Below are 107,861 nucleotides of genomic sequence, written 5' to 3'. Positions count from 1 at the left end.
GGCCTTGCCGAGCTGGCGCAGGCTGTGCTCTTCGTTCGCCACTTCACCGATGGTCGCGCGGCACTCGATGTGAATGCGGCGGACTTCGCCCGAACGCATGCGGACCTGGGCGTAGACGCCTTCACGGGCCAGCAGCGTGGCCGAGGTACCGGCCGAGCGGGCGATCTGCGCGCCCTTGCCGGGCTGCAGTTCGATGCAGTGGATCGTCGAACCCACCGGAATGTTGCGGATCGGCAGGGTGTTGCCGGCGCGGATCGGGGCTTCTGCGCCCGACAGCAGCGTTGCACCGGCTTCCAGACCGCGCGGGGCGATGATGTAGCGGCGCTCGCCGTCGGCGTAGCAGACCAGAGCGATGTGGGCGGTACGGTTCGGGTCGTATTCGATGCGTTCGACCTTGGCCGGGATGCCGTCCTTGTTGCGCACGAAGTCGACGACGCGGTAGTGGTGCTTGGCACCGCCGCCACGATGACGGATCGTGATGTGGCCGTTGTTGTTGCGGCCGGCCTTCTGGAACTGGGGTTCCAGAAGGGGGGCGTGAGGAGCACCCTTGAACAGGTGGTCACGCGAGATCTTCACCGCGCCGCGTTGGCCCGGCGAAGTGGGTTTCATCTTGATGACGGCCATGATTAAGCGCCTTCCCCGACGAGGTTGAGCTCTTGACCGGCCTTCAGGGTCACATAGGCCTTGCGAACGTTGTCGCGGCGGCCGACGGACTTGCCGAAGCGCTTGGTCTTGCCCTTGGTGTTGAGCACCGACACGCCCTTGACTTCGACCTTGAACATCAGTTCGACGGCGGCCTTGATTTCGGGCTTGGTGGCGTCTTGCAACACCTTGAAAGTGACAGCGTTCGACTTCTCGCCGACCATCGTGGCCTTTTCGGACACGATCGGGGCGACCAGCACCGACATCAGTCGGCCTTCGTCGAACGTACGTTCAGCGGCGGTGGGGTTCACGCGGCTCATGCGAACATCTCCTTGAGCTTGTCGACGGCACCCTTGGTGACCAGCACCTTCTTGTAGTGAACCAGCGACACCGGGTCGGCGTAACGGGGTTCGACCACGAGAACGTTGACCAGATTGCGCGAGGCAAGGTACAGGTTTTCGTCGACTTCTTCGGCGATCACGAGCACGGACTCGAGATTCATCGCCTTGAAACGGGCTGCCAGCGGCTTGGTCTTGGGCGAGTCGACCTTGATCGAGTCGACCACGGCCAGACGGCCTTCGCGAGCGAGCTGCGAGAAGATGGACGCCATGCCGGCGCGGTACATCTTCTTGTTGATCTTCTGCGAGAAGTTTTCGTCAGGCATGTTCGGGAAGATCCGGCCGCCCCCGCGCCACAGCGGCGAGGAAGTCATACCGGCACGGGCGCGGCCCGTTCCCTTTTGCTTGAAAGGCTTCTTGGTCGAGTGCTTGACCTGCTCGCGGTCCTTCTGGGCGCGAGTGCCTTGGCGTGCGTTGGCCTGGAAAGCAACGACGATCTGGTGGACCAGGTCTTCGTTGTAGTCACGGCCGAACACGGTCTCGGGGGCGTCGTACTTCGACGCGGCCTGGCCTTGTTCGTTCAGGAGTTCGAGTTCCATTACTTCGCTCCTTGGGCAGCCTGCGGCTTGGCCTTGATGGCGGGACGCACGGTGACGAAGCCACCCTTGGCACCCGGAATCGCGCCCTTGATGAGCAGCAGTTGACGTGCTTCGTCGATACGGAAGACGTCGAGGTTTTGCGTGGTGCGGGTGACGTCGCCGAGGTGGCCCGTCATGCGCTTGCCGGGGAACACGCGACCGGGGTCTTGCGCCATACCGATCGAGCCGGGCACGTTGTGCGAACGGCTGTTACCGTGCGACGCGCGCTGCGAGCTCATGTTGTGACGCTTGATCGTGCCAGCGTAGCCCTTGCCGATGGAAGTGCCCTGCACGTCCACCTTCTGGCCCACGGAGAAGACGCTTGCCACCGGGATCACGCCGCCAGCCTTGTGCTGACCAGCGGTATCGGCGGTAACGCGGAATTCCTGGATGATCTCACCGGCTTCGACACCCGCCTTGGCGAGGTGGCCGGCTTCGGGCTTGGTCACGCGCGATGCCTTGCGCGAACCGAACGTCACCTGCAGGGCGACGTAGCCATCGTTCTCTTGGGACTTGATCTGGGTCACGCGGTTGTTGGACACATCCACCACCGTGACGGGAACTGCGTCCCCGTCATCGGTGAAGAGACGCATCATCCCCACCTTGCGGCCCAGCAACCCGAGGGAGTTGCTCAGACTCATTTGTTTTCTCCAAAAATGGAAGCTTCCTTCGCCGCTGCCACTTCAATTGGCGACAGCGTTTGTCGGGCTTCCCCGAACTGCGGAAGAAGGTTGATAAATCTCTGCTCGCATAGCGCCCATGCGGGCGCAACAAGGGCAGAGCCAGCGATTATAGCCCGCGCTGCGGGCCTGGTGCAAGTGCCGCCATTGCGGCGCTTTCAGCCTCGGAGGCCTGTTTTCGGGGCGTTTTCGAGCCTATTTCGGCTCTTTGGCCGGCATCGAGATGATCTTCTCGCCCTCCGCCGACGATTTCATCTCGCCCGCAGCCTTCATGGCGGGCGCAGCGGCCCCGGTCTGGATGGGGATGGCGACGATGCTCATGGCACCGTTCTGCGTGACGAAGACGTTCAGGTAGGCAAGGCCTTCCCGGTCGACGGTGACACGCGCGGTGGCCGTAGTACTCTGGCCTGCCGGCAAGGCGAGGCTGCTGCTTGTTGCCAGGGAAAGGCCCGCATCGGTCGTCAAACGTGCGGTAGCGCCGGCAGGATCGCTCACGCCATCGAACTGGAGAACGACGGCGACCGAGCGCCCGACCTGCGCCGCGCCCTCGACCCTGTACTGGATCGCCACGCCGGAATCATTGGGCTTGCGAGCCGCAGCCGTCATGGGTACTGCATTGCGGGAAGCCGCTGCCTGACTGGCCGCGCGCTGCCCCGGGGCACCGTCTGCGCACGCCGAGGCGGCAGCGAGCGCCAGAAGTGCAGCGGCGGTGGCAATCATCGGACTGGAACGGAGGTTCATGGTGGACTTCCTCGCTGCTGCTTATTGGATCAGCACGCCGAAGCAGGTGTTTGCGCCGGAGTTGTTGACATCATTGACGACCAGAACATGGTCGCCGGCCGACAGGTTGACCGAATTGGTGTTCCGGCTCACCACCCCGCCCCTGTAGATCACGAAATTGGGGCTGGCGCCCGCAGGCGGGGTGATCGCGAACTGGTAGCTGCGGCTCGCGGGTGCCGTGAAGCGCAGGTAGGAGAAGCTGCCGAGCTTGTTTCCGTCGCGCTGGGGATCTTCTGCGTTCGTCACGCAAGCCGAGGTGCTCGCACCGACCGTCGCCTGGTTGTACATCGGCAACACGTAGTTCACGGTCGGCGACCCGCCACCGTTGGTTTCCTGCGTGCCGTAGGCGTCGTTGGAGGCGGCGTTGATGCTCTGGCCCGTCAGCAGCGCCGCCAAAGCCGGAGCATTGCCCGACGCCACCACGTTGAAAGCAGCAGTGAACGGGTGAATCGAGGTAACCGGCGCGCCGCCCCTGAACAGCGCGCTCGTCATCGTGTCGTGGATCGGCTTGAACCCGACCTGCTGGTTCAGGTTCCAGAAGATCGACTGGATCGAGGATTCGCGGAACCAGCCCGGATTGGTCGTCGGCCCTCTCGTCAGATCGAGATTGCCGCCCTGCGCCTGGCCGGGCCCGCCCGAATCGACATAGTTGCTGCGCCCCAGCGCAATTCCCGACCAGCCGTTGCCCCACCCTTCGGAGAAGGCCAGCCGGCGATCGACGCGCTCGCTCGTGGAGTGCGCGCCGCCAGTCGAGTCGTCGCGGCTGAAGGAGGCCTGGTAATAGTGGCCCCACTCGTGGGCAATCACCGGCGCATCGAACTCGTCGGTATCCACGTTCTCCTTGCCGAGCACGTAGATCTCGGCGCCCGAGCTCCTGCCCACGAAGAAGGTGGTGCCGATCTGCCCCAGCGCGATGCTGCCGCCGGAGTTGGTGTTGTTGACGCTCCAGAACACCTTCAGCGAAGGGAATGCCGTCGCCGGAGCGGCCGTCATCACCTTCTGCATCGCGGTATAGACCGTGTCCATGATGGCGAACGGCCCCGACACGCGCTGGCCGGTGTAGCTCGACCCGCCCCAGCCGCTGGCGGCACGCAGGTCACGGGTGAGCGCAGCGCTGCCCGTGGAGAACACCGAGGACTGCATGGAATAGATCGCGCTCGACTGCGTGTTGTCCCGGACGGTGACGTCCCAGGTCGGGAGCGCGCCGGTACGGGTCAGCTGGGCCCGCACACGGACGATGACGTTCGTGTTGCCCTGGACATTCACCGAATAGGCCCCGTTCTCGTCGGTGGCCGTCGTGGCAAGCTGGTTGCCGCTGGCGGCATCGAGCACTTCGACAAAAGCACCGCGCACCGGTTTGACCGTGGTGTCGGCGTACACGAGGCGGCCGCTGGGGTTGGGCACCGACTCGTAGGTGGCCGTACCGCTCAGCGCAACCGGTGTCGTCGGGATCAAAGGGAGCAAGGGGATGCCACCGCCGCCCCCTCCTCCTCCGCCACCGCAAGCAGTCAGAAGCGCTGCCGCGACACAGGCAACCAGGCCCGACGAAAAAGAGATGCGTTGTCCCATAGTTGTGCTGCCCTCGCTTCAGCTACCCGACGCCTCGGAAATTGGCGGGCGTCGGCACGGGAGGATGCCACATTCGTGAGACATAAAGCACAAAACCCGCCTGCATTTCTGCAGGCGGGTTTTGCAGCACTTGCGGCGCGAAGCCGAATGGATTACTGCAGCTTGATTTCGACGTCCACGCCAGCCGGCAGGTCGAGCTTCATCAGCGCGTCCACGGTCTTGTCGGTCGGGTCGACGATGTCCATCAGGCGCTGGTGCGTACGGATTTCCAGCTGGTCGCGCGACGTCTTGTTGACGTGCGGCGAACGCAGGATGTCGAAGCGCTTCATGCGGGTCGGCAGGGGCACGGGGCCCTTGACGATCGCGCCGGTGCGCTTTGCGGTGTCCACGATTTCAGCGGCCGACTGGTCGATCAGCTTGTAGTCGAATGCCTTCAGGCGGATGCGGATCTTTTGCTTGGTAGCCATGGTGATTCCTTTGCTCCCGTCTTGATTACAGGTCGAGGATCTTCGCCACGACGCCCGAACCCACGGTGCGGCCGCCTTCGCGGATGGCGAAGCGCAGACCTTCTTCCATGGCGATCGGAGCGATCAGCTTCACGGTAATGCTGACATTGTCGCCGGGCATGACCATTTCCTTGTCCTTGGGCAGCTCGATCGCGCCGGTCACGTCCGTCGTGCGGAAGTAGAACTGCGGACGGTAGTTGTTGAAGAACGGCGTGTGACGGCCGCCTTCGTCCTTCGACAGAACGTACACCTCGGCGGTGAAGTGCGTGTGCGGCTTGATCGAGCCGGGCTTGCACAGCACCTGGCCGCGCTCGACTTCTTCGCGCTTCGTGCCGCGCAGCAGCACGCCGACGTTGTCGCCAGCCTGGCCCTGGTCCAGCAGCTTGCGGAACATTTCCACGCCGGTGCAGGTGGTCTTGACCGTCGGGCGGATGCCCACGATTTCGATTTCTTCACCGACCTTGATCACACCGCGCTCGACGGCGCCGGTCACCACCGTGCCGCGACCCGAGATCGAGAACACGTCTTCCACGGGCATCAGGAACGTGCCGTCCACGGCGCGCTCGGGCGTCGGGATGTACGTGTCCAGGGCTTCGGCCAGCTTCATGATCGAGCCTTCGCCGAGTTCGCCCTTGTCGCCTTCCAGGGCCAGCTTGGCCGAGCCGTGGATGATGGGGGTGTCGTCGCCGGGGAATTCGTACTTGTCGAGGAGTTCGCGGACTTCCATCTCGACCAGCTCGAGCAGTTCCTTGTCGTCGACCATGTCGCACTTGTTCAGGAACACGATGATGTAGCCCACGCCCACCTGGCGAGCCAGCAGGATGTGTTCACGGGTCTGGGGCATCGGGCCGTCGGCGGCCGAGCACACCAGGATCGCGCCGTCCATCTGGGCGGCGCCGGTGATCATGTTCTTCACGTAGTCGGCGTGGCCGGGGCAGTCGACGTGTGCGTAGTGGCGGTTGGCCGTTTCGTATTCGACGTGCGCGGTGTTGATCGTGATGCCGCGTGCCTTTTCTTCAGGCGCAGCGTCGATCTGGTCGTAGGCCTTGGCTTCGCCGCCGAACTTCGACGACAGCACCGTTGCGATCGCAGCCGTCAGCGTGGTCTTGCCGTGGTCGACGTGACCGATCGTGCCCACGTTCACGTGCGGCTTGGTGCGGGTGAATTTACCTTTTGCCATTTTTCAATCCTTGAAAGAGCAGTCCCGTGTATTGGTTTTATGTCTGCATCCGGTTGCTGGTTCGCCCCGCACGGGAACAGGGCGGCACCGGATCGCAGACAAGAAGGGCCATGCACTGCATGACCCGACGTTCTTGAAAAGCTTACTTGGCGCGAGCGGCCACGATGGCTTCGGCAACGTTGCGCGGAGCTTCGGCGTAGTGCTTGAACTCCATCGTGTACGTTGCACGGCCTTGCGACATCGAGCGCAGCGTGGTCGAGTAGCCGAACATTTCCGACAGCGGCACTTCTGCCTTGATGGCCTTGCCGCCACCGACCATGTCGTCCATGCCCTGCACCATGCCGCGGCGGGACGACAGGTCGCCCATCACGTTGCCGGCGTAGTCTTCAGGCGTTTCCACTTCCACGGCCATCATCGGCTCGAGGATCACGGGGTTGGCCTTGCGGGCACCTTCCTTGAAGCCGAAGATCGCGGCCATCTTGAACGCCATTTCGTTCGAGTCCACGTCGTGGTACGAACCGAAGTGCAGCGTGACCTTGACGTCCACGACGGGGTAGCCCGCCAGCACGCCCTGGCCCAGTGCTTCCACGATGCCCTTCTCGACCGCGGGGATGTATTCGCGAGGAACCACACCGCCCTTGATGGCGTCGACGAACTCGAAGCCCTTGCCGGCTTCCTGGGGTTCGATCTTCAGCACCACGTGGCCGTACTGGCCCTTGCCACCCGACTGGCGAACGAACTTGCCTTCGGCTTCCTCGACGGTCTTGCGGATCGTTTCGCGGTAGGCCACCTGCGGCTTGCCCACGTTGGCTTCCACGCCGAATTCGCGCTTCATGCGGTCCACGATGATTTCGAGGTGGAGCTCGCCCATGCCGCCGATGATGGTCTGACCGGATTCTTCGTCGGTGTTGACGCGGAACGAGGGATCTTCCTGCGCCAGGCGGCCCAGTGCGATACCCATCTTTTCCTGGTCGGCCTTGCTCTTCGGCTCCACGGCCTGGCGGATCACCGGCTCGGGGAAGTGCATGCGCTCGAGGGTCACGACGGCTTCCGGATCGCACAGCGTCTCGCCGGTGGTCACGTCCTTCAGGCCCACGCAGGCGGCGATGTCGCCGGCGCGGATTTCGCTGACTTCTTCACGGTTGTTGGCGTGCATCTGCACGATACGGCCGATACGCTCCTTCTTGCCGCGCACCGGGTTGTAGACGCTGTCGCCCTTCGAGAGCACGCCCGAGTAGACGCGCACGAAGGTCAGCTGGCCCACGAACGGGTCGGTCATCAGCTTGAATGCCAGGGCCGAGAACTTCTCGTTGTCGTCTGCCTTGCGGGTCGTGGGCGTTTCGTCTTCCGACACGCCAGCCACCGGCGGGATGTCCAGCGGCGAGGGCATGTATTCGACGACAGCGTCGAGCATGGCCTGCACGCCCTTGTTCTTGAAGGCCGAGCCGCACAGCATCGGCTGGATTTCGCCTGCGATGGTGCGCTGGCGCAGGGCCTTCTTGATCTCTTCCTCGCTCAGCTCGCCGCCTTCGAGGTACTTGTTCATCAGGTCTTCGCTGGCTTCGGCAGCCGCTTCGACGAGCTTTTCGCGGTACTCGTTGCAGACGTCGACCAGGTTGGCGGGAATGTCGCCGTACTGGAAGGTCACGCCCTTGTCCTCATCCCAGATGATCGCCTTCATCTTCACGAGGTCGACGATGCCCTGGAAGTGCTCTTCGGCGCCGATCGGGATCTGGATCACGACGGGGTTGGCCTTCAGGCGGTCGATCATCATCTGACGGACGCGCAGGAAGTCGGCACCGGTACGGTCCATCTTGTTGACGAACGCGAGACGCGGAACCTTGTACTTGTTGGCCTGGCGCCAGACGGTTTCCGACTGGGGCTGCACGCCGCCGACGGCGTCGTACACCATCACGGCGCCGTCCAGCACGCGCATCGAGCGCTCGACTTCAATGGTGAAGTCCACGTGGCCGGGGGTGTCGATGATGTTGATGCGGTGTTCGTCGAACTTGCCGGCCATGCCCTTCCAGAAGCAGGTGGTGGCAGCCGAGGTGATGGTGATGCCGCGCTCTTGCTCTTGCTCCATCCAGTCCATCGTGGCGGCGCCGTCGTGCACTTCACCGATCTTGTGGTTCACACCGGTGTAGAACAGGATGCGTTCGGTCGTCGTGGTCTTGCCAGCGTCGATGTGCGCGGAGATGCCGATGTTGCGGTAGCGCTCGATGGGGGTCTTGCGGGACATGATTTACTTTCGGGTTAAATGCGTTGAGCGCTGGGCCTCGAGAACGGGCCTTGCACCCGTCACCCGACACCCAACGCCCAAGCGAAGTTTGGTTTTTAGAAGCGGAAGTGGCTGAATGCGCGGTTGGCTTCTGCCATGCGGTGCACTTCGTCGCGCTTCTTCATTGCGCCGCCACGGCCTTCCGTGGCTTCCATCAGTTCGTTGGCCAGACGCAGGGCCATCGACTTCTCGCCGCGCTTGCGGGCGGCTTCCTTGATCCAGCGCATCGACAGGGCGAGGCGACGGACGGGGCGGACTTCGACCGGCACCTGGTAGTTCGCACCGCCGACGCGGCGCGACTTCACTTCGACCATCGGCTTCACGTTGTTGATGGCAACGGTGAACGCTTCGAGGGGGTCCTTGTCCGGGTTCTTCTTCTCGATGAAGTCGAGCGCGCCGTAGATGATGCGCTCGGCAACAGCCTTCTTGCCGCCTTCCATGATCACGTTCATGAATTTGGACAGCTCGACATTGCCGTACTTGGGATCCGGCAGGATTTCACGTTTGGGGACTTCGCGACGACGTGGCATTTTTCTAACCTCTTTGCTTCAGTTGGCACCGTTTCCGGCACCGCGAGAGCCAGTCAGGACTCTCACTTACTCGACCCGACAGTGGGTCACTTCGTTCGATGTACCCGCCAAGGTAACCGAACACCGTTTGTTTTTGACGACAGGAAGACCTATCAGGCCTTCTTGGGACGCTTCGCGCCGTACTTGGAACGCGACTGCTTGCGGTCTTTCACGCCTTGCAGGTCGAGCGAACCGCGAACGATGTGGTAGCGAACACCGGGCAAGTCCTTCACACGACCGCCGCGGACCAGCACGACGCTGTGTTCCTGGAGGTTGTGGCCTTCGCCCCCGATGTAGGAAATGACTTCGAAGCCGTTGGTCAGGCGGACCTTGGCGACTTTACGCAGAGCCGAGTTCGGCTTCTTCGGCGTCGTGGTGTAGACGCGGGTGCAGACGCCGCGACGTTGCGGCGAGTTCTGCATGGCAGGGCTCTTCGAATTGATCTTTTCGACCGTTCGACCCTGACGCACCAGTTGATTGATGGTTGGCATGAATTAAAAAGTCCCCAAAACGAGAAACGCCCGGCCCTGGCTGTGAAGCCACCCTTGTCGTGACTCAAGGAGGCCGGGAATGACGAAAACGTGAAACCCTTCGGAAAATTCCGAAAAGCCCACGAGTATAGCAAAGGAGCCCCGAAACGGCAAAGTCGGCTGCCGCGGATGCCCGCCAGCAGCCCTTGCGTGGCTCTTTTCCCTCCCCCGGCTTACTTGATCCAGAGGCGCAGGGCGTCCCAGGCGCGGCCGAACACGCCGGCCTGCTCGACCGGCTCCAGAGCCACCAGCGGCACGTCGGCCAGGGGCTGGTCGTCCAGCGTGACCTTGAGCGAGCCGACCGCCTGGTATTTGGTGAACGGCGCCACGAGCGGGTCGGGGCGCGACACCTGGGTCTTGATCTTGTTGGCCGAGCCCGTCGGCACGGCCACCACGATCGGCTCGGGGCGGCCCAGCTTCAGGACGTTGGCCTTGCCCTTCCACACCGCCGGCGTGGCCGCCGGCTGGCCGCCGTCGAACAGGCGCACGGCGTCATAGGCCGTGTAGCCCCAGTTCAGCAGCTTCTGCGACTCGTTGGCGCGCACGGTCTCGCCCGTGGTGCCCAGCACGATCGACAGCAGGCGGCGTCCGCCCGTCAGGTTGGGAAAGTCGCGCTTGGCGGTGGCGATCATGCAGTAGCCGGCCGCTTCGGTATGGCCGGTCTTCAGGCCGTCGACGGTCGGATCGCGGAACAGCAGCAGGTTGCGGTTGGTGTCGTTGGTCGAGGGGGTGCCCGGGTAGCGGTACTTCTTGATGGCGTAGTACTTGGCTTCCTCGGGAAAATCGCGCACCAGGCGGGTCGCCAGGATGCTCAGGTCGCGGGCCGTGTGGTGTGGCCGGGCGCCGTCAGGCCTTCGGGATTCTTGTAGGTGGTGTTCTTCATGCCCAGCGCCTTGGCCTGGGCGTTCATCATTTCGACGAAATGCTCCACCGTGCCGCCCACGCCTTCGGCCAGCGCGACCGTGGCGTCGTTGCCCGACTGCACGATCAGCCCCTTGATCAGGTCTTCCACCGGCACCTGCATCTTGGGGTCGATGAACATGCGAGAGCCAGGCATCTTCCAGGCGCGGGGACTGACCGGCAGGGTCTGGGTCAGCGTGATCTTCTTGGCCCGCAGCGCGTCGAACACCACGTAGGCGGACATCAGCTTGGTGAGCGAGGCCGGCTCGACCGGGCTGTCGATGTCCTTCTGGGCCAGGATCTGGTTCGCGGTCACGTCCAGCAGCAGATAGCTGCGCGCGGCGATTTCAGGCGGCGCCGGCATCTGGGCGGCGGCGATCAGGCTGAAGGAGGCGGCGGCGGTAAAGACCAGCGTGCGGAGCACGCCAAGAAAACGGTTCATTGGGAGTTCGGAAAGAGACGAAAACAAGCCGAAGAGGCTTTCAAGCGATGTCCGCGCGCAGATGGCGGACGACCAGACCCTTGAGCAGCGGCAATTGTCCGTGAAAGAAATGACCGCCCCCGGGGATGACTGTGACAGGAAGTGACTGCGGCCGCGCCCAGTCCATCACGGCGGACAGCGCCACCGTGTCGTCGGCCTCGCCATGGACCACCAGCGTGCGCTCGTGCGCCTCCAAGGGCAGCGCCGCCACGTTGTTGCGCGCGGCGGCCGTGCCCACCAGCACGATCTGCCGGATCTCACGCCCGGCCCACAGCTTCGCGACGGCACCGCTCGCGACGAAGGCGCCGAAGGAGAAGCCGGCGATCGCCACCGGTCCCTCGGGCGCGAGCTGGCCGACGACATCCAGCATGTCCTCCAGTTCGCCGCGCCCCTCGTCGTGCACGCCTTCGCTGGCACCCACGCCGCGGAAATTGAAGCGCACCGTGGTCCATCCGCTGGCGACGAAGGCACGCGCGAGCGTCTGCACCACCTTGTTGTCCATGGTGCCGCCGAACAGCGGATGCGGATGCGCGATGACCGCGATCCCGCGCGGGGTTCCGGCGGGCTGGTCGCGCTGCACCTCGATCGCGCCGGCGGCGCCCTGGAGGCTGATCTTTTCGGTCTGGGAATTCATTGGCGCAGGTACGAGCAGGGGGCCGGCGTAAAAGTTCAGCGTCCGACGTTCGGGGGCAGCAGCAGCCGCTCGACGACCTTGCCGTTCTTCAGGTGCGACTCGACGATCTCGTCGATGTCCTCGCTGTCGACGAAGGTGTACCAGACGGCCTCGGGGTACACCACGGCCACCGGCCCGCCCGCGCAGCGGTCGAGGCAGCCTGCCTTGTTGACGCGCACCTTGCCGGGCCCCGATAGCCCCTCCTCCTTGACCTTCGCCTTGCAGCGGTCGAAGCCTTCCTGAGCGTTGTGCATGGCGCAGGAGTCCTCGCCGTTCTTGCGCTCGTTCAGGCAGAAGAAGATGTGGCGGCCGTAGTAGCCGGACGGTGCGGCTGAGGTGGAGCTGGGCATCGGCGGATTTTAGTGACCACCCTCGCTACCCTCGCTCCGGCCGAGCAATCCGCACACACTCAGCTCGTCGGAGCCGCTCCGGACCGTCCGCGGCGCGACAGGGCCGCCACCACGTAGACCATCACCGCATAGGGCCACACCCAGCCCAGCCACTGCGCCAGCCCGTGGAAGCGGATGAAGCGCCCCTGCTCCCACGTGGCCAGCGTCTGCGCGAAGTACGCGCTTTCGGGAGCCTGGTTCAGCAGGCTCAATTGCAGCACCAGCCCCATCAGCAGCAGCGCCGCGCACAGGCGGCGCGGCGCGAACAGCAGCAGCACGCCGGCGAAGAGCGCCGCCGCCATGCCGACCTGCACCGGCAACCCCAGCCAGGCCCAGGCATGCTCGGGCCCGTAGCTCAGCGCCGCCGACAGCGCGGAGGCCGCAATGCCCGACAGCAGCGTCAGCGGCAGCAGCACCGCCCGCTGCACCACCGAGCGCGCCACCAGATAGCCCAGCAGGCAGGGCACCAGTGCGCCCAGCATCACGCACAGCAGCTCGACCGCCGGCACCAGCGGCTCGAGCTCGAACTGGCGCAGCGGCAGCCAGTCGATGAAGGGCGTGTCGAGCAGCCATTCGGAAATCGCAACCTCGAGCCGCTCGAACACCTGTCCCAGCCCGAAGGTGACGGCCGCCGGAAAGAGCAGCGCGAAGGGCCACAGCGCCAGCAGCACCAGCGCGCCGCGCGAATCCTCGGCGAACCACTGCGAGCGCGCGCGGCTCCAGTGCGCCACCGCACCCAGCCGCTCGAGCCCCGCCGCCAGCACGGCGCCGACGATCGCGCCGGCAGTGTTGAGCCCCAGGTCCACATTGGAAGGAATGCGCGCCGGCAGGTAGCTCTGCAGCGTCTCCATGGCGAAGGAAACCGCCGCTCCCGCCACGGTGGCGCGCAGCACCGCAGGCCATACCCCGGCGGCGCGCCCCGTGCGCAGCACCGCCAGGGCGCACAGGAAGCCGAAGGGCACGTAGCCCGCGACGTTGACCGCGAAGTCGAAGCCGGTCCAATATTTCGGCCAGGGCGCCGAGAGATACGCCCAGGGCGCGATTCCCTGGTCGCGCCAGTCGGCGAACGGATAAAGGCTGGCGTAGACGATCAGCGCCCCATAGGCGAGCGCCAGCGGGAGCGCCGCTGACTTGTGCTGCGGCCGATCCACCGTGGGCATCGGTGCGCGGCTCAGAACGGCTTGACGACCACCAGGATCACGATGCCCAGCAGCAGCAGCACCGGAAGCTCGTTGAACCAGCGGAACCAGCGGTCGTTGCGCCGGTTTTCGCCGGCCGCGAAGCGGCGAAGCAGTACCGCGCAGCCGTGGTGGTAGCCGATCACCACCAGCACCAGCGCCAGCTTGGCGTGCATCCAGCCGTTGCCCGGGCCGCGCCCGATGCCGTAGCCCAGCCAGAGCCACAGGCCGAAACCGATCGCGGGAACCGCCAGGAAGGTCGTGAACCTCAGGAGCTTGCGCGCCATGAGCAGCAGGCGCTCGCGCTCGGCCACCGATTCGGGCGGAACCATCGCCAGGTTCACGAAGATCCGCGGCAGGTAGAACAGCCCCGCGAACCAGCTTGCAATGAAGACGATGTGTAGAGATTTGACCCAAAGCATGGCGGCAGTTTAGTGGCGCCCTCTCCGCGGCAAAGCCCTGTTTTGGGGCAGCCTACTCGTACGACAGGCAAAAAAAAGCCCGACGTCTTCACGTCGGGCTGGGAAGCCCTTTTGCTGTCACACATCAAGGCACCCGCTCAGGGAGGAAAAGCGGGGGGCGGCAAGCCGCCCGCGTCAGAATTTAACAAAGACGAAACAAGGTTTCAAGCGACTGCGCCACTTTCTTTGACATTTAAAGCAAAAAACTGAAAACCTTGGTTCTACTAATTTCCGTAGTTGTAGGACAACCGAACGCCCGTGCCGAGGAGTCGTAAACAGTCGCTTCAGGCACAATTTTGGATATATGACGTCATCATCTTCCCCCCTGGCCATGTTCCCCGCCGGGCGGCCGCGGCGCCTGCGCCGCGACGCTTTCACCCGCAACCTGGTGCGAGAGCACGCACTGACGGTCGACGATCTGATCTACCCGGTGTTCGTCCAGGAAGGCGAGAAGCGCCGTGATGCCGTCCCCTCGATGCCCGGCGTCGACCGCCTGAGCCTCGACCTGCTGCTGCCCGTGGCCGAGCAATGCGTGGCCGCCGGCATTCCGGTGATGGCGCTCTTCCCGGTGATCGACGCCAGCCTCAAGACGCCCGACGGCCGCGAGGCCTTCAATCCCGACGGGCTGATCCCCCGCGTGGTGGCCGCCCTGAAGGCGCGCTTTCCCGAACTGGGCGTGATGACCGACGTCGCCCTCGACCCCTACACCAGCCACGGCCAGGACGGCCTGCTCGACGACACCGGCTACATCCTCAACGACGCGACCGTCGAGGTGCTGGTGAAGCAGGCGCTCGCGCAGTCGCAAGCCGGCGTGGACATCGTGGCGCCCAGCGACATGATGGACGGCCGAATCGGCGCCATCCGCAACGCCCTCGAGGCCCGCGGCGACATCCACACCCGCATCATGGCCTACAGCGCCAAGTACGCCAGCGCCTTCTACGGCCCCTTCCGCGACGCGGTCGGCTCGGCCGCCACGCTCGGCAAGGGCAACAAGAAGGTCTACCAGATGGACCCGGGCAACAGCGACGAGGCCCTGCGCGAAGTCGCCATCGACATCGCCGAGGGCGCCGACATGGTGATGGTGAAGCCCGGCATGCCCTACCTTGACATCGTGCGCCGTGTGAAGGACCAGTTCCGCGTGCCCACCTTCGCTTACCAGGTGAGCGGCGAGTACGCGATGCTCAAGGCCGCCGCCCAGAACGGCTGGCTCGATCACGACGCCGTGGTGCTCGAAAGCCTGCTGGCCTTCAAGCGCGCCGGCGCCGACGGCGTGCTGACCTATTTCGCGCTCGACGCCGCGCGCCTGCTGCAGAAGTAACGGCGCGCCGGCAACCGGGCATGCGCATCTTCGAAATCAACCGGTCACAGGTCAGCGAGCACGCCGCGCTGGCGCCGCTGGCCGTGCCGGGCGCCTGCGGCGCCAGCGGCTACCTCTGGATCTCGCTCACGCGGGACGAATTCCGGGCCTCGCTGGCCGAGGTCCAGCAGATCCTGCAGACGCTGTGCCTCACGCAGCTGGTCGACCTGCATGTGGCCGACCTGCTCAACGACCAGTTGCCCTCGCACTACGACTACACCTCGCTGTACGACGTGCTGGTGTTCCGGCGGCTGGCCAACGGCCAGGGCCAGGCGGCGCTGGGAAACGGCAAAGGCAATGGCAACGAGGCGCCGCCTGCCCCGGTCTCAGCCACCGCGCCGCGCCAGCCCCGCAGCGGCCCGCCCGTGCTGCGCCGCGTCGACACCCGGCCGGTGGGCTTCGCCGTGTTCGACCGCGTCCTGCTGTCGGTGCACCCCGAGGATGGCGCGGTGCGCGACGCCTTCGCCGCCCGGCTGCTGGCCGCGGCCTCGGCCGACGGCGCCACCCCGGCGCTCGACGTGCGCGCCACCTCGGCCCGCCTGCCGACCAGCCCGTCGGACCTGATGCTGCGCGTGATCAACCAGATCGTCGACGGCTACCTCGACCTGCGGCGCGAGCTCACCAAGCAGCTCGACCACTGGCAGACCGAGCTGATCGACCCGCGCAGCCGCTTCACCAACTGGGGCGCGCTGATGGAGGCGCGCCAGTCGCTGCACCACCTGGACGAGATCTGCGAGGACCAGCGCGCCGCCATGCAGGACTGGATCGACTCGCTCGAAACGCTGCCCGTGCCCAAGGGCGAGACGGAGCAGCGCGAGCGGGAACTCATCATGATCCGCAGCCGGGACGTGCTCGAGCACATCGAGCGCGTGGTGCATCACGTGCACCGGCTGGAGCAGAACGCCGAGACGGCCGTGCAGATGCACTTCAGCGTCCAGGGCCACCGCGCCAACGACATCATGCGGGTGCTGACGGTGCTCACCGCCGTGTTCCTGCCGCTGAACCTCATCGCCGGCATCTTCGGCATGAACTTCGAATTCATCCCGCTGGTGCACAAGGCCGACGGCTTCTGGATCGCGATGACATCCATGCTGGTCATCGCCGTGCTGCTGGTCGTGATCTTCTGGCGCAAGCGCTACCTCGCCCGCACGCGCTGACACGCCGACGCTCCAGATCTGTCGGCGCCAAAGAAAAGGGCCACGCTTTCGCGTGGCCCTTTTCGATTTCGACGGCCCCAGCGGGGCCGCTTCTATTACTTGGCGACGGCGCCCGAACCTTGCTGTGCCTGAACGCGAGCGTCCATCGGGTGCTGCATGGTCGAGATGACCTTGCTGTTCACGCGCGAACCGGAGGTCACGTTCTGGTCGGGAGCGTAGGCGGTGCGAACGGCTTCGGCTTCGACGATCGAGCGGTCCTTCGACACGGCAACCGTTTCCGCGCCGCGCGAACCGCGCACGACGTTCTGGTTCGGAGCAGCGGCGGTGCGCACGGCTTCGGCGTTGACTTCGTCGCGGCTCTTGGTCGAGACGGCGGTGTTCACGCCTTGGTAGGTTTCAGCCTGGGCGCCGGTGGCGGCGAGCAGGGCGAGGGCGGCGGCTGCGAGGATTTGCGAGGTCTTCATGGTCATTTCTCCTAGGGTGTTCTCTGGATGGTTCGTCCACCAGGCCTGCTGGTTCGCGAGCCTGTGCGGCGAGTTTCCGGGGGAACGGCGTTGCCAGAACACCCGGTTCAGAGACACCGTGTTTCCTCTATTGAAACAATGGCGACATGAAGGCATGCAAAACAAAAAGCCGGGCCCGGTTTTGCACCGGCCCGGCCTTGCCCGAGAGGAGAAACTTCCGGCCTAGCGCCTGGCGCCCTGGAATTGCGGCGGCACTTCGCTGTTGACGAAGGCGCGGCGGTCGAGGTTCTGGTTCGGCGCGTGGGCGGCGGCCACGGCCTCGGCGCGAATCGATGCCCGGTCGAGCGAACTGGGCCGCGAGGTCAGGGGCGCGGCGACCACGTCGCCGTAGACATTCCCGTCCCGCGCCGCGGCGTCGGCACCGGCGGCCACATCGCTGCGGCTGGTGACGGCCTTGAGCGGCTGCACCGGCTCGAAGCCCTGCGCCAGCGCGCCGGAGGCGGCAAAGAGCGACAAAAGGGCGGCGGCGACGATGTTCGGGGTCTTCATTTCAGTTCCTTCCAACGACCCAGCCAGGCTGGCGACGTCGGCGTTTAACGCAAGTGTCGCCCAAGCCAGCTAGGAAAAACCCGGGAGAATCGAACCATCGCGTTCCCAAAACGGAAACAATGGACCCATCCACATGGACAGCCTCGATCTGATCAGAACCTTCCGGGAGGTCGCCTCGCACGGCAGCTTCTCCCAGGCAGCCAAGAGGCTGGATATGTCGAAGGCCACCGTCAGCAAGTATGTGGCCGAGCTGGAAACCCGCTTCGGGGTGCGTCTTCTGAACCGCTCCACCCGCTCCGTGAGCCTCACCGACGCCGGCCAGCTGCTGCTGGAGCGCAGCACCCCGGTGCTGGAGATGGTCGAACTCACCCAGGCGGAACTGCAGGAGCGCGCCAGCCAGCCCGGCGGCCGGCTGCGCATCTCGGCGCCGCACGGCATGGGCAACGGCGAGTTCCCGAACCTGCTGGCCGACTTCATGCGCTACTACCCCGACGTGAGCATCAGCCTGCAGCTGACCAACCGCACCGTCGACCTCGCCGAGGAAGGCATCGACGTCGACATCCGCAGTGGCCCCGTGGAAGACGCCAACCTCATCGTGCGCAAGCTCCGGCTCATGGAAATGGTGGTTTGCGCCTCGCCCATCTACTGGAAGAAGCACGGCAAGCCCGAACACCCGCGCGACCTGGCCAGCCACGAGGCCCTTACCCACTCGCTGCTCGGCGCGCAGCCGGTATGGCGCTTCGACGACGGCGGCCAGCCGCTGGACGTGCACGTCAAGAGCCGCATGGACTGCACCGAGGGCGCGCCGCTGATCCGCGTTGCGATGCGCGGCTTCGGCGTGATCTACCTGCCCTCGATCCTCGTGCAGTCGCACATCGAGCATGGGGAGCTGGTGCCGGTGCTGCAGGGCTACACACGCAAGGACATGTGGCTTTCGGCCGCGTACCTGCAGCGGCGCCACAACAGCGCCGCACTGCGCGCGCTGCTCGATTTCCTGCAGACCCGCGTGGGCGACGGGCCCGGCCTGAAGCGCAAACCGGCGTCCTGACAATGAAAGAAGCCCGGCATGCACCGGGCTTCCTCATTCGCGAGAAGGCCTCAGCCGAGGTGCTTCGCAAAGAAGGCCAGCGTGCGCTCGCGCGCCAGCTTGGCCGCGTCGGCGTCGTACGAACCGCGCTGGTCGCAGTTGAAGCCGTGGCCCACCGGGTAGACGTGCACTTCCACTTCGGGATGCGCCTTCCTGAACGCCTCGACGGTGTCCAGCGGAATCCAGTGGTCCTGGTTGCCGAAGTGGGCCAGTACCGGCACCTTGGGCTGCCGTGCCGTTTCCTCCGGCGAGGTCATGCCTCCGCCGTAGTAGGGCACCGCCGCCGACAGGCCCGGCAGCAGCGCGGCAGCGCGCCAGGTCAGCAGGCCGCCCCAGCAGTAGCCGACGATGCCGACCTTGCCCGCCTTCGACGCATAGGCGATGGCAGCTTCGATGTCCTGCAGCACGCCCGGCGTCGGCAACGCCTCGACCGCCGTCTTCAGGCCGAAGCCGTTCTTCATGTCGTCTTCCGAGTAGCCCAGCTCCACGCCCGGCTTCACGCGCTGGAAGGTCGAAGGCGCCACGGCGAGGTAGCCCTCGGCCGCGTAGCCGTCGGCCACCGAGCGGATGTGCGAGTTCACGCCGAAGATTTCCTGCACCACGACCACTGCGCCGCGCGGCTTGCCCGACGGCTCGGCCACGTAGGCGGGAAAGCTCAGGCCGTCCTTGGCCTTGAGATCGATGAATTGACCCATGTTGTCTTGCTCCTTGATGGCATCCGAAGAAAAGAAGGGATGCCGGGGTTACGGGCGCAGCGCGCGCTCGACGAAGTCGAGACGGTCCTGCCCCCAGAAAATCTCGCCGTCGATCACGTAGCTGGGCGCGCCGAACACCTGGATGTCGATGGCCTCCTGCGTGTAGGCCTCGTAGCGCTCCTGCACCGCCTGGCTCTGCGACTGCTCGCCGCGCTTGGGCGACAGCCCGCATTCGACCACCAGCGAGTCGAGCACCTTCGGGTCGCCGATGTTGCGCTCCTGCACCCACACGGCCTGGAACACCGCCGCGCACATGCGCATGGCGGCCTCGGTGCCGTCGTGCATGTCGACCGCGATGATGACGCGCGCCGCGTCGTCGCCGGCCACCGGGAAGAACTTCGGCTTGACGTTCAGCGGCAGCCCCAGGTGTTTCGAGTAGCGCGCCAGGTCGACCAGCCGGTAGGCTTGCCGCTGCGGCGCCCGCTTGCCCAGCGGCAGCCCGCCCGACACCGGGAACACGCTGCCCATGTCGATGGGCCGCACCCGTACCGTGGCGCCCGCGGCCGCGGCGATCGCCTCGAAGCGGGAATGCCCCAAGTAGGTCCACGGGCTCTGGGGTGCAAAGTAGTAGTCGATGGTCTTGCCGGTGCTCATGTGCATGCCCCGATGATGTAATCCAAGCCAGTCGTTTTAACTGACACGCAGTTTCTCTGCAGGAGGTAGGTTTTGGACCAGGTGCTATTGATCACGGGCGGCGGCCGCGGTATCGGCGCGGCCACTGCCCTGCTCGCCGCCAGCCGCGGCTACGCGGTGGCCGTCAACTACGCCACCAATTCACTGGCCGCCGACGAGGTGGTGCGCACCATCCGCGACGGCGGCGGCAACGCCATGGCCGTGCAGGCCGACGTGGGCGACGAGGCCCAGGTCATCGCCATGTTCCAAAAGGTCGACGCGCGCTTCGGCCGCCTCACCGCGCTGGTCAACAACGCAGGCGTGGTCGACCAGATGGCACGCGTCGACGAGATGAGCGTCGTCCGGCTGGAGCGCATGTTCCGCATCAACGTGATCGGCAGCTTCGTCTGCGCACGCGAGGCGGTGCGGCGCATGAGCACGCGCTATGGCGGCTCGGGCGGCGCCATCGTCAACATCTCCAGCGGCGCCGCGCGGCTGGGCTCGCCGGGCCAGTACGTCGACTACGCCGCGAGCAAGGGCGCCATCGACACCTTCACCATCGGCCTGGCCAAGGAAGTGGCCGAGGAAGGCATCCGCGTCAACGCGGTGCGCCCCGGCCTGATAGACACCGAGATCCACGCCTCGGGCGGCCTGCCCGACCGCGCCTTCGAGCTCGCGCCCACGGTGCCGATGAAGCGCACCGGCACCGCCGAGGAGATCGCGGGCGCCATCCTGTGGCTGCTGTCGCCCGAGGCGAGCTACACCACCACGGCCTTGCTCGACGTCACTGGAGGCCGTTGAGCATGAGCACGTCGATGGACCTGATCAAGCCGCTGGTCACGCTGGTGGCCATCGTCAACCCGCTGGCCATCGTGCCCTTCTTCATCCACTACACGCAGGGCTACAGCGACGCGCAGCGCCGCCACACGGTGCGCATGTCGGCCTTCAGCGCCTTCGTGGTCATCGCGGTGAGCGCGCTGCTGGGGCTGCAGCTGCTGTCCTTCTTCGGCATTTCCATCGCGAGCTTCCAGGTCGGCGGCGGGCTGCTGCTGCTCATGAGTTCGCTGTCGATGCTCAACGCCAAGCCGGCCGAGAGCAAGACCAACGTGGAGGAGCTGCGCGCCACCGAGGTGAAGGCGTCGATGGGCGCGTCGATCGCGGTGGTGCCGCTCACCATTCCGCTGCTCACCGGGCCGGCCACCATCTCCACCGTGGTGATCTACGCCGACAAGGCGCAGCACCTGTGGGAGCTCGCGATCCTGGTCGGCTACGGCGTGGTGGTGGCGCTGGCCACCGCCCTGGCCTTCTCGCTCGCGCAGCCGATCGCGCGCGTGCTGGGCAAGACCGGCATCAACATCATGACGCGGTTGATGGGCCTGATCCTCGCCGCGCTCGCGGTCGAGGTGATGGCCGACGGGCTCGGCAAGCTGTTCCCGATCCTGAACAAGCTCGGCTGAAAAAGCCTGCAGCTGGTTCAGGCCAGCATCTTCTCGATGATCTTCCAGTGCGCCGGCTCCACAGGCGTGATCGACAGCCGGTTGCCCTTGCGCAGCACGATCAGGTCGGCCAGCTCGGGCCTGGCGCGCAGCTCGGGCAGCGCCAGCAGGCGCGTCTTGCGCAGCGCCTGCACGTCCACCAATAGCCAGCGCGGATCGTCCTTCTTCGACGCCGCGTCGTAGTAGGGCGACTTCGCGTCGAACTGCGTCGGATCGGGCCTGATGCCCGAGGCCACCCGCGCGATGCCGGCGATGCCCGGCTCCGGGCAGCTCGAGTGATAGAACAGCACGCCGTCGCCGACCTTCATGCCATCGCGCATGAAGTTGCGTGCCTGATAGTTGCGCACGCCGGTCCACGCCACGGTGGCATCGGGCGCGGCGAGCGCATCGTCGATCGAGACCTCGTCGGGCTCGGATTTCATCAACCAGTAATTGGGCATGGTGCCCGTTATGGTGTCACATAGTCCGAAACCACGACCCATTTCCCATCTTTGATCTGCGACAGGCGCGACTGGTCGTTGCCCAGGCGCTTGGTGGCTGTGTAGTTGCTCTTCGGACTGCCGAACATGTCGGGCTCGAAGGTCATGCTGTCCATGGCCTTGATGAAGCTGTCGGTCGTGAGGTTCGGGCCGGCCTTGGTGGCGGCCTTGATGAACGAGTCGATGATCACGTAGCCGTACACCGAGAACACGGTCGGGTCTTCGTTGAACTTGGTCTTGTACTTGTTGGCCCAGAAGCGCAGCGGCTGCGACTGCTCGTCGGTGTAGGGGTTCTGCACCGTCATGGTGGCGTAGATACCGTCCATCGCCTTGCCGCCGAGCTTGTGGATCAGGTCGGTATAGGCCGCGCTGGAGCCCAGGAAGGTCGGGTTGAAGCCGGTCTTGCGCGCCTCGCCCACGGTGCCGATGGTCTCGCGGATGATGGTGCCGAGCACCACGAGGTCGCAGTTGGCGGCCTTCATCTTCGCGACCTGCGAGCTGAAGTCGGTGGCGCCGCGCTTGAACGATGTCTTCTCCGTCAGCTCCATGCCCGCCGCCTTCAGGCCCGCCTCGGCGCCGCGCTGCACCTCCAGGCCGAACTCGTCGTCCTGGTAGATGGTGCAGACCTTCTTGGCGCCCTTGTCCTTGATCATCTTCGGCAGCGCCAGCCGGATCTGGTCGTAGTAGGTGGCGGCGAACGAATACTTCAGCCGGTTCAGCGGCTCGTACATCTCGCGCGCCGCGGTGATGGGCATGTAGTTGATGACGTTCTTGTCGAACTGCACCGGCATCGCCGCCATGTTCTGCGCCGTGCCGATGTGGCCGGCCATGATGAAGATCTTCTCCTGGTTCACCAGCTTCTGCGCCGCCAGCACCGCCTTCTTCGGGTCGTAGCCCGAGTCCTCCACGAAGAGCTTGAGCTTGCGGCCGTTGACGTTGCCCTGCTCGTTGAGCTCGTCGACGCGCAGCTGCATCCCGTTGCGCGCCTGCTTGCCGAAGCCCGCGAGCGGCCCCGACAGGTCCTGGATGGTGCCGATGCGGATCTCGTCCTTGCTCACGCCCTGCTGCTGCGCGGACGCGAGCGTCGCGGTCAGTCCCAGCACGGCCAGCGTCGTCAGTGTCTTGAGCTTCATGCGGTTGTCTCCTCGGGTTGACGAAAAAAACGGATCTGCAATGCCGGTCAGCGGTACATGGCCTCGATGCGCTGCTCGTATTTCGTTTGCACCAGCTTGCGCTTGAGCTTCATCGTCGGCGTCAGCTCCTCGTCCTCGGCGCTGAGCTGCGTCTCCAGCAGGAAGAATTTCTTGATCTGCTCCACGCGCGCGAACTTGGCGTTGACGCGGTCGATCTCTCCCTGGATCAGGTCCTGCACTTCCTTGGCGCGCGTCAGGCTCTCGTAGTTGCTGAACGGCACGTCGTTGTCCTGCGCGAATTTCTCGACGTTCTCCTGGTCGATCATGACGATCACCGTGAGGTAGGGCCTCCTGTCGCCGATGACCACCGCATCGGTGATGTAGAGGCTGAACTTGAGTTCGTTCTCCAGTTCGCTGGGCGTCACGTTCTTCCCGCCCGCGGTGATGATGATGTCTTTCATGCGGTCGGTGATGCGGAAATACCCGTCCTCGTCCATCACGCCCACGTCGCCCGTGTGCAGCCAGCCGTCGGCGTCGATGGTCTCGGCCGTCTTCTCCGGCAGGTTGAGGTAGCCCATGAACACATTGGGGCCGCGCACCAGGATCTCGCCGGTGGACGGGTCGACGCGCACCTCGTTGTAGCTGGTGGCCGGCCCGATCGAGCCCGGCTTGATGCGCGCGGCCGGCACTGCGGTGGATGCGCCGCACGACTCCGTCATGCCCCACACCTCCAGCATCGGCACGCCCAGCGCCAGGTACCACTTCACCAGTTCCGGCGAGATGGGCGCAGCGCCCGTCACCAGGAAGCGCGAGCGGTGGATGCCGATGAGCTTGCGCGCGTTGTCCAGCGCGAGCGCGCGCGCCAGCCTGAACTTGAGCTTCAGCGCTGCCCCCACGGGCCGGCCGGCCAGCACGCGATCGGCGATCTCCCCGCCCACCCCGATGCTCCACTTGTAGGCCGCCTGCTGCAGCGGGCCGGCCTCCTTCAGCGCGATCATCACGCCCGAATAGAACTTCTCCCAAACGCGCGGCACCGCCGTGAACACGGTGGGCGCGATCTCGCGCACGTTCTCGGGCACCGTCTCCGGGTTCTCGACGAAGTTGAGGATCGAGCCGGTGTACATCGCGAAATACTCGCCGCCCATGCGCTCGGCAATGTGGCACAGCGGCAGGAAGCACATGCGCTCGTCCTTGTCGTCCTGCGCCACCAGCGTGTTGTAGCCGCGCGCCGTGTACACCAGCCCCGCGTGGCTGTGCATCGCGCCCTTGGGCTTGCCGGTGGTGCCCGAGGTGTAGACGAGGATGGCCAGGTCCTCCGGGCGGCAGGCCGCGACCGTGCGCTCCACCGCCTGCGGGTCGGCCGACAGGCGCTCGCGGCCGAGGGCACGCAGCGCGTCGAGGCTCATCACGCCGGCGTCGTCGAGCTCGCGCAGGCCCTCCATGTCGAAAACGATCACGCGGCGCAGCCCGGGCAGGCCGGCGCGCACCTCGAGCACCTTGTCGAGCTGCTCGTCGTCCTCCACGAAGAGCACGGTGGTGCGCGAGTCCTCGCAGAGGTAATGAACCTGCGAGGCCGCATCGGTCGGATAGATGCCGTTGGACACGCCGCCGCAGCTGAGCACCGCCAGGTCGGCGAGCACCCATTCGATGACGGTGTTCGACAGGATCGACGCGCACTCCCCCGGCGCGAAGCCGATGGCCTGCAGCCCCGCCGCGATCTCGCGCACCGCGTCGGCCGTCTGGTGCCAGCTCCAGCTGCGCCAGATGCCGAGCTTCTTCTGCCGCATCCAGGTGTTGTCGCCGCGTTGCTTCACCGCGTTCCAGAACATCGCGGGGATGGTGTCGCCGGGCACGACCACGTCGAGCTTGGGCGCGAAGGTGTTCAGGTCCCAGAGTCCTTGCTGCATGGCGCTACCTCCAGGTCTTCTTCTTTTTCCAGCGCCGCTCGCCGCGCACGCCGTCGTCCTTCATGCCGAGGTAGAACTCCTTGATGTCCTCCTTCTCTCGCAGGCGTTCGCAGGAGTCTTCCATCACGATGCGGCCGTTCTCCAGCACGTAGCCGTGGTCGGCGGCGTTGAGCGCCATGTTGGCGTTCTGCTCCACCAGCAGGATCGTGGTGCCGCGCTCGCGGTTGATGCGCACCACGATCTCGAAGATCTCCTTCGTCAGCTTCGGGCTCAGGCCGAGGCTGGGTTCGTCCAGAAGAATCAGGTGCGGCGCGGCCATGATGGCGCGCGAGATCGCCAGCATCTGCTGCTGCCCGCCCGACAGCAGGCCCGCGTCCTGCGCGGCCCGCTCGCGCAGGATCGGGAAGTATGCGTAGACCGTCTCGATGTCGCGCGCCACGCCATCGCGGTCCTTGCGGGTGTAGGCGCCCATCAGCAGGTTGTCCTTCACCGACAGCAGCGGGAACACCTCGCGCCCCTCGGGCACGTGGCTCAGGCCCTGCTGCACGATGTAGGCTGGGTCCTTGGCCGTGATGTCCGCGCCCTGGAACTCGATGCTGCCCTTGCGCGGGTCGATGATTCCCGAGATGGTCTTCAGGATGGTCGTCTTGCCCGCGCCGTTCGAGCCGAGCACCGTCACGATCTCGCCCTTGCGGACCTTCAGGCTCACGCCCCTGATGGCCTTGATCGGCCCATAGGCGCTCTCGACGTTCATGAGCTGGAGAACGATGTCGCTCATGCCGCCACCCTCCTCAGGCTGCTCACGTCGTCCACCGTGCCGAGGTAGGCCTCGACAACACGAGGATCGGCCTGCACTTCCCCCGGAGAGCCAGTAGCAAGCACCTCGCCCTGGTTCATGGCGAGCACCCGGTCCGACACCTTCGATACGAGCGACATGTCGTGCTCGACCATCAGCACCGACACACCCAGCTCGTGCTGGATGTCCTGGATCCAGAACGCCATGTCCGCCGTCTCCTCCACATTGAGGCCGGAGGAAGGCTCGTCGAGCAGCAGCAGCTTGGGCTCGGTGCACAGCGCGCGCGCCAGTTCCACCACCTTGCGCACGCCGTAGGGCAGGCCCGCCACCATCGAGTCGCGATGGTGCTGAAGGTCCAGCAGGTCGATCACCTGCTCGACCTTCTCGCGCGCCGCGATCTCCGCGCGCCGCGTGGCCGGCGTGAAGAACACCTCGCTCCAGAAGCCCGTCTGCCGGTGCGTGTGCCGACCGATCAGCAGGTTGTGCAGCACCGTCGCATGCTCGAACAGCTCGATGTTCTGGAAGGTGCGCGCAATGCCCAGCGCCGCGATGGCGTGCGGCGCCTGCTGCGTCAGCGCGAGTGGCCCGCCCGCCTCGCCATGCCACTCGATCGCGCCGGTGGTCGGCGTGTAGATGCGGCTGATGAGGTTGAACACCGTCGTCTTGCCCGCGCCGTTCGGCCCGATCAGCGTGAACACCTCGCCGCGGCGCACGTCGAAGCTCACCTTGTTGACCGCGAGCACGCCGCCGAAGCGCACGCTCAGCTCCCTGGCCGAAAGAAGAATGTCGCCGCCGCTCATCTCAGCCGGTCCGATTTGGTAAACGACTTCTGCCGCTTGAACAGGCCCTTGCGGTAGAACGGAAAGAGCTGCAGCCAGGTGCGGATCTTCAGCCAGCGGCCGTACAGCCCCAGCGGCTCGAACAGCACGAAGGCGATCAGCACCAGCCCGTACACCAGCCCCTGCAGGCCCGGCGCCTGGCCGATGGCCTCGGGCAGCCAGTCCTTGCCGATGGAAATGAGCTGCGGCATCGCGATCAGGAAGATCGCGCCCAGGAACGCGCCGTGCACCGAGCCCAGTCCGCCGATCACCACCATCAGCAGCAGGTCGATGGACTGCAGGATGCTGAACTGGTCCGGCGAGATGAAGCTCAGCTTGTGCGCATAGAGCGCGCCGCCCAGCCCCGCGAGCGCGGCCGAGATCGCGAAGGACATCGTCTTGTAGCGCGCCAGGTGGATGCCCATGCTCTGCGCCGAGATCTCCGAATCGCGGATCGCGACGAAGGCCCGCCCGGTCGGCGAGCGCAGCAGATTGAGGATGCCCAGCGTCGCAAGCACCGCCACCACCAGGCAGAGGAAATAGAAGCCCTCGCCCGAGCCCAGCGACCAGCCGAAGAGCTGCGGCGACTTCACATGCAGGCCGGCGTTGCCGCCTGTCACGCTCTCCCAGCGCGCGAACACCTCCTCGACAATGAAGCCGAAGGACAGCGTCGCGATGCCCAGGTAGATGCCCTTCACCCGCAGCGCCGGCAAGGCCACCACCACGCCCACCGCAGCCGACAGCGCCGCTGCGGCGACGAGTGCCAGCGGAAACGGAACGCCGATGTTCGTCAGCACGCCCTGCGTGTACGCACCCGCGCCGAGAAAGGCCGCGTGCCCGATGGAGAACTGCCCCGTGAAGCCCGCCAGCAGCATCAGCCCGAGGCCGACGATGCCGTAGATCAGCACGAAGGTCAGCTGCGCGAGCCAGTACTCGTCGATGATCCACGGCGCGGCGAGCAGGAAGGCCACCAGCAGGCCGTACCAGAACACATGGCCGCCGTGGCGGGCGAGGCGGATGTCCTGGTCGTAGCTGGTCTTGAAGATGAAGCGCATATGGGATTCAAACCTTCTTGCGCAGCTTCTCGCCGAACAATCCGTTCGGCTTGATCATCAACATCAGCAGCACCACGATGTACGGCGCCGTGTCCTTGAAGCCGTCGGGCAGATAGAACCCGGCGAACGACTCGACGATGCCGATCACCAGCCCGCCGACGATCGCGCCCGGCAGGCTGCCGAAGCCCCCCACCACCGCCGCCGGAAAGGCCTTCAGCCCGATGAAGCCCATGTTCGCGTGCACGAAGGTGATGGGTGCCAGCAGCATGCCCGCGATGGCCGCCACCGCCGCCGCGAGCCCCCACACCAGCCCGTTGAGGCGCTTCACCGGAATGCCCATGTAGTAGGCCGCGAGCTGGTTCTGCGACGAGGCCTGCATCGCGATGCCCAGCTTGCTGTAGCGGAACATCGCGAACAGCAGGCCGCACAGGATGGCGGTGGCCACGATGATCACGAACTGCTCCAGGTTCACCACCAGCTCGCCCAGCTTCCAGATCTGGTCCTTGTAGGGCACGGCCAGCGTGTGCGTCTCGGTGCCGATGCCCGGCACCATGGTGACGAGCCCGCGCGCGACGTAGGCGATGCCGATGGTCAGCATCACGATGGAAAACTGCGGCTGCCCGAGGATGGGCCGTATCACCACCAGCTCCAGCAGCACGCCGAAGGCCGCCATCGCCACCACCGCGAGGATGGCCGCGAGCCAGAACGGCATGCCGAACAGCGACATGCCCGCGAACGCGCCGAAGGCACCGAGCATCATCAGGTCGCCCTGCGCGAAGCTCACCGTCTCGGTGGCCTTGTAGATGAGCACGAAGCCCAGCGCGATCAGGCCGTAGATGCAGCCTTGCGCAATGCCCGACAGCAGCAGCTGGAGAATCTGCATGGACTCTGTTCCGCCGCGTTCATTGCCGGGTGAAGCCGCCGCTGCCGCCGGCCGCGTCGTGCAGCACGAGGCGGCGCGAGCCGGCCACGATGTCGCTGGGCTTGAGGCCGTAGACCTGGCGGATCGAATGGCTGAAGTGCGTGGAGTCGGGGTAGCCGGTGTCGAGCGCGATGTCGGTCAGCGTGCTGCTCTGGCGCACGTAGCGCAGCAGGCTGCGCGCGCGCTTCCAGGCCCGGAAGGCGCGGAAGGCCATGCCGGTCTCCTGCTTGAACAGGTGCAGGAAACGCGAGAACGACAGGTGCACCGAAGCCGCCCACTCCTCCGCGGAGGCCGGCGCGGCCGGGTCGGCGTTGATGGCGTCGGCCACCTTGCGGATGCGCGCGTCGAGCGCGCGCTGCGCGAGCGGCTCGCCGAAGAACATGGTGTCGAAGTCGAAGCCCTCGAAGTTCATGCCGCGCGCCGAGGCCGCGAGCAGGTTCGCATGGGCATCGCGCACGCGCTGCACGAAGGCCGGCGCCTCCACCGGGCCGCAGTGCTGCAGGAAAGCCGGCATGCGCGCGGGGTCGACCGATTCCGACTCGATCAGCAAATTGAAGATCAGCGGATGCGCGGTTTCCACCTCGTGCGGCACGTGCGGCGGCACCACGATGAACTCGCCGCTCATCCAGGCTCCGCCGCCGATGCGGATGCGCGTGGGCGGCGCGCCGGCGGGCGACACGTACACGCCGTGCCCGCCCATCGTGCGCTCGGCAGCGGCACCGAGCAGGCCGGCGTAGAACACCCGGTGCGGCGTGAGCCACATCAGGCGTTGGCCTTGCCTCTCGGCACCGCGCGCGGGCGGCGGCGTCGTCCTCGTTCGCTGCATGGTGCTTGTCTCCTGCATCGGTGGACTGCCGCTTCGTGGCGGCGTCCTTTGTTGGCTGGATCGTAGCGGCGCGGGCCGCCAGCGCGATATGGGTTTGCGCCGATTTGCGCGAGGACTTTCCCTATGCCGCTGCGAACGCGCGGCGCAGTTCGGCGGCGCACAGCGCGACCGCCGCATTGGCCTCATCGAGCACCTTGCCCATCGGCACGAAGCCGTGGATCTGGCGCTCGAAGCACACGTAGACCGCGCTGTTGCCCGCGGCCGTGAGCGCCTCGGCGTACGCGGCGCCTTCGTCGCGCAGCGGGTCGTAGCCGGCGGTGAGCACCAATGCCGGAGGCAGCCTCGAAAGATCGGGGTGCAGCAGCGGCGAGGCGCGCCAGTCGAGGTCGTGCTTCGGGTCGGTGATGTAGTGGTCGTGGAAATAGCGGATGGTGTCCGCCGTGAGCAGGTAGCCCTGCCCGTTGCTCTGGTGCGATGCGTGGCCGCGCCGCATGTCGGTGGCCGGGTAGATCAGCAGCTGGTAGACGATGGGCAGGTCGCCCGCGTCGCGCGCGGCGATCGACACCACCGCCGCGAGATTGCCGCCCGCGCTGTCGCCGCCCACCGCGAGGCGGCTCGCATCGAGCCCCAGCGCGGCGGCCTCGCGGCGCACCCAGCGGGTGGCGGCCAGCACGTCGTCGACGGCGGCGGGAAAGCGGTGCTCGGGACCCATGCGGTAGTCGACCGCGACCACCGCGCAGCCGGCGCCATTGGCCAGCTGGCGGCACAGCACGTCGTGCGTGTCGAGGTCGCCGATGACCCAGCCGCCGCCGTGGTAGTACACCAGCACCGGCAAAGGCCCCACGCCGGAGCCCATCGGCCGGTACAGGCGCACCGGGATGGTGCCGTGCGGCCCGCCGGCGGCGAGGTCGCGCACCTCGGCCACTTCGGGCGGCAGCGGCTGCGTGGTGGTGCGGCGCTCGCGATAGAAGGCCCGCGCATCGGCGGGCGACAGGGTGTGCGTCGGCGGAATGCCGCGCGCCTCGATGAAGTCCAGCAGGGCGCGCGCCTGGGGGTGCAGCATGGTGTCTCCGGTGGATCGTTGCGAGCGTCCAGTGTGGGAGGCATCGGGTGCCCGCGGTATCCGCACGCACCCGCACCCGACTGGGCCCGGCAGCCCCCGCACCATGCCCGCGCCCTTGCGGCGCGGCTTGCGGAAACTGGCTACGCCTTGCGCGGCTTGACCAGGGAGGCCGCTTCCTTGGCCAGCTTGCGGGCGGTGTCGGTGTCGGCCGCATGCACCAGCGCCACGCCCATGCGGCGCTTGGTGAAGCTCTCGGGCTTGCCGAACAGGCGGATGTCGCTGCCCGGCACCCGCAGTGCATCGGCCACGCCGTCGAAGGCGATGCCGGTGGCGTCCACGCCGCCGTAGATCACCGCGCTGGCGCCCGGGCTCTTGAGCGAGGTGTCCACCGGCAGGCCGAGGATGGCGCGCGCGTGCAGCTCGAACTCGTTCTGCCACTGGGTGGCCATGGTGACCATGCCGGTGTCGTGCGGGCGCGGGCTGACTTCGCTGAACCAGACCTCGTCGCCCTTCACGAAGAGCTCCACGCCGAAGAGGCCCTGGCCGCCCAGGTCGGCCGTCACGGCCTGCGCGATCTGCTGCGCCTTCGCGAGCGCGGCGGGCGCCATGGGGTGGGGCTGCCAGCTTTCCACGTAGTCGCCGCTGACCTGCACGTGGCCGATGGGGTCGCAGAACTGCGTCTGCACGCCGCCGGTGGCGTCCTTGGCACGCACGGTGAGCAGGGTGATCTCGTAGTCGAAGTCGATGAAGCCCTCGACGATCACGCGGCCATGACTGACCCGCCCTCCGGCCATGGCGTAGTCCCAGGCCTTCTGCACGTCGGCGGGGCCGTCGATCTTGCTCTGGCCCTTGCCGGAGCTGCTCATCACCGGCTTGACGATGCAGGGATATCCGATGCCCCCGTCGATGGCGGCCTGCAGCTCGGCCAGCGAATCGCAGAACTTGTAGGGGCTGGTCGGCACGCCCAGCGTCTCGGCGGCCAGGCGGCGGATGCCCTCGCGGTCCATGGTCAGGCGGGCGGCACGGGCCGTGGGAATCACGCGCACGGTGCCGGCTTCTTCGAGCTCCTGCAGCATGGGCGTGGCGATGGCCTCGATCTCGGGCACCACCAGCGCGGGCTTCTCGGCCTCGATCAGCGCCTTCAGCTGCGCCGGATCGCTCATGGTGATGGTTCGTGCATGGTGCGCCACCTGCTGGCCGGGGGCGTTCTCGTAGCGGTCGACGGCGATGGTCTCGACGCCGAGGCGCTGCAGGGCGATCAGCACCTCCTTGCCGAGTTCGCCGGAGCCCAGGAGCATCACGCGGGTTGCGGAGGGAGAAAGGGGGGTGCCGAGGGTGGTCATGGTCGGGAGTCGAAAAAGGCTGGAAAAAGCAACCGCAGGACTGTAAGCCACCCGCAGCCGCCGGTGTCGCACGCGGGAACGGCGCGGGCGCGGTGCTGCTTCACAATCGATGTCTTTCGCCGTGGCGCCCGCCGCGCGCGCCCCTTTTCTTTTTGCTTTCTCCAAGGAGTTCTCTCATGGCTATCCAGACTGTAGGCATCATCGGCGCCGGAACGATGGGCAACGGCATCGCGCAGGCCTGCGCGGTGGCCGGCGTGAAGGTGGTGATGGTCGACATCGCCCAGGCGGCGGTCGACAAGGGCCTGGCCACGGTGTCGGGCAGCCTCGACCGCCTGATCAAGAAGGAAAAGCTCACCGCCGAGCAGAAGACCGCCGCGCTGGCGCTCATCAAGGGCTCGACCAACTACGAAGACCTGAAGAGCGCCCAGCTGGTCATCGAGGCCGCCACCGAGAACCACGCGCTCAAGCTCAAGATCCTCAAGCAGGTCGACGAGATGCTCGCGCCCGAAGTCATCATCGCCTCCAACACCTCGTCGATCTCGATCACGCAGCTGGCCGCTGCCACCTCCCGTGCCGACCGCTTCATCGGCATGCACTTCTTCAACCCGGTGCCGATGATGGCGCTGGTGGAGCTGATCCGCGGCTACCTCACGAGCGACGCCACGCACGACACGGTGAAGGAGCTGGCCGAGCGCCTGGGCAAGTCGCCGATCACGGTGAAGAACGCCCCGGGCTTCGTGGTCAACCGCATCCTGGTGCCGATGATCAACGAGGCCTTCTTCGTGCTGTCCGAGGGCATCGCCACGGCGGAAGACATCGACGCCGGCATGAAGCTGGGCTGCAACCAGCCCATCGGCCCGCTGGCCCTGGCCGACATGATCGGCCTGGACGTGTGCCTGGCCGTGATGGAGGTGTACCTCGAGCAGTTCGGCGATTCCAAATACCGCCCCTGCCCGCTGCTGAAGGAGATGGTCGCGGCCGGCCAACTGGGCCGTAAAACGGGCCGAGGCGTGTACACGTACTGACCGAGCGAAGACAACAACAAGGAGACAAGAACGCCATGACCGCCACGCCCACCACCCCACCGGCAGAAGGCTGCATCGACACCCAGGTGCTCGGCCACGTGCTGCTGATCGGCATCAACCGCCCGGCCAAGCGCAACGGCTGGACGCCGCCGATGTTCAGGCAGCTGGCCGAGGCCTACACCCGGCTGGACGACGACCCCGAGCTGCGCGTGGGCGTGCTGCATGCCTTCGGCGACCACTTCACGGCGGGCCTGGACCTGCCCGCGGTCACCGAGTACATGAAGCGCGGCGAGAAGGCGATTCCCGCCGGGCTGGTGGAGCCGCACGACTTCGGCCTGCCCGACTACCGCCGCCGCACCAAGCCGATGGTGGTGGCGGTCAAGGGCATCTGCTTCACGGTCGGCATCGAGCTGATGCTAGGCGCCGACATCGTGGTGGCGGCCGACAACTGCCGCTTCTCTCAGATGGAAGTGCAGCGCGGCATCATGGCCACGGGCGGCGCCACGCTGCGCATGGCCGAGCGCGCGGGCGTGGGCAACGCGATGCTGCACCTGCTCACGGCCGACGAGTTCGACAGCGCCGAGGCCTTGCGCCTGAACTTCGTGCAGAAGGTGGTGCCGGCCGGCCAGGAGCTCGACGCGGCGCTGGCCATCGCGCAGCGCATCGCGGCGCAGGCACCGCTGGCGGTGGTGGCCACGCGGCTGAACGTGATCAAGGCCGTGGAGCAGGGGCCGCTGGCCGCCGTGTCGGAATTCATCGAAACGCAGAAGCGCCTGTCGAACAGCGAGGACGCCGCCGAGGGCGTGCGCTCCTTCATCGAACGCCGCCCGGCACGCTTCAGCGGCCGCTGACTCCTTTCATCGAGAACAACGACATGCCTCTTTCTCCAGCACGCACGGCGCTCGCCGCCGCATTCACCCTGCTCGCCGTGAACACCACTTCCGCACAGACGCCCACGCCTCCCGCGCTGCCAGACCCTGCCGCCACCTCGGTCGACGCCATGGGCTGGATGAAGGGCTTCCCGCCCCCGCCAGACAAGCTCATCACCTTCGACAACCCGGCCGGCGGCGTGTTTCCGCGCACGCGCTGGAGCTTCTCGCACGTGCGCGAGACGGTGCCCACGGCCAACGTATGGCGCGGCAGCGGCGCGGCCAGCCCGCTGCCTTCGGCGCCTGCCCGCTTCGACATCGAGGCCGTCACCTTCAAGCCCCTGGGCGGCGAGCAGACGCTGAACTTCGCCCAGATGATCTCCGGCACCTACACCGACGGCATCCTGGTGATGCACCGCGGCAAGGTGGTCTACGAGAAGTACTTCGGCGCGCTCACGCCCGAGCGCCCGCACATCGCGATGTCGGTCACCAAGTCCTTCGTGGGCACGCTGGCGGCCATCCTCGCGGACGAGGGCAAGCTGGACCCGGCCGCGCCCGTCACCAGGTACATCCCCGAACTCAAGGACAGCGCCTACGGCGACGCCACCGTGCGCCAGGTGATGGACATGACCGTGGGCGTGCACTACTCCGAGAACTATGCCGACCCCAAGGCCGAGATCTGGGACTACGCCCGCGCCGGCGGCATGCTCACGCAGGGCGCGAACTACACGGGCCCGAAGTCGTTCTACGAGTTTCTCGTCACGCTGAAGAAGGAAGGCGAGCATGGTGACGGCTTCGCCTACAAGACGGTCAACGCCGAGGTGCTGGCCTGGATCGTGCGCCGCGCCAGCAACCAGTCGCTGGCCGACCTGCTGAGCGAGAAGATCTGGCGCCGCATCGGCGCCGAGCAGGATGCCTACTTCATGGTCGACCGCATCGGCACCGAGTCGGGCGGCGGCGGCCTCAACACCGTGCTGCGCGACCTGGCCCGCTTCGGCGAGACCATGCGCAACGGCGGCCGCGCGGCCAACGGGCAGCAGGCGATTCCGAAGGCGGTGGTGGAAGACATCCAGCGCGGCGGCGACCCGGCCAGGTTCGTGAAGGCGGGCTACCCGCTGCTCAAGGGCTGGTCGTACCGAGACATGTGGTGGGTGTCGCACAACCCGCACGGCGCCTACATGGCGCGCGGCATCCACGGCCAGAGCATCTACGTGGACCCGAAGGCGGAGATGGTGATCGTGCGCTACGCGGCGCACCCGGTGGCGGCCAACGGCGCGAACGATCCGCTGACGCTGCCGGCGTTTCAGGCGATGGCCGAGGCGCTGATGCGCCCCTGAGCCTCTTCGCCTCTGTCTAGTTCGAAGCCCGCTCGCGGGCAATCACCAGGAGCCCGTCCATGATGAGGCTCTCGACCAGCTCGAAATGCCCGTTCATCACGGGCGCCATCTTCCAGCCCGCGCCGCCGGTCATGTAGCAGGCCGGCTCGGCGCCGCAGTGCGAGCGCACGTGCTGCACCATGCGCTCCACCGCGCCCGCGATGGCGTAGGTGCCGCCGCTGGTCAGCGCGTCGCTGGTGTTGGTGGGGAACTCGCGCACCTCGCCGGTGGGCACGTGCAGGCCCGCCGTGCCCGACTCGAGCGCGCGCAGCATGATGCCGTGGCCCGGCAGGATCAGGCCACCGAGGAACTTGCCGTCGGCGTCGATGGCCTCGACCGTCACGGCCGTGCCGATCAGCACCACCACCATCGGCCGAGGCGGCTGCCCCGGCTTCGCGGCAGCCAGCATGCGGTGGCGCGCGCCGATCATCGCCACGAAGCGGTCGGCGCCCAGGCGCGTGGGGTGGTCGTAGCCGTTGACGATGCCGGCCTCGCCCGCGCTCGACATCACCCAGCGCGGCGTGCAGTCGAAGCGCTCGACGATCTGCTCCTCGGCCCGGCGCCTGACCGCGTCGCCGGCCACCACGCAGCCCAGCATGGAGCCGGGCGAAGGCAGGTCGGCCCACGGGCCGTCGGCCAGCCGTTCGATGTGGTCGAGGAATTCGGCACCCTGCGCCTGCAACGCGGCGCCGGGGCGGGCCGAGTCGTAGAGCGCCCACTTGAGGCGGGTGTTGCCGATGTCGATGGCGAGGAAGGGGGATGACATGCGCGGGATTATTGCGACTTTGTTGTTATTCCGGCTGGCACGTCGTTGACACACGCGGCGTGGGCCTACGCAGGCGCGCCGGCTTCCGCCTCTACATTGGCGGGTTCCACCCACCACCGCACAAGGAGAGAACCATGGGATTGCTCAGTTTCATCAAGGAGGCTGGTGAGAAGCTGTTCGGCGGCTCGTCGGCCCAGGCCGCCACGCCCGACGCCAACCAGGCCGCGGCCGCCGCCATCAAGACCTACATCGAGACGCAGAACCTCGGCCTCACGGGACTGGAAGTGACCTACACCGCGAGCACCGGCGTGGTCACCCTCGCGGGCCAGGCGCCTTCGCAGGAAGCCAGCGAGAAGGCATCGCTTGCCGCAGGCAACGTGGCGAACGTGACCAGCGTGGAAAACAACCTCGTCGCCCCCGCCGCGCCGCCCGCCCAGTACCACGACGTGGTGCGCGGCGACACGCTCTCGGCCATCTCGAAGAAGTACTACGGCGACGCCAACAAGTACAACGTGATCTTCGAGGCCAACAAGCCGATGCTGACACATCCGGACAAGATCTATCCTGGGCAGAAGCTGCGCATCCCGGCGCTCTGAGCAAGACCGGGGTCAGGCGCCGTTGTGCCGCCAGGCCCCTGGCGACACGCCGTACTCGCGCTTGAACGCGCGGTTGAAGGCGGCCTCCGATTCGTAGCCCACGCCTTCGGCGATGCGCGCCAGGTTGCACTGGTCCCTGCGCAGCATGCCGGCGGCCAGGATCATTCGCCAGCGCGCCAGGTAGTGCATGGGCGGCGCGCCCACCAGCTCGGTGAAACGGTCCGCCAGCACGCTGCGCGAGGTGTGGGTCTCCTGCGCCAGCTCATCGACCGTCCAGTTGCGCGCGGGCTCGGCGTGCATCAGCGCCAGGCAGCGGCTCACGTGGGGATCGCGCAGGCCCGCCAGCCAGCCGGGGTTGTTGGCGGGCGCGGACTCGATGTAGCCGCGCAGCACTTCGGCGAACAGCACTTCCGCCACCTTGGCGGCGACCATCTCCGAACCCGGAGAGCGTGAAGCCGCATCGCCCAGCACGAAGTTGACCGACTGCTCGATCCACGGGCCCGCCGGCCTGCTTCGCAGCTGCGTGGTGAACAGGCGCGGAATGTTCGCCATGACGGGATTGGGCGCGTCGCCCTCGTACGCGAACCAGCTGCACACCAGCAAGGTGCGATCTCCCTCGCCGCCATAGCGCACGCGCTCCAGTTCGGGCGCGCGCGGGCTCACCACATGCGACATGTCCACCGCCGCATGGTGCAGGCCGCTGCCCAGCACATGGGAGTCGCCGTGCAGCGCGGCGATCACTTCGCCCGCGTGCGCCCGTATCGGCTCCCCGCCGTCGACCTGGGCCCAGCATTCGCCCTGCAGCACCAGGTGGCAGATGGCCAGCCGGTTCGCGCCGGGCCTGAGCAGCTGGGCGATGTCCCTACCCTTGGGTACCTTGAAGCACCAGGGTGCATACATGTCCCCGTTGAGGAACAGCGCGCCCTCGAGGCGGATGGTCCGTAGCACGTCCGACAAGACATCCATGATCACCTCCCGGCAAGCGAGGACGGGGTTTCGGTCAACAAGTCAGGCGGAGCGGGCAATACGGGGCGGCTTCGCATCGGCACCATAGGACCTGGTCGCCTTCGACCGATTCTGACAGCCAGACAGGAGTACCACCATGCCCAAATTCGTTATCGAGCGAGACATCCCCGGCGCCGGCAAGTTCACCCCGTCGGACCTGAAGGCCATTTCGCAGAAGTCCTGCGGCGTGCTCAGCAGCATGGGGACCGACATCCAGTGGATCCACAGCTACGTGACCGACGACCGTGTCTACTGCGTCTACCAGGCCACCGACGAGGCACTGGTGCGCCGGCACGCGGAGCTCGGCGGCTTCCCTGCCAACCGCGTGGACCGGGTCTACAGCGTGATCGACCCGGCCACGGCCGAGTGAGGCGAGCGGCTCTCTAGTTCTGCCGCCAGGGCAGCCCGCGCTTGCGCCAGCCGCCGGTCAGCCCGCGGTGGCCGTTCTCGTCCGGGTTGCCCTCGAAGCCTTCGAGGATGTTGTAGGCCTCCACGCCCAGCTCTGTCGCGCGCTTGGCCGCTGCGATGGAGCGCACGCCGCTGCGGCACAGCAGCACCAGCTTCCTGCCGCCTTCGGCAGCGGCACGGATGCCTTCGTCGAAGGCCGGATTCATCGCCATGCCGGGCCACTGCTTCCAGGCCAGCGGCACGGCGCCCGGCACATAGCCGACCCATTCGCGCTCGGCGTCGGTGCGCACGTCGACCAGCACGGCCTCTCCGCTGGCGGTCCATCGGGCGGCCTGCTCGGGCGTCACGTCGCCGGCGTAGCCCTTGTTCTCGACGGGTTCTGTCATCTGTCTCGTGTCCTTGCGATGCGGGTTTTCATGGCCCGGAATTTTTCACCGGTTCGTGAAAACCCTGTTTGTTGAGTGCTCCCGCGCGCCAAAGATGGCGCCTTGGGCCTGTCGAACCATAACTCCAAGACGGACAGCCTGGGTTTTCCCAAGTCAGAACCGTTTGGAGAGAGACAAATGACAGACAGCAAGATGCCCCGCCGCCGCGGGCTGCTCAAGGGCGCGGCCGTGGCCGCCGGCGCCATGTCCGTGCCGATGGTCAGCATGGCCCAGACCACCACCCTGCGCTTCCAGAGCACCTGGCCCGCGAAGGACATCTTCCACGAGTACGCGCAGGACTACGCGAAGAAGGTCAACGACATGGCGGGCAGCCGCCTGAAGATCGAGGTGCTGCCCGCCGGCTCGGTGGTGCCCGCCTTCCAGCTGCTCGACGCGGTCGCCAAGGGCACGCTCGACGGCGGCCACGGCGTGGTCGCGTACTGGTACGGCAAGAACTCGGCGCTCGCGCTGTGGGGGTCCGGTCCGGGCTACGGCATGGACGCCAACATGGTGCTGGCCTGGCACACCTACGGCGGTGGCAAGGCGCTGATGGAGGAGATCTACAAGGGCCTGAACCTCGATGTGGTCTCCTACCTGTACGGCCCCATGCCCACGCAGCCGCTGGGCTGGTTCAAGAAGCCGGTGGCCAAGGCCGAAGACATGAAGGGCCTGAAGTTCCGCACCGTGGGCCTGGCGGTGGACGTGTTCACCGACATGGGCGCGGCCGTGAACCCGCTGCCCGGCGGCGAGATCGTGCCCGCGCTGGACCGTGGCCTCATCGACGCGGCCGAGTTCAACAACGCGTCGAGCGACCGCGTGCTGGGCTTTCCCGACGTCGCCAAGAACTGCATGCTGCAGAGCTTCCACCAGAGCGGCGAGCAGTTCGAGGTGCTGTTCAACGGTGGCAAGCTCAAGGCGCTGCCGGCGGAGCTCAAGTCCATCATCGAGTACGCCACGCAGGCCGCGAGCGCCGAGATGAGCTGGAAGGCCATCGACCGCAACTCCAAGGACTACGAGGAGCTGAAGAAGGCCGGCATCAAGTTCTACAAGACGCCCGACGCGGTGCTGCGCGCGCAGCTCGCCTCGTGGGACAAGACCATCGCGAAGAAGTCGGCCGAGAACCCGATGTTCAAGAAGGTGCTCGACTCGCAGCGTGCCTTCGCCGAGCGCGCGGGCCAGTGGCAGAACGACTACGGGGTCGATTTCAAGATGGCCTACAACCACTACTTCGGACGGCAGGCGAAGAAGACCTGATCCCAGGGGATCGATGCGACGCGAGGGCACCCGGGGCGGTGCCCTCTTTTCATGCCTGCGCCCAAGCTGCCGCGCAAGACACGGATGACGCGGCGAGGAGTTCGTTCCGATGCAATCTTTCCTGCTGGCGGTCGACCGGTTCTCCACATGGATCGGCAAGACCTTCGCCTGGTGCGCCCTGCTGCTCACGCTGCTGATCAGCTGGGAGGTGTTCTCGCGCTATGCCCTCAACAGGCCCCACGCCTGGGTGCTGGACGCGCAGATCATGCTGTACGGCACCATGTTCATGACCGCGGGCGCCTACACGCTCTCGAAGAACGGCCACGTGCGCGGCGACGTGCTCTACGGCTTCTTCCGCCCGCGCACGCAGGCGCTGGTGGACCTGGTGCTCTACATCGTCTTCTTCCTGCCCGGCATCGTCGCGCTGACCTGGGCCGGATGGGTCTACGCGGGCGAATCGCTCGCCATCCGCGAGCAGACCTTCTCGGCCGAGCCGCTGCCGCTGTACCCGTTCAAGTACGTCATTCCGCTGGCGGGCTTCACGCTGCTGCTGCAGGGGCTGGTGGAGATCATCCGCTGCGTGCGCTGCATCCGCGAGGGCGCCTGGCCCTCGCGCGAGCAGGACGTGGAGGAAGTCGACGTCGAGAAGCTCAAGGAGATGGTGCACGTGAAGGACGAGGACATCGCCGCGCTCGACCGCGTCGTCGCCTCGAAGGAGGCCGCGCGATGATCCGCCGCGAACTCTGGTTCGGCCTCTCGTTCATGGCGCTGATCGTGATCGGCGCGGTGGCGGTGCTGGCCAATGCGCCCACCATCACCAACGGCCACCTCGGCCTGCTGATGCTCTCGCTGGTGGTGGTGGCCATCATGCTGGGCTTTCCCACGGCGTTCACGCTGATGGGCATGGGCATGCTCTTCACCTGGCTGGCCTACGACCGCGACTGGCACCGAACGCTCGACCTTATGGTGCAGTCGGCCTTCAAGACCATGGCCAACGACGTGCTCATCGCGGTGCCGCTGTTCGTGTTCATGGGCTACCTGGTGGAGCGCGCGAACCTCATCGAGTCGCTCTTCAAGAGCCTGCACCTCGCGCTCGCGCGGCTGCCAGGTGCGCTGGCGGTGGCGACGCTGGTCACCTGCACCATCTTCGCGACGGCCACCGGCATCGTGGGCGCGGTGGTCACGCTGATGGGCCTGCTTGCATTGCCGGCCATGCTGCGCGCGCGCTACAGCGTGCCGCTGGCCGCCGGCTCGATCACCGCGGGCGGCTGCCTGGGCATCCTGATTCCGCCTTCGGTGCTGCTCATCGTCTACGGCGCGACGGCCGGCGTGTCGGTGGTGCAGCTCTATGCGGGCGCGTTCTTTCCGGGGCTGATGCTGGCCTCGCTCTATGTGCTGTACGTGATCATCGTCGCCTGGCTCAAGCCGCAGTGGGCGCCGCCGCTCTCGCAGGCGGAGCGCGTCGTGCCGCTGCCGCCGCTGTCGCAGCGGCTGGCCGACAGCCCCGCCGCGCATGCGCTGGTCGGCCTGCTGAAGGGACGGCGCAATGCCGGCGTGCCCTTCTCGCATGTGCTGAAGCAGCTCGGCATCGTTGCGATGCCGGGCGTGATCTTCCTGCTGCTGGCCGCCTTCAGCTACAAGGCCGTGACGACGGTGGAAGCGCAGGCGCGCTACGAGATCGAGGAAATCGGGGCCGTGCGCAGCGGCACGCCGGAGTCCGGCGGCCTGCAGGAGCCGCCGGTCGAAGGCGGGTTGCAGGAACCACCGCAGGAAGGTGGGCTGCAGGAGCCGCCCAGCGACGATACGCAGCCGTCGGCACCGGCCACTGCCTCCAGCCAGGGGGCGCTGTCCGAGCCGCCGGGAGCCCCGGCCGTTCCCCCCGCGCCCGCCGCAGGAACCGCAGAGCCCTCGGCCGCTGCTGCTACGGAGGCAGCCACGCAGCGACCCGCACCGACCTGGTGGTGGGTCACCTTCGCCGTCTTCGGCGCCATCGTCACGCTGTTCTACCTGTTCCTGAGCTTCGCGCGGCTCGAGATCTTCAAGATGCTGCTGGCGTCGTTCTTCCCTCTGGTGCTGCTGATCCTCTCGGTGCTGGGCTCGATCGTGCTGGGTCTTGCCACGCCCACCGAGGCGGCCGCCATGGGCGCGCTCGGCGGCATGCTGCTGGCGGCGGCCTACAGGCGCCTCAACCTCGCGGTGCTGAAGGAGTCGGTATTCCTCACGGCCAAGACATCGGCCATGGTGTGCTGGCTCTTCGTAGGCTCGGCCATCTTCTCTGCCGCGTTCGCGCTGCTCGGCGGGCAGGCGCTGGTGGAGGAATGGGTGCTCGGCATGAACCTCACCAAGGTGGAGTTCCTGATCCTGAGCCAGGTCATCATCTTCCTGCTGGGCTGGCCGCTGGAGTGGACCGAGATCATCGTGATCTTCATGCCCATCTTCATCCCGCTGCTCGACAACTTCGGCGTCGACCCGCTGTTCTTCGGGCTGCTGGTGGCGCTGAACCTGCAGACCGCCTTCCTCTCGCCGCCGGTCGCGATGGCAGCCTTCTACCTGAAGGGCGTGAGCCCGCCCCACGTGACGCTGAACCAGATCTTTCTGGGCATGCTGCCCTTCATGGGCATCCAGGTGCTGGCGATCGTGCTGCTTTACATGTGGCCGCAGATCGGGTTGTGGTTGCCGCAGCTGCTGTACAAGTAGCAAGAAGCTGGCGTGGCGAGGGCGGCAATGCTGTGCCCCTCATCCGGCTGATAGTGCGACTACGGGCAGTGAAGCGCAGTGCTTCTGGATAAAGTCTGACAATGAAAAAAGTAGACGTAGCACTCGCATCGGCATATGCATTTTTTTGCGCTGCCTTCATGCTTCTCATGCCGATGAACAAGTATGAATGGATGCTCGACGAGCCCAGCGCAAAATCCGAGGGCCTGACTTTTTGCGGGCTGCCGCTTGACGACGACATCAGTGCCAGATTTTTTTCTTTCGCCTTTTTGATCCCGCTTCTCGTTTTGGCAGCCATCCAGTCGATCCGAAAGAAAACAGCACATTACTCTCTCTGGATGGCTGTCGCCTTGCTGGCTGTCTGGGGATGGCGGTTTTTCATTCACTACCCGCTTTGCTGAGCGGGCGGTTGCAGGTTGGAGGCTCGCGGCCCTGTCTCAGCGCCGCCTCTCCACATACGGCCGCGCCTGCAGCAGCACGATCCTGTCGCCCACCGTCGCCCACTCGATGTCCTGGTCGACGCCGTTGAAGGTGCGCTTGACCGCCACGCCCACATTGGCCAGCCGCACCACCAGTTCGTCGGTGAGCACGTTGCGGCCGGCTTCCACCGGCACTTCCTTCACGCCGCCGTCCTTGTCGAGCTGCAGCGCGGTGTCTTCGGCCGAGCGGCTGAGCACCTGGATGGCCTTGGACCAGCTGGAGTACATCACCTGCTCGGCGACGCGCCGACCCTCGACCACGCGGATGCCGATGCCGCGCTTGGCGGAGATGTAGGTGATGTGCGGATGCCCGGCGTCGAAGGGGTCGCGAGTGATCATCACGCCGGCGTTGGCCGAATCGATGGCGGTCTGCACGAACACGCCCATCAGTACCGATTCGGCGCCGAAGCCCGCCGCCGCGCGGGCCTCCCAGGCCTCGGGGTTGAACACCGAGGCCCAGACCTTCTTCACGGCCACTTCGAGCGCGTCGCCGGTCTTGACGTTGGGCACGGTGGTGTAGAGCCCCGCGCCGCTGAAGCCGGGCAGGTCTTCGGAGTTGGACGAGCTGCGCACGAACACGCCGCCGCCTCCGAGCTGCGACTGCCACGCCGCACGCCAGCCGGCTGCGGTGGCGGCATCGACGGGCCATTGCACGATCTCGTCGCGCAACTGCGCCAGCGCCTTCTGGCGCACCTTCGGATCGCTCGCGAAGCCCGGCTGCTGCTGCATGCGCGCGATGCGATCGGCCAGGCCGTTGGCGCGCATGAAGCTGTCGTAGTGCGCGAAGGGAATGCAGAAGCCGTCGGGCACCGAGGTGCCCGGGATGTGCGCGGCCTGCATGGCGCCGAGGTTCGCGGCCTTCACACCGCACTGCGCGCTGTTGCGCGCGCGCAGCGAAGCCAGGGGCAGCAGCCGGCTTTCGCGCAGGTCCGGCTTGATGGCGCGCGAACTGCCAGGCACGGCGCCGGCGGCAGCGGTGCGCACCGCGCGCGGCGGCAGCGCGGCGACCTCCTCCGGCGTGAGCCGGCGCACCTGATAGCCCGAGCTGGCGACCTTCAGCGCCACCCACTGGCCGGCATGCTCCTTCAGGACCGCGGCGGCATCGCGCACGTAGGCGTTGGGAATGCCCCAGCCCTTGGCCAGCAGGTTGACGTGCGACAGCGCGGTCGAAGGCCGTTCGGTCAGCACGGCCGCCACCGGCGGCAGGCCGATGGGCACCTGCCGCAGCACGGCGATGTCGTCGGGCAGCAGCGCGTTGATTCCCGCGTCGTCGTCCACGATGCGTACGCGGCCGGTGGCGGTGCCGAGGTTCATCGGCAGGAAGGGCTGCTCGCGGATCAGCGCCTCCTGGCTCACGAAGTCGATGCCGGTTTCCTTCGCCACGCGCTCGTGCAGCGTGGAGTTGGTCTTGAACTTCACCGGGCCGAAGAAGCTGGCCCTGACCTGCTGCTCGGCCTGCCGCAGCAGCGGCGCGGTGAGCTTGTCGCCTTCCCAGAATTCGTAGGTGAAGCTGCCGATGTTCTGCTGCCAGCTCAGCGTGCCGAACAGGAAGCGGCGGTCGGGCGCGAGGTAGTTGCGGTCGATCTCGCGCTTGACGGTGCTGGGCGCGAGCCGCGTGTCGCGCAGGAAGCGCACATGCAGCTGGTAGCGCGGCGTGTCGATGTAGTACATGCGCGGCGGCTTGGCCTGCCGGTCGATCACGAACAGCACGTGCGCGAGCTGCATCGGCGTGTCGGCGTCGTAGACGCGGGCGAGCTGGTCGAAGTCGGCCTGGCTGCGCAGCGCGGGCAGCGACGAGGGTACCGCGGGACGGGGGACGAGCTGCGCGGCCGGGCCTTCAGGCTGCGGCTGGTTCTGCTGCTGGTAGTACGACGGCTTGCGGGCTAGCTGGGCGGCAGCGGGCAGGGCCGCCAGCATGGCGATGGCAGCCGCGACGCAAAACGCAGTCACGCTATTGTTTTGGAAGCACGATGTGCCTACGGGCCGTGCGTTGTTCTGGTTTTTCATGCGGTGTCCCTCCTTACAACCGGTTGCCGAGTGCACGCGCGCTTCACCAAGCAACGCAGCGGCGCTGACAGCGGCAACGGATTCTCGCGCGTTAGTCACAACGCCATCGCATTCGTACATCCGGGGATCAGAGAAATCACATGACTCGCACAAGAACAAGCCTTTCGGCCCTTCAACGCCCGTTGCGCGGCTTGCTGCTCGGGCTGGCGCTGGTGTGCGCCGGCTTCGCGGCCAACGCGCAGTCCATCGGGCGCCTGAACCTGCAGCAGGGAACGGTGAGCGTCTCGTCCGCCGGCGACGATCGCTGGTCCGCCGCCCGGCCCGGGCGCGAACTCGGCGCCGGCGACCGCATCTGGACCGACCGCAACGCGCGCGCCGAGGTCTACATCGGCCCGGCCGCGCTGCGGCTCGATGGCGGGACCTACGTGGAGTTCACCGGCATCGACGAGGACACCATCCGCATCAACGCCGGCCGGGGCAACCTGCAGCTGAGCGTGCGCGACATGGCCTCGGGCCAGCGCATCAGCATCGACACGCCCAATCTCTCGGCGGTGATCGGCGCGCCGGGCGAATACCGCATCGCCGTCGACGAGGCCGACACGACGACCACCTGGGCGGCGGTGGCCTCGGGCCACCTCACGCTGCGTGGCCAGAACGGCATCTCGCAACTGCTGACCGGGCGCCAGCAGACCACGGTGTCGGGCCGGAACCTCACGACCGTGCGCACCACGCGCTCGCAGAACAGCAGTTTCGACACCTGGGTGGCCGAGCGTGGCCGGTACGACGACCCCGTACGCTACGCCCAGCCGGCCGTGGCGGTGCCGCCTGCGGCACTGATCGCGCGACAGCAGCAGATCGAATACGAACAGGCCCGGCAGCAAGCGCAGTGGATGGAGCAGCAACGCGCCGCCCAGGCGGCCCAGCAGCAACAGCTGGAGTGGCAGCGCGAGCAGGACTGGCGCCAGCAGCAGGAGTGGCGCCAGCGACGCGAATGGCGCGATCGCGCCGAACAGGACCGCTGGCAGCAACAACAGCAGTTGCAGCTGCAACTCCAGCAGCAGCAACGCCAGGCCCTGCGCCAGCAGCAGGAAATGCAGCAGCGCGCCGCGCAGGCGCAGGCCCTGCAGCAGCAACAGCTGCTTCAACAACAGCAGGCGGCACAGATGCAGCTGCAACAGCAACGCGCGGCCCAGCAACAGGCGTTGGCCCAACAGCAGATGCTTCGCCAGCAGCAGGAGCTGCAGCAACGCACCGCGCAGATGCAGCAGCAGGCGCAGGCTCAGCAACAGGCCTTGCAGCAGGCCCAGTTGCGTGCGCTCCAGCAGCAGCGCGGCACGCCGCCGCAACCGGGCCAGCCCGCCGGCGACGATCCGCGCAGGCTCTGGACTTCCCCGGACTCGCGCCAGTAGCCGGCGCTTCTTCAGCCGCGCGGTGCACCTTCCGCAGGCTGGCCGCACTGCGCACAGAACCTTGCGCCGGCCTGCACGGCGGTGCCGCACTGACTGCAGGCAGCCGGCTGCATCGAACCGCCGCATTGCTGGCAGAAGCGCGCGCCGGACGCGCTGACGGCGCGGCATGACGGACATGCGCTGTCCCTGCCCGATGACGATGCGCCGTTGCCGTATGCGCCGTTGCCGTATCCGCCGCGCGAGCCGTGGTGGCCGCCGCCACCACCATGACGCGACCCGCCGTGTCCACCGAAGAGTCTTTCGAGCATGCCCATGTGTTTCCCCCTGAGAGCTGGCATCCCGCGCAAGCGTCGCCGGTGGCGATGAACTCCCGCGGGGCCTGCGGGCAGTGGAATCCCTGCAGCAGCTCCAGAGTCAAGCAAGCCCCGCCCGAAGCGCCGCCTTCGGCCCGCCGCTACAGTCGGCGGCCAAAGGAGCCAAGCTTTCCCATGCCCACATTCGACTTCGATCTCTTCGTCATCGGCGGCGGCAGCGGCGGCGTTCGCGCCGCGCGCATGGCGGCGCAGACCGGCGCCCGCGTCGCCCTCGCCGAGGCCGCCGAGCTCGGCGGCACCTGCGTCAACGTGGGCTGCATTCCCAAGAAGCTCTACAGCTACGCGGCCGGCTATGCCGAATCCTTCGAGGAAGCCGCGGGCTACGGCTGGACGCTTTCCGAGGCGCCGCAGTTCGACTGGGCGCGCCTGAAGGCGCAGCGCGCGAAGGAGATCACGCGGCTCAACGGCATCTACGCCTCGCTGCTGAAGAACGCGGGCGTCACGCTCGTCACCGGCTGGGCGCAGCTGGTCGATCCGCATACGGTGGAGGTCGACGGCAAGCGCCACACCGCGCGCCACCTGCTCGTGGCCACCGGCGGCACGCCCTTCGTGCCCGACATCCAGGGCCGCGAGCACATCGTGACCTCCGACGCGATGTTCGACCTCGAGCCGTTCCCCAAGCGCCTGCTGGTGGTGGGCGGCGGCTATATCGCCTGCGAGTTCGCGTCGATCTTCAACGGGCTGGGCTCCAAGGTCACGCAGCTGCACCGACGCGCGCACCTGCTCACCGGCTTCGACGACGACGTGCGGCAGTTCCTGGCCAACGAGATGGGCAAGGCCGGCGTCGACGTGCGGCTGAACTGCGATGTCGCATCGGTAACCCGCGGCACCGGCGGCGCCGGCGGGCTTACGGTCACGCTCGCGCGCGGCCAGCAGATCGAGGCCGACACCGTGCTCTTCGCCACCGGCCGCGTGCCCAACACGCAGGGGCTGGGCCTCGAGGCGGCGGGCGTGAAGCTTGACGAGCGCGGCGCGATCGCGGTCGATGCGCACTACCGCAGTTCGGTGCCGTCGATCTACGCGGTGGGCGACGTCTCCACCCGCGTGCAGCTCACGCCGGTGGCGCTGGCCGAGGCGATGGTGGTCGTCGACGAACTCTTCGGCAAGGGCAAGCGCCGCCTCGACTACGAGTTCATTCCCACCGCCGTGTTCACGCACCCGAACATCGGCACCTGCGGCTACACCGAGCTCGACGCGCGCGCGAAGTTCGGCGAGGTGACGGTGTTCTCCAGCGAGTTCAAGTCGCTGCGCCACACGCTCTCGGGCCGCAGCGAGCGCACCTTCATGAAGCTGGTGGTCGACAAGGCCACCGACCGCGTGGTGGGCCTGCACATGGTGGGCGCCGATGCCGGCGAAGTGGTGCAGGGCTTCGCGGTGGCGATGCGCGCAGGGGCGACGAAGGCGATCTTCGACAGCACGGTGGGTATCCACCCGACTGCCGCCGAAGAATTCGTGACGATGCGCGAGCCGATGCCCGGCTAGGCTCGGGCCGCCTGCTGCTTGCCCTCAAGCAGCTTCACCATCACGAACAGCACGCGGTTGGCCGGCGTGGGCACGCCGAGCGCCTCGCCGCGGCGCACGATCAGGCCGTTGAGGTGGTCGATCTCGCTGGGCTTGCCGCGCGCGAGGTCCTGCGCGGTGGACGAGTACTGCGAGGGCATGGTCTGCGCGATGGCGCGCACGGCGGCGGCGGTGTCGCCGGGCACTTCCACGCCCTCGGCCCTGGCAACCGCGAGGCACTCGGCCACCACGTCGCGGATCATGTCGGTCACGCCGGTGCCCTTCACGAGCACGCCGTAGGGCAGCTGCGTGACGGCGGAAAGCGCGTTGTAGGCGCAGTTGAGGATCAGCTTGGCCCACAGCGATCCGCGCACATTGGACGAAATCTGCGTGGGCACGCCGGCGGCTTCGAGGTGCCTTGCCACTTCCTCGCCGCGGCCCGAGGGGGCGATCACCAACTCGCCGCGTCCGTGGTGCTTCACGTGGCCGGGCCCGGCCATTTCGGTCGCGACGTAGACGACCGCCGCCGCCACCTCGTTCGACGGCGGCAGCACCGAGCGCACGCGCTGGTCGTTGTCCACGCCGTTCTGCAGCGTGAGCACCAGCGCGCCAGGGGCGAGATGCGGCTTGATCTGTTCGGCTGCCGCTTCGGTGTCGGTCGATTTCACGCAGAAGAGCACGAGATCGGCGCCCTCCACGGCGGAGGGCTCGGTGCTCGCGGCAACCTTCACGTGCTCGTCGAAGGCCTTGGTCTCCAGGCGCAGGCCACTGGCGTTGACGGCCTCGACGTGCGAGGAGCGGCCTATCAGTACCACCTCGTGCCCGGCGCGCGCGAGCATTGCCCCGTAGTAGCAGCCGACCGCGCCGGCACCCATCACTGCGACTTTCATCGGTTCGTTTCCTTTCCTGTTCCTGCCTGGGATGGCTTCATGCCTCGGTCTCCACGCCGCGCGACTTCTGTCCTTCGTCGAGCAGCCATTCGCGGAACGCCGCGAACGCCGGCAGGTCGAGGCGGTCGGGCCGGTAGCAGAGGTAGTGCCCCTGGTTCACGCTCACCGGCGTGCCGCAGGGGCTCAGCAGCGCGCCCTCGGCGAGCTCTTCCTGCACCAGCAGCTTCGGCACGAGGCCGATGCCCAGTCCGTTGAGCGCCGCCTGGATCAGCGCCGAATACTGCGCGAAGCGCGGGCCGGCCACGATCTGCACCTCGGGCACGCCGTGCTGCACGGCCCACAGGCGCCAGGCGGTGGGCGCGCCCTCGTGGTGCAGCAGCGTATGGCCAACGATGTCGGCGGGCTGCGCGATGCGGTGGCGCCCCTCGACCAGCGAGCGCGCCACGATCAGCACGAACTCGCGCCCCGCGATGTATTCGGACACCACGCCGGGCCAGCCGTCGGGGCCGTAGCGGATGGCGGCGTCCACGCCTGCCGGAATGCCGTCGCTGGGCTCCAGGTGGCGGCTGAAGCTCAGCATCACGTGCCGGCTCTTCTGGCTGAAGGCGGGCAGGCGCGGAATGAGCCACTTGGTGAGGAAGGTGGGCACGCTCGCCAGCGTGAGCAGGCCCGCGCCCGCGTCGCCCGAGCGGGCCTCGAAGGTGGCGGTCTCGATGGCGCGCAGGCCGCCGGAGATCTTCTGCCAGTACACGCGCCCCTGCGGCGTGAGCTGGACGCCGCGCCCGTTCTTCTGCAGCAGCTCGCGGCCGAGGAAGGCTTCGAGCCCCGCGATCTGCTTGCTGACCGCGCTCACGGTGATGCACAGCGCGCCGGCGGCCAGCGTAATGCTCTGGTGGCGCGCGACGGCGTCGAAGGCCAGCAGTTCCTGGATGGTGGGGCAGTCGCGCTTCATGCCTGGCCTCGCTTCGTGAAAGCCGCATGAAAAACGCTTTCCAATTGCTCAAGTGTCGTCATCCAACTTTCACCCATAAGTTCGTACGCGATTCCTAGAATTCGAGGCAACGCGGCGGCAAGCCCGGCGCGAACAGTAGCGCATCCGGAAAGTATGCCGGGCGCCCATGACATTCGGAGGCAAGCTTGGTTCGCTTCATCTCGCTCATCTACGGCCTGTACCTGCTGCTGCCCATCGCGCTGCTGCTGGTCGGCAGCGTGGGCGGCAACTGGACCAACACGCTGCTGCCCACGGGCATCACCGGGCAGTGGTATCTCGACCTCTGGCTCGACACCTCCTTCCGCAAGGCCTTCGTGAGCAGCCTCGTGGTGGCCATGTCGGCCTGTGCCATCAACACCGTGCTGGCCCTGCCGCTGGCCTATGCGCTGTACCACGGCGCGCGGCGCGGCGGCAGCCTGGCGGCGCGCATCGTGAGCGCCACGCCGGTGGCGGTGCCGGCGATCACGCTGGCCTTCGGCTACATGATCGTCTTCAACACCGACCTCGCGCCCTGGCTGGGCTCGATGCCTCTCTTGATCGCTGCGCACGCGATCCTCACGCTGCCCTACCTCACCAACACGCTGCTGACCGACCTGCGCCACCTCGACCTGAGCCGCCTGGAGCAGGCCGCCGCCACGCTCGGCGCCTCGGGCTGGCAGCAATTCACCGGCATCGTGCTGCCCAGCCTGCGCCAAAGCCTGATCAGCGGGCTGGTGATGGTGGCGGCCATTTCGGTGGGCGAGTTCGGCGTGTCGAACCTGCTCACGAGTTTCCAGAATCGCACCTACCCGGTGGTGCTGCTGCAGGCCTTCTACGGCGCGACGGGCTTCGCCTGCGCGGCCACGGTGATCCTGCTGGTGCTGGCGAGCGCGTCGGCGCTTCTTTCGTCCTCCCTCGTGAAGCAACGCGCATAAGCGGCAGAACCGATACGCCATGAGCCTCCTCCTCGACAAGGTCAGCTACAACTACCCCGGCAGCACGCACGGCCTGCACGAGGTGTCGCTCGACGTGCACACCGGCGAGCTGGTCGCGGTGATCGGGCCCAGCGGCTCGGGCAAGTCGACGCTGCTCAAGCTGGTGTCGGGCCTGGAGACGGGCCACACCGGCCGCATCGCGCTCGACGGCGAGGACATGTCGCGCACGCCGGTGCACCAGCGCCACATCGGCATGGTGTTCCAGAGCTACGCGCTCTTTCCGCACCTGAGCGTGCTCGACAACGTGGCCTACGGCCTGAAGCTGCGCAAGGTGGCAACGGCCGAGCGGCACCGCCGCGCGCAGGAGCTGCTCGACATCGTGGGGCTGGGCGAGTTCTCGCGGCGCGCGGTGGCGCAGCTCTCGGGCGGGCAGCAGCAGCGCGTGGCGCTGGCCCGCGCGCTGGCCATCGACCCGCGCGCCCTGCTGCTGGACGAGCCGCTCTCGGCGCTCGACGCCAGCGTGCGCGGCCACCTGCGCGACCAGATCCGCGCCATCCAGCAGCGCTTCAATGCCACCACGCTGCTGGTCACGCACGACCAGGAGGAAGCGCTGGCCATGGCCGACCGCGTGGCGATGCTGAAAGACGGCCGGCTGCTGCAGATCGCCACGCCGCGCGACATCTACGAGAACCCCGCGAGCCGCGCGGTGGCGGAGTTCGTCGGGCTCTCGACGATCCTGCCAGCGAAGGTAGCCGCGCCCGGCCGGCTGGACATGGGTTTTGCCGAGCTCTTCGCCGACACCGGCCGGCGCGCCTTCGGCGCCGAGGTGCACGTGCTGGTGCGCCCCGAGCACATCCGACCCGACCCTGCCGCGAACGACGTGAACCGCCTCGCGGGTCGCACCGGCGCGCAGCGCTACCTGGGCGCGCTCACCCGCTACGACTTCGAAGTGCCGGGCGCGGCCAAGCCCTTCCTCGCCGAATCGGCGAAGCCCGCCGGCGAGGCCATCGCCATCGCGCCCGAGCACCTCCGCTTACTCGACCACTGACCTCTTCCTCCAAGGAGCCACCATGCAACGCAGACATCTGATCCAGGCCGCCGGCGCACTGCCGCTGGCCTCTCTCGCGGCCCGTACCGCATTCGCCTTCGACGGCCCCGAGCTCTACGCGGGCGAGAAGGCGCTGTACGCCGAGGCGCAGAAGGAAGGCCTGTGCGTCTCCTTCGACACCGGCCCCGAGTGGGCCAACTGGAAGTCGCTGTTCCGCGACTTCAAGAAGCGCTACCCCGAGATCGAGCTGACCTACAACGACATCGGCTCCGCCGCCACCGTGGTCTCGCTCGAGAAGACCAGGCGCCGCCCGCAGGCCGACACCGCCTACTACTTCGCCGCCTCCGCCGTCGACGCCGTGAAAAAGGACGTGGTCGCGCCCTTCAAGCCCGTCAACTTCGACAAGCTGCCGGCCGTGTTCCGCGAGGCCGAGGGCCGCTGGTTCACCATCCACACGCTCAACATCGCCTTCCTGGTCAACAAGAAGCTGGTGAAGAACGTACCCACCGGCTGGGCCGACCTGCTCAAGCCCGAGTTCAAGAACACGGTGGTGTACCTCGACCCGCGCTCCACCGGCATCGGCCAGGTGCTGACCTTCGCGGCGGCCTACGCCAACGGCGGCAGCGTCGACAACGTGCAGCCCGGTACCGACTACCTCGGCAAGCTGCACGCGGCCGGCAACGTGCTGCGCGTGGAAGGCACCACGCCCTATGCCAAGTTCCTCAAGGGCGAGATCCCGGTGTGGATCAGCTACGAGAACGACGGCCTGAAGGCCAAGCACGTCGACGGCATGGGCGACGCGGTGGAAGTCGTGATCCCCAAGGAAGCCAGCGTGGCCGCGCCCTACGCCATCAGCCTTGTGAAGAACGGCCCGAACCCGAACGCCGGCAAGCTGTGGCTCAACTTCATCATGAGCGAGGCCGGTCAGTCGCTGTTCGCCCAGGGCTTCGTGCGCCCCGCCGTGCCGGGCACGCCGCTGTCGGCCGACGTGGCCGCCAAGATGCCGGCCGCGCCACAGATCAAGCCGCTCGACGTGGTGAAGGCCTCGGAGCGCAAGGCGGAAATCGACAAGCTCTGGGCGCAAGCCGCGCTGGGCAAGTAAGCAGCCATGCGACGCTTTGGCGCCTGGCCCGCGTGGGCCTTCATGGCGCTGTTCTTCGCGGTGCCGCTGGCGGCGCTGCTGCCTGAAGCCTTCGGCGAAGGCGGCAGCGCCTTCGGGCGGCTGTTCGGCAACGCGCTCTTCTTCGGCGCGTTGCGCAATACGCTGGCGCTCGGGCTCGCGGCGGGTGCGATGTCGGCGCTGGTGGGCACCTGCATCGCGATCGAACTCGCGCGCCAGCCCGAAGCGCGCCGCCGCTGGATGATGACGCTGCTGGGCCTGCCGCTGGCCTTTTCGGGCCTGGTGATCGCCTACGGCTTCATCCTGGCCTTCGGCCGGGCGGGCTTCGTAACGCAGCTGCTCGCGGGGCTGGGCGCCGACCCGGCCGCCATCGGCAGCTGGATCTACAGCGTGTCGGGCCTGGGTTTTGCGTATGCCTACTACCTGATTCCGCGCGTGGCGCTGTCGCTGTACCCGGTGTTCGCGAACCTCGACCTGCGCCCGGCGCAGGCGGCGCGCACGCTGGGCGCCTCGTGCTCGCGCGCCTTCTGGGACACGGTGGTGCCCGAGGTGCTGCCTTCGGTCCTGTCGAACGCCTGCATGGTGGCCGCGATCGCGATGGGCACCTACGGCACGGCGCTGGCGCTGGTGGGCACGCAGCTCAACATCCTGCCGCTGATGCTGCTGGCGCAGGTGGGCGACGGCGGTTCCGATTTCGCGGTGGCGGCGGCCCTGTCGCTGGTGCTGATGGTTGTGTGTGTGATCGTGATGGGAGTGGGCGATGTCTTTACGCGAAGGCGCGAGCGCGGCGGTGCTGCCGGCGCCGGTCACTGAGGCGCTGGAACGCCTCGCGCAGAAACAGCGGGGGCCGCAGCGCCACCGCCAGCCGGTGGCCATCATCGGCCCCGGCGACGGCGGCCCGGCCGAGTGCGAGGCCGCCCATGCGGTGGCGCATGCGCTGGCCGGCGCGGGCATGGCGGTGGTCTGCGGCGGGCGCGGCGGCGTGATGGCCGCAGCCTCGCGCGGCGCGGTGGAAGCCGGCGGCATCGCCGTGGGCATCCTGCCCGAGGACGACGACCGCAACGCCAACGAATGGCTCAGCGTGGCCATCCCCACCGGCATGGGCGAGATGCGCAACGGCATCGTCGCGCGCAGCGGCGTGTGCCTGGTCGCCATCGGCGGCAACATGGGCACGCTGTCTGAAATGGCGCTGGGCCTCAAGTGGGGCAAGCCGGTGTTCGTGATGCACGGCGACGTGGCGCTGCCGGGGGCGGTGCAGGCCACGGACGTGAACGACATGCTGGCGAAGGTGCTGGCCTGCCTGTTGAACTGACCCGAGCTGACGGGGCAGCCGCATTGCACAATGCCGGCATGCCCTACATGCCAACCTTCGTCGCTCCCGCCCGCTTCACCGACGCCGCCGCCGCACTCGAACAGGTCAAGCTGATCTACCAGAGCGGCCTCGCGCACCTGCGCGAATCGATGCTGCGCTTCGTCGCCGGCGAAGAACTGCCGGGTCGGGTGCGGGCCTGCTACCCCTTCGTGCGGGTGCACACCCACACCGTCTCGCGCCACACGCCGCCGGCCAACGCCGGCCTGAGCTACGGCTTCGTGGCCGGCCCCGGCCGCTACGAGACCACGCTGACGCGCCCCGACCTGTTCTCGCGCTACTACCTCGACCAGTTCCGCCTGCTGCTGGAAAACCACCAGGTCGAGCTCGAGGTCGGCACCAGCACGCAGCCGATCCCGATCCATTTCTCCTTCGCCGAGAACGACCACATCGAAGGCACCATGAGCGCCGAGCGCCGCGCCCTCATGCGCGACGTGTTCGACCTGCCCGACCTGGGCGTGATGGACGACGGCATCGCCAACGGCACCTTCGAGGCGCGCGATGGCGAGGCGCAGCCGCTGTCGCTGTTCACCGCCGCGCGGGTGGACTACTCGCTGCACCGCCTGCGCCACTACTCGGGCACGGCGCCGGAGTGGTTCCAGAACTTCGTGCTGTTCACCAACTACCAGTTCTACATCGACGAATTCGTGCGCCTGGGCCACGAGGCCATGGCCGACGAGAACAGCGAGTACGTCGCCTTCATCGAGCCCGGCAACGTGGTCACGCGCCGCCGCGGACTGCCCGCCGGCTCGAGCGCCACCTACGGCCACCTGCTCGACGGCAGCCAGGGCACCGCGCCGCCGCGGCTGCCGCAGATGCCGGCCTACCACCTGGTGCGCGAGGACTGCAGCGGCACCACCATGGTCAACATCGGCGTGGGCCCGGCCAACGCCAAGACCATCACCGACCACATCGCGGTGCTGCGCCCGCATGCGTGGATGATGCTGGGCCACTGCGCGGGCCTGCGCAACACGCAGCAGCTCGGCGACTACGTGCTGGCCCACGCCTACGTGCGCGAGGACCACGTGCTCGACGAGGAGCTGCCGCTGTGGGTGCCGATCCCGGCGCTGTCGGAGATCCAGCTCGCGCTGGAAAAAGCCGTGGCCGACGTCACGCGCTACGAGGGACCCGACCTGAAGAAGATCATGCGCACCGGCACCGTGGCCAGCACCGACAACCGCAACTGGGAGCTGCTGCCGGGCAACCAGCCGCAGCGCCGCTTCAGCCAGAGCCGCGCGGTGGCCCTGGACATGGAAAGCGCGACCATCGCGGCCAACGGCTTCCGCTTCCGCGTGCCCTACGGCACCCTGCTGTGCGTGAGCGACAAGCCGCTGCACGGCGAGATCAAGCTGCCCGGGATGGCCAACCACTTCTACCGCGAGCGCGTGGAGCAGCACCTGCGCATCGGCATGCGGGCCATCGACATCCTGCGCGCCGAGGGCTCGACCCGGCTGCACAGTCGCAAGCTGCGCAGCTTCGCCGAAGTGGCGTTCCAGTAAGAAGAACGGCTCCAGCAGGGGCCCGGCAAGGGCCGGGGCCTCAGGGTTTGTCCTGCCCGCGGCCGCGCGGGATTGGCGCGTTTCGCGGACATCATCCGGTCTATCCCACGACAACCGGAAAGAAGATGACCCAGTCGCGCTCCGTTCCCCCCATCTCCCGTCGCAGTTTTTCTGCATGGATCGCGGCCTCGGCCGCCGCAGCCGGCGCAGGACACGCCGCGCTGTGGCCGCGCGCCGCGCACGCCGCCGACGCGCCGCTGAGCAACCGGCTGCGCATCGTGATCCCCGCCAACGAAGGCGGCGGCTGGGACCAGACGGGCCGTGCGCTGGGCGCCGCGATGCTCGCATCGGGCGCTGTCGGCAACGTGGTGTACGAGAACGTCGGCGGCAAGGGCGGCACGATCGGTCTCGCCAGGTACGTCGAGAAATACGACGCCGATCCCGACACGCTGCTGATGAGCGGCATGGTCATGGTCGGCGCGGTGGCGCTGCAGAAGCCCACGGTCACCATGGCCAACATGGCGCCCATCGCCCGCCTCACCAGCGACTACGAGGTGATCGCGGTGAAGGCCGACTCACCCATCAGGACGCCGAAGGACCTGATCGCGCAGCTGCGCGCGGACGCGGCCGGCACCGTCATCGCAGGCGGCTCGGCAGGCGGCGTGGACCACATGTACGCCGGCATGCTGGCGCGCGTGGCCGATGCCTCGCAGTCGCTGGTCTACCAGGCGCACCCCGGCGGAGCGGAAGTGGTCGAGGCACTCGATACCGGCAAGGCCGTGGCGGGCATCTCGGGCTACAGCGAGTTCGCCGAGGGCCTGGCCAGCGGCAAGCTGCGCGCCATCGGCGTGTCGTCGAAGCGGCCGTTCCAGGGCATCGCCTCGGTGCGCGAACAGGGCGTGGACGCCGACCTCGCCAACTGGCGCGGCGTGCTCACCGGCCGCAAGGTACCGCCATACCGCAAGGCGGCCCTGCTGACGGTGGTGCGGCGCGCCACCGCCACCGATCTGTGGCAGAAAACCGTCAAGCAGAACAACTGGGACCCGTTCTGGCTCGAGGGCAAGGAGTTCGAGAACTTCCTCGAGACCGACACCGCGATGGCCGGCCCTCTCATCTATCTGCTGAAGCTCAAGGCCTGAACCGCCGGTTCGCTCGCTAGGGCTTTGTTCGGGTTTACCCCGAGCAAATGACACTAATGACTGACACGGTTTTCGTCGATCATCCGGTTACTTTTACAGGGAGCTGGAAACAAAATGACGCATTTCGTGCCAATTGCCCCCACGGGGCTGTCTCGCCGTGGCTTCACCGCCTGGATGGCATCGGCCGCCGCCGTGGGCGTTGTGCCCACGCTGCGGCCTTCAGCAGCGGACGCGGCTGAAGCGCAGCTCGCACCCAAGCTGCGCATCGTCATTCCCGCCAACGAAGGCGGCGGCTGGGACCAGACCGGCCGCGCGCTGGGCGCCGCGATGATTGCCTCGGGGGCGGTGGGGGAGATCAGCTACGAGAACATCGGCGGCAAGGGCGGCACCATCGGCCTGGCCAAGTACGTCGAGAAATACGACGCCGACCCCGACACGCTGCTCATGAGCGGCATGGTCATGGTCGGTGCCGTGGCGCTGCAGAAGCCCGCCATCACCATGGCGCAGGTCGCGCCGGTGGCCCGGCTCACCAGCGACTACGAAGTGGTGGCCGTGAAGGCCGACTCTCCCATCAAGACGCCGAAGGACCTGATCGCGCAGCTGCGCGCAGATGCCGCGAAGACGGTCATTGCGGGCGGCTCGGCCGGCGGCGTGGACCACATGTACGCGGGCATGCTGGCGCGCGTGGCCGGCAACGCGGGCGCGCTGGTCTACCAACCGCATCCTGGCGGCGCGCAGGTGGTCGAGGCGCTCGAATCGGGCAAGGCAGCCGCCGGCATCTCGGGCTACAGCGAATTCAGCGAGCAGCTCGCCAACGGCAAGCTGCGCGCCATCGGCGTGTCGGCCAAGCGGCCGTTCCTGGGCATTCCGTCGGTGCGCGAACAGGGCGTGGACGCCGACCTCGCCAACTGGCGCGGCGTGCTCACCGGCAAGAAGGTCACGGCGGAACGAAAGGCCGTGCTGCTCGAAGCCGTGCGCCGCGCCACCCAGGCCGACGTCTGGCAGAAGACCATCAAGCGCAACAACTGGGACCCGTACTGGATGGCGGGCAAGGACTTCGAGAGCTTCCTTGATCTCGATACGGCGATGGCCGGGCCCCTCATCTATCTGCTAAAGCTCAAGGCCTGAGGCAGGTTCACCCCCAGGCTTCGCGCACTTCGTGTCGCTGCGCCAACCCCCTTCCGGGGGCGACACCTGCGGCCCGGCAAAGCCGGTTCCGCGGTGTCTGCGGCCTTGGGCCGCTCGATCAGGAAAAAAGCTCCGGCATCTCCCGCTGCGCCTTTGGCGTCAGCGTGAGCGCCCGCCCGTCCAGCTCCTGCCGCACCCATCCCCGTTTCAACGAGAGTTGCAGCCACGCCGCGCCCAGCGCGCCGCCCAGGTGCGGGAGGCGCTCGCTCCAGTCGAGGCAGGCACAGGCGAAGCGGCGGCGCGAGCGGCGCACCTCGTCGATCTCCACGCCCAGGCTCTCCAGCGCGATCGCACCATCGGGCGTGAGTTCGTAGGAGCCGCTTTGCAGTCCGCTGAGCCAGCCCTGCGCATGCAGCCGGTCGTGCAGCGCGACGCCGGCCGTGCCCGCCATGTGGTCGTAGCAGGTGCGGGCGCTGCGCAGGCGGCTCGGCGTGCTGGGCCTGAACTCGGGCGCAGGTGGCGTGCGTGGGGTGCCGGCCACCACCATCAGGCTTTCGAGCGCGGAAGCGACGTCGTCGTTGGCGAGGCGGAAGTAGCGGTGCTTGCCCTGCACCAGCACGTCGACCAGCCGCTCTTCCTTCAGGCGCGCCAGGTGTGCGCTGGCGGTGGAGGCTGCCACCTCGGCGACGGTGGCGAGCTCGGTGGCGGTGCGTGCGTGGCCGTCCATCAGGCAGCTCAGCATGCGGGCGCGCGCCGGCTCGGCGATGGCGCCGGCCAGGCGGGCGAGCTGGAAGTCGGCGGATGAGGAAAGGGTGTCGTCCATGCGTCCATCCTAAGACGGCGGCGCACGCCACACTTCGTTCGCGGGCGAAGTGTGGCGGCAGCTTCGATCGCACACTGGCGCCATGACGAACACGAGCCCCACGCCCTCCGCCATGCCCGCCGATCCGGTCGCGGCCGCCACGCATGCCGATCCTTACCCCTACTACGCCACCCTTCGCGACGGACCGCCGCTCGCGTGGAACGAGAAGCTGCGCCTGTGGGTCGCGAGCCGCGCGGACGTGGTCGAACAGGTGCTGCAGGCCCACGGTGCCTTGCGCGTGCGGCCGGCCGCCGAGCCCGTGCCGCGCGCCATCGTGGGCAGTCCGTCCGGCGAGGTGTTCGGTCACCTGGTCCGAATGAACGACGGTGCCGCGCATCAGGCCCACAGGCCCGCGCTGCAACGCGCGCTCGCCGGGCTCGACCTGAACGCGGTGTACGAATCCGCCCTGCAGGTCGCGCAGCGCGTGCCTCGGCAGCAGCCGCTTTCCGACACGCTGTTCTCGATGCCGGTGCAGTCCGCCGCGCACCTGCTCGGATTTGCCGACGATGCGCTGCCGCAGGTGGACCGGTGGATGCGCGACTTCGTGGCCTGCCTGTCGCCGCTTTCCACGCTCGAACAGTTGCAGCGCGCGAGCACTGCCGCCGCGGAGCTGATGGCGCGCTTCGAAGTCCTGGCGACCGGCAATGCGCCTCGGCACGGCACGCTGCTCGCTGCGGTGCTGGCAGAAAGCGCAGGCGGCGATGCGCCCCTGTCGCGCTCGCTGCTCGCGAACCTCGCTGGCCTGCTCTCGCAGACCTGCGACGCCACGGCCGGATTGGTCGGCAACAGCCTGATCGCACTGATGCGCGAGCCGTCGCTGCGGCCTTCGGCCCGCACGCGCGATGGCCTCCAGGCCGTCGTCGAGGAAGCCGCGCGCCACGATCCATCGGTGCAGAACACGCGGCGCTTCGCCGCAGAGGCCGTCACCATCGCCGGCATCGACGTGGCTGCGGGCGACACGGTGCTGGTGCTGCTGGCATCGGCCAACCGCGATCCGGCGTTCAACCCCGAGCCCGACCGGTTCATGCCCCTGCGCGAACGGCGCCGCATGCTCGGCTTCGGCCACGGCATGCATGCCTGTCCGGGACAGGCGCTGGCCTGCACGCTGGCCGCCGCCAGCCTCCACACGCTGCTGCTGCAGCATGCAGCCGACCTCGATGCCCAGCGCCTGCGCGGCTGGAGCTACCGGCCGTCGGCCAACGGGCGCATCCCCGTGTTCCACTGACCGGTGCCCGCGAGGTGCGGCGACAGCTGCGCATCGCCCCAGCGCAGCGGCAGCGCGCCCGGCCGGCGCAGCGCGTGCGTGACGCGGAAGCGCACCAGCCGCTCCGCCCCCTCGAACGCATCGACCTCGGGGCCGTTCCACACGATCTCGGCTGTGGCCGCCACGTGCAGCAGGTCGCCGCTGTCGAAGTCGACGAACAGCAGGCCCGCGCGCGGATGCACGGCGAGGTTGCCCAGGGTGTTGAAGAAGCGGTTGCCGTTGAAGTCCGGCAGCACGAGCGTGTCGTCGCCATCGATGCGCACGAAGCCCGGACGGCCGCCGCGATGCGACACGTCGACGCCGTGCGAGCTCGCGTCGGCCTCGTCGCCCGCCGCGGCTTCGTGGGGGTAGGCAGTGGCAAGGAACAGCGTGTCGGCGCTGCCGATGAGGCGGTGCGCGGCAAGATCCAGCCTGTCGAGCCACTGCACGGGAGCCGCACCGGTAGCGCGCGGCGCGACGAACTCCGGCTCGCGCGCCTGGATGTAGCGCGGGCAGTTGCCGAAGCTCTGCTGCACCGCGACGCTGAAGCCCGCCGCATCGAGCGCCTCCACCGTGCCGTTCATGCGGTTGCGCCGCCGTGTGTGCGGCTGGATGCCGAGCAGCCCCATGGTTGCGCCCCGCTTCAGCTGGCCGATGAGCGGATCGCCCGCCGTGGGCAGCGCATCGATGCGCAGGTGCGTGGCATCGGGCGAATGCACGAAGCCGGTGGGCCCGGCGAGCACGCTGGCCCAGGGCTGCAGGTCGGCGTCGAGGCTGCCGGCCACGATGAAGGGCAGCAGCGAGAAGAACTCGCGGTGCTGATCGGGCATGTAGTCGCGGATCACGCGGGGGCCGGCGACCTCCATCTGTTCGCGCGAACCCGCCAGCGCCTGCAGCGTGCGCTCGCCGGCATGGAATGGAGCGGCGATCATGAGCTGGCCTCCGCGGCGAGTCCTACGGCGGTGCGCACCATCGGCACGAAGCCGGGCAATGCCTCGACGCGCGCCAGCCACTCGCGCACGCTCGGATAGCCGTCGAGCGACACGCTGCCTTCAGGGGCGTGCGCCACGTAGGCGTAGTTCGCGATGTCGGCCAGTGTGGCCTCGGGGCCCGCGAGGAAGGGCTGCTGCTGCAGGTGCGTTTCCATCACCGAGAGCAGCGCGTGCGAGCGCTTGACCGTTTCGGTGGGATCGGTCGCGTGGCCGAACAGCACCATGACCCGCGCGGCCGCCGGGCCATAGGCCAGCGGACCGGCGGCCACCGAGAACCAGCGCTGCACGCGCGCCGCGCCGATTGCGTCGCGCGGCATCCAGCGCGAGGGGTCGGCCGAATAGCGCTCATTGAGATAGACCAGGATGGCGTTCGAATCGGCCAGCGTGAGATCGCCGTCCTCGATCACGGGCACCTGGCCAAAGGGATTGCGCGCAAGGAACTCGGGCGTGCGGTTCTCGCGCTTGCGCATGTCGAGCTCGATGCTCTCGAAGGGCAGGCCGAGCATCGTGAGAAACAGGCGCACGCGATGCACATGGCCCGAGATGGGGGAGCCGTAGAGCTTGATGGGCTGGGCGGGACGGACGGCGGTCATGGCAATTCCTTTTCTGCAAAGAGGTGGGGCACGGACCGGATTCTTCTCTCTTGCACCGAATGAATGAATAGTCTTTCCTGTATTTGACTGCTGCGTTTTCCGGTTTAATCGCCCCATGGATCGCTTCAAGGCCATGCAGACCTTCGTTCAGATCGCCGACCAGGGCAGCCTGACCCGCGCCGCCGAGGCGCTGGGCACATCGCTGCCCGCGGTGGTGCGCTCTCTTGCCGCGCTGGAGGCGCACCTGGGCGTGCGCCTGTTCCACCGCACCACGCGCCGCCTCTCGCTCACCGAGGAGGGGCGCAGCTACCTGCCGAGCGCACGCGAGGTGCTGCTCGCGGCCGATGCCGCCGACCTCGCGCTGAAAGCCGAGGCGCGCGAGCCCGCCGGCCAGCTCACCATCACCGCGCCGGTGCTCTTCGGCCACATGTACGTGGCACCGGCCATCGTGCGCTTCATGAAGCGCTACGAAAAAGTGCGCTGCAGCGTGCGGCTGTACGACCGCACCGTGAACCTGCTGGAGGAAGGCATCGACGTCGGCATTCGCATCAGCCCGCTGGAAGATTCCTCGCTCGTCGCGCAGACCATGGGCACCATCCGCCGCGTGCTGGTAGCGAGCCCCGACTACCTTGCGCAGCACGGCACGCCGACGCACCCGCGCGAACTGAACGGCGCCCCGTGCGTGCGCGGCCGCGTCGATGCGCCGGCACAGTGGCAGTTCTACGAGGGCGGCAAGGCGATCAGCGTGACGCCCGACAACCGGCTGGAATTCAACCACCTAGCGCCCGCCATCGAATCGTGCGCCGCGGGCATGGGCTTCGGCACCTTCTTCTCGTACCAGGTGATGCCGCACGTCGCGCAGGGAAGGCTGAGGCTGGTGCTCGAAGACTTCGAGCCGCCGCCGCGGCCGGTGAGCGTGATCTATCCGAATGCGCGGCTGCTGCCGGCGCGCACTCGGGCGTTCATCGAGTGGATGAAGGCGGAGTTCTGCGGGCTCAGGCTTTGAACGGCGGAGCGCACCGCAGGTTCATGCAGCTGCTTCCAGCCATCCCGCGTCCATCGACTCCCGGCTGTCGAGCAGGCAGATCTCCGTCTCCTGCTTCAGCAGCGGCCAGCCCTGGCGCTCCAGTTGGCCGGTCAGTGCCGCGACCCGAGCCTTGAACCCGTCCAGCGGTTCGCGGCTGCGCAGGGTGGCGAAGCGCACGTCCGTCTCGTCCTTCAGGCTGTTGCGCGAGAGGCGCGCGCCGTGCGTCTCGCACAGGTGCTGCAACGCGGAGGCGTCGTGCACGCGCAGCTTGCCGTGCCATTCGAAGTACTCGTCGGGCCGGCTCAGGCACTCGTGACCCTGGATGGGGGCCTCGACCTTCACGCGCAGCACGGCCATGCCCGCGCGCGCCAGCCACTGCGCAAGCGCCATCGCCTCGGCCTTCGCCTCGGCGAGGTCGCCGCGCAGCCAGGTGGTGGCCATGGGCTGCTGCTTCTGCTCGCCGTGGGCGAGGTCGATCAGCAGCGGCTTGAGCCCCACCTGCTCGCAGACTTCGACGAAGAAAGGAATCCGCGCGGCATCCATTGCGCCGCAAGTCAAGTGGAGTTCGAGCCGGCCTTTCAGCGGCCGCGGAATCGTGTTCATGACGCGCCCCCCCGATCTGGCAGAGGCTTGCCGTCGCACAGCGCGGCCGTGTCGGCGACCATGCCGCGCACCGCTTCTTCCATGCCGAGATTGAGCACCGACATGAATTCGCCATTGCCGCTGGCCCAGTTCGCGCGCGTGCCCATGCCGTGGTACTGGCGCATCACGGGCTCGGCGCCGGGCATGCGGTAGCTGGCCTGCAGCACGACGTGCGAGACGAGGTTGAGGCCCGACGACCACGAATGCGCCAGGCGCAGCGCGACGTCGGCCGTGACCTGCCTCGCAGCAGCGCCCGTCGAGGGCGGCGCGGCACTCACCACCTGCAGGCCGTAGCGGCTCGCGGACTGCAGCGCACTGCGCGCCCACTCGACCGGATCGCCGCCGGCACGGATGGACTGCACCTTCACCGGCGTGGCGTGCAGCGTGGGCAGCATCAACGTCAGGTTGCCGACGTTGGCCTTGTTCAAGCGCATGTCGTCTATCTTCGGCAGATACAGCGTGCAGCCGCTGGCTACGCGCAGCACAGGGGCGGGCGTGCTGTTGGGCCGCTCGGCCGGCTCGGGTGCCGCTTCGTAGACCATGGGAAGCGGCTCGGTCTCGGTCAGCGCGTGCGAGATGCCCGGCGCGGCGCCGAGCATGCACAGGGCGCTGAAAGCGGCCGGCCTCCAGGCGTGGCGCCGCGGCGTCATGGCGCAGCGCTCCTGACCGAATAGAGCGCGCCGTCCTGGTCGCGGAACAGCACGCGGCCCGGCCGCTCGTCGAAGCTCTGGCCGGCCAGCGTCACCCACGAGCCGTTGACGTTGAAGCGCGCGGTCTTCACCGCGCCCGAGCGCGCGCCGGCGATGTCCAGCGCCACCGCATGCAGCGTCTGCGTCATCGACTCGCGCATCATGCCGCGCAGCACCTGGCCGTCATCGGCGGTGAGGCGGCGGATGACGGTGGCGCGCGCGACGCCGCCCACGGGCGTCTGGAAGATGGCCGCGGCGCGGTAGCTGGGCTCGCTCCTGCCGTCCTGCCAGAGCAGGGCCGAGGTGCGCGTGGTGAAGGCGCCCAGGCCGGGCTCCAGCGCGTACTGCAGCAACAACACCATGTAGGCGGGACCGTTCTTCGTGGCGGCGATGCGGGCCTCGTGCTCGGCCTTGACGGGCATGGCCGGAAGCAGCCGCGCGGAGCGGATCTTCAGCGGGAACGAAGACGGCTCGCCGAGCTGCGCCTCGAGCGCCCGGGCCGCCTCGGCGCGGTAGTCATAGTCGAGCAGCGGGCCGACGATGGCCTGCACCTCGGCGCTCATGTCCTTCTGGCGCGACTGCTGCACGGAGGAATCGATGAGCGCACCGATCAGCCCGCCGCCCGTGGCGGCACTCACGCCGGGCGACTGCGCGGAGAACATGAAGCTCTCCTGCGCGACGACCACGCGCAGGTCGACTTCCTGGACCTTGTTGCGGTCCGCGGCCGCCAGGGGCCGGTGAAAGGGTGCGCAGGCGCCGAGCAGCAGCAAGGCCGCAAGCGCCAGCCAGAAACGCAGCATTCTTGGGTCTCCCCCCGTGTGCAATGCCATTGGCTCATTCATCCGTCGATCGATGGGTGCGGCGATTTTGCCGCTGCCGGGAGCTCGCTCCGCCCCGGGTTATCGAGGGCCCATGGCGCCGGTCGTCTTCAGGCGGCTGTCGAGCATCCAGCCCATAGTGTCCTCGCCCGTCTTCGGGTGGATGAACATCACCTGAACCCATTCCTTGTACGGCGTGTAGACGGTGACGCGGTCCTTGGGTATCAGGAACTTGCCGCTGTCGCAGGCGGCGTCGGGCGCCGTGTGGAGATGCGCCCTGCCGACGCCGACAACGACCGCGCCGTAGCGCGGGACGAAGCCAGGGCTCGCATTCGCGACCTCGTGGAGCTGTTCGCACCGTTTCGGATCGGCCGGCGCTGCCGCCGCCGCCACCTGCACCGCCGTGGCAGCCAGGCACGCCACGATCCATGAAGTTGCTCTGAACATCGGCGGATTGTCCATCGATTGAAGCGATGGGCACGCCCCGCGTCCGGCTGCGTCAGAATGGCCGCGTGCCGCCTACACCCTCTTCCTCCGCCCCGCCTCCCCTCTTCCACGCCAGCCATCTGCACAAGCGCTATGGCGACACCACGGTCGTGAACGACCTGTCGTTCGAGATCGCACCCGGCGAGTGCCTCGGCGTGATCGGCCCGAACGGCGCCGGCAAGACCACCACCATCCGCATGTGCCTGGGCCTCACCGCGCCCGACGGCGGCGAGATCTCGGCGCTGGGGCTGCAGATGCCGCGCGATGCGCTGGCGATCAAGGCGCAGCTGGGCGTGGTGTCGCAGTTCGACACGCTGGACCCCGACTTCAGCTGCGCCGAGAACCTCGTGGTGTATGGCCGCTACTTCGGCTTCAGCAAGGCGCAGGTGCGCGCGCGCGTTCCGCAGTTGCTGGAATTCGCGGCGCTCTCGCACAAGGCCGACGCGAAGCCGGGCGAGCTCTCGGGCGGCATGCGGCGGCGGCTCTCGCTGGCGCGTGCGCTGGTCAACGACCCGAAGCTGCTGCTGCTGGACGAACCCACCACCGGGCTCGACCCGCAGGCGCGGCACCTGATGTGGGAGCGGCTGCAGGTGCTGCTGCAGCAGGGCAAGTCGATCCTGCTGACCACGCACTTCATGGACGAGGCCGAGCGCCTGTGCTCGCGCCTGCTGGTGCTCGACCACGGCCGCAAGATCGCCGAGGGCCGCCCGCGCGACCTGATCGCCGAGCACCTGGAGCCCGACGTGGTCGAGGTGTACGGCAACGGCGCGCTCTCGCTGGCTGGATCAGCCGAGCTGAAGGCGATGGCGGCGCGCGTGGAAGTCAGCGGCGAGACGGTGTTCTTCTACACCCAGGACGCGCGGCGGCTGCTCGATGCGCTGACGCGGCACGGCGGGCTGCGCACCTTCCACCGGCCCGCGAATCTCGAAGACCTCTTTCTCAAGCTCACGGGTCGCCAGATTCGTGAAGATGGCTAGACATGAACACGACCACCACCACAACCGCGCCCCCTTCGCCCTCACCGTGGCGCCCGCCCCAGCTCTCGCTGCGCTGGTGGCCCGTGTTCCTGCGCAACCTGCTGGTGTGGCGCAAGCTCGCCATACCGAGCCTGATCGGCAACATCGCCGAACCGCTGATCTGGCTCGTGGCCTTCGGCTACGGCATGGGCGCGCTGGTGGGGCAGGTGTCGGTCGACGGCGTGAAGGTGCCCTACATCCTGTTCCTGGCGAGCGGCTCAATCTGCATGAGCGCGATGAACGCGGCGAGCTTCGAGGCGCTCTATTCGGCCTTCTCGCGCATGCACGTGCAGAAGACCTGGGACGGCATCATGAACGCCCCCGTGGGCCTGGACGACATCGTGCTGGCAGAGATGCTGTGGGCGGCGTTCAAGTCGATCTTCACCGTGACGGCGATCCTGTTCGTGATGCTGGGGCTGGGCATCAGCCACAGCCCGAAGCTCATCGTCGCGTGGATGGTGCTGATCGGCGCGGGCATCACCTTCTCCTCGATCGCGCTGATCTTCAATGCGCTGGCGAAAGGGTACGACTTCTTCACCTACTACTTCACGCTGTTCATGACGCCGATGATGTTCCTGAGCGGGGTGTTCTTTCCGCTGGAGCAGTTGCCCGCCGCCGTGCAGGCAGTGGCCGCGTGGCTGCCGCTGACGAATGCCGTGGCGCTGGTGCGGCCGCTCTTCATGGATCAGTGGCCCGCCGGCTGGTGGGTGCACGCGGTGGTGCTGGCGGTGTATGCGGTGGTGGCGTTCTGGATTGCGCTGGGGCTGACGCGCAAGAGGTTCAGGCGTAGCAGCAGCGGCCTCCACGCGGCCCGGCGGAAACCACGCGATGACGCCCGCCGTCCGCGCCCGCACCTCCGGCGAGGCCAGGCAGGTGGCGACCGCTTCGTAGCCGGGTGCGCCGGAATACGGCGCGACCTGCATCGGCGGGCTGTGGTTGGCGGGACAGAGGATGACGGTTTCGTCGGGGCCCACGGCGGACAGGTCCAGGATCGCGCTGGAGCGGGTGAGCATGAAGATCGGCCGTGCGCCGGCGGCTCTTCGGCGCAGCCAGGCGATCAGGGCTTCCTGCGTTTGCTGGTCCAGGCCTTGCTCGATCATGTCCACGATGAGTGTGGTGGGGCCTTCGGCTTCGAGTTCGGAGAGCAGCACCAACAAGGCGTCCGATGGAGTAGCACCGTCTTCAGCGAGCCAAGCCATAGCTTCGTCGACTCTCGACTTCGACCGATGGTCGGCATGCAGTCTTGCCTTCGCCGCTGCCGCCTCGGCTTCTTCAAGTCTGTGCAATCCCAGGAAGACTGCATCGGGCAGCGCCTCGGCAAGGCTGTGCGCAAGCCGCGTCTTGCCGCTGCCGAGCGGGCCGATGATGTAGTTCAGCGCGCGGATGTCGCGCAGCTCGAAAGGCTCGCCACCCCAGGGCCACGGAAGCCGAAACGCGACGCGAACCTCGGTGGTTGGTGCGCGCAGGTCCGCGAGTTCGCCGATGGTCGGCGTGCGGCCTTGCAGCAGATCGGTTCGCAGGCTCCGAATCTTCGCGACCGTTGCTGCAAGCCCATGCAACTGCGCCTCCAGCGCTGCCTGATGAGCCGCCAATGTCTGCTCCAGCCCCTGCGGGTCGCCTTGCAACACTCGCCCCACCTGAGCAAGGCTGAAGCCGAGCGCTCGAAGCGCGACGATTTCGGCGGCACGGGCCATCTGCTCAGGGCCATAGACACGCCAGCCTGCAGCGGTCCGCTCGGGCTCCACCAGACCACGCTGCTCGTAGAGCCGCAGGGCCTTGGCTGACACGCCGAGCCGCCTTGCGGCTTCGGACGGGCTGAGGAATCGGGTGTTGGATCGCACGATGAGAACCTTTTTCGACGAGTCTGCCTTTGTAAGGGCTGTCCCTGGGGCCGGGTCAACAGGCCGACACGAAAACCGGGTTTCATGTGCCCTGACCTCACCTCGATACTGACACTTTCAAATTACATTGCACACAATCTAATTGCTCGCTACAATTCAACCCATGCGCTCCACCGCCATCAACGCCGACGAAATGCTGAAGCTGGACAACCAGCTGTGCTTCGCCGTCTATTCCGCTTCGCTGGCCATGACCCGGCTGTACAAGCCGGTGCTCGAGAAGCTGCAGCTCACCTACCCCCAATACCTCGTGATGCTCGCCCTCTGGGAGCAGGACGGCCTCATGGTCTCCGAGCTCGGCGAGCGCCTCTCGCTCGATTCGGGCACGCTCACTCCGCTGCTCAAGCGCCTGGAAGCCAACGGCTACGTGGCACGGGTGCGCGACGTGGCCGACGAGCGCCGCGTGCACATCACGCTGACTGCGGCGGGCCGTAGGCTCAAGAACCGCGCATCCAGCGTGCCGGCCTGCCTGATGGCCGCGGCCGAGTGCTCGGTGCCCGAGCTGGTTTCCCTCACCCAGCAGATCCAGGCGCTGCGCGACCGCATCAGGAAGGCGGCCTGACGGCAGAGCCACATTTTTCTCCCGCTCCGCTCGACCTCCGCAAGGAAAGAGAACGAAGCCTTTTCACCACCCTCCCTTCAACTTCATCACCACCAAAGGAATCACCATGACCACCAAGCTCGACAAAGTGCTCTACACCGCAGAAGCCCACACGGTCGGCGGCCGTGACGGCGCAGGCAAGTCCAGCGACGGCGCGATCGACGTCAAGCTGAGCTCGCCCGGTTCCGGCAAGCCCGGTACCAACCCCGAGCAGCTGTTCGCGGTCGGCTATGCCGCCTGCTTCATCGGCGCGATGAAGGCCGTTGGCCCGAAGATCGGCGTGAAGGTGCCGGAAGACGTCGCCATCGACTCCAGCGTTTCGCTTGGCCCGACGAACGGCGGCGCCGCCTACGGCATCGCCGTGAAGCTGGCGATCACGCTGCCCGGGCTGGATGCCGAGGCCAAGCAGAAGCTGGTCGACACGGCCCACCAGGTGTGCCCGTACTCGAACGCCACGCGCGGCAACATCGACGTCGAACTCAGCATCGCCTGAGCCTCGCGTACAAGCGAACCCGAAGCGGCCCAGCCCCAAGCCGGGCCGCTTTTTTCATGCCCGCCGATGTCTCACGGGTGACGCCAAACACGGCTGCGCGATGGCGCCTTTCATCAAGCTTGGCTAACGTAGGCGAACACCACAACCGCCAGGAGCCACGCTCATGAGCACCACCAGCCTCCTCATCCGCAAAGACCAGCTCTCCACCACGCGCCTCCACACCGTCACAGACGAAGCACTCGCCGACGGCCAGGTGCGCGTGCGCATCGACAGCTTCGCGCTCACGTCCAACAACATCACGTATGCCGCCTTCGGCGACGCGATGAGCTACTGGCAGTTCTTCCCGAGCGGCGAGGAAGGCTGGGGCAGCATCCCCGTGTGGGGCTTCGCGAGCGTGGTGCAGTCGCTGCACCCGGGCGTGCCGGTGGGCGAGCGGCTCTACGGCTACTGGCCGATGGCCTCCAGCACGGTGCTGAGCCCCGGGCGGCTCTCGCCCGAGCGCTTCACCGACATGGCGCCGCACCGCGCCGAACTGCCCGCCGTCTACAACCAGTATTTCCGCTGCGCGAGCGACCCGCTCTACACGGCCGGCACCGAGGACATCCAGGCGCTGCTGCGCCCGCTGTTCATCACCTCGTGGCTGATCGACGACTTCATGGCCGACAACGACTTCTTCGGCGCCGGCACCATGCTGCTGTCGAGCGCATCGAGCAAGACGGCCTACGGCACCGCCTTCCAGCTGCACAAGCGCGAGGGCATCGAGGTGATCGGGCTGACATCGCCCGCCAACGTGGCCTTCTGCGAGAGCCTCGGCTGCTACGACCGCGTGGCGACCTACGACGCGCTCGACACCATCGCGGCCGACACGCCCTGCGTGTACGTCGACTTCGCCGGCAACGGCACGCTGCGCAACGCCATCCACGAGCGCTTCGCCAACCTGAAGTACAGCAGTTCCATCGGCGGCACCCACGTCGAGCAGCTCGCGTCCAAGGGCGCAGGCAAGGACCTGCCGGGCCCGCGCGCCACGCTGTTCTTCGCGCCGGCGCAGATCAAGAAGCGAACCACCGAATGGGGCCCCGAGGAGTTCGGCCGCCGCATGGTCGCGGCCTGGCACGACTTCATGGCCACCGTCACCGATGCGAAGGCGCCCTGGCTGCATGCCGAGCATCACAACGGCGGCGAGGCGGTGCAGGCCGCCTACGCGCAGGTGCTGGCGGGCAAGGGCGATCCGCGCACCGGCCACATCCTGTCCCTTTGCAAGCAGTCCGCCGCAGGCTGACGCCAGGGGCATCGCGCGGCGACGACAATCGCCGCATGACCCAATCTTCCGCGGCGCCCGCGAATACACATCCCTATGAGAGCCTCACGCCCGACGTGGTGCTCGACGCGCTCGCGACGCTCGGCCTCTACGGCGACGGCCGTCTTACCGGCCTGAACTCCTACGAGAACCGCGTCTACCAGGTCCACCTGGAAGACCGCAGCGTGGTGGTGGTCAAGTTCTACCGCCCCGGCCGCTGGAGCGAGGCCGAGATCCTCGAGGAGCACGGCTTCTCGCTCGAGCTGGCCGCCGCCGAGGTGCCTGCCGTGCCCCCGCTGGCCTTCGACGGCAGGACGCTGCACCACCACGCCGGCTTCGCCTTCAGCGTGAGCCCCTACCGAGGCGGCCGCGCGCCCGAGCTCGACGATTTCGAAGTGCTCGAATGGGTGGGCCGCTTCCTCGCGCGCATCCACACGGTGGGCAGCGCGAAGCCTTTCGAGGCCCGGCCCGCACTCGACCTGCAGACCTTCGGCATCGCCTCGCGCGACTGGCTGCTCGCCAACGAAAAGATCCCGCTCGACGTGCAGCGCGACTGGGAGAAGGCCTGCAACGAGGCGCTGGACATGATCGGCGCCACCGCGCTCGCGGCCAGCCCGCCTTCGGCCGACTTCCAGCCCCGCAAGCTGCGCCTGCACGGCGACGTGCACCCCGGCAACATTCTCTGGACGCCCACCGACCGTCCCGGCGGCGGCCCGCACTTCGTCGACCTCGACGACGCGCGCACCGGCTTCGCGGTGCAGGACCTGTGGATGCTGCTGTCGGGCGACCGCGCACAGCGCACCTCGCAGCTGTCGGGCCTGCTCGACGGCTACGAGCAGTTCCGCGAGTTCGACCGCCGCGAGCTTGCGCTGATCGAGCCGCTGCGCACGCTGCGCCTCATCCACTACAGCGCCTGGCTGGCGCGGCGCTGGGAAGACCCGATCTTCCCGATCAACTTCCCGTGGTTCGGCTCCAGCGACTACTGGAAGGGGCAGATCCTCATGCTCGAGGAGCAGTGCGAGCAGATGGCGGAAGAGCCGCTCTACGCCTGATCGCCGCGGGTGGCGGCGAGGCTTTCGGCCACGCCTTCCAGCAGCCGCTCGACCAGCACATTGGCCGGCCCGCTGCGCCAGATGCCGTAGGCCTCCGACTGCGCCACGGCCCTGTCGAGCGGCCTGAACACCGCGCCGCGCAAGGCCGAATGCCGCATCGCCTGCGGCACCAGCGCCACGCCCAGCCCCTGCGACACCCACGAAACCACCGCGAGCCAGTGCCGCACCTCGTGCCGTACCTCGGGCAAAAAGCCCGCGTCGGCGCAGATGCTCAGGATGCGCTCGTGATAGTCGGGCGAGACCTCGCGCGAGAACAGCACGAAGGGCTGCTCGCGCAGGTCGGCCGGTGCCAGCACGCGCTTGCGCGCCAATGCGTGCCCGGCGGGCAGGCAGGCCACGAAGGGCTCCGACAGCAGCAGCCGGTGCTGCAGCTCGTCCGGCACGCGGTGCGTGTGGGCGAAGCCCAGGTCGAGCCGGTCGTTCAGCAGCTCGGCGATCTGCATGCCCGAATTGAGCTCGCTCAGCGTGATGCGCACCGCCGGGTGCTTCGCCTGGAAGGCGCGCAGCGCCTGCGGCAGGCCCCGGTACAGCATCGCGCCGACGAAGCCGATGCGCAGCCGCCCGGCCGACCCCAGCGCCACGTCGCGCGCCTCGATGGCGGCTTCCTCGGCCTGCAGGAGCAGCCTGCGCGCCGACACCCGCAGCGCCTCGCCCGCGGGCGTCAGCCGCACTTCCTTGCTGTTGCGCTCGAAGAGGCGCGCGCCCACGTTGTCTTCGAGCTGCCGAATGGCCACCGACAGAGGCGGCTGCGAGATCGACAGCCGCCGCGCCGCGCGCCCGAAGTGCAGCTCCTCGGCGAGCACGGAGAAGTAGCGCAGGTGACGCAGTTCCATGGATAGTCAGATCGAATCGAACAAGACCAAATCGATATTAGACACGGATCGTTCCGGCTTCAACAATGCGCCAAACAAGGAACCCCAGGAGACAAAGCGCATGTCCGCAGAGCACGCCCATCCGATCCCCGACCGCCACGGCCAGAACCTGTTCACCACCGACGCCGAGCTGCACACACTGCTCGCGCTCTACTTGCCCGAAGACCTGCGCCGCCACATGCAGCCGCACTTCGAGCGCCTGGGCGGCCTTGCGGGCGGCCTGATCGACGAGCTGGCCGGCACCGCCGACCGCAACCCGCCCGTGCTGAAGCAGCGCACGCGCACCGGCCTGGACGAGCAGAAGATCGTCAAGCACCCCGCCTACGTGGAGATGGAACGCCTCGCGCTCGCCGAATTCGGCCTGGCCGCCATCTCGCACCGCGACGACACGCTGGGCTGGAAGGGCAGGATGCCGCCGCTGGTCAAGTACGTGCTGACCTACCTCTTCGTTCAGGCGGAGTTCGGCCTGTGCTGCCCGGTGTCGATGACCGACTCGCTCACGCGCACGCTGAAGAAGTTCGGCAGCCCGCAGCTGGTCGCCAAGTACCTGCCGCGCCTCACCTCGCTGGACTTCGACGAACTCGCCCAGGGCGCGATGTTCATGACCGAGCAGGCCGCCGGTTCCGACATCGCCGCCACCGCCACGCTGGCCCGCCGCGAATCGGACGGCAGCTGGCGCCTCACGGGCGACAAGTGGTTCTGCTCGAACCCCGACGCCGACTTCGCGATGGTGCTCGCGCGCGCCGACGACGGCCCTCAGGGCATGAAGGGCGTGTCGCTGTTCCTGCTGCCGCGCCGGCTCGACGATGGCAGCCTCAACAGCTACCGCATCATCCGGCTGAAGGACAAGCTCGGCACGCGCTCGATGGCCAGCGGAGAGATCCGCCTCGAAGGCGCCACCGCCTGGCTGGTGGGCGAGGAAGGCCGCGGCTTCGTGCAGATGGCAGACATGGTCAACAACTCGCGCCTGTCGAACGGCGTGCGCGCCGCCGGCCTGATGCGCCGCGCGGTGGCCGAGGCCGAGTTCATCGCATCCGAGCGCCGCGCCTTCGGCCGCACGCTGGAGCAGATGCCGCTGATGCAGCGCCAGCTCGACAAGCTGCGCCTGCCCGCCGAACAGGCCCGCACCATGGTGTGCCAGACGGCGCTGGCGCTCGCGCGCTCCGACGCCGGCGAGCCCGATGCGTACGCACTGCTGCGCATCCTCACGCCGCTCATCAAGTTCCGGGCCTGCCGCGATGCGCGCAAGGTCACGGGCGACGCAATGGAAGTGCGCGGCGGCTGCGGCTACATCGAGGAATGGAGCGACGCGCGGCTCGTGCGCGACGCGCACCTGGGCTCGATCTGGGAAGGCACGAGCAACATCGTGGCGCTGGACGTGATCCGCGCGGTGAAGCGCGAGGGCTCGCTGCCGGTGCTGCGCGCGCATTGCGAGAAGCTGCTTGCAGATGCGGCGCTGGCTCCCGCCTTCGCCAAGGCCCTGCGCGACGCGCTCGACCGCGCCGCCGCGCTCACCGAGACCGCCGCACGCGAAGGCAGCGACGTGCTCGCGCGGCAGGCCGCATCGGCGCTCTATCACTGCACCAGCGCCATCGCCATGGCCTGGGAAGCCGCGCACGGCGGCTCCGCGGCGCGCCTGCGCTGGGCGCAGCTGGTGCTGCTGCACCGCGTGCTGCCTCGCGATCCGCTCTTGCCCGACGCGATGCCGGCGGACTGGAGCGCCGCGGCGGCTGCATCCACGGCCGTGCCCGCCTGAGCCTTCTTCTTTAAAAAAACGGAGACATCCCTTGAAACGCTTCACCTTCCTGCTGGCCGCCTGCGCCACGCTGATGACGGCCATGCCGGCGGCACAGGCCGCCGACGCCTTCCCCTCCAAGCCCCTGATGCTGGTCGTGCCCTTCCCGCCCGGCGGCCCCACCGACGCGATGGCGCGCACGCTCGCCGCCGAGATGAAGGACCGCCTCGGCCAGCCCATGATCGTGGAGAACCGCGCGGGCGCCGGGGGCAACATCGGCGCCGAGTACGTGGCGCGCGCCGAGGCCGACGGCCACACGCTGCTGTTCGGCACCTCGGGGCCGCTCGCCATCAACGCGAGCCTGTACCGCAAGATCAACTACGACCCGGTGAAGAGCTTTGCGCCGGTGATCCAGGTCGGCTACCTGCCCAACATCCTGGTGGTCAACCCCACGCTGCCGGTGAAGAACGTGCAGGAGCTGGTGGCCTACGCCAAGGCCAACCCGGGCAAGCTCAGCTATGCCTCGTCGGGCAACGGCGCCTCGTCGCACCTCGCGGGCGTGCTCTTCAATTCGGTGGCGGGCACCGACCTGCAGCACATTCCCTACAAGGGCACCGGCCCCGCGCTCAACGACCTGCTGGGCAACCAGGTCAGCATGACCTTCACCGACATCCTCACCGCGCTGCCCTACGTCAAGGCCGGCAAGCTGCGCGCGCTGGGCGTGGCCACCGTGGCGCGTTCGCAGGCACTGCCCGATGTGCCGACGATTTCCGAGCAGGGCTACAAGGGCTACGACGTGAGCGTGTTCTTCGGCATCGTCGCGCCGGCCGGCACGCCTGCCGACCGCGTGAACAAGCTCAACCATGCGTTCGCCGAGGTGCTGAATTCGCCCAAGGTGAAGCAGATGTTCGCGGCGCAGGGCCTCGAAGTGCCGGCCGATACATCGCCGCAGAAGCTCGGGCAGTTCATCGCTGGCGAATCGGTGAAGTGGAAGGACGTCGTGAAGAAGTCCGGCGCGCAGCTCGATTGAGAACACCGAAATGAACCAGGCCTCCAAGGGCGCCCTCGCCGGCATCCGCGTACTCGACATCTCCCGCATCCTCGGCGGCCCCTACTGCGGCCAGATCCTCGGCGACCATGGCGCAGACGTGCTCAAGGTCGAGCCGCCCCAGGGCGACGACACGCGCACCTGGGGCCCGCCCTTCAGGGAAGGCGTGGCCTCGTACTACCACGGGCTCAACCGCAACAAGCGCGTGCAGCACCTCGACTTCTCGACCGAGGAAGGCCGCGGGGCGCTGCTCGCGCTGGTGGCCGAGGCCGACGTGCTGATCGAGAACTTCAAGACCGGCACCATGGAACGCTGGGGCATCGGCTACGAGGAGCTGTCGAAGCGCTTCCCGCGCCTCGTGTGGTGCCGCGTGTCGGGCTTCGGCGCCGACGGCCCGCTGGGCGCGCTGCCGGGCTACGACGCCGCCGTGCAGGCCATGACCGGCATCATGAGCATCAACGGCGAGGCCGACGGCGGCCCGCTGCGCGTGGGCCTGCCGGTGGTCGACATGGTGACCGGCCTCAACGCGGTGATCGGCGTGCTGCTCGCGCTGCAGGAGCGCAACCGCAGCGGCCGCGGCCAGTTCGTGGAGGCGGCGCTGTACGACAGCGGCCTGTCGCTGCTGCATCCGCATGCCGCCAACTGGTTCATGGACGGCACCGAACCGCGCCGCACCGGCAACGCGCATCCGAACATCTATCCCTACGACGCGGTGGCCACGGGCACCGACCCGGTGTTCGTGGCGGTGGGCAACGACCGGCAGTTCGCGAGCCTGTGCCGCTGCATCGGCCTGCCCGAACTCGCTGAAGACCCGCTTTTCCGCACGGCCGGCTCGCGCTCGGTCAATCGCGGGCAACTCAAGCAGCGGCTCGAGGCCGCGATGGCCGCCTTCGATGGCCGCGCGCTGGTCGATCAACTCATGGCCGCCGGCGTGCCCGCCGCGCCGGTGCTGCCGGTGGATGCAGCGCTGCAGCATCCGCACACGCTGCACCGCGAGATGGTGGTGGAGATGCCCGGCGGCTACCGCGGCATAGGCGCACCGGTGAAGCTGAGCCGCACGCCGGCCAGCTACCGGCATGCGCCGCTCACGCCGGGCGATGCCTTTGTGCCTTCGGAAGACTCAGCGCAGCATTGACGACCGGCCCCTGCCGATACCGTAGTAGGCGATGCCCGCCGACTCGGCCTGCGCGGCGTCGTAGAGATTGCGCCCGTCGAAAATGACCGGCGGCGCGTTCAACTCGCCGGCGAGTTGCGCGAAGTCGGGCCGCCGGAACTCCTCCCACTCGGTGACCACGGCCAGCGCATCGGCTCCTTGCAGTGCCTCCTGCGCGGTGGTGCACCAGTGGATGTCGTCGCGCTCGCCGACGATGCCGCGCGCATTCGGCATCGCGGCAGGGTCGTAGGCCCGCACGCGCGCGCCGGCCGCCCATAGGCGTTCCAGCAGCACGAGGCTGGGCGCATCGCGCATGTCGTCGGTGTCGGGCTTGAAGGCCAGGCCCCACACGGCGATGGTCCGGCCCGCGAGCGTGCCGCCGAAGTGCCGCGACATCAGCTCGAAGAGCCTGCCTTTCTGCTCGTGGTTGGTGGCAGCGACGGCGGAAAGGATGCGCAGCGCATGGCCCGCACGTTCGGCCGCATGCGTGAGCGCCCGCACGTCCTTCGCGAGGCAGGAGCCGCCATAGCCCACGCCGGCCTGCAGGAAGTCGGGCCCGATGCGCCGGTCGGCACCGATGCCGCGCCGAACCGCCTCGATGTCGGCGCCCGCCTGCTCGGCCACGCGCGCCATCTCGTTCATGAAGCTGATGCGGGTGGCGAGCATCGCGTTGGCCGCGTACTTGGCGAGCTCCGCCGAGCGGCGGTCCATCACGAGCAGCTGCCTTTGCGGGTCTTGAATGAAAGGCGCGTAGAGCCTGGTCAGCAGCCCGATGGCCCATGGATCTTCGCTGCCGATCACCACGCGGTCGGGCTGCCGGCAATCGCGCACGGCCGAGCCTTCGCGCAGGAACTCGGGGTTCACCGCCACCGCGATGCGGTGCCTCGCGCCACGCTGCGCAAGCTCGCCGCCCAGCACGGCCTCGACCTGCGCGGCCGTGCCCACGGGCGCGGTCGACTTGCAGACCACCAGCGCGTCGCGGTCGCGGTGCCGCCCGATGGCGGCGGCCACCGCGATGACGTGCCGCAGGTCGACCCGCCCCTGCGCATCGGCCGGCGTGTTCACCACGATGAAGAGCAGGTCACCGTGCTGGCAGGCCGCGCGCTCGTCGGCGGTGAAGCGCAGCGTGCCCGCCGCGACGCCCGAGGCCACCAGCGCTTCCAGGCCGGGCTCATGCAGCGGCATCCGGCCGCCCTGCAGGCCCTCGATGCGCGCCGGGTCGGCGTCCGCGCAGAGCACCTCGTGGCCCGCCTCGGCCAGGCAGGCGGCGAAGCTCAGGCCCACGTAGCCCGCGCCGAAGATGGTCACCTTCATGGACGGCCCCATGGCGTGCGGCACTGGTGGCGGGCGCGGTTGTGCGATAAAAGCAGGATGCAAGCCTTCAAAACGATGTCCGGACAGGAAAATTCGATGATGCCCGATCAAGTTGCCGCGCGTTGCGCGCTGGTCCTGGAGACCAACAACCTGCGCGGCGGCGCCGATGCAGAGGCCAGGGCGGGCGAAAGCCTGCAGCGCCTCGTCGCCCTGCTGGCGAAACAGAAGCTGCCGCTGAGCACGCTCGCGCAGGTGGTCATCACGCACGACGGATTGAGCGCTGCCACCTGCGAGGCCGTGAGCGCGCTCGCCGGCCGCCCCATCGACTTCGTGCGCATCGACACGAGCACCGGCTACTACGACGCCAAGAACGCCGGCTTCGCGGCCACCGACGCGCAGCGCTGCACGCACGTGGTGTTCGCCGACGCCGACTGCCTGCCCGACGACGACTGGCTGCTGCAGATGCTGCTGCCGTTCACCAAGGGTGCCGATGCCCCCGCCGTGGTGGCTGGCCGCACCAGCTATGCGGCCAACGTGGTGGGCACGGCCCTCACCACCATCGATTTCATGTACTTCCCCAACGCCGACCATGCGGGGGCCACGAGCAACTTCTACGCGAACAACGTGGCCTTCCGCCGCGACGTGTTCGAGCAGCACAGCTACCAGGCGCTCGACGGCGTCTACCGCGCGCACTGCCAAGTGCTCGGCATGCGGCTGAAGGCGGCGGGCGTGCCCATCCACTACGCGGCCGCGGCCCACACCGAGCACCGCCTGCCCGACACGCGCGCCGAGGCGCTGAAACTGCGCTGGATGCGCGGGCAAGACACCTATTCGCTCACGCCGCACCTGCTGCGCAGCTACGTGTCGCCGCGCTGGCAATGGCTCGCGAGGAGCGGCCCGATCGGGCCGCTGGCGGTGCTCTTCACGCGGCTGGGCTTCAGCATGAAGGCGCTGAACCATCAGGACCTGCCGCCGCTGCGCGGGCTGCGCTGGCTCGCGGGCGTGGCGCTCATCCTCGGTTTCTCGGCCGTCGACATGCTGGGCGCGTTCGCGCGCGGCATCGGCTGGCACACGACCGGGCGCACCAATGCCGATGCGCAGGCGCTGTCGTATCACCGGCCCTGACCGAGCCCCCTTTCGCCTGCTTTATTCCGCAGAACAAGAAGAACCGAAGATCATGCTCAGCTTCCCTTCGCTTTCCATCCGCCGCGCGGCACTGGGCCTCGCGCTCGCAGGCGCGTTCACGCTGGCTGGTGCCGCCGACTTCGCGGGCCGCGGCGTCTTCAACTTCAAGTCCGACGCCGGCTGCCCATTCGCGGCGCTCGCGGGTGGCGGCAGCGAGTGCAACCGCCTCGCGCTGGACGACGCCGACACCCACGCCGCGCTCGACGCCGCGGCGCACACCATCCGCTTCGCCAGCACCCGCAGCTATCCCGAGAAAACCATCGTCGGCGACGTGCTGCTGCAAGGCTCGGGCCGCGCGCGCGACGGCCAGCGCGTGCCGCTGACCTTCCACGCGCTGCTGAGCCGTTCGGGCACCGAGTGGTCGGTGAGCAGCCATGCGCATTCGCCCGTAAGCGGCGAGTTCGACGACATCCGCATCGATCCGTACAAGGTGACGGTGAACGAGCCCGGCACCGAGCGCGTGATGCTCGCCCCCGAGCAGATCGTCGAGGCGCTGGCCAGGCCATCGCTGGCCGCGCGGCTGGCCAACGTCTTCGTGCAGGTGGACGACAACCGCGCCGACGGCGCCAGGGACGCCGACATCACCATCGGCCTGGGCCTGAGCCGCGCCTCGAAGTCGGTGGCGCGCGCGCGTTTCCGCGCGCCGGGCGCCAAGGGCCGCGACCTGGCGGAGGCCATGCAGCAGGGCAACTGGACGCTGGAGTTGCAGGCACTGAGCGGCCAGATCCCGCGCCAGGTGGTGCAGCGCGACCTGTTCCTGTACGGGCTCGAATCGCAGTCGCTGCTGCAGCCCCTGCTGCAGCGCGGCTTCCGCAAGAACGAGAAGCTGCTTCTAGGCGCCGCCAACGGCAAGGGCTACATCCGCTACGACGGCCAGCAGCGCGAGTTCGCGGGTGCCGACGCGGCCGCGCGCGCCTTCCTGCAGGACAGTTTCATCGGGCTGGTGCTGGGCTGGCAGCAGCAACAGCCGCAGACGGCGAAGACAAAGGCCGATGGCCGCTGAACCCGCATCCGGCACCGCGCCCGGCTTCGACTGCCTCTCGCCGCCGCGGCTGCGCGGCTGGCCCGCGCTGCAAGCCTGGCTGGTGCATCACGTCAAGCGCGCCGCGCTGCGCCAGCTGCATGCGAGCAACGAGGGCGAGATGCTGCTGCTGCGCTTCTACCTGGTGGGCGAGGAGTCATCCGAGCAGGCGCTGCAGCGCGAACTGCGCATCGCGCCGCCCGAGTGGCTGGCGCGCCAGCTCGACCAGCACCTGGCCGACGAGCAGCTGCACGCGCGCCTCTTCGCGCAGGCCATCGTCGAGCGCGGCGGCAATGCGCAGGCCGCTGCGTCGCCGGAAGAAGCGCCACAGCCCGACTGGTTCAGCCGCCGCAAGCTCGCGCGCTGGCAGGCGCTGATCCGCCGCCACGCGCCGCACTTTGCGCACGGTGGCCTGGTGCCGGCCTACGCCATCGGCCTCGCGGCCGAGCAGATGGCCTCGCGCATCCTGCAGCGCCACTGCGCGCTGATCGGCCCGCAGCACGCGCTGCATCCGCTGCTGTCGCGCGTGATGGCCGACGAGGACCGCCACATCCGGCTGTGCAGCCACACGCTGCAGCGATGCGTGGCGCCGCACGAGCAGCAGCGGCTCGCGCGGGTGATGCGCGAGGTGCGCGACACCGAGCGCGGCTTCGGCGTGACCGGCGCGCTCGGCATGTGGCTGGCCGGCGTGGCGCTGCGCCTGCGCCCCGGCTCGGCACCGCCGGTGCGGCACCACGCCTGAGCGATGCCGCCGCGCATCCTCTACCTCGCGACCGCGGACGCGCGCGGCCACCTCATGCGCGCGCAGCTGCTCACGCATGCGTTGCGCGAGGCCGGCGCGCAGGTGCGCGTGCTCACCACCTCCGACGAAGGCGCGCGCTTCCTCGCCGGCTTCGGCATCGACGCGCCGGTGCTCTCGCGCCACTACGCGGTGCAGTTCGACACGCAGCAGAACATGCTGCGCCGCGAGACCGACCGCAACGTGGCGCTGTACATGTTCAGGCCCGAACGCATGCTGCGCGACATGTGGAAGCTGCGCGCACACTTGCGCGATGCCGACCTGGTGGTGAACGACTCCTTCCACCCCGCGCTGCTGCTGATGGGCTGGCTGCCCTTGTGGCGGCGCAAGGTGGTGCACGTGTACGGCGCGAGCCTGCGGCATGCGCTGGAGACCAACTTCAGCGGCCGCATGCCGGGTTTCGTAGCCCGGGTGTTCGGCCGCATCGTGGCCTGGCAGATCGACCGCAGCCTCGCGCGTATCGAGCACGACTTCGCCTACGGCGAACCGCAGCACGATGGACATGGCCGCCACCGGCTGGCCACGCCGGTGGCGGTGGTCGATGCGGTGGACAGGGGCGATGCAACGCGGCAACGCGTGGCGGCCGTCTACCTCAACCCGCACTTCCAGGAACCGGCGCTGGCCGACGGGCTCGAGCAGGGCCTCGCCGACGCCGGCGTGCCCGCGCACCTCGTCGGCGAGGGCTATGCGCATCGCCCGCACTGGCATGCGCGCGACGAGCACTGGATCGAGGCGGCCGCGCACAGCGCCTTCATCGTCTCGGCGCCGGGCATGGCGGCGCTGTCGATCGCGGCGGTCTACCGCAAACCGATCCTGCTGCTGCTTACCGACCAGCCCGAGCAGGCGATCAACGCGGGCCGCGCGGCGCAGTTGGGGCTGGCGCACCGGGTGGTGGTGTGGCGCGGCGATGCACCGAAGTTCGCGCGGGCGGTGGCGGGCGCGGCGGAGGAACTGCTCGCGGCATCTGCCGATGGCGCAGCGCGCAATGCCGATGGCCGGCAGGCGGCCATCGAGCGGCTCCGGCAATGGGTCGAGCTGCTTTACGGGCTTGCCGCGGCCAACGCGCAGCGGTAGGCGGCCCTCAGCCCTGGGCCTGCGGGCGGGCTTCGACGACAAAGGCCTGCAGCTCGGCCAGCCGGCCGTCGCGAAAGCGCCAGACATCGCAGTACGCATGGCGGGTCGCCTTGCCTGTCTCGTCCTTCAGCGTGATCTCGCCAAGGGCCGCGAGAAAGTCGCCGTCGGCGATCAGGCGGTGCACCTCGAACCGGGGCGGCTCCCGGTAGGCGGTCGCCATCCATTCGCGCACCGCCTGCTTGCCATCGAGCGTTCTGTCGCCGACGAAGGTCCACTTCGTGTCGTCGGTGCAGAACGCGAGAAATCCTTCGTGGTCGCCCTGGGTGATGGCGGCGTTGGCCTTTTCGAGAATCGCCTTGTGGGTCTCGGACATCCGGAACTCTCCTGTGTTCGTGCGGCGCATGCGAATGCACGCGTGCCGGCGAAGGCGAATTTCCATCAGTCCGGCCTGCCCGGTTGCCGGCCCGGCCGCAACGACGATGTCAGTCTTCGGCTCGTGGGCTCCTGTTACTGCTGTCCTCCCGGGACAAGCAAGGGGCCTGGCTAATCCAACGAAAGATTCAGATCGCGGATCAGCGGATGCCACCGCGCCGATTCGCCCTGCAGCAGCGCCGCGAAGCGCGAGGGCGTGTCGCCCGCGGGCTCCACGCCGAACTCGGCCAGCCTGCGCAGCACTGCGGGGTTGTGGATGGCGCTGGCCACCGACTGCTGCAGCCGCGAGACGATCTCGCCCGGCGTGTTGGCGGGCACCACCAGGCCCAGGAGCGCGGCGGCCTCCACGCGCGGCAGGCCGATCTCGGCGAAGGTGGGCACGCGCGGCAGCTGCGCCAGGCGCACGGGGTTCGCCACCGCCAGCGGGCGCAGCCTGCCGCCGGGGATGAAGCGGCGCGAGGCGGCCAGGTCGCACATGATCACTGGCAGCTGGCCGCCGGCCACGTCGGCCACTGCGGCTGCGGCGCTGCGATACGGCACGTGCACCATTTCCAGGCCAGCCTCTCGTTCGAGCAGCTCCATCGAAAGGTGCTGCGGGCTGCCGGTGCCGGCCGAGGCGTAGCTGACCTTGCCGGGGAAGGCGCGCGCGTCGTCGATGAAGGCCCGCGCATCCTTCACGCCGCTGGCCGGCCCCACCAGCAGCACCATCGGCAGCCGCCCGAGCAGGGTGACGGGCGCGAAGTCGCGCGAGGGGTTGTAGCTGAGGTTGCGGTACAGCGCCGGGTTGAACACCAGCGTGCCGCTGTCGGCCGACAGCAGCGTGTAGCCGTCGGCCGGGGCGCGCGCCGCCTCGATGGCGCCGAGCGCGGTGTTGCCACCGCCGCGGTTCTCGATGGTCACCGACTGGCCCGAGTCGATGGCAAGCTGGGCGCCGATGGTGCGCGCGACGATGTCGGTGCCCGCGCCGGCCTGGTAGGGCACGATCCAGCGGATGGGCTTGGAGGGGTAGGCGAACTGCGCCTTCGCCGCGCGCGGCAGCCATGGCGTGGCCGCGAGCGCGGTCGTGGCCAGGAGTTGCTGCAGAAGCGGTCGGCGGCGTGTCATGGGGCGGAGGAAGGGTACTGCGCCATGGTAGTGACATCGCCCGATGCCGGGCGGCTCGGGGCGCACGAGGCCACAAGGGCCGAGCGGGATCAGGAAGAGATCAGGGCGCGACCGGATTGCCAGGCGTGCCGGCCTCGCGGGCCGATGCAGCGGCGGCGGCCACGGCCGGCGTGCGGTAAGTGACGTTCACGGCGGGCGCCGCTGCGGCGACAGGCGCCACGGGAGCGATGGGCTCGGGCGGCGGGCGCGTGATCTTGACCAGCGGCGCCCTCCTGACTGGCGCAGGCGCCGCGGCCACCGGAGCCGGCGGAACGACAGGCGCCACGGGCGTGAACGGCGCCTCTGGCGTCGAGTAGTACTGCACGGGGGTGCCGGGCGCAGCGGCGGCCACCCCGCTGGTCGCCGCGGCTGGCGCAACGGGTGCGCCAGGTGCGGCGGGTGCGCCAGGTGCGGCGGGCGCCGCCACCGGCTGGCCCTTCGGGTCGTAGAGCATCGCGCTCTTGCTCACGCCGGTGCGCACCGGCCCCACGCCGACGCCCACGCCGGCCGAGCCCGACACCTGCCCGCCGTTGTTCACCGCCACGCCCGCGCCGAGCGGGCCGAAGCCGGTGTTCAAGCCGACGGAGAAATTGCCGTCCTTCGTCGCGCCGAGCCCCAGCGAGAGCCCGGGCACCAGTGGAATGCCGACGTGGTAGTGGGAACAGCCGCCCGCCAGGAGCAGCAGCGCCGCCGCCGGAACGACGGCCGCTGCCCGGATGACGCGCGGCCGGCCGTTCACACCAGCAGCGCGTTGACGCGCCTCACGTAGGCCGCCGGGTCCGCCGGCAGGCCGCCTTCGGCCAGCAGGGCCTGGTCGAACAGGATGTTGGCCAGGTCGTCGAAGTGCGAGGAGCCCTCGAGCTTCTTCACCAGCGGATGCTCGGCGTTGACCTCGAGCACCGGCTTGAGCTCGGGCGCGGGCTGGCCGGCCTGCTTGAGCATGCGCGCGAGCTGCGTGCTCATGCCGCCGTCCTGCACCACCAGGCAGGCGGGCGAGTCGACCAGGCGGGTGGTCACGCGCACGTCTTCGGCCTTGTCCTTGAGCGCCTCCTTGAGCTTCTCGAGCATGGGCTTGAACGACTCGGCGGCTTCCTCGGCAGCCTTCTTCTCGGCCTCGTCCTGCAGCTTGCCGAGGTCGACCGCGCCCTTGGCGACGCTTTGCAGCGGCGTGCCGTCGAACTCGTTGAGGTAGTTCAGCGCCCACTCGTCAACGCGGTCGGTCATGAGCAGCACCTCGATGCCCTTCTTCTTGAAGACTTCGAGCTGCGGACTGTTCTTCGCGGCTGCGAGCGTGTCGGCCGTGATGTAGTAGATGGCGTCCTGGCCTTCCTTCATGCGGGCCTTGTAGTCCGCGAAGCTCACGCTCACCGAGTCGGTGGTGGTGGAGGCATAGCGCAGCAGCTTGGCGATGCGGTCGCGGTTGGCGAAGTCCTCGCCCAGGCCTTCCTTGAGCACCGCGCCGAACTCGGCGTAGAACCTGGCGTACTTGCCCGATTCGTCGGCTGCGGCTGCGGCGGTTTCAGCGGCGGTGGGGGCGTTCTTGTCGACAACATCGGTCACGCCTTCGGTGGGGTCCGGTGCCGGCACCGACTCGCCCGAGCCCACGTCGATCTTGCCCTCGCTCTCGGGCGCGGTCTTCTGCTTCTTCGCCAGGTCTTCCAGCATGCCGAGCACGCGCTTGGTGCTGCCCTCGCGGATGGCCTTCACGTCGCGGCTTTCCTGCAGCAGCTCGCGGCTCACGTTCAGCGGCAGGTCGGCCGAGTCGATCACGCCCTTGACGAAGCGCAGGTAGCTGGGCATCAGCGCATCGGCGTCGTCCATGATGAAGACGCGCTTCACGTAGAGCTTCACGCCCGCGCTCTTGTCGCGGTTCCACAGGTCGAAGGGGGCCTTGGCCGGGATGTACAGCAGCTGCGTGTACTCGGTGCTGCCTTCCACGCGGTTGTGGCTCCAGGCGAGCGGGGCCTCGTAGTCGTGGCTGATGCTCTTGTAGAACTCCTCGTACTGCTCGGGGGTGATGTCCTTCTTGGGGCGGCTCCACAGGGCGTTGGCCTTGTTGACGGTTTCCCATTCGCCGGTCTTCACCATGTCGCCGGGCTGGTCGTTCTCGCCGTCCTTCCACTCTTCCTTCTCCATGAGGATGGGCAGGGAGATGTGGTCGGAGTACTTGCCGACGATCTGCTTGAGCTTCCAGGCGTTGAGGTATTCGTCTGCATCTTCGCGCAGGTGCAGCGTGATGCTGGTGCCGCGCTCGGCACGCGTGATGTCGGCCACCTCGAAGTCGCCGGCGCCGCCGCTCACCCAGCGCACGCCCTGGTCGGCCGGAAGGCCCGCGCGGCGCGACTCGACCGTGATCCTGTCGGCCACGATGAAGCCCGAGTAGAAGCCCACGCCGAACTGGCCGATGAGCTGCGCGTCGGCCTTCTGGTCGCCGCTCAGCTTGCTCATGAAGTCCTTGGTGCCGCTCTTGGCGATGGTGCCGAGGTTGTCGATCGCCTCCTGGCGCGACAGGCCGATGCCCTTGTCGGTGATGGTGATGGTGCGCGCGGCCTTGTCGAAGCTCAGGCGCACGTCGAGGTCGGACTGGCCTTCGTAGAGCTCGGGATGGTCGAGGGCCTCGAAGCGCAGCTTGTCGCAGGCGTCCGATGCATTCGAGATCAGTTCGCGCAGGAAGATTTCCTTGTTGGAGTACAGCGCATGCGTGACGAGGTGCAGCAGTTGCGCGACTTCAGCCTGGAACGGGAGTTTGGTTTTGGAGGAATCAGCCATGGAAATTGAAATGTCGAAACCGGAAAAATTCTAAGTCGGGCGCGGCGCTGCAGGGCGCCGCCGCGCCAACGTCTTCAATTGGGCCGTCTTTTGTTCTCATCAAGAGCAAATGAAATCCAACGTTCCATTTTTGGCCTTCCTGAAGGCCCGAGGCCCGCGTCCTCCTCTGGGGAAAACCCTCCGCCCCCCGAAAAATTGACTCTTGTTAATAGTTCTGAAATATCCTGACGACTGCCAAGAAGTGACACGAACAGGGGTGCAGCCCCGGGGAACGAGACAAGGGATGACTTCTGATGACTTGCACGTCGCCAGGGGCCGTTTCCGGCCCGCCCGGAGCCGCGAGGCGCCCGGTGGCCGCCCTTGCATGGCTCGAGTGCACGACCGCCCTCGCCTGGCTGTCCTGTGCGCAGGCACAGGCGGAACCCCAGCAGCAGCCGCAGGCGAGCGCCCCGGCCGCCCATGCCGTGGCTGACGCGCGCATCGAAACCCTCGACCGTGCGCAGGCGGAGCAGGCGCGGTTGAAGGCGCTCATGGAATCCGCGCCCAAGGCCTACGAAGACCGCTTCATGACGCCCGACACCGCCCCGCCGGACCGGGCTTCGGCCGAGCAAGAGCCGGAAACCGCGCAGCCCGAGGGCTACCGCGCCTGGCTGGTGGAAAGCCGCATCGGCTTCGGCGAGGCCACCACCACCGGCTACGGCCGCCAGCGCGCGACCGAGCTCGGCCAGCGCTTCGAGTACCGCCGCGAGACCCTCAACTACGGCGAATTCGTGCTGCAGGCCGACGGCCGCCACCTCGGCGGCGACAACACCACGGGCAGCGGCTTCGGCATCGGCTCGCTGGGCTATGCGCGCGAGAACACCAGCGGCCGCTTCACGCTGCGCAACCTCGGCTTTCCGCTGACCACCCGGACCTTCGCCGACACCACCGTGGGCGACACCTACAGCGAGCTCACCGACGGCCTCTCGCGCAACTACCGCCTTTCGCTGGGCTCGACCACCGTGCGCGGCGCCTCCGCCCGCGTCTTCAACAGCGGCCTCGACCTGCGCGCCGGCTTCGGCCAGCGCGGCAACCTCACGGGCGGGCCCTATCCGGGCTTCGAGAAGAGCCAGGGCACGCTGGGCTGGCTCGGCGCCACGCTGCGGCTGGACGACAAGTGGTTCACCGCGTTCCAGCTCGACCAGGCGCGCAATGTGCCCGCCTACTACTACGACCCGCTGACGGCCCAGGGCTTCGGCCGCAAGGACGTCACCAGCTGGGCCACCTCGCTGGGCTACGGCCGCGAGGTGCTGCGCGACGGCGATCTCAAGGCGCGCGCCACGCTGGTGGGCAGCCGCGTGAGCTCGCCCACGCCAGGCGTGGCCACCGGCGATTCGCACGGCCTCTTCGTCGAGGCGAGCGCGCGCACCGGCCTTTACCGCCACGAGTTCGGCGCCTATGCCGCGCGGCCCAACCTGTACTTCGGCGACTACGCGCTGGCCACCGGCACACGCGGCGCCTATTGGCGGGTGGATCGCAACACCAGCCGCATGAGCTGGGGCGCCGGGCTGGACTACGAGCGCGCGGCGACCGACGCGAGCTTCCGCCTCTCGGGCTACCGGCGCGTGGGCGCGAACGGCAACTTCCAGTACCTCTTCGACCGCTACAACTCCATCGGCGGCAGCGTGAGCGCCTACCGCACGCGCTACGAAGCGAGCCCCGCCGGCAGCCTGCCGGGCACGTCCACCGGCGCCGGCGACGGCCGCAGCCTCTACGCGAGCGCCTTCTACCAGACCCGCTTCTTCGACTGGCCGCGCAGCCGCTTCACGCTGACGGTGCGGCGCAACGAACTGGTCGTGCTGGGCGACGCCGCCGCCACGGGCCAGGAAGTGCAGTGGGAGCAGGACTGGATCGGCGGGCGCTACGAGACCATGCGCCCCGAGCTCACCACCACCATCGGCCACGCGCGCGACCGCAGCGGCGGCACCGCCCGCAACTATCCGACGGCGGGCCTGCAGTTCCGCTACTGGTTCGACGGCGGCTTCAACGTGGGCGGCAACCTGCGCTACACCTCGCAAAGCGGCGGCCTCTACACCAGCCGGGGCCTGTCGGGCTCGCTCATGGCCGAGAAGGACCTGGGCTCGGGCTGGCGGCTGGGCTTCATGGCCAACTTCAACCAGGCGCGGGCCTCGCTGCTGCCGACATCGTGGTCGGGCCCCAGCCTCTACCGCAGCAATGAGAAGACGGCCTATGTCTACCTGCGCTGGGAGGGCAGCGCCGGCACCGGCTACCGGGCCGCCGGCATGCGCACCGAGGGGCCGGGCGGCGGCAGCGTGTCGGGCCGCGTGTTCTACGACGCCAACCGCGACGGCGAGGAGCAATCGGGCGAGGGCGGCGTCTCGGGCGTCGAGGTGCTGCTCGACGGCCGCTACCGCGCCGTCACCGACCGCGACGGTCGCTTCGAATTTCCGATGGTGACCACCGGCCGCCACCAGCTGACGCTCCGGCTCGAGAGCGTGCCGCTGCCATGGGGCGCGGCCGGCGAGAACGGGGTGAGCGTGAACGTTCCGCTGCGCGGCCATGCCGGCGCGGCGATCCCCGTCGTGAAGGTGGGCGAGTGAACGAACGAACCGAGCTGCCTGCCGCCTCTTTCCCCCTCATGCATTCAACCCAAGGAGAGTCCATGACCAGAGCACCCATCTCCCGCAATCTGCAGGCGCTGTGCCTCGCGGGCCTCGCGCTCGCCGGCGCCAATGCCATGGCCGAGAGCCAGTACGGCTCCGGCACGGGCACGATCACGGCGCAGGCCAGGGTGAACCTGAGCGTGACGGTGCCCAAGCTGATCCTGCTGCGCGTGGGCTCGACCGACACCACCATCGACACGGTGACCTGGGCCTCCACCCTCAGCATCCCGCCGGTGCCGACCACGCCGGTCACGGGCAACAACACCAGCGTCGACTGGAACGGCGCGGCGCCCACCGTCGCGCCCGCGTCGACCACGAACACGCTCAACGTGTACGCCTGGACCAACGCGGGCGCAGGCACCATCAATTGCGCCATGGGCACCTGGGCGCCCGCGGCCGGCGGTCCGGCGAACGCGGACTTCACCGTCGCGACCACGGGCACGCTGCCACACCCCGGAGCCAACCTCGGCGCCTGCGCCTCGACCTCGTTCCCCTCGAACGCGGTGGCATCCGGCACCTGGGCCTACACGCTGGGCGGCACGCCCGCCGGCTGGGTCGCGGGCACCTACACGAACACCATCACGTACACCGCCCAGGGCATCTGATGCCCGCGCGTGCGGCAATGGCGACGGCGCTCACGGCTGCGGCCATGCTTGCCGCAATGCCCGCGCGCGCCGTCATCACCACGGTCACCGACACCGGAAGCACCTACAGCCTGACGCTGCGCGTGGGCTCGGCCGGCGCGACCGTCGACACGGTGGCCTTCAGCGTGACCGGCGCCAACGCGGGGCTGACACCCACGGCCGTGACCGGCACGCCGGCCATCAGCGTCTGGGTGATGCCGGTGCGGCCGGTGGCCAACACCACCGTGGCGCGGCCGGTGACGCTGCGCGTCGATTCATCCGCTGCCCTGACCTGCCAGTCGGGCGGCTGCGGCAGCACTGCCATTCCGTTCAGCAGCATCAGCTGGGTGGCCACGAACAACAGCAGCGCGGCCTCGGGCGACATCCAGAGCGGCCGCTTCACCGCCACGGCCAACCAGACGATCGCAAGCTACAACGCCAACGCCACCTTCTGCGTCGGCCCGCTCGGCCTGCCCTGCGTGCTGGGCGTCGGCACCTGGACCTACCTGTCGAACAACATCACGGCCACGCAGCTGCAGTTCTCCTACGACAACAACGTCGTGTATCCGGGCGGCAGCTACAAGGGAACCGTGCGCTTCACGGCGTCGATGGAATGAAGCGCCAGCGCCTTCGCACGGTCCTCGCGGCAGGAGCGGCTGCTGCGTCGCTGCTGTGCGTGCCGGCGCGGGCGGCGATCGAGCGGCTGGACGACTCGGCCTCGCCGCGCGCACAGGTGCGCAGCGACTTCGCCAACGCCCAGGGCATGGACGGCCACATGCTGGTGCTGCCGCTCGGGCGGGTCGAGTACCGGCTGGCCACCGCGCCGCACGTGGGCCGCCGCGCGCGCATCTTCTACGTGATCCCGGCGATGGTGGCGGGCCTGCGCTCTCCCGCCGGCATGCTGGTGCAGTGGCGCGGCAACGGCGCCTTCGCCGGCGGCAGCGGCCGCCCCGGCGACCGGGTGCAGGTGTGGAACGGCGTGGTCCAGTCGCCGTGGATGAACGAGACCTTCGAGCTGACGCTGCGCGTCGATCCGCGCGAACTGCGCATGCCGTCGGGCTCGGCGCTGAGCTTCGAGTCGTTCTTCGAAATCGAGACACTGCCATGAACGCACCAGCCTTTCTCGCACCCCTCTTCCTCGTGCTGCTCGCCGCTGCCGGGACGGCGACGGCCGCGCCCTTCGAGTTGGCCGTCACCCCGTCGCGCTTCGAGCTCGCGGGCAAGGCCGGCGCGCGGCTCGGCCAGTCGCTGGATATCCACAACCTGGCCTCGACCGCCTCCGAGGTGACGATGCGCACCATCGACTGGAGCTATTCGCCCGAAGGCAACATCGGCTATCACGACGAGCTGCTGCCCGGCAGCTGCAGGCCGTGGGTGGTGCTGGAGCGGCGCAACGTGACGGTGCCCGCGCGCGGCAAGCGCTCGTTCCGCTTCCAGGTCGAACCGCCGGCCGATGCGCCGCGCGGCGAGTGCCGATTCATGATCGCCATCGAGGGCACGGAGCCGGCGCAGCAGACCGTCATCCGCGGCGGCGGCGCCAGCCTGAGCCTGCCGGTCACCGGCCGCATCGCGGTGGCGGTGTACGTCATGCTCGACGGCGCGGAGCCCAGGCTGGAGATCAGGCAGATCGCCAGCGGAGAATCCGGCGGCGCGCGGCGCGCAGTCGTGACGGTGGCCAACACAGGCGACGCCCACGGCCGGCTCGAAGGCAGCCTGGACGCCACCGACAGCAAGGGCCTCGCGTTCGAGCTGGTGCCCGAGGGTACGCCGATCCTGCCGGGCCAGACGCGCACACTGGCGCTGGTGCCCAAGGGCGAGGGCGGGCAGCCCCCGCCGCAGCCCGTCTATCCGGTGAAGGCCAGCGGCAGGCTGGACTGGGAGAAGGGCAGCTTCAAGGTCGACGTGGAGCTGAAATGACGCTTCGCGCGACGCAGGCCGGACTGCTGGCCCTTGCGCTGGGCACGGGCCTGGTGACCGCCTCGCGGGCCGCCTCCAGCACCGCCGGCCCCAGCGCGACCGTGCCGCTGAGCACGGGCGTGAACCTGGACTTCACCATCGCCATCGACAAGTTCATCTTCTTCCGCATCGGCGACGGTGCCTGGCCCACGCCGGGCGGCACCGTGAGCACGGTGAGCTTCGCGCTCACGCCGTCGATCCCGGCCGTGCCCACCACGCCGGTCGCGGGCAACAACACACCGGTGAACTGGAGCGGCGCGGCGCCCGGATTCGGCGTCACGCCCTCGGGCAACGCGTTGCCGGTGGAAGTGCGCAGCAACGCGGGGCAGGTCACGCTGCGGGCCACCGCGACGACGCCGCTGGCCAGCGGCGCCAACACGATCCCGCTGTCGGAGATCACCATCGCCAGCAGCGACGCCAACCTGCCCGCGCCGCAGATTCCGAACACGGGCACCGGTGCCGCCGTGAATGTGGTCGGCACGGCCTTCGCCAACCTCGTCACCCAGCGCACCGCGACCTGGACCTTTTCCTACGCCAACCTCGCCAGCCGCACCGCCGGCACCTATACCGGCCAGGTCACCTTCACCGCCAGTTCGCCCTGAAGCGGCTCGGCTCGGAGAATCGTTCACGGTGCCGGGGCGAGCCCTATCTAGGCAACGACTCCACCTCGCGCGTCCAGCGGTCGATGAGGCGCTTGCGCTCGGCCGCCTTGCCGTACTTCTCGAAGTCGTACCTGATGAGCTTCACGTCGGCCATCGACGGGATGCGCGGATCGGGCTTGAAGGTCTTGTTGGCCGGCGACTGCAGGCTGCCCGCCTTGCCGCCGATGGCCTGCCCCGCGGGGCTCATCAGCCAGTCGTAGTAGCGCCTGGCGTTCTCCTTGTTGCGCGCGCCCTTCACGAGGGCGATGCCGCCGATCTCGTAGCCGGTGCCCTCGCAGGGCGCGGCGGTCTTCACGGGAAATTTGTCATACCGCCAGCGCTCGAAGCCGAAGATGAAGCTCACGCCGATGGCCACCTCGCCCTTGGCCACGTTGGGCGCCTGCGCCTGGCCGCTGCGGGTGTAGCTGGTCACGTTCCTGTGCAGCTTCTTCAGGTAGTCGAAGGCCTCCTCCTCGCCCATCTGCTGCACCAGCCCCGCGATGATGGTGTAGGCCGTGCCGCTGGTGGCGGGGTGCGAGATCTCGATCTCACCCTTGTATTCGGGCTTGATCAGGTCGGCCCAGCACCTGGGCTCGTGCAGCTTTTTCTTCTTGAGCACGTCGGTGTTGAAACCGAAGCCGATGGCGCTGGTGTAGTAGCCGCCCACCATGTTCTGCGACAGCGCGTACTGCCGCACCGCCCAGTCGTGCAGGTCGTTGATGTAGGCCGGGCGGTAGGGTTCCAGCAGGCCTTGCTCGGCCGCCTGCAGGAACGGATCGCCGGTGCCGCCCCACCAGATGTCTGTCTTGGGATTGGCGGCCTCGGCGCGCAGCTGGGCACCGATCTCGCCTGTGCCCTTGTGGGCCTGCTGCACCTTGATGCCGGTCTCGCGCGTGAAAGCCGTGGCGGCCGCCTCGCACCAGCCGGCATCGGTGCTGCACAGCGCGTTGACCGTGCCTTGCGCGGCGGCGTTCGACGCTCCAAGAAGGGCTGCCGTGGCGAAGCCTGCGGCGACGGCGATGTGACGGATGGCGGCTGGGCGCATGCGCGGATCTCCTCGTTGTCTTTGTTGGAAGGCGCAGGATAGCGCCCAACAGGCGTTCAGCGCGCGGCCAGCAACGGCGGCAGGTGCTCGGCCAGCCAGTCGGTCACCACGCGCGTCTTCAGCGGCAGGTAGCGGCTGCGCGAGCGGATCACGTTCAGCGCGAAGCCGAAGGGCCGGGGCTCGTCGAACACGCGCACCAGCGTACCCGCCGCGAGCGCGTCGGCCGCGAGCCATGCCGGCAGCCGCGCGAGGCCCATGCCGCCGACGGCCGCCTCCAGCAGCACCTCGGCGCTGTCGCAGCGCAGCCGCGACGGCGGCGTCACTTCGACGAGGCGGCCCTCGGCGTCGTGGAAGCGCCAGGACGAGACCTGCCCGTCGCGCGCGTAGAGCACGGCCCCGTGCCCTTTCAGCTCGTCGATGCCGGCGGGATGCCCATGCGCGGCCAGGTAGCCGGGCGAGGCGCACAGCACCATCCACTGCATGCCGACCGGCCGCGCGACCAGCTCCGTGCTGTCGGCGAGCTCGCCGCTGCGGATGGCGAGATCGAGTCCCTCCTCGACAAGATCAACGCGCCGGTCGTTGAACGAGAGCTCCAGCGACAGCTGCGGATGGTGCCGCGCCAGTGCCAGCAGCAGCGGCCCGACCTTCAGCCGGCCCAGCATCGCCGGCATGCTCAGTCGCACGAGGCCCGAGGCGGTGCTGCGCGCCACGTCGGCGATGGCCTCGGCCGCATCGAGCTCGGCGAGCGCGCGGCGGCAGCGCTCGTAGTAGCCGTGGCCCTCCTGCGTGAGGCTCTGGCTGCGCGTGGTGCGCAGGAAGAGCCGCGTGTCCAGCCGCGATTCGAGCCGCGCGATGCTCTTGGCGACTGCCGAGCGCGTGACGTGCAGGCGCTGCGCGGCCAGCGCGAAGCTGCCCGCCTCCACCGCCGCGACGAACTCTTCTATGCCTTGCAGACGCTGGCTCATTGGATACTTTCAGGCGCCATTGATCGGAAAATTATCCACCACCGGATATCTTTGATCGTCAATAGCATGAAGGCTTCTTGTCTTTCTTCCCCTGGAGCCCCTTCATGCAAGAACCCCGAACGCTGCGCCGCTGGCAGCTTCCCGAATTCGGCCGCGCCCATCTCGAACAGGGCGAGGCGCCGCTGCCCACGCCGAGTGCGAACCAGATCCTCGTGAAGGTAGGCGCGGTATCCCTCAACTACCGCGACCTGCTGATGATCCGCGACGGCATGGGCATGGCGATCGGCATGCCCTTCGTGCCCGGCTCCGACATGGCCGGCACCGTGGTGGCCATCGGTGCTGGTGTGACGCGCTTCGCGGTTGGCGACCGCGTCGTCAACACCTTCTGGGGCGGCTGGATCGACAGCCACTGGCATGCCGACACCACGCTGCTCGGCGGGCCCGGCCCCGGCATGCTGGCCTCGCACGTGTTGCTCGATGCCGCATGGGCGGTGGCCGCGCCCGGGACGCTGAGCCTGGCCGAAGCCAGCACACTGCCCTGCGCGGGCCTCACCGCATGGTTCGCGCTGGCCGAGACCGGTGCGCTGCGTGCGGGCGAGACGGTGCTGATCCACGGCACCGGCGGCGTTGCGCTCTTCGGCCTGCAGATCGCGCGGCTGCACGGTGCGCGGGCCATCGTGGTGACGGGCGGCGACGAAGCCAAGCACGCGCAGGCCCTCGCGCTCGGCGCCACGCACGTGCTCGCGCGCGACGGCGACTGGCCCGCAGAAGTGCGCCGCCTCACGCAGGGGCGCGGCGCCGACCACGTGCTCGAACTCGCGAGCGGCCCGAACCTCGACCGCTCGCTGCAGGCCGTGAAGCAGGGTGGGCGCGTGTCGATCATCGGCATGCTCGGCGGCGAGACGCTCAGCGCATCGTTCTACGCGATGGTGCTGGGCCGCGTGACGGTGCAGGGCATCGGCGTGGGCCATCGCCGCGCGCTCGAGGACCTGGTGCGCGCCGTCGATGCGAACGCGCTCAAGCCGGTGATCGCGGCGAGCTACGGCTTCGACGCATTGCCCGAAGCGCTCGACCATCTGGAGCGCGGCGCCTTCGGAAAGATCGTCGTGACGCTGTAAAAGATCACGAAACCCATTGGTGCCGCAGATGCAACGAAGTTGCGGCAATGCACAAAGCCGCGGCATCCGTGAACAGGTTCCGTTAGCGCCAACGACTTGCTCGACGCTCCCTGTTTGCGTTCCTAGAATCCGCCCGCGCATCGCCCCGGCGGCATGCGCGCCTTCTCAACTTCAGGATGGAGCGGTATGGAACACAGTACCTATAAAAAATGGTCTGCCGAGTTCATTGGTACTTTCTGGCTCACGCTCGGAGGCTGCGGAAGCGCAGTTCTGGCGGCTGCCTTTCCAAACGTCGGCATCGGCCTGCTTGGCGTCTCGCTGGCCTTCGGCCTCACGGTGGTGACGGGGGCCTACGCACTGGGCCCGATCTCGGGCGGGCACTTCAATCCGGCGGTGTCCATCGGCCTCGCCGCCGCGGGCCGCTTCAAGGCCTCGCAGCTCGCGGGCTACATCGTGGCGCAGGTGCTCGGCGCCATCGCGGCGGCGGGCATTCTCTATCTCATCGCCACCGGCAAGCCTGGCGCGGACATCGGCGGCTTCGCTACCAACGGCTATGGCGAACACTCGCCCGGCAAGTACGGCATGACGGCCGCATTGCTGTGCGAAGTGGTGATGACGGCCGTATTCCTGATCGTTATCCTCGGTGCCACTGCCAGGCGCGCGGCCGGCGGCTTCGCGGGGCTGGCCATCGGCCTGTGCCTCACGCTCATCCACCTGATCTCGATTCCCGTGACCAACACCTCGGTCAACCCGGCGCGCAGCACGGGCCCGGCCCTTTTCGGGCCGTCCTATGCGGTGTCGGAACTGTGGCTCTTCTGGGCAGCGCCCATCGCGGGCGCCATCATCGGCGCGGTGATCTACCGCGCACTGCTCAGCAACGGCAACGACGACTGATCGCCGTCGTCACCGGCGGCGGCTGGCCTTCCGGATCAGCTGCCGCTGCCCGACTTCACCATCGGCAGTGAAGTCGATTGCCCGATCGGCTCGGTGCCCGTCGGGTGCGATGCGGCATAGGCGCCGGCCTGGATGTCGGCCACCGGCATCGTCGAACTCATCGCGGGTGCGCTGGTCGACTGGCCGATGGGCTCGGTGCCGGTCGGACGCGCGGCGGCCATGGCGCCGGCCTGGACCTCGGGCTTCTCGGGCGAATTCATCTGCAGCGGATGGAAGTCCGAACCGTCGGTGGTTTCGGCCGATGCGTTGATGGTGCCCACCGCTGCCAGCGCAGCAAGGGAACCGACGGCGAGAAGCTTGAAGGAAGTGCGCATGGTGTGTTCTCCTGATTGATTGAAGCAGGTTGTCTCCGGTCACATGCCATCGCGCGAACTGCGCGTGGCAGGACCTGAACGCACTCTAGGCAGGCCGACTGAGTTGGATGTGAGCGAAGAGTTAGGCGCGCGTGAGCGCCGCTCTTTTTTCTAAAGCTTTGGACCGCACCGTCTGCCAGTGCGCAGCAGTACTCAAGGCAGATGCACCCGCGCCATCAGCCCCGGCCCGTCGGTGCGGTTGCGCAGTTCGATGCGCAGTCCATGGCGCTCCGCCGCCGTGCGGGCAATCGCCAGCCCCAACCCGCTGCCGCCCGCCGCCGCACCCGGCACGCGGAAGAAGCGGTCGAACACGCGCCCCATGGCGGCCTGCGGAATGCCGGGGCCGTTGTCGAGCACGTCGACCACCGCGTGGCCTTCGACCTGGTGCAGCTTCACGTCGACCACGCCGCCTTCGGGCGCGTAGCGCAGCGCGTTGTCGATCAGGTTGTCGAACACGCTGCGCAATTCGGCCACCGGCGCGACCACCACGGCGGCGATGCCTCCCTCGAAGCCGATGTCCACGCGCCGCGCGTCGGCCAGCACCATCAGCTGGCTCACGCTGTCGCGCAGCAACACCTCGATGTCGACGCGCTCGTTCGCGCCGCCCACGCGCGGCGCGTCCTGCCGCGAGAGATGCAGCAGCTGCTCGATCAGATGCTGCGCGCGCGTGACGCCCGCCTCCAGCTGATTGAAGCGCTCGGTGGCCTCGCCGGCCGGCACGTGCGCGCGCAGGTTCTCGATCTGCAGGCCGATGGCCGCCATCGGCGTGCGCAGCTCGTGCGCCGCGTCCTGCACGAAGCGCCGCTGCGTGGCGAAGGCGCTGCGCACGCGCGACAGCAGATTGTTGAAGGCGCTCACCAGCGGCGCGATCTCGTCGGGCACGCGCGCGAGCGACAGCTCGGTGGGGCTGCGCTCGTCCTGCGAGGCCACGTCGCGCGCCACCGCGCGCAGCGAACGCGACGCGGCCGACACGATGATCCAGAGGATCAGCAGCGCCAGCGGCAGCAGCAGCGTGATCGGCAGTCCTTCCAGCAGCGCGCGGCGCAATGCGCGGCGGCGGCGGTAGTCCTCGTTCTGAAGCACCTGCACGCGCGGCTGGTCGGCGCGCGAGCCGGGCTCGGCGGTGAACACGCGCCATGCGGAGCCCGAGTGCGTGCCGGTGTTCACGTCGCTGAAGCCGGGGCGCGCCTGCAGCGGCACCGTGAGCACCGGCCACGAGGTGGCGCGCAGCGTGCTGCCATCGGCGCTCCAGATCTGCACGATGAAGGCGCCGCGCGAGAAGGCGGCCTCGCCGTCCATCGGGCGCGGCAGCTTCTGCGGGTCGCTGCCCGCGTACGACTCGGCCACGAGGCGCATCTGGTCGTCCAGCGCGTTGTGCACGAGGTTGCCGTAGGCCACGAAGGAGAACCACGCCGTGAGCACGGCCGCGCCCAGGTGCAGCGTGATGAGCCACAGCAGCAGTTGCGTGCGCAGCGATCGCGGCCGCCACCAGCGGCCCGGGCCGCGCGAGGTTGCGTTCATCGGCAGGCCAGCCCGGCAGCCCGGCCCCGAAGTGCGTGGAGCCTGCGGGCGAGCATCATCATGCGGCCACGCGCCAGCCCAGTCCGCGCACGTTGCGGATCGCATCGGCGCCGAGCTTGCGGCGCATGCCATGGATCAGCACGTCGATCGCGTTGCTGGTCACTTCCTCGCCCCAGCCGTAGATGCGGTTCTCCAGCTGCTCGCGCGACAGGATGGCGCCGGGCCGCTCCAGCAGTGCATGCAGCAGCGCGAACTCGCGCGCGGTGAGCGCCTCTCGTGCACCGTTGACCACGACTTCACGCGTGGTGAGGTCCAGCTGCAGCGCGCCGCTGCCCACCAGCGAGTGCGCGGCCCCGTCGCGGCGGCGCACCACGGCGCGCATGCGCGCGAGCAGTTCGCGGAACTCGAAGGGCTTGAGCAGGTAGTCGTCGGCGCCGAGGTCGAGGCTGTGGATGCGGTCGTCCAAGCCGTCGCGCGCGGTGAGCACCAGCACCGGCGTGGCGTCGCCGCGTTCACGGGCGCGGCGCAGCACCTCGGTGCCGTCCTGCCTGGGCAGGCCCAGGTCGAGCAGCACGCAGGTGTAGCCGCCGTCGCCCAGCGCGCTCTGCGCCAGCTCGCCGTCGCGCACCCAGTCCGCGGACCAGCCCGCGCCCTCGAGCGCCTGCTTCAGGCTGCGCCCGATCATTTCATCGTCTTCCACCAACAGCACGCGCATCGCGGCGACTCCTTCGGCCGCAAGGTAGCACGCGACCGGGATGATCGGAAGAGCCTGCGCCGTGGCGCAGAGTAGGCACGAATACTTAGGGCACGCTTAGGCGGCGGGCGCGGCGCGGGGGCAATGGCCGGGACCACGGCCGGGTCAGGCCAGGCGCACGGCGTGGCGCTCGCCCTCGCCGTCCGAGGCGAAGGCCAGCAGGTCGAGAGCTTCCTTCTCCACCCCGGCGCGGTCGGCCTTCGACCAGCGGCCGAAGGGCTCCAGCAGCACGGTGGCGGTGTTCCCGCCCTTCAGCTTCCCTCGCTCGATCTTCCAGGTGCCCGCCACGAAGCCGTCGAGCAGCACCGTGCCGCGCACGATGCCATTGAGTGTGAACACGCGGGCGCGATGCGCCTCGCTGAGGATGCGGCTGCGGTCGGCATGCGAGAGCAGCAGGTTGTCCCACTCGGCCACCAGGCGCGGCGGCGCGGGCGTGTCGGGGTCGGGGCGCGGCGCGCGGGGCAGGTCGAAGAGCTCCTGGCCGTCTTCGCCCGCGAACACGCGCAACTGCGGCCGCAGGCGTTCGGCAACCGCCTTCCATCCCGTGAGGCCCGACCATGCGCCGGCATCGGCCAGCGTTGCGGGGCCGAAGGCGGCGAGGTAGCGCAGCAGCATGTCGTCCTGCGTGGCAGGGGCGGCTTCCACAGCCTCTCCGAGCCAGTCGCCCAGGGGCTGCAGCACCGCGTTCTGGTGCGAGTTCCAGGTGCCGGCCGGGGGCAGGTGCACGAGCGGCAGGTTGTTGCGGATCAGCGCGGCGAGCGATGCGGTTTCGCGGCCGGTCCACCGAAGGCCCAGCGCCTGGCCGAGCTCGGCGCCGGTGCGCGGCTGTTCGCCGAGCAGTGCGCGCCCCGCCGCGATCACCGCCGCGCGATCGAGCCCTTCGAGTTCCTTCTTGTGCGTGCTGCCCAGCAGGCCACGCTGGTGCACGGGCTCCAGCAGCGGACGCCATGCCAGCGCGTCCTGCGCGGTCATCAGGTGCAGCGTCGCGCGCAGGGTCGACATGCGCACGACGCGGCGCCTGCGCAGCGCCTCGGTGAGCTGGTCGCGCCGGAAGCCTTCGATGCGGCTCCAGAGGCCGACATAGGGCGGATTCGGTGCCTGCGCCTGCAGCCCGGCCAGCCGCTCGATGGCCTGAGGCACCGACAGCTTGCGCCGCTCCAGCAGCATCTGCCGCGCCAGCGTGGCGCGGTTCAGCGCGCGCAGGCTCAGAACTTCTCGTGCGGCGCGAGGTATCGCCATTGCCCCAGCGGCAGGTTGCCGAGCATCACCCGACCGATGCGCACGCGCTTCAGCCCGACCACCTTCAGACCGACCAGCTCGCACATGCGGCGGATCTGCCGCTTCTTGCCCTCGGTGAGCACGAAGCGCAGCTGCTCGGGGTTCTGCCAGTCGACGCGCGCGGGCTTCAGGGCCTGGCCGTCGAGGCTCAGGCCGTGGCGCAGCTTCGCGAGCATGGCCTTCGGAAAGACCGCCTGCACGTTGGTGGTGACAGGGTCGTCGTCGTCCAGCCGCACCAGCTGGCCGGTGGGCGCGGGCTGGCCCAGGCCGTGGTAGGCCACGCGCACGAGGTACTCCTTCTCCATCGTCGAGTCCTCGCCGATGAGCTGGCGCGCGATGCGGCCGTCCTGCGTCATCACGAGCAGGCCGGTGGAATCGATGTCGAGCCGGCCGCAGGGCGCCAGGCCGCGCAGCTGCTTGGGGCTGAAGAAGAAGCGCGCGTTGTCGTCGGCCCAGCGGTTCTGCGGCGTGAAGAGCTTGACCGCAGGGTCGTGCCCGTCCTCCGCCTGTCCGCTCACGTAGCCGATGGGCTTGTTGATGAGGATGGTGACCTGGTTCGCCTGCTGCCCCTTGGCAGCCTTGTCGACCTCGATGCGGTCGGCCGGCGTGACCTTCACGCCCATCTCGGCCGGCCTGCCGTTGACCTTCACCCAGCCGTTGGCGATCCATTCGTCGGCTTCGCGGCGCGAGCACAGCTTGAGATCGGCCATGCGCTTGTTCAGGCGCACGGCATCGGTGGGGGAAGGAGATGGCTCTGTCATCGGGGCTTGATCGGAATGCGGCACCGATGCTATCCTGAACCCGGACGCGAGTTGATCGCGTCATTTTTGGGGGATTCCCAAGTGAGCACACGCAAGTACCAGTACGCCATCGTCATCGGGCGTTTCCAGCCCGTTCATTTCGGACATCAACGACTCATCGAGGAAGGCCTTCGCGCCGCCGAGCGGGTCATCGTGGTGGTCGGCTCCGACCGGCAGCCGCGCAGCGTCAAGAACCCCTTCACCTTCGACGAACGCGAACGCATGGTGCGCGCCTGCCTTCGCGGCACCGAGCAGATGCGCGTGAGCGTGGTCGGCGTGGGCGACTCGCCCTACAACGACCAGATCTGGATCGCGTCGATCCAGTCGGCGGTCGAGCGCCTCATCGCACAAGACGGGCATGCGCCCGCCAAGGCCAAGGTAGCGCTGGTGGGGCACCTGAAGGACGCATCGAGCTACTACCTCAAGCTCTTCCCGCACTGGGAGTTCGTCGGCCAGAACAGCGTGGAGAGCCTCAACGCCACCGACGTGCGCAGCCTCTACTTCGACCCCGAGAACCGCGGCCAGCTTGCGCGCGCCGACCTGCCCGACGGCACCGCGGCCTTCCTCGAACAGTTCACCCGCACGGCCGACTACGCCGAGCTCTGCGAGGAGCGCGCCTTCCTCGCCGACTACCGCGACAAGTACCGCTATGCGGGCAGCGAATTTCCGCCGATCTACACCACGGTCGATGCCGTGGTGGTCGAGGCCGGCCACATCCTGCTGGTGCAGCGCAAGTTCCATCCCGGCAAGGGCACCTGGGCACTGCCCGGCGGCTTCGTCGGCCAGCACGAGCGTCTGCAGGACGCCGCCATCCGCGAGCTGAAGGAAGAAACGCGCCTGAAGGTGCCGGTGCCCGTGCTCAACGGCAGCATGAAGGCCAGCCATGTGTTCGACGCGCCCGACCGCTCGCAGCGCGGCCGCACCATCACGCACGGCTTCTTCTTCGAGCTGGCGCACAACCAGTGGACGGGCCTTTCGGAAGTGCGCGCCGACGACGACGCGGCCGAGGTGCGCTGGGTGCCCATCGCCGAGTTCCTCGACATGCAGGAGCGCATCTACGAAGACCACTTCTTCATCGCGAATCATTTTTTGGGTGGGCTGGGCAAGAACTGAATGCCCCGGCCTTGTCAGCAAGAACGGCACCTGGTTGACGGGTGCCACAGTGAAAGGAGCTTTCACATGAACCGCAATCTCACCTCCACGCCCCTGGGCAACAACCTGCTGCTGCGCACCGACTCGTACAAGGTCTCGCACTGGATGCAGTACCCGCCCGGCACGCAGACGGTGTACAGCTACATCGAGTCTCGCGGCGGCATCTTCAGCCACTCGCTGTTCTTCGGACTGCAGGCCTACCTGCGCGAATACCTGCAGACGCCGGTGACGCGCGACGACGTCGAGGAAGCCGCCGCGCTCATGGCCGTGCACGGCGAGCCCTTCAACCGCGAGGGCTGGCTGCGGCTGATCGAAAAGCACGGCGGGCTGATGCCGGTGCGCATCCGCGCCGTGCCCGAAGGCAGCGTGACGCCGGTGCACAACGTGCTCGCCACCATCGAGAACACCGACCCCGAGTTCTTCTGGGTCACGAGCTTCCTAGAGACCGAGCTGCTGCGCGCCATCTGGTACCCCACCACGGTGGCCACGCTCTCGGCCGCCGCGCGCACCACGCTGCTGCGCTACCTGGAAGCGACCTGCGACGACCCGCAGGGGCAGATCGCCTTCAGGCTGCACGACTTCGGCGCGCGCGGCGTGTCGAGCCTCGAATCGGCCGCGCTCGGCGGCATGGCGCACCTGGTGAACTTCATGGGCACCGACACGCTGGCCGCGCTGGTCGCCGCACGCCGCTACTACGACTGCGACGTGGCGGGCTTTTCGATTCCCGCAGCCGAGCACAGCACCATCACCGGCTGGGGCCGCGAGCACGAGGCCGACGCCTACGGCAACATGGTCGACCAGTTCGGCAAGCCTGGCGCCACTTTTGCGGTGGTGAGCGACAGCTACGACATCTTCAACGCCTGCGCGCGCATCTGGGGCGAGGAGCTGAAGGCGAAGGTGGTGGCCTCTGGCGCCACGCTGGTGGTGCGGCCCGACTCGGGCGACCCGGCCGAGACCACGTTGCAGGTTGCACGCATCCTGGCCGACCGCTTCGGCACCACGACCAACGCCAAGGGCTTCCGCGTGCTGAACAGCGTGCGCATCATCCAGGGCGACGGCGTGACGCTCGACTCGCTGCGGCTGTGCCTGTCGAACTTCTATCACAACGGTTTCTCGGCGGAGAACATCGCCTTCGGCATGGGCGGCGGGCTGCTGCAGCAGGTCAACCGCGACACCATGCAGTGGGCGATGAAGTGCTCGGCGATGCAGGTGAACGGCGAGTGGCGCGACGTGTACAAGTCGCCTGTTGGAGACGTGGGCAAGGCCTCGAAGAAGGGGCGGCTTGCGCTGGTGCGCGGCGAAGGTGGCGAGGTGCGTACCCTGCGCGAGGAAACGCTCGGACCTGACCAGGCCGATCTGCTGCAGACCGTGTTCGAGAACGGGCGCATCGTGGAGAGCACCAGCTTCGAGGCTGTGCGTGAGCGGGCTGCTGCCGGCGTCGGCCAGCTGATCACCTCGCGCGCGCCGCTTTGAGCCTGCGGGGTCGTGCCCCGGGAGTGCGCGGAATCGGCTGCCACACGGCATCGCCATAATCCGCGCAACTCCCGGATTCCATGACCAAACTCCTGATCCTCAGCGTGAGTGCCGGCAACGGCCACGTGCGTGCAGCACAGGCGCTCGCCGCCACCGCGCAGTCCCTCGCTCCGCCCTGCACGGCGGTCCACATCGACGCGATGGCCCACGTGGCCGCGGGGTTCCGCAAGGTCTACACCGACTGGTACATCCAGCTCGTGAATAGCGCGCCCGAGCTGTGGTCGTACCTGCACCAGCGCACCGACGTCACGCCGCACCATGCGCCCTCGCAGCGCCTGCGCCGCGGCATCGAGCGGCTGAGCACCGGCGCGCTGGTGCGCGAGATCCGCCGCGAGAAGCCTGACGCGGTGATCTGCACGCACTTCCTGCCCGCCGAGCTGCTGATGCGCGAGCGCAACCGGGGTCGCATCGACTACCCGGTGTGGCTGCAGATCACCGACTACGACCTGCACAACATGTGGCTGGTACCGGGCATGACGGGCTACCTGGCCGCGACGGAGGAAGTGGCCTTCCGCCTGCGGGCGCGCGGCATTCCGGCCGAGCGCATCCACGTCACGGGCATTCCAGTGATGCCCGCCTTCTCCGAACCCGATGCGCCCGCGCTGGCGCGTGACGCCTGCGTGGCCGGACTTGGCCTCGACCCTTCGCGGCCGGTGCTGCTCATGGTGTCGGGCGGCGCCGGCGTCGGCGACCTGCCGAGCATGGTCGAGCGCGTGCTCGGCATGGGCGGGCCCGACGGGAAGCCGAACGACTTCCAGGTGATCGCCGTGGCAGGCCGCAACGCGGAGGCACACGGCAGGCTCGAGGCGCTGGCCAGGCGCCACCCGGGCCGCGTGGCGGCCATCGGCTTCACCAACGAGATGCACAGGATGATGGCAGCGTCCGACCTGGTGGTGACAAAGCCCGGCGGCCTCACGGTGTCGGAGTGCCTGGCGCTGGGCAAGCCGATGCTGCTGATCTCGCCGATTCCGGGGCAGGAAGAACACAACGCCGGCTTCCTCATGGAGGAAGGCGCGGCCTGGCTGGCCTACGACGCCATCGGCCTCGACTACAAGGTGGCGCGCCTCATGGCTGATGCCGCCAAGCTCGCGAGCATGGCGACTCGCAGCCGCACGCTGGGCAAGCCGCAGGCGGCGCGATCGGTGCTGCATCACGTTCTCGGGACGCCCGCATGAGCCCCGCCACCGAAAAGACGAGCGTGGCCCGCACGCTCGGCTACCTGGCCTGGGTCATCGTCATGGCCTTCTTCTTCGCCAACGCCGAGATCCAGATCGAAGGCGGCGCCGGCTGGGCCACCTCGCTGCCCACATGGCGCATCGAGAACAGCATCTGGCTCGACATCTTCTGGGGCGGCCGCGCGATGACGGGCTACCACGCCTGGGTCTTCACCTTCATGGCGCTGGTGTTCTTCTCGCCGCTGGCCTTCAACGGCCGATGGACCTGGCGCGACGTGGGGCTGGCGGTGGCGGGCCTGATCGTGTTCTGGGTCTGCGAGGACTTCACCTGGTTCCTCATCAACCCGGCCTTCGGCTGGGAGCGCTTCAACCCGGTGGACGCGTTCTGGCACAAGCACTGGCTTTGGGGCGCGCCCGTGGACTACTGGGGCGGGCTCGCGGTGGCGGCGATCATCCTGGCTACGCGGCACTGGCCGCGCAAGGGCAGCCGATGAGCAGCAGCAGCAGCAGCAGCAGAAGAAAACGCAGGGAACGCGGGCAGGAGCCCATCGCCGACGCACCACGCCCCGGCCATTGGGCCGATCCGCTGGACGCGCTGGGCGTGGAGAACCTGCACCGCATCACGCCCACGCTGTACCGCAGCGCGCAGCCGAAGCGCTCGAACCTTGCCGCGCTGCAGTCGCTGGGCATCCGCACGGTGGTAAGCCTGCGCTCGTTCAACGACGACCGGAAAGTGTTCGCGGGCAGCGGCATCCGGCTGGTGCGCGTGCCGATCAACACCTGGTCCATCGACGACGCCAAGGTGCTGCGCGCGCTGCAGGCCATCCGCGCGGCCGAGAAGCAGGGCCCGGTGCTCATCCACTGCATGCACGGCGCCGACCGCACAGGCGTGGTCGCGGCGGTCTACCGCATGGCGCTGCAGGACTGGGACAAGGACAGCGCCCGCCACGAGATGCTGCGCGGCGGCTACGGCTACCACACGCTGTGGCGCAACATCCCGCGCTACATCGAGCGGCTCGACCCGGCCGCCATGCGCGACGCGCTGGCCCAGGCGCCGGCGATTCCGGTGGTGTCCTGAAGGCGCCAGCAGGCCGCGGAACCCGCTCCTATACTGGCCGCCCCGTGGCCGAAGGCCATCCGCGAACCTGACCAGAAGGGATCTCCCATGGCACTGCAAATCCGCTCCCTCATTCGTTCCAGCGGCGAACTCGAACTCTCGCTGCACGACGACCCCATCCCCGAGCCGCAGGCCCACGAAGTGGTGATCCGCGTCGAGGCCTCGCCGCTGAATCCGTCCGACCTGGGCCTGCTGTTCGGCGCGGCCGACATGAGCACCGCCAAGGCCTCCGGCACCGCCGATCGCCCCGTCGTCACCGCCACCGTGCCCGAGCGCGTGCTGCCCGCCATGAAGGCGCGGCTCGACGAATCGATGCCCGTCGGCAACGAAGGCGCGGGCGTGGTGGTGAAGGCAGGCTCCTCGCCGCAGGCGCAGGCGCTGCTCGGCAAGACGGTGGCCGCCATCGGCGGCGCGATGTATTCGCAGTACCGCGGCCTCGCCGCCGCCCAGTGCATGGAGCTGCCGGCGGGCACCACGCCGGCCGAAGGCGCCTCGTGCTTCGTCAACCCCCTGACCTCGCTGAGCATGGTCGAAACCATGCGCATGGAAGGCCACAAGGCGCTGGTGCACACGGCCGCCGCGTCCAACCTGGGCCAGATGCTCAACAAGATCTGCCAGAAGGACGGCATCGCCCTCGTCAACATCGTGCGCAAGCAGGACCAGGAAGACCTGCTGCGCGGCCTCGGCGCCAAGTACGTGTGCAATTCGAGTTCGCCCACATTCATCGAGGACCTGACCCAGGCCCTCGCCGAGACCGGCGCCACCCTGGCCTTCGACGCCATCGGCGGCGGCAAGCTCGCCGGCCAGATCCTCGGCTGCATGGAAGCGGCCATCAACCGCACCGCCAAGGAATACAGCCGCTACGGCTCCAACACCCACAAGCAGGTCTACATCTACGGCGGCCTCGACCGCAGCCCGACCGAGGTCGTGCGCAACTTCGGCATGACCTGGGGCATGGGCGGCTGGCTGCTGTTCCCCTTCCTGCAGCGCCTGGGCGACGCCGGCACGCAGCGCCTGAAGGCCCGCGTGGTCGCCGAACTGAAGACGACTTTCGCAAGCCACTACACGCGAGAGGTGTCGCTGGTGGAGATGCTGCAGCTCGACGCCATCGGCGTGTATGGCAAGCAGGCTACGGGGGAGAAGTTCCTGCTGAATCCGAACAAGGCCTGATTCGCCTCGCTTGAAGGGGGAGCGCTCGGTAAGAACTAAACGACCAGCCGATACCCCACTGCCGTCTCCGTCAGCAGATGCTTCGGCTGCGCCGGATCGGCCTCCAGCTTCTGCCGCAGGTGCCCCATGTAGATCCGCAGGTAGTGGCTCTGGTCGGTGTACGACGGGCCCCACACTTCGCGCAGCAGCTGGCGCTGCGTCAGCACGCGTCCCGCGTTCGCGACGAGCACCGACAGCAGGCGGTATTCGGTCGGCGTGAGGTGCACTTCGGCGCCGGCGCGGCGCACGAGGCGCGCGGAGCGGTCGAGTTCGATCTCGCCGAAGCGGAACAGCGCCTCGGGTGCCGCTTCTTCCGTGCTGCTGGCGGCACGCGGGCGGCGCAGGTTGGCGCGCACGCGGGCCAGGAGCTCGCCGGTGCCGAAGGGCTTGGTGAGGTAGTCGTCGGCGCCGGCGTCGAGGGCGGCGATCTTGTCGGCTTCGTCGGTGCGTGCCGACAGCACGATGATGGGCACGGCCGACCAGCCGCGCACGTCGCGGATCAGCGAGACGCCGTCGCCGTCGGGCAGGCCGAGGTCGAGCACGAGCAGGTCGGGCTGGCGCGTGCCTGCCGCGGCGAGGCCGTCGCGCAGGGTGCCGGCCTCGTGCACCAGCCAGCCCTCGGCCTCGAGCGCGCCGCGCACGAACCGGCGGATCTGCGGCTCGTCTTCGATAACGATGGCGGTGGGAGAAGGCATGGGTTCAGAGTTGGGCTTCGGCAGGCTCGGGTGGCTCACGCCGTGGGAGCGTGACGGTGAATTCTGCACCGCCAT

The 107,861-nt window shown here is 68.3% G+C and carries 111 protein-coding genes and 3 pseudogenes (2 of these 114 running past the window's edge); 53 read left to right on the top strand and 61 right to left on the bottom strand.

The window, feature by feature from the left end; genetic code table 11:
- The 17 genes and pseudogenes from rplB to ACAM57_RS02095 form a co-directional block, all read right to left on the bottom strand.
- Positions 1-624: the 5' portion of a 50S ribosomal protein L2 gene (gene rplB, locus ACAM57_RS02175; protein WP_126025406.1), read on the bottom strand. It extends 201 nt beyond the left edge of the window; 624 of the gene's 825 nt are visible here — the first part of the coding sequence; the start codon lies at positions 622-624; its stop codon lies off the left edge, out of view.
- A 2-nt stretch (positions 625-626) separates the two neighbouring features.
- Positions 627-962, bottom strand: coding sequence for a 50S ribosomal protein L23 (gene rplW / locus ACAM57_RS02170; RefSeq protein WP_126025407.1), 336 nt, complete (start codon positions 960-962; stop codon positions 627-629).
- Complete coding sequence (gene rplD, locus ACAM57_RS02165) at positions 959-1,579, bottom strand: 50S ribosomal protein L4 (protein ID WP_019657681.1); 621 nt, start codon at positions 1,577-1,579, stop codon at positions 959-961. Before rplD ends, rplW begins: the two co-directional genes overlap by 4 nt.
- Positions 1,579-2,259 (bottom strand): 50S ribosomal protein L3, encoded by a 681-nt coding sequence (rplC, locus tag ACAM57_RS02160; RefSeq protein ID WP_126025408.1) that lies wholly within the window; start codon positions 2,257-2,259, stop codon positions 1,579-1,581. Before rplC ends, rplD begins: the two co-directional genes overlap by 1 nt.
- Positions 2,260-2,493: 234 nt before the next feature.
- The gene (locus ACAM57_RS02155) at positions 2,494-3,039 is read right to left on the bottom strand and encodes a hypothetical protein (protein ID WP_126025409.1); all 546 of its coding nucleotides are present in this window, start codon (positions 3,037-3,039) and stop codon (positions 2,494-2,496) included.
- Between the two features lie 21 nt (positions 3,040-3,060).
- Positions 3,061-4,533 (bottom strand): hypothetical protein, encoded by a 1,473-nt coding sequence (locus ACAM57_RS02150; protein WP_369660554.1) that lies wholly within the window; start codon positions 4,531-4,533, stop codon positions 3,061-3,063.
- Between the two features lie 266 nt (positions 4,534-4,799).
- Positions 4,800-5,114 (bottom strand): 30S ribosomal protein S10, encoded by a 315-nt coding sequence (gene rpsJ / locus ACAM57_RS02145; protein WP_007838118.1) that lies wholly within the window; start codon positions 5,112-5,114, stop codon positions 4,800-4,802.
- Positions 5,115-5,139: 25 nt separating this feature from the next.
- Positions 5,140-6,333, bottom strand: coding sequence for an elongation factor Tu (gene tuf, locus ACAM57_RS02140; RefSeq protein ID WP_093210122.1), 1,194 nt, complete (start codon positions 6,331-6,333; stop codon positions 5,140-5,142).
- 142 nt (positions 6,334-6,475) lie between these two features.
- Complete coding sequence (gene fusA, locus ACAM57_RS02135) at positions 6,476-8,575, bottom strand: elongation factor G (RefSeq protein ID WP_126025518.1); 2,100 nt, start codon at positions 8,573-8,575, stop codon at positions 6,476-6,478.
- 95 nt (positions 8,576-8,670) lie between these two features.
- The gene (gene rpsG, locus ACAM57_RS02130) at positions 8,671-9,144 is read right to left on the bottom strand and encodes a 30S ribosomal protein S7 (protein ID WP_007829591.1); all 474 of its coding nucleotides are present in this window, start codon (positions 9,142-9,144) and stop codon (positions 8,671-8,673) included.
- A 152-nt stretch (positions 9,145-9,296) separates the two neighbouring features.
- A complete protein-coding gene (rpsL, locus tag ACAM57_RS02125) occupies positions 9,297-9,674 on the bottom strand; it encodes a 30S ribosomal protein S12 (protein WP_013543948.1) in 378 nt (125 codons plus the stop codon).
- 212 nt (positions 9,675-9,886) lie between these two features.
- A complete protein-coding gene (locus ACAM57_RS02120; RefSeq protein WP_369662514.1) occupies positions 9,887-10,345 on the bottom strand; it encodes a hypothetical protein in 459 nt (152 codons plus the stop codon).
- A pseudogene (locus tag ACAM57_RS02115) lies at positions 10,331-10,977 on the bottom strand (D-alanyl-D-alanine carboxypeptidase family protein); the annotation flags it as partial. The gene ACAM57_RS02120 and the pseudogene ACAM57_RS02115, both read right to left, overlap by 15 nt.
- Before the next feature lie 118 nt (positions 10,978-11,095).
- A complete protein-coding gene (locus tag ACAM57_RS02110; RefSeq protein WP_126025516.1) occupies positions 11,096-11,728 on the bottom strand; it encodes an alpha/beta hydrolase in 633 nt (210 codons plus the stop codon).
- 35 nt (positions 11,729-11,763) lie between these two features.
- Positions 11,764-12,117 (bottom strand): ferredoxin, encoded by a 354-nt coding sequence (locus ACAM57_RS02105; protein WP_369660553.1) that lies wholly within the window; start codon positions 12,115-12,117, stop codon positions 11,764-11,766.
- A 59-nt stretch (positions 12,118-12,176) separates the two neighbouring features.
- The gene (locus tag ACAM57_RS02100) at positions 12,177-13,316 is read right to left on the bottom strand and encodes a VanZ family protein (protein ID WP_126025514.1); all 1,140 of its coding nucleotides are present in this window, start codon (positions 13,314-13,316) and stop codon (positions 12,177-12,179) included.
- Positions 13,317-13,327: 11 nt separating this feature from the next.
- Complete coding sequence (locus ACAM57_RS02095) at positions 13,328-13,756, bottom strand: CopD family protein (protein WP_176664998.1); 429 nt, start codon at positions 13,754-13,756, stop codon at positions 13,328-13,330.
- A 343-nt stretch (positions 13,757-14,099) separates the two neighbouring features.
- Here ACAM57_RS02095 and hemB point away from each other — a divergent pair, with 343 nt between their 5' ends.
- Together hemB and ACAM57_RS02085 are read left to right on the top strand one after the other, a co-directional pair.
- Entirely contained in the window at positions 14,100-15,113 is a 1,014-nt protein-coding gene (gene hemB, locus ACAM57_RS02090; protein ID WP_240650835.1) for a porphobilinogen synthase, read from the top strand.
- 20 nt (positions 15,114-15,133) lie between these two features.
- Positions 15,134-16,309: a magnesium transporter CorA family protein gene (locus ACAM57_RS02085; protein WP_126025512.1), complete on the top strand. Its 1,176-nt coding sequence runs from the start codon at positions 15,134-15,136 to the stop codon at positions 16,307-16,309.
- A gap of 95 nt (positions 16,310-16,404) precedes the next feature.
- Here the strand turns inward: ACAM57_RS02085 and ACAM57_RS02080 are convergent, their stop codons facing one another.
- Together ACAM57_RS02080 and ACAM57_RS02075 are read right to left on the bottom strand one after the other, a co-directional pair.
- Positions 16,405-16,773, bottom strand: a complete 369-nt coding sequence (locus ACAM57_RS02080; RefSeq protein ID WP_184639778.1) for a DUF4148 domain-containing protein — start codon at positions 16,771-16,773, stop codon at positions 16,405-16,407.
- A gap of 222 nt (positions 16,774-16,995) precedes the next feature.
- Positions 16,996-17,322, bottom strand: coding sequence for an alpha/beta hydrolase (locus ACAM57_RS02075; RefSeq protein ID WP_126025510.1), 327 nt, complete (start codon positions 17,320-17,322; stop codon positions 16,996-16,998).
- 133 nt (positions 17,323-17,455) lie between these two features.
- On the opposite strand from ACAM57_RS02075, the gene ACAM57_RS02070 reads away from it, so the two are divergent.
- The gene (locus ACAM57_RS02070) at positions 17,456-18,370 is read left to right on the top strand and encodes a LysR family transcriptional regulator (protein ID WP_369660552.1); all 915 of its coding nucleotides are present in this window, start codon (positions 17,456-17,458) and stop codon (positions 18,368-18,370) included.
- A 50-nt stretch (positions 18,371-18,420) separates the two neighbouring features.
- On the opposite strand, the gene ACAM57_RS02065 is transcribed toward ACAM57_RS02070, so the two are convergent.
- Positions 18,421-19,104, bottom strand: a complete 684-nt coding sequence (locus ACAM57_RS02065) for a dienelactone hydrolase family protein (RefSeq protein WP_369660551.1) — start codon at positions 19,102-19,104, stop codon at positions 18,421-18,423.
- Positions 19,105-19,152: 48 nt separating this feature from the next.
- A complete protein-coding gene (locus tag ACAM57_RS02060) occupies positions 19,153-19,758 on the bottom strand; it encodes a 2-hydroxychromene-2-carboxylate isomerase (protein ID WP_369660550.1) in 606 nt (201 codons plus the stop codon).
- A 72-nt stretch (positions 19,759-19,830) separates the two neighbouring features.
- Here ACAM57_RS02060 and ACAM57_RS02055 point away from each other — a divergent pair, with 72 nt between their 5' ends.
- Positions 19,831-20,577: an SDR family oxidoreductase gene (locus ACAM57_RS02055; RefSeq protein ID WP_369660549.1), complete on the top strand. Its 747-nt coding sequence runs from the start codon at positions 19,831-19,833 to the stop codon at positions 20,575-20,577.
- A 14-nt stretch (positions 20,578-20,591) separates the two neighbouring features.
- Complete coding sequence (locus tag ACAM57_RS02050; protein WP_026346756.1) at positions 20,592-21,233, top strand: MarC family protein; 642 nt, start codon at positions 20,592-20,594, stop codon at positions 21,231-21,233.
- 17 nt (positions 21,234-21,250) lie between these two features.
- On the opposite strand, the gene ACAM57_RS02045 is transcribed toward ACAM57_RS02050, so the two are convergent.
- The 10 genes from ACAM57_RS02045 to purT all read right to left on the bottom strand — a co-directional run bounded on the left by ACAM57_RS02045 (position 21,251) and on the right by purT (position 31,614).
- Positions 21,251-21,712: an EVE domain-containing protein gene (locus ACAM57_RS02045; protein ID WP_369660548.1), complete on the bottom strand. Its 462-nt coding sequence runs from the start codon at positions 21,710-21,712 to the stop codon at positions 21,251-21,253.
- Between the two features lie 8 nt (positions 21,713-21,720).
- The gene (locus tag ACAM57_RS02040; protein ID WP_369660547.1) at positions 21,721-22,884 is read right to left on the bottom strand and encodes an ABC transporter substrate-binding protein; all 1,164 of its coding nucleotides are present in this window, start codon (positions 22,882-22,884) and stop codon (positions 21,721-21,723) included.
- Positions 22,885-22,931: 47 nt separating this feature from the next.
- Positions 22,932-24,791 (bottom strand): long-chain fatty acid--CoA ligase, encoded by a 1,860-nt coding sequence (locus ACAM57_RS02035; protein ID WP_369660546.1) that lies wholly within the window; start codon positions 24,789-24,791, stop codon positions 22,932-22,934.
- A gap of 4 nt (positions 24,792-24,795) precedes the next feature.
- Positions 24,796-25,569 carry an ABC transporter ATP-binding protein gene (locus ACAM57_RS02030; RefSeq protein WP_126025503.1) on the bottom strand — a complete coding sequence of 258 codons (774 nt, stop codon included), beginning with the start codon at positions 25,567-25,569 and terminating at the stop codon, positions 24,796-24,798.
- The gene (locus tag ACAM57_RS02025; RefSeq protein ID WP_369660545.1) at positions 25,566-26,387 is read right to left on the bottom strand and encodes an ABC transporter ATP-binding protein; all 822 of its coding nucleotides are present in this window, start codon (positions 26,385-26,387) and stop codon (positions 25,566-25,568) included. The genes ACAM57_RS02030 and ACAM57_RS02025 overlap by 4 nt, the downstream gene beginning before the upstream one ends.
- Positions 26,384-27,460, bottom strand: a complete 1,077-nt coding sequence (locus ACAM57_RS02020) for a branched-chain amino acid ABC transporter permease (protein WP_369660544.1) — start codon at positions 27,458-27,460, stop codon at positions 26,384-26,386. Before ACAM57_RS02020 ends, ACAM57_RS02025 begins: the two co-directional genes overlap by 4 nt.
- Positions 27,461-27,467: 7 nt before the next feature.
- Positions 27,468-28,343, bottom strand: coding sequence for a branched-chain amino acid ABC transporter permease (locus tag ACAM57_RS02015; RefSeq protein ID WP_019657793.1), 876 nt, complete (start codon positions 28,341-28,343; stop codon positions 27,468-27,470).
- 19 nt (positions 28,344-28,362) lie between these two features.
- Positions 28,363-29,208, bottom strand: coding sequence for a helix-turn-helix domain-containing protein (locus ACAM57_RS02010; RefSeq protein WP_369660543.1), 846 nt, complete (start codon positions 29,206-29,208; stop codon positions 28,363-28,365).
- A 121-nt stretch (positions 29,209-29,329) separates the two neighbouring features.
- The gene (locus ACAM57_RS02005) at positions 29,330-30,271 is read right to left on the bottom strand and encodes an alpha/beta hydrolase (protein ID WP_369660542.1); all 942 of its coding nucleotides are present in this window, start codon (positions 30,269-30,271) and stop codon (positions 29,330-29,332) included.
- A gap of 140 nt (positions 30,272-30,411) precedes the next feature.
- Positions 30,412-31,614: a formate-dependent phosphoribosylglycinamide formyltransferase gene (purT, locus tag ACAM57_RS02000; protein ID WP_369660541.1), complete on the bottom strand. Its 1,203-nt coding sequence runs from the start codon at positions 31,612-31,614 to the stop codon at positions 30,412-30,414.
- A gap of 176 nt (positions 31,615-31,790) precedes the next feature.
- On the opposite strand from purT, the gene ACAM57_RS01995 reads away from it, so the two are divergent.
- Genes ACAM57_RS01995 through ACAM57_RS01985 form a run of 3 tightly spaced genes read left to right on the top strand, consistent with a single transcriptional unit; the run spans position 31,791 to position 34,845 of the window.
- On the top strand, positions 31,791-32,639 hold the full coding sequence (locus ACAM57_RS01995) for a 3-hydroxybutyryl-CoA dehydrogenase (protein WP_369660540.1): 849 nt from the start codon (positions 31,791-31,793) through the stop codon (positions 32,637-32,639).
- Between the two features lie 35 nt (positions 32,640-32,674).
- A complete protein-coding gene (locus tag ACAM57_RS01990) occupies positions 32,675-33,490 on the top strand; it encodes a crotonase/enoyl-CoA hydratase family protein (RefSeq protein WP_126025497.1) in 816 nt (271 codons plus the stop codon).
- A gap of 23 nt (positions 33,491-33,513) precedes the next feature.
- Positions 33,514-34,845, top strand: coding sequence for a serine hydrolase domain-containing protein (locus tag ACAM57_RS01985; RefSeq protein ID WP_369660539.1), 1,332 nt, complete (start codon positions 33,514-33,516; stop codon positions 34,843-34,845).
- A 16-nt stretch (positions 34,846-34,861) separates the two neighbouring features.
- Here the strand turns inward: ACAM57_RS01985 and ACAM57_RS01980 are convergent, their stop codons facing one another.
- On the bottom strand, positions 34,862-35,650 hold the full coding sequence (locus ACAM57_RS01980; protein WP_126025495.1) for a type III pantothenate kinase: 789 nt from the start codon (positions 35,648-35,650) through the stop codon (positions 34,862-34,864).
- 134 nt (positions 35,651-35,784) lie between these two features.
- Between ACAM57_RS01980 and lysM the strand changes: the two genes are divergently transcribed.
- Complete coding sequence (gene lysM / locus ACAM57_RS01975) at positions 35,785-36,246, top strand: peptidoglycan-binding protein LysM (protein WP_184639759.1); 462 nt, start codon at positions 35,785-35,787, stop codon at positions 36,244-36,246.
- Positions 36,247-36,258: 12 nt separating this feature from the next.
- Here lysM and ACAM57_RS01970 read toward each other — a convergent pair whose 3' ends face one another.
- A complete protein-coding gene (locus ACAM57_RS01970) occupies positions 36,259-37,212 on the bottom strand; it encodes an AraC family transcriptional regulator (RefSeq protein ID WP_126025493.1) in 954 nt (317 codons plus the stop codon).
- Positions 37,213-37,348: 136 nt separating this feature from the next.
- Here ACAM57_RS01970 and ACAM57_RS01965 point away from each other — a divergent pair, with 136 nt between their 5' ends.
- On the top strand, positions 37,349-37,621 hold the full coding sequence (locus tag ACAM57_RS01965; protein ID WP_184639758.1) for a DUF4242 domain-containing protein: 273 nt from the start codon (positions 37,349-37,351) through the stop codon (positions 37,619-37,621).
- Positions 37,622-37,634: 13 nt separating this feature from the next.
- Here ACAM57_RS01965 and ACAM57_RS01960 read toward each other — a convergent pair whose 3' ends face one another.
- Positions 37,635-38,045, bottom strand: a complete 411-nt coding sequence (locus tag ACAM57_RS01960; RefSeq protein WP_126025491.1) for a rhodanese-like domain-containing protein — start codon at positions 38,043-38,045, stop codon at positions 37,635-37,637.
- A 177-nt stretch (positions 38,046-38,222) separates the two neighbouring features.
- Here ACAM57_RS01960 and ACAM57_RS01955 point away from each other — a divergent pair, with 177 nt between their 5' ends.
- The 4 genes from ACAM57_RS01955 (at position 38,223) to ACAM57_RS01940 (ending at position 42,454) form a co-directional block, all read left to right on the top strand.
- Positions 38,223-39,338 (top strand): TRAP transporter substrate-binding protein, encoded by a 1,116-nt coding sequence (locus ACAM57_RS01955; RefSeq protein WP_184639756.1) that lies wholly within the window; start codon positions 38,223-38,225, stop codon positions 39,336-39,338.
- 109 nt (positions 39,339-39,447) lie between these two features.
- Positions 39,448-40,068, top strand: coding sequence for a TRAP transporter small permease subunit (locus ACAM57_RS01950; RefSeq protein WP_369660538.1), 621 nt, complete (start codon positions 39,448-39,450; stop codon positions 40,066-40,068).
- Positions 40,065-42,035 (top strand): TRAP transporter large permease subunit, encoded by a 1,971-nt coding sequence (locus ACAM57_RS01945; protein ID WP_369660537.1) that lies wholly within the window; start codon positions 40,065-40,067, stop codon positions 42,033-42,035. Before ACAM57_RS01950 ends, ACAM57_RS01945 begins: the two co-directional genes overlap by 4 nt.
- Before the next feature lie 101 nt (positions 42,036-42,136).
- Complete coding sequence (locus tag ACAM57_RS01940) at positions 42,137-42,454, top strand: DUF2645 family protein (RefSeq protein WP_369660536.1); 318 nt, start codon at positions 42,137-42,139, stop codon at positions 42,452-42,454.
- Positions 42,455-42,490: 36 nt separating this feature from the next.
- On the opposite strand, the gene ACAM57_RS01935 is transcribed toward ACAM57_RS01940, so the two are convergent.
- Positions 42,491-44,539, bottom strand: a complete 2,049-nt coding sequence (locus tag ACAM57_RS01935) for a PEP/pyruvate-binding domain-containing protein (protein WP_369660535.1) — start codon at positions 44,537-44,539, stop codon at positions 42,491-42,493.
- A 140-nt stretch (positions 44,540-44,679) separates the two neighbouring features.
- On the opposite strand from ACAM57_RS01935, the gene ACAM57_RS01930 reads away from it, so the two are divergent.
- The gene (locus tag ACAM57_RS01930) at positions 44,680-45,948 is read left to right on the top strand and encodes a hypothetical protein (protein WP_369660534.1); all 1,269 of its coding nucleotides are present in this window, start codon (positions 44,680-44,682) and stop codon (positions 45,946-45,948) included.
- A gap of 11 nt (positions 45,949-45,959) precedes the next feature.
- On the opposite strand, the gene ACAM57_RS01925 is transcribed toward ACAM57_RS01930, so the two are convergent.
- Entirely contained in the window at positions 45,960-46,256 is a 297-nt protein-coding gene (locus ACAM57_RS01925) for a zinc ribbon domain-containing protein (protein ID WP_369662513.1), read from the bottom strand.
- 180 nt (positions 46,257-46,436) lie between these two features.
- On the opposite strand from ACAM57_RS01925, the gene gorA reads away from it, so the two are divergent.
- Positions 46,437-47,804: a glutathione-disulfide reductase gene (gene gorA / locus ACAM57_RS01920; RefSeq protein WP_369660533.1), complete on the top strand. Its 1,368-nt coding sequence runs from the start codon at positions 46,437-46,439 to the stop codon at positions 47,802-47,804.
- On the opposite strand, the gene ACAM57_RS01915 is transcribed toward gorA, so the two are convergent.
- Entirely contained in the window at positions 47,801-48,745 is a 945-nt protein-coding gene (locus ACAM57_RS01915) for a ketopantoate reductase family protein (RefSeq protein ID WP_369662512.1), read from the bottom strand. The two genes, gorA and ACAM57_RS01915, sit on opposite strands and share 4 nt — an antisense overlap.
- 4 nt (positions 48,746-48,749) lie before the next feature.
- Positions 48,750-49,664 (bottom strand): LysR substrate-binding domain-containing protein, encoded by a 915-nt coding sequence (locus ACAM57_RS01910; protein ID WP_369660532.1) that lies wholly within the window; start codon positions 49,662-49,664, stop codon positions 48,750-48,752.
- 185 nt (positions 49,665-49,849) lie between these two features.
- On the opposite strand from ACAM57_RS01910, the gene ACAM57_RS01905 reads away from it, so the two are divergent.
- The 8 genes from ACAM57_RS01905 to ACAM57_RS01870 all read left to right on the top strand — a co-directional run bounded on the left by ACAM57_RS01905 (position 49,850) and on the right by ACAM57_RS01870 (position 57,920).
- Complete coding sequence (locus tag ACAM57_RS01905) at positions 49,850-50,617, top strand: ABC transporter permease (RefSeq protein WP_369660531.1); 768 nt, start codon at positions 49,850-49,852, stop codon at positions 50,615-50,617.
- Positions 50,618-50,636: 19 nt separating this feature from the next.
- Complete coding sequence (locus tag ACAM57_RS01900) at positions 50,637-51,665, top strand: ABC transporter ATP-binding protein (RefSeq protein WP_369660530.1); 1,029 nt, start codon at positions 50,637-50,639, stop codon at positions 51,663-51,665.
- A gap of 22 nt (positions 51,666-51,687) precedes the next feature.
- The gene (locus ACAM57_RS01895; RefSeq protein ID WP_369660529.1) at positions 51,688-52,767 is read left to right on the top strand and encodes an extracellular solute-binding protein; all 1,080 of its coding nucleotides are present in this window, start codon (positions 51,688-51,690) and stop codon (positions 52,765-52,767) included.
- 6 nt (positions 52,768-52,773) lie between these two features.
- Complete coding sequence (locus ACAM57_RS01890) at positions 52,774-53,598, top strand: ABC transporter permease (protein ID WP_369660528.1); 825 nt, start codon at positions 52,774-52,776, stop codon at positions 53,596-53,598.
- On the top strand, positions 53,546-54,097 hold the full coding sequence (locus ACAM57_RS01885) for a TIGR00725 family protein (RefSeq protein WP_369660527.1): 552 nt from the start codon (positions 53,546-53,548) through the stop codon (positions 54,095-54,097). Before ACAM57_RS01890 ends, ACAM57_RS01885 begins: the two co-directional genes overlap by 53 nt.
- A gap of 38 nt (positions 54,098-54,135) precedes the next feature.
- The gene (locus ACAM57_RS01880) at positions 54,136-55,653 is read left to right on the top strand and encodes an AMP nucleosidase (RefSeq protein ID WP_126025474.1); all 1,518 of its coding nucleotides are present in this window, start codon (positions 54,136-54,138) and stop codon (positions 55,651-55,653) included.
- A 125-nt stretch (positions 55,654-55,778) separates the two neighbouring features.
- Positions 55,779-56,792 (top strand): tripartite tricarboxylate transporter substrate binding protein, encoded by a 1,014-nt coding sequence (locus tag ACAM57_RS01875; RefSeq protein ID WP_206169582.1) that lies wholly within the window; start codon positions 55,779-55,781, stop codon positions 56,790-56,792.
- Between the two features lie 114 nt (positions 56,793-56,906).
- Positions 56,907-57,920 carry a Bug family tripartite tricarboxylate transporter substrate binding protein gene (locus ACAM57_RS01870; protein ID WP_369660526.1) on the top strand — a complete coding sequence of 338 codons (1,014 nt, stop codon included), beginning with the start codon at positions 56,907-56,909 and terminating at the stop codon, positions 57,918-57,920.
- Between the two features lie 118 nt (positions 57,921-58,038).
- Here ACAM57_RS01870 and ACAM57_RS01865 read toward each other — a convergent pair whose 3' ends face one another.
- Positions 58,039-58,743: an ArsR/SmtB family transcription factor gene (locus ACAM57_RS01865; RefSeq protein WP_369660525.1), complete on the bottom strand. Its 705-nt coding sequence runs from the start codon at positions 58,741-58,743 to the stop codon at positions 58,039-58,041.
- A 112-nt stretch (positions 58,744-58,855) separates the two neighbouring features.
- Here ACAM57_RS01865 and ACAM57_RS01860 point away from each other — a divergent pair, with 112 nt between their 5' ends.
- Positions 58,856-60,007: a cytochrome P450 gene (locus ACAM57_RS01860; RefSeq protein ID WP_369662511.1), complete on the top strand. Its 1,152-nt coding sequence runs from the start codon at positions 58,856-58,858 to the stop codon at positions 60,005-60,007.
- Here the strand turns inward: ACAM57_RS01860 and ACAM57_RS01855 are convergent.
- Positions 59,965-60,957: a pyridoxamine 5'-phosphate oxidase family protein gene (locus ACAM57_RS01855; RefSeq protein WP_369660524.1), complete on the bottom strand. Its 993-nt coding sequence runs from the start codon at positions 60,955-60,957 to the stop codon at positions 59,965-59,967. The two genes, ACAM57_RS01860 and ACAM57_RS01855, sit on opposite strands and share 43 nt — an antisense overlap.
- Entirely contained in the window at positions 60,954-61,610 is a 657-nt protein-coding gene (locus tag ACAM57_RS01850; RefSeq protein WP_184639722.1) for a glutathione S-transferase family protein, read from the bottom strand. Before ACAM57_RS01850 ends, ACAM57_RS01855 begins: the two co-directional genes overlap by 4 nt.
- A gap of 115 nt (positions 61,611-61,725) precedes the next feature.
- Here ACAM57_RS01850 and ACAM57_RS01845 point away from each other — a divergent pair, with 115 nt between their 5' ends.
- Positions 61,726-62,616, top strand: coding sequence for a LysR family transcriptional regulator (locus tag ACAM57_RS01845; protein ID WP_369660523.1), 891 nt, complete (start codon positions 61,726-61,728; stop codon positions 62,614-62,616).
- 21 nt (positions 62,617-62,637) lie between these two features.
- On the opposite strand, the gene ACAM57_RS01840 is transcribed toward ACAM57_RS01845, so the two are convergent.
- The 4 genes from ACAM57_RS01840 to ACAM57_RS01825 all read right to left on the bottom strand — a co-directional run bounded on the left by ACAM57_RS01840 (position 62,638) and on the right by ACAM57_RS01825 (position 65,233).
- Entirely contained in the window at positions 62,638-63,240 is a 603-nt protein-coding gene (locus ACAM57_RS01840) for a hypothetical protein (protein WP_369660522.1), read from the bottom strand.
- On the bottom strand, positions 63,237-63,929 hold the full coding sequence (locus ACAM57_RS01835; RefSeq protein WP_369660521.1) for a hypothetical protein: 693 nt from the start codon (positions 63,927-63,929) through the stop codon (positions 63,237-63,239). Before ACAM57_RS01835 ends, ACAM57_RS01840 begins: the two co-directional genes overlap by 4 nt.
- Positions 63,926-64,768, bottom strand: coding sequence for a hypothetical protein (locus ACAM57_RS01830; RefSeq protein WP_369660520.1), 843 nt, complete (start codon positions 64,766-64,768; stop codon positions 63,926-63,928). The genes ACAM57_RS01835 and ACAM57_RS01830 overlap by 4 nt, the downstream gene beginning before the upstream one ends.
- Positions 64,769-64,867: 99 nt before the next feature.
- Complete coding sequence (locus tag ACAM57_RS01825; protein ID WP_369660519.1) at positions 64,868-65,233, bottom strand: hypothetical protein; 366 nt, start codon at positions 65,231-65,233, stop codon at positions 64,868-64,870.
- A 26-nt stretch (positions 65,234-65,259) separates the two neighbouring features.
- Between ACAM57_RS01825 and ACAM57_RS01820 the strand changes: the two genes are divergently transcribed.
- Both ACAM57_RS01820 and ACAM57_RS01815 read left to right on the top strand, forming a co-directional pair.
- The gene (locus ACAM57_RS01820) at positions 65,260-66,249 is read left to right on the top strand and encodes an ATP-binding cassette domain-containing protein (RefSeq protein ID WP_240650834.1); all 990 of its coding nucleotides are present in this window, start codon (positions 65,260-65,262) and stop codon (positions 66,247-66,249) included.
- 2 nt (positions 66,250-66,251) lie between these two features.
- Positions 66,252-67,073 (top strand): annotated as a pseudogene (locus ACAM57_RS01815) (ABC transporter permease); the annotation flags it as partial.
- A 63-nt stretch (positions 67,074-67,136) separates the two neighbouring features.
- Here ACAM57_RS01815 and ACAM57_RS01810 read toward each other — a convergent pair.
- Positions 67,137-68,129 (bottom strand): annotated as a pseudogene (locus ACAM57_RS01810) (MerR family transcriptional regulator); the annotation flags it as partial.
- 163 nt (positions 68,130-68,292) lie between these two features.
- Between ACAM57_RS01810 and ACAM57_RS01805 the strand changes: the two are divergent.
- The 4 genes from ACAM57_RS01805 (at position 68,293) to ACAM57_RS01790 (ending at position 71,629) form a co-directional block, all read left to right on the top strand.
- Positions 68,293-68,748, top strand: coding sequence for a MarR family winged helix-turn-helix transcriptional regulator (locus ACAM57_RS01805; protein WP_126025462.1), 456 nt, complete (start codon positions 68,293-68,295; stop codon positions 68,746-68,748).
- A 106-nt stretch (positions 68,749-68,854) separates the two neighbouring features.
- A complete protein-coding gene (locus ACAM57_RS01800) occupies positions 68,855-69,280 on the top strand; it encodes an organic hydroperoxide resistance protein (RefSeq protein WP_126025461.1) in 426 nt (141 codons plus the stop codon).
- Positions 69,281-69,443: 163 nt separating this feature from the next.
- Positions 69,444-70,559: a DUF2855 family protein gene (locus ACAM57_RS01795; RefSeq protein ID WP_369660518.1), complete on the top strand. Its 1,116-nt coding sequence runs from the start codon at positions 69,444-69,446 to the stop codon at positions 70,557-70,559.
- Between the two features lie 35 nt (positions 70,560-70,594).
- Positions 70,595-71,629 (top strand): serine/threonine protein kinase, encoded by a 1,035-nt coding sequence (locus ACAM57_RS01790; RefSeq protein ID WP_369660517.1) that lies wholly within the window; start codon positions 70,595-70,597, stop codon positions 71,627-71,629.
- On the opposite strand, the gene ACAM57_RS01785 is transcribed toward ACAM57_RS01790, so the two are convergent.
- Positions 71,620-72,522, bottom strand: coding sequence for a LysR family transcriptional regulator (locus ACAM57_RS01785; protein ID WP_369660516.1), 903 nt, complete (start codon positions 72,520-72,522; stop codon positions 71,620-71,622). The two genes, ACAM57_RS01790 and ACAM57_RS01785, sit on opposite strands and share 10 nt — an antisense overlap.
- Positions 72,523-72,622: 100 nt before the next feature.
- Between ACAM57_RS01785 and ACAM57_RS01780 the strand changes: the two genes are divergently transcribed.
- The 3 genes from ACAM57_RS01780 (at position 72,623) to ACAM57_RS01770 (ending at position 76,479) form a co-directional block, all read left to right on the top strand.
- Positions 72,623-74,317, top strand: coding sequence for an acyl-CoA dehydrogenase family protein (locus ACAM57_RS01780; RefSeq protein WP_369660515.1), 1,695 nt, complete (start codon positions 72,623-72,625; stop codon positions 74,315-74,317).
- A 73-nt stretch (positions 74,318-74,390) separates the two neighbouring features.
- Complete coding sequence (locus tag ACAM57_RS01775) at positions 74,391-75,326, top strand: Bug family tripartite tricarboxylate transporter substrate binding protein (RefSeq protein WP_369662510.1); 936 nt, start codon at positions 74,391-74,393, stop codon at positions 75,324-75,326.
- Between the two features lie 10 nt (positions 75,327-75,336).
- Complete coding sequence (locus ACAM57_RS01770) at positions 75,337-76,479, top strand: CaiB/BaiF CoA transferase family protein (RefSeq protein ID WP_369660514.1); 1,143 nt, start codon at positions 75,337-75,339, stop codon at positions 76,477-76,479.
- Here ACAM57_RS01770 and ACAM57_RS01765 read toward each other — a convergent pair.
- Complete coding sequence (locus ACAM57_RS01765; protein WP_369660513.1) at positions 76,465-77,811, bottom strand: UDP-glucose/GDP-mannose dehydrogenase family protein; 1,347 nt, start codon at positions 77,809-77,811, stop codon at positions 76,465-76,467. The two genes, ACAM57_RS01770 and ACAM57_RS01765, sit on opposite strands and share 15 nt — an antisense overlap.
- Positions 77,812-77,907: 96 nt before the next feature.
- Here ACAM57_RS01765 and ACAM57_RS01760 point away from each other — a divergent pair, with 96 nt between their 5' ends.
- The 4 genes from ACAM57_RS01760 to ACAM57_RS01745 are packed head-to-tail and all read left to right on the top strand — an operon-like array spanning position 77,908 to position 81,890.
- The gene (locus ACAM57_RS01760; RefSeq protein ID WP_369660512.1) at positions 77,908-78,936 is read left to right on the top strand and encodes a glycosyltransferase family 2 protein; all 1,029 of its coding nucleotides are present in this window, start codon (positions 77,908-77,910) and stop codon (positions 78,934-78,936) included.
- A gap of 52 nt (positions 78,937-78,988) precedes the next feature.
- Positions 78,989-79,999: a hypothetical protein gene (locus ACAM57_RS01755; protein ID WP_369660511.1), complete on the top strand. Its 1,011-nt coding sequence runs from the start codon at positions 78,989-78,991 to the stop codon at positions 79,997-79,999.
- Entirely contained in the window at positions 79,989-80,759 is a 771-nt protein-coding gene (locus tag ACAM57_RS01750; RefSeq protein WP_126025451.1) for a hypothetical protein, read from the top strand. Before ACAM57_RS01755 ends, ACAM57_RS01750 begins: the two co-directional genes overlap by 11 nt.
- Before the next feature lie 3 nt (positions 80,760-80,762).
- Complete coding sequence (locus tag ACAM57_RS01745; protein WP_369660510.1) at positions 80,763-81,890, top strand: hypothetical protein; 1,128 nt, start codon at positions 80,763-80,765, stop codon at positions 81,888-81,890.
- A gap of 7 nt (positions 81,891-81,897) precedes the next feature.
- On the opposite strand, the gene ACAM57_RS01740 is transcribed toward ACAM57_RS01745, so the two are convergent.
- The 4 genes from ACAM57_RS01740 to htpG all read right to left on the bottom strand — a co-directional run bounded on the left by ACAM57_RS01740 (position 81,898) and on the right by htpG (position 86,234).
- Complete coding sequence (locus ACAM57_RS01740; RefSeq protein ID WP_369660509.1) at positions 81,898-82,263, bottom strand: nuclear transport factor 2 family protein; 366 nt, start codon at positions 82,261-82,263, stop codon at positions 81,898-81,900.
- A 170-nt stretch (positions 82,264-82,433) separates the two neighbouring features.
- The gene (locus ACAM57_RS01735; protein WP_369660508.1) at positions 82,434-83,426 is read right to left on the bottom strand and encodes a Bug family tripartite tricarboxylate transporter substrate binding protein; all 993 of its coding nucleotides are present in this window, start codon (positions 83,424-83,426) and stop codon (positions 82,434-82,436) included.
- 100 nt (positions 83,427-83,526) lie between these two features.
- Positions 83,527-84,204 carry a hypothetical protein gene (locus tag ACAM57_RS01730; RefSeq protein ID WP_369660507.1) on the bottom strand — a complete coding sequence of 226 codons (678 nt, stop codon included), beginning with the start codon at positions 84,202-84,204 and terminating at the stop codon, positions 83,527-83,529.
- Positions 84,201-86,234 carry a molecular chaperone HtpG gene (gene htpG, locus ACAM57_RS01725; protein ID WP_369660506.1) on the bottom strand — a complete coding sequence of 678 codons (2,034 nt, stop codon included), beginning with the start codon at positions 86,232-86,234 and terminating at the stop codon, positions 84,201-84,203. The genes ACAM57_RS01730 and htpG overlap by 4 nt, the downstream gene beginning before the upstream one ends.
- Positions 86,235-86,584: 350 nt before the next feature.
- On the opposite strand from htpG, the gene ACAM57_RS01720 reads away from it, so the two are divergent.
- From ACAM57_RS01720 to ACAM57_RS01695, 6 genes are all read left to right on the top strand, one after another.
- Positions 86,585-88,834 carry an SdrD B-like domain-containing protein gene (locus tag ACAM57_RS01720; protein WP_369660505.1) on the top strand — a complete coding sequence of 750 codons (2,250 nt, stop codon included), beginning with the start codon at positions 86,585-86,587 and terminating at the stop codon, positions 88,832-88,834.
- A gap of 62 nt (positions 88,835-88,896) precedes the next feature.
- On the top strand, positions 88,897-89,502 hold the full coding sequence (locus ACAM57_RS01715; protein ID WP_184639669.1) for a hypothetical protein: 606 nt from the start codon (positions 88,897-88,899) through the stop codon (positions 89,500-89,502).
- Positions 89,502-90,137, top strand: coding sequence for a hypothetical protein (locus ACAM57_RS01710; protein WP_369660504.1), 636 nt, complete (start codon positions 89,502-89,504; stop codon positions 90,135-90,137). Before ACAM57_RS01715 ends, ACAM57_RS01710 begins: the two co-directional genes overlap by 1 nt.
- Complete coding sequence (locus ACAM57_RS01705) at positions 90,134-90,628, top strand: hypothetical protein (protein WP_369660503.1); 495 nt, start codon at positions 90,134-90,136, stop codon at positions 90,626-90,628. The genes ACAM57_RS01710 and ACAM57_RS01705 overlap by 4 nt, the downstream gene beginning before the upstream one ends.
- Complete coding sequence (locus tag ACAM57_RS01700) at positions 90,625-91,437, top strand: hypothetical protein (protein WP_369660502.1); 813 nt, start codon at positions 90,625-90,627, stop codon at positions 91,435-91,437. Before ACAM57_RS01705 ends, ACAM57_RS01700 begins: the two co-directional genes overlap by 4 nt.
- Positions 91,434-92,078 (top strand): hypothetical protein, encoded by a 645-nt coding sequence (locus ACAM57_RS01695; RefSeq protein ID WP_369660501.1) that lies wholly within the window; start codon positions 91,434-91,436, stop codon positions 92,076-92,078. Before ACAM57_RS01700 ends, ACAM57_RS01695 begins: the two co-directional genes overlap by 4 nt.
- A gap of 43 nt (positions 92,079-92,121) precedes the next feature.
- On the opposite strand, the gene ACAM57_RS01690 is transcribed toward ACAM57_RS01695, so the two are convergent.
- Complete coding sequence (locus tag ACAM57_RS01690) at positions 92,122-93,162, bottom strand: ABC transporter substrate-binding protein (protein ID WP_369660500.1); 1,041 nt, start codon at positions 93,160-93,162, stop codon at positions 92,122-92,124.
- Between the two features lie 56 nt (positions 93,163-93,218).
- The gene (locus ACAM57_RS01685; protein ID WP_369660499.1) at positions 93,219-94,127 is read right to left on the bottom strand and encodes a LysR family transcriptional regulator; all 909 of its coding nucleotides are present in this window, start codon (positions 94,125-94,127) and stop codon (positions 93,219-93,221) included.
- A 104-nt stretch (positions 94,128-94,231) separates the two neighbouring features.
- On the opposite strand from ACAM57_RS01685, the gene ACAM57_RS01680 reads away from it, so the two are divergent.
- Together ACAM57_RS01680 and aqpZ are read left to right on the top strand one after the other, a co-directional pair.
- Positions 94,232-95,245 (top strand): NAD(P)-dependent alcohol dehydrogenase, encoded by a 1,014-nt coding sequence (locus tag ACAM57_RS01680; protein ID WP_369660498.1) that lies wholly within the window; start codon positions 94,232-94,234, stop codon positions 95,243-95,245.
- Positions 95,246-95,431: 186 nt separating this feature from the next.
- Entirely contained in the window at positions 95,432-96,139 is a 708-nt protein-coding gene (gene aqpZ, locus ACAM57_RS01675) for an aquaporin Z (RefSeq protein ID WP_126025443.1), read from the top strand.
- A gap of 35 nt (positions 96,140-96,174) precedes the next feature.
- On the opposite strand, the gene ACAM57_RS01670 is transcribed toward aqpZ, so the two are convergent.
- The 5 genes from ACAM57_RS01670 to ACAM57_RS01650 form a co-directional block, all read right to left on the bottom strand.
- Positions 96,175-96,513, bottom strand: a complete 339-nt coding sequence (locus tag ACAM57_RS01670; RefSeq protein WP_369660497.1) for a hypothetical protein — start codon at positions 96,511-96,513, stop codon at positions 96,175-96,177.
- 192 nt (positions 96,514-96,705) lie between these two features.
- Positions 96,706-98,073 (bottom strand): HAMP domain-containing sensor histidine kinase, encoded by a 1,368-nt coding sequence (locus ACAM57_RS01665; RefSeq protein ID WP_126025441.1) that lies wholly within the window; start codon positions 98,071-98,073, stop codon positions 96,706-96,708.
- Between the two features lie 58 nt (positions 98,074-98,131).
- The gene (locus ACAM57_RS01660) at positions 98,132-98,788 is read right to left on the bottom strand and encodes a response regulator transcription factor (RefSeq protein ID WP_176665079.1); all 657 of its coding nucleotides are present in this window, start codon (positions 98,786-98,788) and stop codon (positions 98,132-98,134) included.
- A gap of 144 nt (positions 98,789-98,932) precedes the next feature.
- Complete coding sequence (locus ACAM57_RS01655; RefSeq protein ID WP_369660496.1) at positions 98,933-100,066, bottom strand: winged helix DNA-binding domain-containing protein; 1,134 nt, start codon at positions 100,064-100,066, stop codon at positions 98,933-98,935.
- Positions 100,033-100,866: a pseudouridine synthase gene (locus ACAM57_RS01650; protein ID WP_184639654.1), complete on the bottom strand. Its 834-nt coding sequence runs from the start codon at positions 100,864-100,866 to the stop codon at positions 100,033-100,035. Before ACAM57_RS01650 ends, ACAM57_RS01655 begins: the two co-directional genes overlap by 34 nt.
- A gap of 81 nt (positions 100,867-100,947) precedes the next feature.
- Here ACAM57_RS01650 and ACAM57_RS01645 point away from each other — a divergent pair, with 81 nt between their 5' ends.
- The 6 genes from ACAM57_RS01645 to ACAM57_RS01620 all read left to right on the top strand — a co-directional run bounded on the left by ACAM57_RS01645 (position 100,948) and on the right by ACAM57_RS01620 (position 107,052).
- Entirely contained in the window at positions 100,948-102,018 is a 1,071-nt protein-coding gene (locus tag ACAM57_RS01645) for a bifunctional nicotinamide-nucleotide adenylyltransferase/Nudix hydroxylase (RefSeq protein ID WP_369660495.1), read from the top strand.
- 66 nt (positions 102,019-102,084) lie between these two features.
- Entirely contained in the window at positions 102,085-103,530 is a 1,446-nt protein-coding gene (locus ACAM57_RS01640; RefSeq protein WP_369660494.1) for a nicotinate phosphoribosyltransferase, read from the top strand.
- Between the two features lie 80 nt (positions 103,531-103,610).
- The gene (locus ACAM57_RS01635) at positions 103,611-104,765 is read left to right on the top strand and encodes a glycosyltransferase (RefSeq protein ID WP_369660493.1); all 1,155 of its coding nucleotides are present in this window, start codon (positions 103,611-103,613) and stop codon (positions 104,763-104,765) included.
- The gene (locus ACAM57_RS01630; protein WP_369660492.1) at positions 104,762-105,259 is read left to right on the top strand and encodes a hypothetical protein; all 498 of its coding nucleotides are present in this window, start codon (positions 104,762-104,764) and stop codon (positions 105,257-105,259) included. Before ACAM57_RS01635 ends, ACAM57_RS01630 begins: the two co-directional genes overlap by 4 nt.
- A complete protein-coding gene (locus ACAM57_RS01625; protein WP_369660491.1) occupies positions 105,256-105,843 on the top strand; it encodes a dual specificity protein phosphatase family protein in 588 nt (195 codons plus the stop codon). The genes ACAM57_RS01630 and ACAM57_RS01625 overlap by 4 nt, the downstream gene beginning before the upstream one ends.
- A gap of 87 nt (positions 105,844-105,930) precedes the next feature.
- Positions 105,931-107,052, top strand: a complete 1,122-nt coding sequence (locus tag ACAM57_RS01620) for a zinc-binding dehydrogenase (RefSeq protein WP_369660490.1) — start codon at positions 105,931-105,933, stop codon at positions 107,050-107,052.
- 35 nt (positions 107,053-107,087) lie between these two features.
- Here the strand turns inward: ACAM57_RS01620 and kdpE are convergent, their stop codons facing one another.
- On the bottom strand, positions 107,088-107,786 hold the full coding sequence (gene kdpE / locus ACAM57_RS01615; RefSeq protein WP_184639641.1) for a two-component system response regulator KdpE: 699 nt from the start codon (positions 107,784-107,786) through the stop codon (positions 107,088-107,090).
- Between the two features lie 4 nt (positions 107,787-107,790).
- A protein-coding gene (locus ACAM57_RS01610) for a DUF4118 domain-containing protein (protein WP_369660489.1) crosses the window boundary here: on the bottom strand, positions 107,791-107,861 show its 3' portion. Its footprint extends 2,671 nt past the window's final position; only the last 71 of its 2,742 coding nucleotides appear in the window; its start codon lies beyond the right edge, outside the window; the stop codon is at positions 107,791-107,793.

Origin of the sequence: Variovorax sp. V15, assembly GCF_041154425.1 — a bacterium.
Lineage (GTDB): Bacteria > Pseudomonadota > Gammaproteobacteria > Burkholderiales > Burkholderiaceae_C > Variovorax > Variovorax guangxiensis.
This window is presented reverse-complemented; position numbering and strand designations above follow the sequence as displayed.

Bases quoted from the DNA above. Each gene is read 5' to 3' on its own strand.
- rplW (WP_126025407.1), bottom strand. From the start codon at position 962: ATGAGCCGCGTGAACCCCACCGCCGCTGAACGTACGTTCGACGAAGGC.
- rplD (WP_019657681.1), bottom strand. From the start codon at position 1,579: ATGGAACTCGAACTCCTGAACGAACAAGGCCAGGCCGCGTCGAAGTAC.
- rplC (WP_126025408.1), bottom strand. From the start codon at position 2,259: ATGAGTCTGAGCAACTCCCTCGGGTTGCTGGGCCGCAAGGTGGGGATG.
- ACAM57_RS02155 (WP_126025409.1), bottom strand. From the start codon at position 3,039: ATGAACCTCCGTTCCAGTCCGATGATTGCCACCGCCGCTGCACTTCTG.
- rpsJ (WP_007838118.1), bottom strand. From the start codon at position 5,114: ATGGCTACCAAGCAAAAGATCCGCATCCGCCTGAAGGCATTCGACTAC.
- tuf (WP_093210122.1), bottom strand. From the start codon at position 6,333: ATGGCAAAAGGTAAATTCACCCGCACCAAGCCGCACGTGAACGTGGGC.
- fusA (WP_126025518.1), bottom strand. From the start codon at position 8,575: ATGTCCCGCAAGACCCCCATCGAGCGCTACCGCAACATCGGCATCTCC.
- rpsG (WP_007829591.1), bottom strand. From the start codon at position 9,144: ATGCCACGTCGTCGCGAAGTCCCCAAACGTGAAATCCTGCCGGATCCC.
- rpsL (WP_013543948.1), bottom strand. From the start codon at position 9,674: ATGCCAACCATCAATCAACTGGTGCGTCAGGGTCGAACGGTCGAAAAG.
- ACAM57_RS02120 (WP_369662514.1), bottom strand. From the start codon at position 10,345: ATGATCGCCACCGCCAAGCGCGACTTTCCCAACCTGACGGGCGGACGC.
- ACAM57_RS02110 (WP_126025516.1), bottom strand. From the start codon at position 11,728: ATGAATTCCCAGACCGAAAAGATCAGCCTCCAGGGCGCCGCCGGCGCG.
- ACAM57_RS02105 (WP_369660553.1), bottom strand. From the start codon at position 12,117: ATGCCCAGCTCCACCTCAGCCGCACCGTCCGGCTACTACGGCCGCCAC.
- ACAM57_RS02100 (WP_126025514.1), bottom strand. From the start codon at position 13,316: ATGCCCACGGTGGATCGGCCGCAGCACAAGTCAGCGGCGCTCCCGCTG.
- ACAM57_RS02095 (WP_176664998.1), bottom strand. From the start codon at position 13,756: ATGCTTTGGGTCAAATCTCTACACATCGTCTTCATTGCAAGCTGGTTC.
- hemB (WP_240650835.1), top strand. From the start codon at position 14,100: ATGACGTCATCATCTTCCCCCCTGGCCATGTTCCCCGCCGGGCGGCCG.
- ACAM57_RS02085 (WP_126025512.1), top strand. From the start codon at position 15,134: ATGCGCATCTTCGAAATCAACCGGTCACAGGTCAGCGAGCACGCCGCG.
- ACAM57_RS02080 (WP_184639778.1), bottom strand. From the start codon at position 16,773: ATGAAGACCTCGCAAATCCTCGCAGCCGCCGCCCTCGCCCTGCTCGCC.
- ACAM57_RS02075 (WP_126025510.1), bottom strand. From the start codon at position 17,322: ATGAAGACCCCGAACATCGTCGCCGCCGCCCTTTTGTCGCTCTTTGCC.
- ACAM57_RS02070 (WP_369660552.1), top strand. From the start codon at position 17,456: ATGGACAGCCTCGATCTGATCAGAACCTTCCGGGAGGTCGCCTCGCAC.
- ACAM57_RS02065 (WP_369660551.1), bottom strand. From the start codon at position 19,104: ATGGGTCAATTCATCGATCTCAAGGCCAAGGACGGCCTGAGCTTTCCC.
- ACAM57_RS02060 (WP_369660550.1), bottom strand. From the start codon at position 19,758: ATGAGCACCGGCAAGACCATCGACTACTACTTTGCACCCCAGAGCCCG.
- ACAM57_RS02050 (WP_026346756.1), top strand. From the start codon at position 20,592: ATGGACCTGATCAAGCCGCTGGTCACGCTGGTGGCCATCGTCAACCCG.
- ACAM57_RS02045 (WP_369660548.1), bottom strand. From the start codon at position 21,712: ATGCCCAATTACTGGTTGATGAAATCCGAGCCCGACGAGGTCTCGATC.
- ACAM57_RS02040 (WP_369660547.1), bottom strand. From the start codon at position 22,884: ATGAAGCTCAAGACACTGACGACGCTGGCCGTGCTGGGACTGACCGCG.
- ACAM57_RS02035 (WP_369660546.1), bottom strand. From the start codon at position 24,791: ATGCAGCAAGGACTCTGGGACCTGAACACCTTCGCGCCCAAGCTCGAC.
- ACAM57_RS02030 (WP_126025503.1), bottom strand. From the start codon at position 25,569: ATGAGCGACATCGTTCTCCAGCTCATGAACGTCGAGAGCGCCTATGGG.
- ACAM57_RS02025 (WP_369660545.1), bottom strand. From the start codon at position 26,387: ATGAGCGGCGGCGACATTCTTCTTTCGGCCAGGGAGCTGAGCGTGCGC.
- ACAM57_RS02020 (WP_369660544.1), bottom strand. From the start codon at position 27,460: ATGCGCTTCATCTTCAAGACCAGCTACGACCAGGACATCCGCCTCGCC.
- ACAM57_RS02015 (WP_019657793.1), bottom strand. From the start codon at position 28,343: ATGCAGATTCTCCAGCTGCTGCTGTCGGGCATTGCGCAAGGCTGCATC.
- ACAM57_RS02010 (WP_369660543.1), bottom strand. From the start codon at position 29,208: ATGCAGCGAACGAGGACGACGCCGCCGCCCGCGCGCGGTGCCGAGAGG.
- ACAM57_RS02005 (WP_369660542.1), bottom strand. From the start codon at position 30,271: ATGCTGCACCCCCAGGCGCGCGCCCTGCTGGACTTCATCGAGGCGCGC.
- purT (WP_369660541.1), bottom strand. From the start codon at position 31,614: ATGACCACCCTCGGCACCCCCCTTTCTCCCTCCGCAACCCGCGTGATG.
- ACAM57_RS01995 (WP_369660540.1), top strand. From the start codon at position 31,791: ATGGCTATCCAGACTGTAGGCATCATCGGCGCCGGAACGATGGGCAAC.
- ACAM57_RS01990 (WP_126025497.1), top strand. From the start codon at position 32,675: ATGACCGCCACGCCCACCACCCCACCGGCAGAAGGCTGCATCGACACC.
- ACAM57_RS01985 (WP_369660539.1), top strand. From the start codon at position 33,514: ATGCCTCTTTCTCCAGCACGCACGGCGCTCGCCGCCGCATTCACCCTG.
- ACAM57_RS01980 (WP_126025495.1), bottom strand. From the start codon at position 35,650: ATGTCATCCCCCTTCCTCGCCATCGACATCGGCAACACCCGCCTCAAG.
- lysM (WP_184639759.1), top strand. From the start codon at position 35,785: ATGGGATTGCTCAGTTTCATCAAGGAGGCTGGTGAGAAGCTGTTCGGC.
- ACAM57_RS01970 (WP_126025493.1), bottom strand. From the start codon at position 37,212: ATGGATGTCTTGTCGGACGTGCTACGGACCATCCGCCTCGAGGGCGCG.
- ACAM57_RS01965 (WP_184639758.1), top strand. From the start codon at position 37,349: ATGCCCAAATTCGTTATCGAGCGAGACATCCCCGGCGCCGGCAAGTTC.
- ACAM57_RS01960 (WP_126025491.1), bottom strand. From the start codon at position 38,045: ATGACAGAACCCGTCGAGAACAAGGGCTACGCCGGCGACGTGACGCCC.
- ACAM57_RS01955 (WP_184639756.1), top strand. From the start codon at position 38,223: ATGACAGACAGCAAGATGCCCCGCCGCCGCGGGCTGCTCAAGGGCGCG.
- ACAM57_RS01950 (WP_369660538.1), top strand. From the start codon at position 39,448: ATGCAATCTTTCCTGCTGGCGGTCGACCGGTTCTCCACATGGATCGGC.
- ACAM57_RS01945 (WP_369660537.1), top strand. From the start codon at position 40,065: ATGATCCGCCGCGAACTCTGGTTCGGCCTCTCGTTCATGGCGCTGATC.
- ACAM57_RS01940 (WP_369660536.1), top strand. From the start codon at position 42,137: ATGAAAAAAGTAGACGTAGCACTCGCATCGGCATATGCATTTTTTTGC.
- ACAM57_RS01935 (WP_369660535.1), bottom strand. From the start codon at position 44,539: ATGAAAAACCAGAACAACGCACGGCCCGTAGGCACATCGTGCTTCCAA.
- ACAM57_RS01930 (WP_369660534.1), top strand. From the start codon at position 44,680: ATGACTCGCACAAGAACAAGCCTTTCGGCCCTTCAACGCCCGTTGCGC.
- ACAM57_RS01925 (WP_369662513.1), bottom strand. From the start codon at position 46,256: ATGCTCGAAAGACTCTTCGGTGGACACGGCGGGTCGCGTCATGGTGGT.
- gorA (WP_369660533.1), top strand. From the start codon at position 46,437: ATGCCCACATTCGACTTCGATCTCTTCGTCATCGGCGGCGGCAGCGGC.
- ACAM57_RS01910 (WP_369660532.1), bottom strand. From the start codon at position 49,664: ATGAAGCGCGACTGCCCCACCATCCAGGAACTGCTGGCCTTCGACGCC.
- ACAM57_RS01900 (WP_369660530.1), top strand. From the start codon at position 50,637: ATGAGCCTCCTCCTCGACAAGGTCAGCTACAACTACCCCGGCAGCACG.
- ACAM57_RS01895 (WP_369660529.1), top strand. From the start codon at position 51,688: ATGCAACGCAGACATCTGATCCAGGCCGCCGGCGCACTGCCGCTGGCC.
- ACAM57_RS01890 (WP_369660528.1), top strand. From the start codon at position 52,774: ATGCGACGCTTTGGCGCCTGGCCCGCGTGGGCCTTCATGGCGCTGTTC.
- ACAM57_RS01885 (WP_369660527.1), top strand. From the start codon at position 53,546: ATGTCTTTACGCGAAGGCGCGAGCGCGGCGGTGCTGCCGGCGCCGGTC.
- ACAM57_RS01880 (WP_126025474.1), top strand. From the start codon at position 54,136: ATGCCCTACATGCCAACCTTCGTCGCTCCCGCCCGCTTCACCGACGCC.
- ACAM57_RS01875 (WP_206169582.1), top strand. From the start codon at position 55,779: ATGACCCAGTCGCGCTCCGTTCCCCCCATCTCCCGTCGCAGTTTTTCT.
- ACAM57_RS01870 (WP_369660526.1), top strand. From the start codon at position 56,907: ATGACGCATTTCGTGCCAATTGCCCCCACGGGGCTGTCTCGCCGTGGC.
- ACAM57_RS01865 (WP_369660525.1), bottom strand. From the start codon at position 58,743: ATGGACGACACCCTTTCCTCATCCGCCGACTTCCAGCTCGCCCGCCTG.
- ACAM57_RS01860 (WP_369662511.1), top strand. From the start codon at position 58,856: ATGCCCGCCGATCCGGTCGCGGCCGCCACGCATGCCGATCCTTACCCC.
- ACAM57_RS01855 (WP_369660524.1), bottom strand. From the start codon at position 60,957: ATGATCGCCGCTCCATTCCATGCCGGCGAGCGCACGCTGCAGGCGCTG.
- ACAM57_RS01850 (WP_184639722.1), bottom strand. From the start codon at position 61,610: ATGACCGCCGTCCGTCCCGCCCAGCCCATCAAGCTCTACGGCTCCCCC.
- ACAM57_RS01845 (WP_369660523.1), top strand. From the start codon at position 61,726: ATGGATCGCTTCAAGGCCATGCAGACCTTCGTTCAGATCGCCGACCAG.
- ACAM57_RS01840 (WP_369660522.1), bottom strand. From the start codon at position 63,240: ATGAACACGATTCCGCGGCCGCTGAAAGGCCGGCTCGAACTCCACTTG.
- ACAM57_RS01835 (WP_369660521.1), bottom strand. From the start codon at position 63,929: ATGACGCCGCGGCGCCACGCCTGGAGGCCGGCCGCTTTCAGCGCCCTG.
- ACAM57_RS01830 (WP_369660520.1), bottom strand. From the start codon at position 64,768: ATGCTGCGTTTCTGGCTGGCGCTTGCGGCCTTGCTGCTGCTCGGCGCC.
- ACAM57_RS01825 (WP_369660519.1), bottom strand. From the start codon at position 65,233: ATGTTCAGAGCAACTTCATGGATCGTGGCGTGCCTGGCTGCCACGGCG.
- ACAM57_RS01820 (WP_240650834.1), top strand. From the start codon at position 65,260: ATGGGCACGCCCCGCGTCCGGCTGCGTCAGAATGGCCGCGTGCCGCCT.
- ACAM57_RS01805 (WP_126025462.1), top strand. From the start codon at position 68,293: ATGCGCTCCACCGCCATCAACGCCGACGAAATGCTGAAGCTGGACAAC.
- ACAM57_RS01800 (WP_126025461.1), top strand. From the start codon at position 68,855: ATGACCACCAAGCTCGACAAAGTGCTCTACACCGCAGAAGCCCACACG.
- ACAM57_RS01795 (WP_369660518.1), top strand. From the start codon at position 69,444: ATGAGCACCACCAGCCTCCTCATCCGCAAAGACCAGCTCTCCACCACG.
- ACAM57_RS01790 (WP_369660517.1), top strand. From the start codon at position 70,595: ATGACCCAATCTTCCGCGGCGCCCGCGAATACACATCCCTATGAGAGC.
- ACAM57_RS01785 (WP_369660516.1), bottom strand. From the start codon at position 72,522: ATGGAACTGCGTCACCTGCGCTACTTCTCCGTGCTCGCCGAGGAGCTG.
- ACAM57_RS01780 (WP_369660515.1), top strand. From the start codon at position 72,623: ATGTCCGCAGAGCACGCCCATCCGATCCCCGACCGCCACGGCCAGAAC.
- ACAM57_RS01775 (WP_369662510.1), top strand. From the start codon at position 74,391: ATGACGGCCATGCCGGCGGCACAGGCCGCCGACGCCTTCCCCTCCAAG.
- ACAM57_RS01770 (WP_369660514.1), top strand. From the start codon at position 75,337: ATGAACCAGGCCTCCAAGGGCGCCCTCGCCGGCATCCGCGTACTCGAC.
- ACAM57_RS01765 (WP_369660513.1), bottom strand. From the start codon at position 77,811: ATGAAGGTGACCATCTTCGGCGCGGGCTACGTGGGCCTGAGCTTCGCC.
- ACAM57_RS01760 (WP_369660512.1), top strand. From the start codon at position 77,908: ATGATGCCCGATCAAGTTGCCGCGCGTTGCGCGCTGGTCCTGGAGACC.
- ACAM57_RS01755 (WP_369660511.1), top strand. From the start codon at position 78,989: ATGCTCAGCTTCCCTTCGCTTTCCATCCGCCGCGCGGCACTGGGCCTC.
- ACAM57_RS01750 (WP_126025451.1), top strand. From the start codon at position 79,989: ATGGCCGCTGAACCCGCATCCGGCACCGCGCCCGGCTTCGACTGCCTC.
- ACAM57_RS01745 (WP_369660510.1), top strand. From the start codon at position 80,763: ATGCCGCCGCGCATCCTCTACCTCGCGACCGCGGACGCGCGCGGCCAC.
- ACAM57_RS01740 (WP_369660509.1), bottom strand. From the start codon at position 82,263: ATGTCCGAGACCCACAAGGCGATTCTCGAAAAGGCCAACGCCGCCATC.
- ACAM57_RS01735 (WP_369660508.1), bottom strand. From the start codon at position 83,426: ATGACACGCCGCCGACCGCTTCTGCAGCAACTCCTGGCCACGACCGCG.
- htpG (WP_369660506.1), bottom strand. From the start codon at position 86,234: ATGGCTGATTCCTCCAAAACCAAACTCCCGTTCCAGGCTGAAGTCGCG.
- ACAM57_RS01715 (WP_184639669.1), top strand. From the start codon at position 88,897: ATGACCAGAGCACCCATCTCCCGCAATCTGCAGGCGCTGTGCCTCGCG.
- ACAM57_RS01710 (WP_369660504.1), top strand. From the start codon at position 89,502: ATGCCCGCGCGTGCGGCAATGGCGACGGCGCTCACGGCTGCGGCCATG.
- ACAM57_RS01705 (WP_369660503.1), top strand. From the start codon at position 90,134: ATGAAGCGCCAGCGCCTTCGCACGGTCCTCGCGGCAGGAGCGGCTGCT.
- ACAM57_RS01700 (WP_369660502.1), top strand. From the start codon at position 90,625: ATGAACGCACCAGCCTTTCTCGCACCCCTCTTCCTCGTGCTGCTCGCC.
- ACAM57_RS01695 (WP_369660501.1), top strand. From the start codon at position 91,434: ATGACGCTTCGCGCGACGCAGGCCGGACTGCTGGCCCTTGCGCTGGGC.
- ACAM57_RS01690 (WP_369660500.1), bottom strand. From the start codon at position 93,162: ATGCGCCCAGCCGCCATCCGTCACATCGCCGTCGCCGCAGGCTTCGCC.
- ACAM57_RS01685 (WP_369660499.1), bottom strand. From the start codon at position 94,127: ATGAGCCAGCGTCTGCAAGGCATAGAAGAGTTCGTCGCGGCGGTGGAG.
- ACAM57_RS01680 (WP_369660498.1), top strand. From the start codon at position 94,232: ATGCAAGAACCCCGAACGCTGCGCCGCTGGCAGCTTCCCGAATTCGGC.
- aqpZ (WP_126025443.1), top strand. From the start codon at position 95,432: ATGGAACACAGTACCTATAAAAAATGGTCTGCCGAGTTCATTGGTACT.
- ACAM57_RS01670 (WP_369660497.1), bottom strand. From the start codon at position 96,513: ATGCGCACTTCCTTCAAGCTTCTCGCCGTCGGTTCCCTTGCTGCGCTG.
- ACAM57_RS01665 (WP_126025441.1), bottom strand. From the start codon at position 98,073: ATGAACGCAACCTCGCGCGGCCCGGGCCGCTGGTGGCGGCCGCGATCG.
- ACAM57_RS01660 (WP_176665079.1), bottom strand. From the start codon at position 98,788: ATGCGCGTGCTGTTGGTGGAAGACGATGAAATGATCGGGCGCAGCCTG.
- ACAM57_RS01655 (WP_369660496.1), bottom strand. From the start codon at position 100,066: ATGGCGATACCTCGCGCCGCACGAGAAGTTCTGAGCCTGCGCGCGCTG.
- ACAM57_RS01650 (WP_184639654.1), bottom strand. From the start codon at position 100,866: ATGACAGAGCCATCTCCTTCCCCCACCGATGCCGTGCGCCTGAACAAG.
- ACAM57_RS01640 (WP_369660494.1), top strand. From the start codon at position 102,085: ATGAACCGCAATCTCACCTCCACGCCCCTGGGCAACAACCTGCTGCTG.
- ACAM57_RS01635 (WP_369660493.1), top strand. From the start codon at position 103,611: ATGACCAAACTCCTGATCCTCAGCGTGAGTGCCGGCAACGGCCACGTG.
- ACAM57_RS01630 (WP_369660492.1), top strand. From the start codon at position 104,762: ATGAGCCCCGCCACCGAAAAGACGAGCGTGGCCCGCACGCTCGGCTAC.
- ACAM57_RS01625 (WP_369660491.1), top strand. From the start codon at position 105,256: ATGAGCAGCAGCAGCAGCAGCAGCAGAAGAAAACGCAGGGAACGCGGG.
- ACAM57_RS01620 (WP_369660490.1), top strand. From the start codon at position 105,931: ATGGCACTGCAAATCCGCTCCCTCATTCGTTCCAGCGGCGAACTCGAA.
- kdpE (WP_184639641.1), bottom strand. From the start codon at position 107,786: ATGCCTTCTCCCACCGCCATCGTTATCGAAGACGAGCCGCAGATCCGC.